The organism is Streptomyces sp. NPDC059994 (genome assembly GCF_042737755.1).
GTDB lineage: Bacteria > Actinomycetota > Actinomycetes > Streptomycetales > Streptomycetaceae > Streptomyces.
Window position 1 is genome coordinate 41,763 of record NZ_JBHWUR010000011.1, and the last position, 89,844, is coordinate 131,606.

The window sequence follows — 89,844 nt, forward strand, 5'->3', positions numbered from 1 at the left end:
GGCGCCGGGCGGGGGGGGGCCGCCCCCCCCCCCGGGGGGGGGCGGCCCCCCCCCCCCCCCCCCGGGGGGGGGGGGGCCCCCCCCCCCGCGAAACCACCTCAACCCCCCACCCACCCCCGGAGGGTTTAGGGAAGGGGCGGGGTGGGGCCTCAGACCGGAGACAGCGGCAGCGCCCCCACCCCCACCCTCCGAACCGCAACCGACCCATACGCCGTACGCAGCCGCAACCACGGCCCCGCCCCCAGCAAAGCCAACTCCCCGCCAGAACCGGCACCCGGTCCCGGTCCCGGTCCCGGGCCACCCCGCAGGAACCCCAGGGACTGCGCCGCATGCACCACCCGCAGCGGCACCTCCGTCGCCCCCAGCGTCCGCGACCAGATCTCACGCCCGATCCGGTCCCGCTCCGCCCGCGTACGCGACTCTTCCGGCAACGCCTCGTCCCGCGCCCGGAACTCCGCCACCGCGGCCCCGACCACATCGCGTATCTCAGAGGCCGAGGGCAGCCCGGGCAGCCGGCTCCAGCCGCCGCGCGGCGGCAGCACACCCGCCCACGGCGGACCGGTCACGGAGGGAGGAACCACCACCGCGGACGCGGGCTCGTCGAGCGCCTCAAGGAGCTCACCCGCCGAGACGGTGACGTCGAGCTCCACCACCGCGTCCAGCCGCACCGTACGAATCGCCAGCACCTCGAACGCCGGCGGGCGCCCGAACACCGCCAGCGCACCGCCCCCGGCCTGCAGCCGGACGGCCGCCGACCGGTCGTAGTGGATCAGCCGGGCCAGGAAGGCGGCGAGATCCGCCACCTCCCCGGCATCGGCGAGGCCCAGCTTCACGGTCATGCCGCGGCCCGCTCCACGCGGTCACCACGGCCGGCCCGGCCACCGCGACCTGCGTCGGTCTCCTCCACGTACTCCTGGAGGAACGCCTTCTCCTCCGCGGAGATCCGCCGAGGCCGCCCCGCCGCGAGGTCGAACGGCACCACGACCGTCGACGCCCGCACATACACCTGCTCGGGGTCCTTGATCTCGTACGCGATCGTCAGCGACGCCGCACCGATCTTGGTGACCCACGACTCGACGGTCACCGGCTCGTGGCGGTGCACCAGCGGCCGTACGTAGTCGATCTCGTGCCGGGCCACCACGGACCCGCCCGAGAACGACGGCGAGCCGTCCCCCGGCGCCAGCCGGAACATGAAGTCGATGCGCGCCTCCTCCAGATAGCGGAGGAAGACCACGTTGTTGACGTGCCCGAAGGCGTCCATGTCCGACCAGCGGAGCGGGCAGCTGTAGATGTGGCGAGCCAAGAAGATCAGCCCCGGGTGAGCTTCTTGTAGGTGGCGCGGTGCGGACGCGCCGCGTCGGCGCCGAGCCGCTCGACCTTGTTCTTCTCGTACGACTCGAAGTTGCCCTCGAACCAGTACCACTTCGAGTCGCCCTCGTACGCCAGGATGTGCGTGGCGACCCGGTCCAGGAACCAGCGGTCGTGGGAGATCACGACGGCCGCGCCCGGGAACTCAAGGAGCGCGTTCTCCAGCGAGGACAGGGTCTCCACGTCCAGGTCGTTGGTGGGCTCGTCGAGGAGCAGCAGGTTGCCGCCCTCCTTGAGCGTCAGCGCCAGGTTGAGGCGGTTGCGCTCACCACCGGAGAGCACACCGGCCGGCTTCTGCTGGTCCGGGCCCTTGAAGCCGAACGCGCTGACGTACGCGCGCGAAGGCATCTCGACCTGGCCGACGTTGATGTAGTCGAGCTCGTCCGACACCACGGCCCAAAGGGTCTTCTTCGGGTCGATGTTGGCGCGGCTCTGGTCGACGTACGAGATCTTGACGGTCTCGCCGACCCGGATGGAGCCCGAGTCGGGGGTCTCCAGGCCCTGGATCATCTTGAACAGCGTGGTCTTGCCCGCGCCGTTCGGACCGATGACGCCCACGATGCCGTTGCGCGGCAGCGTGAACGACAGGTCCTCGATGAGGACCTTGTCGCCGAAGGCCTTGGAGAGGTTCTCGACCTCGACGACGATCGAGCCCAGACGCGGGCCCGGCGGGATCTGGATCTCCTCGAAGTCCAGCTTCCGCATCTTGTCGGCCTCGGCCGCCATCTCCTCGTAACGGGCGAGGCGCGCCTTGGACTTGGTCTGCCGGCCCTTGGCGTTGGAGCGGACCCACTCAAGCTCTTCCTTGAGCCGCTTGGCGCGCTTCTCGTCCTTGCGGCCCTCGACCTTGAGGCGGGAGGCCTTCTTGTCCAGGTACGTGGAGTAGTTGCCCTCGTACGGGATCGCGCGGCCGCGGTCGAGCTCAAGGATCCACTCGGCGACGTTGTTCAGGAAGTACCGGTCGTGGGTGACGGCGACCACGGCGCCCGCGTACTTCGAGAGGTGCTGCTCCAGCCAGTTCACCGACTCGGCGTCGAGGTGGTTGGTGGGCTCGTCGAGGAGGAGCAGGTCGGGCGCCTCGATCAGCAGCTTGCAGAGCGCGACACGGCGCTTCTCGCCACCGGAGAGGTTGGTCACGGACCAGTCGCCGGGCGGGCAGCCCAGCGCGTCCATGGCCTGCTCCAGCTGGGCGTCGAGGTCCCAGGCGTTGGCGTGGTCGAGGTCCTCCTGGAGCTTGCCCATCTCCTCAAGGAGCGCGTCCGAGTAGTCCGTCGCCATGAGCTCGGCGACCTCGTTGAAGCGCTTGAGCTTGCCCATGATCTCGGCGGCGCCGTCCTGCACGTTCTCCAGGACCGTCTTGGACTCGTCGAGCTGCGGCTCCTGCATGAGGATGCCGACGCTGTAACCCGGCGACAGGAAGGCGTCACCGTTGGAGGGCTGCTCAAGGCCCGCCATGATCTTGAGAACGGTGGACTTACCGGCACCGTTCGGGCCGACCACACCGATCTTCGCGCCGGGCAGGAAGCTCAGCGTGACGTCGTCAAGGATCACCTTGTCGCCGTGCGCCTTGCGCGTCTTGCGCATGGTGTAGATGTACTCAGCCAAGAGAAACCGTCCGGCAGTGTGAATCGGGCTGTGGGCAGATACACCCCATCTTGCCAGTCGTCCACCCCTGCGAGCGAATGAGTAGGTCAGGGGCTGCTGACCTGGGGCGTGATCACCGGCCCGTTCCCCCGGGCGGTCGTCGTTGGTCGACGTCGGTCGACGCCGGCGGCCCTGGGACGGCCCACAGACGGCCCGGGACGCCGGGACGCCGGGACGCCGGGACGCCGGGATCGGAACGCCCTGCTCAGCCGCCGGAAGCGCTGAGTCTGTTGGGCGTGGGAGACGGGCCGGGGTAGTCAGGGTCGTCCTCGGCCGTGGGGAGCGGCCGGTGCCCCTCTGAGTGGTCATTGACCCATCCGCACACCCCGCACGCATACCGGCCGTCCAGGCCCGCGATGAGCGTCCCGCACTTGCGGCATTCAGCCTCAGTGATCTCGGGGGCCGTCGTCACTTTCGGTTCTGGCAGCGGGGGCAGCTCCGGAGGCCATGTCGTCATGCCCCGGAGCGTACCCACCAGCCGGGGGCGGGGTAACCGACGACCACCCGCACAACTGCGAGCAGACCCAACCTGCGCCCTGCTGCACCGCAGGGGCACCGCACCGACCGCACTGCATGCCTGCCTCCCCTTGTCGGCAATGCCCGTGCGGGCAGTCTTCCGCTCCCGGGCGTTCCGTGCGAGCCCTTGGGCCGCGCCGCCGAGGCATCGCACAAGGGTGGCCGGATCGGCTTCATCAAGCGCGAGAGATCAACTCAGGGGCGGCGGTTTGATCCACAAAGCCGTGGGCCGTCGGCGCGGCCGGACGCTGCGCCAGCCATCCCGAGACGCGTGGACCACCGTTGACCGCGCCGCCCTCCCGGACTGTCCGAACATGCTCGAATCCCTGGCGAAGGCAGTAGCGCTGTAGCCCCTCGTTCATGGTCCAAGCGTCGAGCCGCAGCCACTTCGCGGACGCACGGTACGCCCGGTCCCCGGCCCAATCGATCAGCCGCCCGCCCACGTTCTGCCCGGCGTGTGAGCGGGCCACGGTGAGCTTGTTGATGAACATCGACGGCTCGCTCAGCTCGTCATCCGTCCAGAGACCAGCCTCGGCTTCAGGGGTCAGCGTGATGGTGGCGGCGGTGACATCCCCGTCGCGGACCATGAACACTGTCCCGGTTTCGATGGTGGCCATCCTGCCGTACCGGCCACCCCCTGGCGGAAACGGGTGCTGCTAGGGGACGCCAGTGGCCCCGGTGCGCCTGCGCTCACCGGGGCCACTGTCACAGGGTGGTCACTCCGAGTCCACGGTGCCGTGGCTCAGAGCCGCTGGGGTCAGTGCCCGGCGGTCCCGGCCTTCTTGCGGCGGAGGAAGAACACCGCGCCGCCGCCTATGACGACCAGGGCGACAGCGACGCCCGCGATCATCGGCGTGGAGCTGGAGGAGCCGGTCTCGGCCAGGTCACCACCGGTGGTGGAGCCGGACGAGGTGCCGCCCGCCGAGGCGGGGCTGGGCTGCGACGACGGCGTGCTGGTGCCGGTGCCGGCGGTCTTGCAGTCCAGGACGCCCTTGAACTCCTGCTTGAAGCCGTTAGGCCCGGTGATCACGAAGTCGTAGGCCTGGTCCTCGGCGACCGGCACGGTGACGGTCTTCGACTTGCCGGCGCCGATCGTGTACGACAAGCCGGCCAGCTTGAAGGTGAACGCCTCGTCGCCCTTGTTGGTCGCCGTGACGTCCACGCCGCCCTTGGCGCAGTTCTTCGCGGCCGTCAGGGCCGGAATGGCGCCCTGCTTGGCCCAGGTCGCCTTGGCCGCGGCGGTCACCGTGGAGTCGCTGGACCCGGCGAGGATCTGCGTCTGGCTCTTGGACTCACTGGCGAACGCGCGGCCGACCGGCACCTGGGTGGTGGCCTGGACGGTCAGCGAGCCGGAGCCCGGCTGGGCGCCCGCGGGCACGTCGAAGAAGAGCTGCGAGCCGTTCTTGGCGGTCGTGGCCGCCTTGCCGGCCTTGTCGACGACCTTGACGCCGGCGGCCTTGAGCTCCTCGGACGGGGTCACCGAGACCTTGTCGGCGTTGGTGCGGACGGTCACCGGGCCGAGCTTGGCGCCCGCCTTGCCGGAGACGGCCGGGTTGTCGAGGGTCAGCGACGCCTTGGGCTCGCCCACGTTCTGCGCGGACTTGGTCAGCCAGTCCGCCAGGTCCTTGGCCTGCGCGTCCACCGCGTCGACCTGGGCGTGGTCCGAGTAGCGCCAGATCGCGACCTGGGTCGCGGCGGCGGCCGTGCCATTGGTCAGCTGGCCCTTGAGGCCGGCCGACTTGGCGAGCGCCGTCAGATCGTTCACCTGCGGGTACGAGTGCTCAAGGATCCAGCGGATCTTGCCCGCGTCCGGGTTGCCGCTCAGCGAGGTGCCGCTCCAGGGGGTCTCCTGGTACTTCGCGGCGGGCTGGGTCGGGTTGTGGATGTCGATGCAGTACGTACGCAGGGTGCCGCCGCCGTCGACGACCATCTGGAACAGACCGGCCGAGACCGGCCGGTCGCCGCCCTGCTGGTGGATGACGGCCTTGCCCGAGGCGTCCGGGTCCAGGCCCTTGATGGTGGCGACCGCGCCGCCCTGGTGCTGCTGGCCGGGCGTGTCGGCGACCGCCGTGCCCGCGCCGGCTATGGCGCCGCCGGCGACCAGACCCGAGACGGCGACAGCGGCAGCGAGGCGTGCGGCGCCGCGCTTGCGTACAGACTTGGGTACAGACAACCCGTGAACGACTGAAAACACAGAATTCCCCTTCGGGCGAGGAGCTTTCACGTACATGCGTGGGGGAAGTGCCTCGCCTGCTGACTCAAGTGCCCCGTGAGTAACGGGAATCCTATGGAGGTCGCGCCTCCCGATCCCCTGTCATGCGATCAGATAACCATTCCGAATCGCAATCGTTATCGCTGATGCCCGTCCCCGCCTGGGGATATCGACAAATCTCCAGCACGGAACGGGACTTTCAGGACGCTGCGGCAGCCACGGCGGGCGGGTTCGCGGGAGCTGTTCCACGCCTCTCACCTGGGCTTTCTCCGGTACCTCCGGCAGTGGCCCCAGCTGCCCCGTCACCCGCCGCCACCACACCCGCACCGCCCGTACCGGTCCACGCCGGAGTGGGCGTCGGAGCCGGGGGCGGGGCCGATGTACGCGCTCGCGAGGTCGGTGAACCGGCCTCCCCCGCCGGGTCCTTGAGCGGATCCGTCAGGGACGGGTCCGCCTTCACCACGCGCCGGAACGCCGAGGTCCCCCGGGTCAGGTCGTGGCCCACCGCGATCGCCTCGACGTCCGCCGAGAACCTGCGCTGTCCGTCCTGGTCCTCGTCACGCACCCGCAACCTGCCGTGCACCACCAGCGGTTCGCCCACGGCGACCGAGCTCGCCAGGTTCAGCCCCAAAATCCGCCAGGCCCAGACCGTGTAGAAACTTGAGTGCCCGTCCACCCAGGCGTTCTTCTGCCGGTCGAACCGGCGTGGAGTCACCGCCAGCCGGAACCGGGCCACCCCGCCCGTCGCCGTCTCCCGGTACTCCACGCTCGTCGCGGCGTTTCCCACCAGCGTCACCAGCGTGTCGTTCATCCCCACCACTCCCCCGTCATTCCTGCCGTGCGCGCCCGTCGCGCGCACGGCGTCCCCGTCGCAGCTCCGTCCGGCCCAGGCGGCCGATCGAACCCTTGCGCTGTCGATCTCCATGCTGGACCGGACGGAGGACCTTGTGCCGGGGGCTGTGGACCACCCAGCCATTGTGGAAAACCTCGTCACCCGTACGGGGGTTGGCCGAGGGCTGGCCGGGGAGGGTGCGTCGGTTGGCCGGGGGCGGGGTGCGGAGTGCGGGGGTGCGTCGCAGAGCCCCGGCCCCCCTTCACGTCCCCCCTCACGCCCCTCGCATCACCCTTCTCACGACACCCTCGCCCGCACCCCCGTCCCGCCGCGCACCGCCACGTACTGCTCGCGCACCTCGCGGTAGCGCAGCAGCTCCGCCGCGACCGGGTCCAGGACCTTGGCCCGGCCGCACCCGGCCGCCGCCTCCCGCAACCGCCGCTCGGCCTCCTGCCCGTAGCGTCGGCCGGGCCCGCGCGCCGCGACCGCGCAGGCCCACTCGACCAGCGGGCCCCCGACGATCCCCGCCAGCATCACCAGCGCGGGCACCAGCAGGCCGGGTTCGAGTACGCCCACGATCTGGCCGACGAGCCAGAGGCCGCCCACGACCTGCACCAGCGTCATGGCCGCCTGCACCAGCACCGCCGCAGGCCACCAGGCGGGCCTGGGCGAGGTGCCCCGTTCGAGCTCCGCCCGTACCGCCAGCTCGTCCAGGGCCTGCGGCAGCCCCTCGGCGCCGCGCACCGCCGCCTCCCGCACCGCCTGCGCCCAGGGGGCGGGCAGTCCGGTGGCCGCCTCTTCCGCGACCAGCCGTACGGCCTGCTCGACACGCTGGCGGGCCGTCACCTCCTCCTCCGGAGGAGGAGTGGGCAGCGCCGACTCGCGGCCCGGGATGCGGATCCGCTCGTACCAGCGCCAGAGCCGCAGCCACGGGGTGCCGCAGGCACGGCCGGCGTTGCGGCGCCACTCGCGTTCGGCCGCCTCCCCCGCGGCGGCCGCGCCCACGGCCGCCGCGAGCCGGTCGGTGAACGCCTCCCGGGCCCGCTCGTCGAGCCCCGTACGGCCGACCGCGACGTACACCGGACATAGTCCGGCGGCAGCCGCGTCCAGGTCGGCCGCCACCCGGCGTTCCGGGGCGCCGCGCTCCTGCACGAACCGGCTGAGCAGGTCGCGCAGTTCGCCGACCCCCTGGCCGGTGAGGGCGGAGAGGGACAGCACGGTGGCGCCGGGTTCGCCGTGCTCGCCGAGTGCCATGCCGTCCTCGTCGAGGAGGCGCCGCAGATCGTCGAGCACCTGGTCGGCGGCGTCGCCCGGCAGCCGGTCCACCTGGTTGAGCACGACGAACGTGACCTCGGCGTGCCCGGCCAGCGGCCGCAGATACCGCTCGTGGAGCACGGCGTCGGCGTACTTCTCGGGGTCCACGACCCAGACCACCGCGTCGACGAGAGCCAGTACGCGGTCGGCCTGGCGGCGGTGTTCGACGACCGCCGAGTCGAGGTCGGGCAGGTCGACGAGGACCAGCCCCTGCAGCGCCTCGGCGTTCGGGTCGGAGGGCAGCGGTCTGCGTCGCAGCCGCCCCGGCAGCCCGAGCCGGTCCAGGAGACCCGCCGCGCCGTCGGTCCAGCTGCACGCGATCGGCGCGCTGGTGGTGGGGCGGCGCAGCCCGGTCTCCGAAATGTGCGTACCGGCGAGGGCGTTGAACAGCGTCGACTTGCCGCTGCCGGTGGCTCCGGCGATGGCGACGACGGTGTGCCGCGCGGACAGCCGCTGCCGCGCGGCGGCCTCGTCGAGTACGCGGCCCGCCTCTGCGAGCGTCTTGCCGTCGAGCCGCGTCCGCGACAGCCCGACGAGCTCGCGCAGGGCCTCCAGCCGCCCGCGCAGCTCGCCCCCGTAAGGGCCGCCGATGGGTACGTACGCCTCCACCGGCTCGGGTTCCTCGACGGGAACCTCCTCCTCGGCCGACTCGTTGACCCGTCGAGCGATCAACCCGTCGTCCCAGGCGGGCGCGGACTGCGTGGAGCCGGCGGCGGGACCGGCGTCGGCGGCCGCGCGCGCGTCGGAGGCACGGCGCGAGGGGGGCCGGATCGGTCGGGCCGGGACGGCCGTCCGGGTGAATGCTGGTGCTGCGCGACTTGGTGCTGGTGGTGCCAGTGGGGTTGTGGGGGGCGATTCGGGACGCGGGGGTGTTTCCGTGCGGGTGGCGGGCGTGTTGCGGGTGGGTCGGGTGCTTTCGGGTGCGCCGGTGGACGGGTTCTTGGCCGAATCGGCCGCCGACCGATCTACTTCTGCCGTCGCGGCTCCGGGCGTGTCGGCTTGGGGTGAGCCTTTTCCGGATGCGCCAGTCCCGGATGCGCCGATTCCGGATGTGCCGGTTCCAGAGGCGTCGGCCTCGGGCGTGTCGGCTTCAGGCATGTCGACTTCAGGCATGTCGACTTCGGCCGCGTCGGCGGTTTTGGGCAAGTCGGCTTTGGGCGTGTCGGCCTCTCCCGGGAGGGGTTCCGTCCGTACGGATGGCGTACGCGCGGCTCCCTCCTCACCCGATTCCGTCCGCCGGGAAGGGGGCCGTTCGGCCCATGGGCGGTCGAAGCCGAGCCACCCCGACGTCGGCGCGACCGCTTCCAGTCGGCCGATCGAGGGCCGCCCGGTGGCCCGTACCTCCACCGTCAGCGGTGCGGCTGCCACCCGCGCGGGCTGGTCCTCACCGGCTACGGAGCCACCGTCCGCCGACCGCTCCGGCTCTCCCTCCTCCGGAGGGGGAGGAAGCTCGGCCCCGGCCTCCGGCCGCCCGGACTGCGACTGTCCGGACTCAGACTGCCCGGACTCCGACTCGGGCCGTTCGGAGTCGGGCTGGTCGGCCCCCGGCCGATCCGTCAGAGCGGTCACCCCGCTCACCTCTCCTTCTGCAGTAGGGACAGCGCGGCGATCAGCCCGGCCTGGGGCTCGGGGCTCACCCGCAGCGCGTCCAGCGGGGCGAGCCGGCGGTCGCGTTCGGCGTTCAGGACGCGGTCGATGTACGTCGTGACCAGCGCACCGCCCTGGTCGCGCAGGCGCAGCGCGCGCTGGGCGCCGATGCGTTCGGCGAGCCGTTCCCCGGCCCGGCGGGCGCGGCGCCCGCCGAGGAGCGCGGCCGCCAGCAGGGCCGCCACGGCCTCGGCGGAGGGCGCTACGGCCCGGTCCATCTCCCGTACCTCCTCCTCGGCCAGCTCCTCAAGGACCCGGCGCCAGCGCCGTACGGCGACCTCGATGCGCTCACCGGTCTCCCGGTCCCTTACGCCGTCGGCCAGCTCGGCCGCCGCGGGCTCGCGGCCCCACGCCTCGCGGACCCGTTCGTCGGCGGCGTCCGCGGCGCACCCGAGGAGCTCGGCGAGGCTCTCGCAGAGCGCGTCGAGGAGCTCGCCGGAGGTCGCGTCCCGGGGGTACGCACGCCAGCGGGTGAGCGCGTCCCCGGCGAGTACGCCCCCTGCCTGCAGCCTGCGCCGCACACGTGCCCCTTCCCGCTCGTACGCCTCCTCGACCGCGCTCGTCATCCGTACGGCGGCGGCGTACTGCGCGGCGACGGCGGAGGCGAGCTCGGGCATACGGGCGTTGAGCGAGTCGATGACGCCGACGGCGGTACGGACGACGGCCTGCTGCCGGGCGGCCGGGTCCTGTGCCCGGTGGGTAAGCCACTGGCCCAGTGGGGCGACCGCGGTGGAAGGCAGCAAGCCGCTTCCGCCACCGGCCGATTCGGGCAGCTCGGGGATGGTGAAGCGGGGCACATCACCGAGCCCGGCCTTGGTCAGGAGCGCCGCGTACTGCCGGGACACCTCGCCGATGACCTGGTGCGGCACCCGGTCGAGGACGGTGATCAGCATGGCGTCGTACTCCTTGGCCGTGCGCAGCAGATGCCACGGCACGGCGTCCGCGTACCGCGAGGCGGTCGTCACCATCACCCAGATGTCGGCGGCGCAGATCAGCTGGGCGGCGAGCAGACGGTTGCTGACGACGAGTGAGTCGATGTCGGGCGCGTCGAGCAGGGCGAGCCCGACGGGCAGGTTCCGCGAGGTCTCGACCCGCAGGGAATTCTCCGCGTCATTGCCCCCGACACCCTCCTCCACCTCCGCTTCTTCGTTCTGCTGGGGCAGCCAGACGCGGGCGAGCTGGGGCAGTACGCGGATCTCGGTGAACCAGTGGTGGTCGTCGGGGTGGCAGACGAGTACGGGGGTGCGGGTCGTCGGCCGCAGCACGCCGGCCTCGCTGACCCGCCGCCCCACAAGGGAGTTGACGAGCGTGGACTTCCCGGCGCCGGTGGACCCGCCGACCACGGCGAGCAGCGGCGCTTCGGGATCTTTGAGCCGGGGCAACAAATAATCGTCGAGCTGCGCGAGCAGCTCGACCCGGGTCTGCCGTGCCCGCGCCGCCCCCGGCAGGGGGAGGGGAAGACGCATGGCGGCGACCCTGTCGCGCAGGGCGGAGAGTGCGTCAATCAGCTGAGGCCGTACGTCCAAGGTCACCACATGCGAAGAATGCCCAATTTTGGCGCCTTTTTGAAGCGTATGGAGGCCCTCGCGCGCCGATCGGACACATGGGATAGACGGGATGAGTGGGACGCAGGCATAACGAGTGCACAACACCCGGCGCCACGAGCGTCAAAAGCGCTGCGTGTTCCGCGCTCGCCTGCGATTATCGGTTCGCTTCACCGAACCTCCACATCGTGCCACGCAGGTGAAGCAACCGGGACGAGGCGAGAGGAGCCCTATCCTTGTCCCCGGCAAGGTCACGACCCGGAGCCCGCTCCGGATCACACCCTTGCCCGCCCGGGGGCTCCAGGCCACCGCGGCCGCCATCCGGCCCCCGTAGCTCAGTGGATAGAGCAGGCGCCTTCTAAGCGCTTGGCCGCAGGTTCGAGTCCTGCCGGGGGCGCTCCAGCCCGTGCGGTACCAGGCCCTCCCTCTGGGAGGGCCTTTTTGCTGGTCCGCCGGACCATAGCGCGGTGGGCGTACGGAGCGCGTAAGCGCAGGGGCCGGGCGACGAGGGCAACCGATGAAGATTCCTCCCGGCGCTTCGGGGCGGTTCGCCGTCGTTTCGGCCGCCGGCGTCGCCGGGGGTGGGGGCGGCCGCGTGCGGCTGTATCCGGCCGCCTGTCGAGCCGTCTGTTGAGCCGTCTGTTGAGCCGCCTTCTGCCGCACGCCGCCCCCAGCCCCAGGAGCCCAGGAACTCCCGCAGGAGCGCCGTCAGTGGCTCCTACGACACGATGTCCTTCTTCTCGAAGCCCCGGAACGCCAGCGCCATCAGTACCAGCGCGTACCCCACCGACACCCCCGCCCCCTGGGCCATGCCGCTCCACTCCAGGTGCGGCTGGAGCGCGTCCGCCCAGGCGAACTGCCAGTGCGCGGGCAGTGCGTTACGCCAGTCGCCCAGGGCCGTGATCGCGTCCAGGACGTTGCCCACGATCGTCAGGCCCACCGCACCGCCGACCGCGCCCAGCGGCGCGTCCGTCTTGGTGGACAGCCAGAACGCCAGCCCGGCGGTGACCAGTTGGGAGACGAAGACGAACGCCACGGCGATGGCCAGGCGCGGTACCGCCTCCCCGGCCCCGAGCGAGCCTCCGGTCGGGATCTCCAGCGGGCCCCAGCCGTACGCCGCCGTACCCACCGCGAGCGCCACCAGCGGCAGCAGGACGATCGCCGCCGCGCTCAGGCCGAGCGCCACCGCCAGCTTGCTCCACAGCAAGCGCGCCCGGGGCACGGGCGCGGCCAGCAGATAGCGCAGGGACGACCAGCCGGCCTCCGAGGCGACCGTGTCGCCGCAGAACAGGGCAACGGGCACCACCAGCAGGAAGCCCGCCGAGACGAACAGGGCGGTCGCCGCGAAGTTCGCCCCGGAGGCCGTCGCCGTGTCGATCAGGGTGATCCGGCCGTCCCGTCCGGACGGCGTGCCGCCGATCGCGAAGGCCGTGACCAGGATGAACGGGAGCGCGGCGAGGATGCCTGCCATCACCAGGGTGCGGCGGCGCCGCAGCTGGCGCGCCGCCTCCACCCGCAGGGGCAGGGTGCGGCGCGGGCGGTAGCCGGGGGCGGTCGCCCGCAGGTCCGGCGCGGCCTCGGCCCCGGTGTGCGCCGTCGCACTCATGCCGATCCTCCGATCAGGGTCAGGAACGCGTCCTCCAGGCGGCGGTGCGGGCCCACGCCCGTCAACGGCACGTCGAGGCGGACCAGTTCGGTGATCAGCTCCGTGGCGGTGGCGCCCTCCAGGCGCACCAGCATGCCCTCGTCGGTGCGCGTCGCCGCGCCGATGCCGGGCAGCGCGGTCACCTTGTCGGCGAGCACCTCGGTGACCGGGCCGTCGACGGTGACCAGGAGCGTGTCGCCCCCGCCGGTGATCTCGGCGACCGGGCCGGCCTGGATGAGCCGGCCCCGGTCCATGACCACCAGATGCGTACAGGACTGCTCCACCTCGGACAGGAGGTGGCTGGAGACGATGACCGTGCGGCCGCCCTGGGCGTAACGGATCATCACGTCCCGCATCTCGCGGATCTGCGGCGGGTCGAGGCCGTTGGTCGGCTCGTCGAGGATCAGCAGGTCCGGCAGGCCGAGCATGGCCTGGGCGATGGCGAGGCGCTGGCGCATGCCCTGCGAGTACGTCCGCACCGCGCGCGAGAGCGCGTCGCCCAGGCCCGCGATCTCCAGGGCCTCGGCCATATGGGAGTCCTCGGCGGGGCGGCCGGTGGCCTGCCAGTACAGCTCCAGGTTGGCGCGGCCCGACAGATGCGGCAGGAAGCCCGCGCCCTCGACGAAGGCGCCGACCCGGGGCAGGACCGGTGCGCCCGGCCGGATGGCGTGGCCGAAGACGCGGACCTCGCCGCTGTCGGGGCGGATGAGGCCCATCAGCATGCGCAGGGTGGTGGTCTTGCCGGCACCGTTCGGCCCGAGCAGGCCCAGGACCTGGCCCTTCTCCACGCGGAAGGAGAGGTCGCGGACCGCGTACCGGTCGGTCGACTTGGCGTACTTCTTGGTCAGACCGGTGATCTGGAGCGGGACTTCGGCCAGCTCCGAATCGGGGGCGGGCGCCGTGGCGCGGCGGGTGGCCAGCAGGCCGAGCGCGATCACCGCGCCCGCGAGCGGCATGCCCCAGGCCCACCACGGCACCCCGGCGGGCTCGGTCTTCACACCGGGCGCGGTCGGCACGGTCAGCGAGCCGTCCACGAGCGAGACCTTGTACGTGCCGGGCGCCACCGGGGAGGCGTAGCCGAGGTCGGTCGCGGCGACCACCAGGCGCAGCCGGTGGCCCGCTTCCACGTTGTGGTCGACGGCGGGCAGGGTGACCTCGACCTCCTTGCCCTCCTTGGCGCCCTCCACCCGGACGGGCGCGACCAGTTGGGCCGGGAGCACCTGCTGCTTGCCGTCGGGGCTCACGTCGTACACCTTGCCGAAGAGCACCGCGTCGTCGCCGCCGGAGGTGACCTTCAGCCGGACCGTGGGCGAGCCGGTGATGCGCAGGCCGGGCCTCAGCGGCTCGGAGTCGAAGCGCGCGTACTGCCCGGGGAAGTCGATGGAGAGGCCGCCCACGCCGAGCGAGGACAGGCCCGCGAGGCCGCCGCCGACGCCGGGCACGGCCGAGATGGCGGGCGGGGCGGCGCCCGCCGGGTTCTCGAAGGTCTGCTCGCGGCCGGTGAGCAACACCTTGCGCGTGCCCTCCGTCAGGCCCGGGTAGCGGCCGCTGGTGGCGCCGCGCAGCTGGGCCGCGCCGTCGGTGGAGCTGATGCCGCCGGTCCTGGTGACCCGGAAGGCGGGGCCGGTGGAGGCGTCCTCGTCGCCCTTCAGATAGTGGTCGAACCAGGAGGCGATACGGGAGTTGACCCGGCCCGGCTCCCGGTCGCCGCCGTCGTGGCCGCCGGTGATCCAGTCGACCGCGACCGGGGCGCCGTTGGCGCGGATCCGCCGCGCCATGGCGTCGGCCTGGCCGAGCGGGAAAAGGGAGTCGCTCTGGCCCTGGACGATCAGGGCGGGCACCTTGATGCGGTCGCCCACGGCGGACGGGGAGCGGGCCGCGAGCAGGTCGCGCGCCTGCGCGTCCGGCTTGCCGCTGACCGCGACCCTCTCGTACATGTCGCAGAGCTGCTTCTCGAAGGTCTTGCAGCCGCCGCCGGTGGAGAAGAAGATCCCGGCCCAGAGCTTCTTGAACACCCCGTCGGGGAACAGCGCGTCCGCCAGGTTCCAGTAGGTGATCTGCGGCGCGATCGCGTCGATCCGCTTGTCGTACCCGGCGGCCAGGAGCGAGATCGCGCCCCCGTACGACGCGCCGGTGACGCCCACGCGCGGGTCGCCCGTCGCGTCGAGCTTCACCTCGGGGCGCCTGGCCAGCCAGTCGACGAGCCGCGAGACGTCCTTCACCTCGTACGCCGGGTCGTTGAGGCCGATCTCGCCCGTGGAGTCGCCGAAGCCGCGCGCGGACCAGGTCAGCACCGCGAAGCCGTCGCGCGCGAGGTCCTGCGCCTGGGCCCGGACGTCGCTCTTGCTGCCGCCGAAGCCGTGGCCGAGGAGGACGGCGGGGCGCTTCTTCTTCGCGTCGCCCGCCGTGAAGTACGACGTGTCGATCTTCGCCCCGGGCATCTCCATCACCCGGTCCTCCTGGTGCACCGCGGGCGTGCCGCCGGCGCCGGAGGCCGTCCACACGCCGGCACCGGCGAGCACCGCGAGGGCGGCGGCCACCCCGGCCGCCGCCCTCCCACGAGGTCTGCGCAATCTCATGCCTCCACCGTAAGCGCCGGGTCCGACAACGGAGCCTGCCGCCAGGTGGAGGTCGCGGGTGTACTCACGGCGTACGGCACGGCCTCGCCGTACCGCGCCGGGAGTACGCCCGTCAGCCGAACGACGCCCGCTGGAGCCAGAAGTCCAGGAGCTCGGCGCCGCCGAGGACCTCGACCCGGGGGCTGTCGGCGGGCAGCCGCCGGCAGAAGACGCTCAGGACGTCGGTGAGCGGGCCGCGCAGCGCCACCGTGGCCTTCTCGTGGCCGCGCCGCCGGCTCACCCCGTCCTCGCCGAGCTCGATCAGCCACTCGGCGCCGGGCGCGTCCGTCGCGTGCAGATGGATGCTGCGGCCGGGGCCGCGCAGTTCGGCGGCGGCGGGGGCCGGCTTGGCGGCCTGGACGTAGGTGACGAGCTCCAGCCACTCGTCGATCGTGTCCGCGGCCACCTCCGGCGCGAGCCGGTACTCCGCGCCCACGGTGAGGGCCGCGTCCGCGCGGTGGACGACCGTCTCGTGGGTCATCCGACGCGCCCAGAACCCGGCGGTCGCCCCGCCCGCCCAGGTCCACGCCGCCTGGTCGGCCCCGGCCGTGCGCAGGGTGTCCGCGCAGAGTGCGGCACCCTGCGCCAACCAGGCGTCCAGCGCCTCCGGTTCGTCCTTCTCCGGGCCGGTGAAGTCGGGCACGCGCTCCTGGGGGACGACGGCGGTGGCCTTCGTACGGACGATCTCGGCGACCCAGCGGTGGGCGCCGCCGACATGGACGGCGAGCTCGCGCAACGTCCAGTCGGGGCAGGTCGGCACGGTGACGGCGAGCTCCGCACCGGTCAGGTGGGACCTCAACTCGTCGGCCTGCCGCAGGATTTCGGAACAGTGGAAGTCGTGGTCGAGAGGCGTGTGCACGGCTTTCATACCCCAAACCCCAGGCGGGACCCGCCCGTCGCGTCCCGCGGAATCACCGCCGGATCCGGACAGACCCCGCCACGGGCCGCGCCTCAGACCTGCTCGTCCTCGGGGATGCTCACCAGCCACCGCGTCTCGCGGCGCGGGCGCAGGTAGAAGGCCCAGTAGAGGGTGGCGACGGCCGTGATGCCGCCGGTCCACAGCAGGTACTGCGTCTCCTGCTGGGTGAGGATGTACGCGAGGACGGCGATCAGGACCACCGGGACCGCGGGCCACAGCGGCATCCGCCAGGCGGCGGTCTCGCGGTGCGAGCCGCGGCGGCTGAGCAGGGCGGCGACCGCGACCAGCAGGTACATCCCGGTGACCGACACGCCGGTGACGCCGTACAGGGTGTCGAGGTTGACGAAGCAGAGGGCCGCGCCGGGGACGCCGACCAGGAGCGTGGCGACCCACGGGGAGCCGAACCGGCCGAGCCGGGACAGACCGCGGTTGACCGGCTCGGGCCAGGCCTTGTCGCGGGCCGAGGCGAACAGGACGCGGGAGTTCTGGATGACCATCACGATGCCCGCGTTGACGATGGCGAGGGCCACGCAGAGGCTGACGAAGGTGCCGACGGCCGAGTTGGACCAGGCGGTGACCATGCCGCTGATGTCGCCGGAGGTGAGCGCCGAGAGGTCGGAGGCGCCCAGGGTGATGGCGACGACGGGGACGAGGATGACGGCGGTGGAGATGGCGAGGGTGGCGAGCACGGTCCGGGCCACGTTGCGGCGCGGGTGCTCCAGCTCCTCGGAGAGGTAGACGGCGGTCGAGAAGCCCTGGGTGATGAAGAGGGCGATGGCGAGTCCGGAGACGACCATCATCGCGGTGACCGTGGAGTGCGTACCGCCGTCCCCGGCGACCGTGCCGTGGACGAGGGAGGAGGCGCCGCGGTGGCTGTGGGAGAAGCCGAGCACGGCGACGACGGCCGCGGCGACGACTTCGAGTACCAGGAAGATGCCGGTGATCCAGGCGTTGGCCCGCAGGTCGAGCAGTCCGGCGAGGGTGGCGAGCAGCATCACGCCGCCGCCGGCGACGGGGGCCGGGATGTGGACGAGCGGGGCCAGGTAGTCGGCCGTGCCCATGGCGATGACCGGGGGGACGATCATCACCACGAGCAGTGAGAGGACGAAGACCAGCCAGCCCGCGAGCCGTCCGGCGAGCGTGGAGACCATCGCGTACTCGCCGCCCGCGCTGGGGATGAGGGTGCCCAGCTCCGAGTAGCAGAACGCGACGCCGATACAGAGCAGCGAGCCGATGGCGATGGTCAGCGCGGTGTAGGTGCCGAGGCTGGAGAAGAGGTCGGGCACGACCACGAAGAGGGTCGACGCGGGCGTCACGCAGGAGAGCGTGAGCAGGGTCCCGCCCACGACGCCGATGGAACGCTTGAGCTTCTTGGGGGCTTCGCCCGTGGCCGGGGAGAGGACGTGGGGCGGGCTGAGCGTTTCGGTCATCGATGTGCGTCCGATCGGCGGGTGGGGGTGTGAGCGGGGAGCGCTATCGACCTCCGGGTGGTGCTCGCGGGGCCCGTCCGGCCCCGGTGGTGAGTGGTGGGTCGCTCCCGGGCCGCCATTTCAATCTCCACTCGATCCGCAGGTCAATAGCTGTTCACCTACGGAATTCGTCGCCCCGATGCCCTTCCGGCACTGATACGGCGTTAAGAGCGCAATAAAGGCGCGCGATCGAGCGGTACGGGAACCGCAGCCCCACCAGCCGAAAAAGTTTGCCGAATTCCGAATACCGGAACACCTTGGCACCCCGTGCCACGCTTTCCGGTTACCCCCGGTCACCGCTGTGCGTCAGCCGGTGTGCGCGGGCGCTGCCGCCGGGAACGCGTACGGCCGCGAAGCCCCTTCGTGCGGGGCTTCGCGGCCGTACGGCACGCCGGTGGCGTCCTGTGTCAGTGGTTGCGCGGGAAGCCCAGGTCGACGCCGGCGGGGGCGTCGGAGGGGTCCGGCCAGCGGGTGGTGACGACCTTGCCGCGGGTGTAGAAGTGCGTGCCGTCGTTGCCGTAGATGTGGTGGTCGCCGAAGAGCGAGTCCTTCCAGCCGCCGAAGGAGTGGTAGCCCACCGGCACCGGGATCGGCACATTGACGCCGACCATGCCGGCCTCGACCTCCAGCTGGAAGCGGCGGGCCGCGCCGCCGTCGCGGGTGAAGATCGCAGTGCCGTTGCCGAACGGCGAGGCGTTGATGAGCGCCAGGCCCTCGTCGTACGACTCCACGCGCAGCACGCACAGCACCGGGCCGAAGATCTCGTCCTTGTACGCGTCGGCCGACGTCGGCACCTTGTCGAGCAGCGAGAGGCCGATCCAGTGGCCGTTCTCGTAGCCCGCACCCTCATAGGTGTACGCCGAACCGTCCAGGACGACCTCGCAGCCCTGCGCCGCCGCGCCCGTGACGTAGGAGGCGACCTTGTCGCGGTGGGCGGCCGTGATCAGCGGGCCCATCTCGGAGGCCGCGTCGTCACCCGGGCCGATCTTGATCTTCTCGGCGCGCTCGCGGATCTTCGCCACCAGCTCGTCGCCGATGGCGCCCACCGCGACGACCGCCGAGATGGCCATGCAGCGCTCGCCCGCCGAGCCGTACGCGGCCGAGACGGCGGCGTCGGCGGCGGCGTCCAGGTCGGCGTCCGGCAGGACCAGCATGTGGTTCTTGGCGCCGCCGAGGGCCTGGACGCGCTTGCCGTTGGCGGAGGCCGTGGTGTGGATGTACCGGGCGATCGGGGTGGAGCCGACGAAGGAGACGGCGGCAACGTCCGGGTGCTCCAGGAGGCGGTCGACGGCCACCTTGTCGCCGTGCACGACGTTGAAGACGCCGTCGGGCAGCCCGGCCTCGCTGAGCAGCTCCGCGATCTTCATCGCCGCCGAGGGGTCCTTCTCCGACGGCTTGAGGACGAAGGTGTTGCCGCAGGCGATGGCCAGCGGGAACATCCACATCGGCACCATCGCCGGGAAGTTGAACGGCGTGATGCCCGCGACGACACCGAGCGGCTGGCGCAGCGAGGCGACGTCGACGCGGCTGGCGACCTGCGTCGACAGCTCGCCCTTGAGCTGCACGTTGATGCCGCACGCCAGGTCCACGATCTCCAGGCCGCGCGCGACCTCGCCGAGCGCGTCCGAGTGCACCTTGCCGTGCTCGGCGGTGATCAGCTGCGCGATCGCGTCGCGGTTCGCGTCCAGCAGTGCGCGGAACTTGAACAGCACCGTCGTACGTTGAGCCAGCGAAGACTGGCCCCAGGTCGCGTACGCCTCACGGGCCGCGGCGACCGCCGCGTCCACCTCCTCCACGTCGGCGAAGGCGACCTGCGTGGTCACGGCCCCGGTGGCGGGATCGGTGACCGGGCCGTACGTACCGGACGCGCCCGCAGCCCTCTCAACGGGCTTACCACCGATCCAGTGGTTGACGGTCTTCGTCATGACGAATAGCTCCTTCAGAGATGGCGGCGTCGGGCTGCGACTTGCCGGTCGTACTCCTCACGCGCCTCGACCGCCGACGAGCGGGTCGCGGTCTCGGCCACAGGAACATCCCACCACGCCTGTGCCGGGGGCGGGCCCGACACAGTGTCTGCCGTTTCGGTCTCGACGTAGACACATGTAGGACGGTCCGCCGCACGTGCGGCCGCGAGGGCTTCGCGCAGGTCACGAACGGTCTTGGGGCGCAGCACGGCCATCCCCAGGGAGGCCGCGTTGGCTGCCAGGTCCACCGGCAGCGGCTCGCCCGTACAGGTCCCGTCGGGCGCCTTGAAGCGGTACGCGGTGCCGTAGCGCTCGCCGCCCACCGAGGCGGACAGGCCACCGATCGAGGCGTACCCGTGGTTCTGCAGGATCACCACCTTGATCGGGAGGTTCTCCTGCACCGCCGTGACGATCTCGGTGGGATTCATCAGATACGTGCCGTCGCCGACCAGCGCCCACACCGGGCGGCCGGGCGCGGCGAGCGCCACCCCGATCGCCGCCGGGATCTCGTATCCCATGCAGGAGTAGCCGTACTCGACGTGGTACTGGTCGCGCGAGCGGGTCCGCCAGAGCTTGTGCAGATCGCCGGGGAGCGAGCCCGCCGCGTTGATCAGGATGTCGTCCCCGCTGACCAACGTGTCGAGTGCGCCCAGGACTTGGGCCTGGGTGGGGCGGGCGTCCTCGTCTCCGGGCGTGTACGCGGCGGTCACCCGGTCCTCCCAGGCCGCCTTCGCCTCGCCGTAGGCGGTCGTGTACGCGGGTGCGACGCAGTGCTCGCCGAGGGCCTTCGCGAGCGCGTCGAGGCCCGCGCGCGCGTCCGCGACGAGCTGGAGCGCGCCCAGCTTGTGGGCGTCGGCGCCGTTCACGTTGAGCCCGATGAACCGGACGGAAGGGTTCTGGAAGAGGGTCGCGGAGGCGGTGGTGAAGTCGGTCCAGCGGGTGCCGACGCCGAGGACGACATCGGCCTCGCGGGCGAGCGCGTCGGCCGTGGCGGTGCCGGTGTGGCCGATGCCGCCGACGTCGCAGGGGTGGTCGTACGGCAGCGAGCCCTTGCCCGCCTGGGTGGAAGCGACGGGGATGCCGGTCCGCTCGGCGAAGCGGCGCAGGGCGTCCTCGGCGCGGGCGTGGTGCACACCGCCGCCCGCGACGACCAGTGGACGGCGGGCGGCGCGCAGCAGTGCGGCCGCCTCGTCGAGCTCCACCGGGTCCGGCTCCTGGGCGCGCACGTGCCACACCCGCCGCCGGAAGAACTCCTCGGGCCAGTCGTACGCCTCCGCCTGCACGTCCTGCGGCAGCGCCAGCGTGACCGCGCCGGTCCTGGCGGGGTCCGCGAGCACGCTCATCGCGGCGAGCGCGGCCGGGATCAGGGCCTCGGGCCGGGTGATCCGGTCGAAGTAGCGCGAGACCGGACGCAGACAGTCGTTGACCGAGACATCGCCCGCGTACGGGACTTCGAGCTGCTGGAGGACCGGATCGGCCGGGCGGGAGGCGAAGACGTCGCCGGGCAGCAGCAGGACCGGCAGATGGTTGACGGTGGCCAGGGCCGCGCCCGTGACGAGGTTGGTGGCGCCCGGGCCGATCGAGGTGGTCACCGCGTGCGCCGAGAGCCGGCCGGACTGACGGGCGTAGCCGACGGCCGCGTGCACCATGGCCTGTTCGTTGCGGCCCTGGTGGTACGGCATGTCGCTGCCGGGTTCCAGGAACGCCTGGCCGATCCCGGCGACGTTGCCGTGGCCGAAGATGCCCCAGGTGGCGGTGATCAGACGCTGCTCGGCGCCGGAGCGGGCCGTGTACTGGCGGGAGAGGAAGGCGAGCAGCGCCTGCGCGGTGGTGAGGCGCCTGGTCGTACCGCTCATCGGTAGCCCTCCGCATGGTCGGGGTGGAAGCGGATCTGCCACGCGCGTTCCTCGCCCGGGCCCGCCATCACGTTCAGGTAGTACATGGGGTGCCCGGGCGCGGCGATGGAGGGGCCGTGCCAGCCGTCGGGGACGAGGACGGCGTCACCGGCGCGGACCTCGGCGAGCACGTCGGCGCCGCCGGGGCGCGAGGGCGAGACGCGCTGGTAGCCGAAGCCCTGCGGGGCCGCGAACTCGAAGTAGTAGATCTCCTCCAGCTCCGACTCCTGCCCGGGGACGTGCTCGTCGTGCTTGTGGGGCGGGTAGGAGGACCAGTTGCCGCCCGGGGTGATCACCTCGACGGCGATCAGCCGGTCGCACGCGAAGACGTCGGCGGCGGCGAAGTTGCGGACCTCGCGGGCGCTGACGCCCGAACCGCGCCGTTCGACGGGCACCTCCGGCGCGGGGCCGTGACGAGCGGGGAGTCGGCGCTCGCATCTCGCTCCTGCCAGGGCGAACCGGCCTCCCGCGCCGGAGGCGATCTGTGCGTGGGCGTCGCGCGGGAGGTACGCGAAGTCGGTGACTCCGGCGAACACGCTCTCCCTGCCCAGCAGTTCCATGGTCCGGCCTTCTACGTGTACCGTACATCCACCATTGAGGGGCAGCAGGATCCACTCGCTGTCGCCGGTGGCGAAGGCGTGCGTCCCGCCCGGCGCCAGCTCCAGCACGCGCAGCCCCGAGTAGCCCCAGCCGGCCCGCTCGGGGCCGATGTCGAGGGCGTACGCCTCGCGGGAGGTGGTTCCGGCCCGTACGAACAGCTCGTCCTTGTGCTCGTCCATGCCTCCTCCCTACCCCCTCAGCAGCCCGGCGGCGGTGTCGACCGCGCCCGCCACGTCGCCGTCGGCCGGATAGAGCAGGGTGCGCCCGGCCACCAGCCCCTGCACGGTGGGCAGTCGCAGCGCGCCGCGCCACTTCTCGTATGCCGCCTCCTGCTCTCCCACGGTCTTGCCGATGTCCCCGCCGAGCAGCACGGCGGGCAGCGTGGTGGTCGCCATCACCCGGGCCATGTCGTCCGGGTTCTCGGTGACCGGCACCTTCAGCCAGGTGTACGCCGAGGTCCCGGCCAGCCCGGAGGCGATGGCGAGCGAGCGCGTCACCGCGTCCGCGCTGAGATCGTTCCGCAGCCGTCCGTCGCGCCGGTGACAGATGAACGGCTCCACGAAGACGGGGAGTCGACGCTCCGCCATCTCGTCTATGGCGCGGGCCGCCGAGTGCAGCGTGTTGAGCGACCCGGGGTCGTCGTAGTCGACCCGCAGCAGCAGCTTGCCCGCGTCGAAGCCGAGCCGGGCGATGTCCTGGGCGCGGTGGCCGGTGAAGCGGTCGTCGAGCTCGAAGGCGGCCCCGGCGAGCCCGCCCCGGTTCATCGACCCCATGACGACCTTGTCCTCCAGGGCCCCGAGCAGCAGCAGGTCCTCCAGGATGTCCGCGCTGGCGAGCACCCCGTCGACGCCGGGCCGGGACAGCGCGAGGCAGAGCCGTTCGAGCAGTACGGAACGGTCGGCCATGGCGAAGGCGTCGTCGCCGACGCCCAGCGCGCCCCGGGCGGGGTGGTCGGCCGCGATGATCAGGAGCCGCCCGGCGCCCCGCACGAGCGGACGCCGTTCACGCCGGGCGGCGGCTTCGGCGACGGCCTCGGGGTTCCGGGTGCGCACCCGGGCGAGGTCGCCGGGGCTGATGCGGATGTTCACGCCTGTCCCCCCGTCAGTACGCGCTCGACCTCGGCCGGGTACGGCATGGCGGAGGAGCAGGCGAGCCGGGATGCGACGATCGCGCCGGCGGCGTTGGCGTACCGCATCAGCCGCTCGGTGTCCCAGCCCGCCAGCAGCCCGTGGCAGAGCGCCCCGCCGAACGCGTCCCCGGCGCCGAGCCCGTTGACCACCTCCACGGGGACGGGCGGCACCTCGGCGGCGCTCCCGTCCCGGTGGACGGCGAGCACCCCGTCGGGCCCCTGTTTGACGACGGCGAGCTCCACCCCCAGCGCGAGCAGCGCCCGGGCGGCGGCGTGCGGCTCCCGCTCCCCGGTGGCCACTTGGCACTCGTCGAGGTTGCCGACGGCGACGGTCGCGTGGCGCAGGGCCTCGTGGTAGTACGCCCGCGCCTCCGTCTGATCGCCCCAGGCCGTGTCCGTCCAAAACGCCGGCCGCCAGTCGAGGTCGAAGACCGTGGTGCCGCTGCGGGCGCGGGCGGCCAGCGCCGCCAGCGTGGTGGACCGGCTCGGCTCGACGCTCAGCCCGGTGCCCGTGACCCAGAAGATCCGCGCCGCGCGGATCGCGTCCAGGTCGAGGTCCGCCTCGTACAGCTCCAGGTCGGGGGCCTTGGGCTCGCGGTAGAAGTACAGCGGGAAGTCGTCCGGCGGGAAGATCTCGCAGAAGGTGATCGGCGTCGCCAGGCCCGGCACGCTCTTCACCCAGCGCGCGTCGACCCCGAACCCGCCCAGCTCCGCGCGCAGATACTCCCCGAAGGGGTCCTCGCCGGTGCCGGTGATCACGGCCGCGTGGCGCCCGAGCCGGGCCGCCGCGACCGCCACGTTGGAGGGCGAGCCGCCGAGGAACTTGCCGAACGAGGTCACCCGGGAGAGCGGCACGCCGGTCTGGAGCGGGTAGAGGTCCACCCCGATCCGCCCCATGGTGATCACGTCGTACGGAACCGCCTCCATGCACGCCCCCTTCATCGGCGACCCCCAGGGCCCGGCGGATCCAGGTCTAGCGGCCCCGGCCCGGCCCTGTCAATCTTTTGTCCTTACATTCGGACGTAGTCTTGACACCGTTCCGGCGCCCCCGGAAGGCTGGCTCCCATGACGACGGCCAAGACTCGCATCCGGATCGGCTCGGCCCCCGACTCCTGGGGCGTCTGGTTTCCCGACGACCCCCGCCAGGTCCCCTGGTCCCGCTTCCTCGACGAGGTCGCCGGGGCCGGATACGGCTGGATCGAACTCGGACCGTACGGCTATCTCCCCACCGACCCGCAGCGCCTCGCCGACGAGACCGCGCGCCGGAACCTGCGCGTGTCGGCCGGGACCGTCTTCACCGGGCTGCACCACGGCCCGGCGGTGTGGGAGACGACCTGGGAGCACGTCGCGGACGTGGCCGAGCTGACCCGGGCGACCGGCGCCGGGCACCTCGTCGTCATCCCGGCGTTCTGGCGCGACGACAAGACCGGCGAGGTCCTGGAGAGCGCGACGCTCACCGCCGCGCAGTGGCGCGATCTCGCCGGGCAGACCGAACGGCTCGCCCGCGAGGTGCGCGAACGGTACGGGCTGCGGATCGTCGTGCACCCGCACGCCGACACCCATATCGACGGCGAGGAGAACGTCGCCCGCTTCCTCGACGCCACCGACCCCGACCTGGTGAGCCTCTGTCTGGACACCGGGCACTACGCCTACTGCGGCGGCGACAGCGTCAAGCTGATCGAGACGTACGGGGAGCGGATCGGCTACCTCCACCTCAAGCAGGTGGACCCGGACATCCTGGCCCAGGTGCACGCCGAGGAGCTGCCGTTCGGGCCCGCCGTGGCCCGGGGCGTGATGTGCGAACCGCCCGCCGGGGTGCCCGCGCTCGAACCGGTGCTGGCCGCCGCCCAGGCTCTCGACGTCGACCTCTTCGCGATCGTGGAGCAGGACATGTACCCGTGCGATCCGGACCGGCCGCTGCCGATCGCCACGCGCACGCGCGCGTTCCTGCGCTCCTGCGGGGCGTGAGCCATGACCTCCGCACCGCTCGGGATCGCCGTGATCGGCACCGGCAAGATGGGCGCCGACCACGTCCGCCGCCTCACCACCGTGACCGGCGGGGCCCGGGTCGCCGCCGTCGCCGACATCGACGCGGAGCGCGCCAAGGCCGTCGCCGGCCCGATCGACGGCTGCACCGCCCATACCGACCCGGTGGCCGCGATGGCCGCGCCGGGCGTCGACGCGGTCCTGATCGCCTCCTCGGGCCCGGCCCACGAGCCCGCGCTCCTGGAGGCGTTCCGGCGCGGGCTGCCCGTCCTGTGCGAGAAGCCGCTCACCCCGGACCCGGGCGGAGCCCTGCGGGTCCTGGAGGCCGAGACCCGGCTCGGGCGCCGCCTGGTGCAGGTGGGGTTCATGCGGCGGTACGACGCGGAGTACGTACGCCTCAAGGCGCTGCTCGACGAGGGCGGCCTCGGACGCCCGCTGTTCCTGCACTGCCGCCACCGCAACGCCTCCTCCCCCTCGTCCTTCACCACCGAGATGCTGATCCGCGACTCCGTGGTCCACGAGGTCGACGCGGCCCGCTGGCTGCTCGGCCAGGAGCTCACCGCCGTCCAGGTGCTCCGCCCGCGCCCCTCCTCGTACGCCCCGGAAGGCCTGGGCGACCCGCAGCTCGTGCTGTTCGAGACGGCCGGCGGCGCGGTCGTCGACGTCGAGATCTTCGTCAACTGCGGCTTCGGGTACGAGGTGCGCTGCGAGGCCGTCTGCGAGCGCGGCGCCGCCTCGACCGGCGCCGGGACCGGCCCGGTGGTCCGCTCCGGCGGGCGCTGGGGCGGCGGGATCCCGCAGGACTTCACGGCCCGCTTCGCCGACGCGTACGACCGCGAGGTGCAGGCGTGGGTGGACGCCACCCGGCAGGGCCGCGTCGAGGGCCCGAGCACCTGGGACGGCTATATGGCGGCCGTGGTCTGCGAGGCGGGCGTACGGGCCCAGCGCTCGGGCGAGCGGGTGGCGGTCGAGCCCGCGCTGGAACGGCCGGGGCTGTACGCGTAGCCGACGGGGCCGGGCTGTAGCGGCCGCTGTCGCTGCCCTGCCGCTGCCGCTGTCGCTGTCGCTGTCGGGAGCGTGCGCCTGCGGCTATGTGCGCCCAGAGCGTGCCCCCGCGCGCCCCGGCCCCTCCCCGGTCGCCCCCTTCATCCCCCGTGTCACAAGCGTCCCCATCACGTCACACATGTCTCCATTACGCGGGTCTTGCGTCACAGGGACGCGACAGCCACACCCCCGCCTCAACTGTCCGTCGTTCAACAGGCAAAGGCTGAGTGATCGTCAAGTGCCCGCGCCCAGCTCCCCCGACGGCCGTCAGACCGCCGCTGCGGCGCACGCAGGGAGGTGCCCACCATGACCGACCGACGGCTCTGGTCGTACAAGGAGATCGCCGCACACATCCGCGTACAGCCGGACACGGTCCGCTCGTACCGCAAGCACGGGCTGCTGCCCCCGCCCGACACGGTCGAGAACGGCAAGCCCTTCTGGTACGCCGACACCATCCGCACCTGGGTCGCGCGCCGCCCGGGGAACCGGAGCCGCAGGGCGAACGACTGACTGAGGAGGTGGAGCGGTTACTGGATTAATACCCCCTAGGGGTATAACGTGGATCCTGTCAGCGGGCCCCGGCCTTCCCGTGGCCCTCTGGTGCACCATGGATCCGTACCGCCCCGAAGAGGAGAACTCCATGACCGCCGAGACCGAAGCCGCCGTCGCCACGACCGGCTCCTGCTGCTCGCCCGCCGGTTCCTGCCACAGCGCCGGCCCGGCCGACGTCCAGGTCGGCTCCGTCACCACCGTCTACCGGGTCTCCGGCATGACCTGCGGGCACTGCGAGGGCGCCGTGTCGGGTGAGATCGGCGAGATCGCCGGCGTCGGTTCGGTGAAGGCCGTCGCCGCGACCGGCGAGGTGACCGTCGTCTCGGCCGCGCCGCTGGACGACGAGGCCGTCCGCGCGGCGGTCGACGAGGCCGGCTTCGAGCTGGTCGGCCGGGCCTGAAAGCCCGTTCTTCCTCTTCCGGGCCGTACGACGAGCGCTTCCGCGCCGTACGGCCCGGTCTCTTTTTCAGGAGCTCACGTGGAAAGCAACCTGGTCGAACTGACCATCGGCGGCATGACCTGCGCCTCGTGCGCGGCCCGCATCGAGAAGAAGCTGAACCGGCTGGACGGGGTCGAGGCGACGGTCAACTACGCGACCGAGAAGGCGAAGGTCGCCTTCGGCGACGGCGTCGAGGTGGCGGGGCTGGTCGCGACGGTCGTCAAGATGGGGTACACCGCCGAGTCACTGGCGCCTCCGGAGCCCCCACCGCCTCCCGCGCCCCTGGCGGCCGAGCCCCTGCGGGAGACCATAGGGGCCACCACCGCGCCGGAGGCCGACCGGCGGGAGCCGATCGCACCCCGCACCGACGCGGCGGGCGCCGCCGAGAGCCGGGCGGCGCAGGCGCTGGCCGCCCTGCGGCAGCGGCTCCAGGTCTCGGCCCTGCTCGCCGCGCCCGTCGTGCTGCTCGCCATGGTCCCCTCACTCCAGTTCGACAACTGGCAGTGGCTGAGCCTGACGCTCGCCGCGCCGGTCGTCGTCTGGGGCGGACTGCCCTTCCACAGGGCCGCCTGGACCAATCTGCGCCACGGCGCGGCCACCATGGACACCCTCGTCTCGGTGGGCACCCTCGCCGCGTTCCTCTGGTCGCTGTGGGCGCTGTTCTTCGGTGACGCGGGGATGCCCGCGATGCGCCACGGGTTCGACGCCACCGTCAGCCGCGCGGACGGCGCCTCCACCATCTACCTGGAAGTCGCCGCCGGCGTCGTCACCTTCATCCTGCTCGGCCGCTATCTGGAGGCCCGCTCCAAGCGGAAGGCGGGGGCGGCCCTGCGGGCGCTGCTCGAACTCGGCGCCAAGGACGTCGCCGTCCTCCGTGGCGGCAGTGAAGTGCGCGTACCCATCGGCGAGTTGCGCGTCGGGGACCGGTTCGTGGTGCGGCCCGGCGAGACGGTCGCGACCGACGGGACGGTCGTGGAGGGCGCGTCCGCCGTGGACACGTCCATGCTGACCGGCGAGTCCGTCCCCGTCGACGTGAGCGCGGGCGACGGCGTCACCGGCGCCACCGTCAACGCGGGCGGCCGTCTGGTCGTCGAGGCGACCCGGGTCGGCGCCGACACCCAGCTGGCCCGGATGGCCCGCCTGGTGGAGGACGCGCAGAACGGCAAGGCCGAGGTCCAGCGCCTCGCCGACCGCATCTCCGGCGTCTTCGTTCCCGTCGTGCTGCTCATCGCGCTCGGCACGCTCGTCGTCTGGCTGCTCGCCACCGACGACATCATGGCCTCCTTCACGGCCGCCGTCGCGGTCCTGATCATCGCCTGCCCGTGCGCCCTGGGGCTCGCGACCCCGACCGCGCTCATGGTCGGCACCGGCCGCGGCGCCCAGCTCGGCATCCTCATCAAGGGCCCCGAGGTCCTGGAGACCACCCGCCGCGTCGACACCGTCGTCCTCGACAAGACGGGCACGGTCACCACGGGGCAGATGACCCTGTACGACGTGTACGCGGCGGACGGCACCGACGACAAGGAGGTGCTCCGGTACGCGGGCGCCCTGGAGCACTCCTCCGAGCACCCCATCGCCCGCGCCATCGCCCAGGGTGCCGCCGAGCGGGCCGGGGAGCTGCCCGTGCCCGAGTCCTTCCTCGCCCTGCCCGGACGCGGGGTGGAGGGCGTGGTGGAGGGGCACGCGGTCTTCGTGGGCCGGGGCGTCGAACTGCCCCCCGCGCTCGCGGCCGCCAAGAAGGCGGCCGAGGCAGACGGTCGTACGGCGGTCGTGGTGGCCTGGGACGGGGCCGCCCGGGGCGTCCTGACCGTCGCCGACGCGGTGAAGGAGACGAGCGCCGAGGCGGTGTCCCTGCTGCGCGGCCTCGGGCTGCGGCCGGTACTGCTGACCGGGGACAACCGGGCCGTGGCCGAGTCGGTGGCGGCCCGGGTCGGGATCGCCGCCGAGGACGTCCACGCCGAGGTGCTGCCCGAGGAGAAGGTCGACGTGGTCAAGCGGCTCCAGGCCGAGGGCCGTTCGGTGGCGATGGTGGGCGACGGCGTCAACGACGCGGCCGCGCTGGCCGCCGCCGATCTGGGTCTGGCGATGGGCACCGGAACGGACGCGGCGATAGAGGCGTCCGACCTGACCCTCGTACGGGGGGACTTGCGGGTCGCGGCCGACGCGATCCGGCTCTCCCGGCGGACCCTGTCGACCATCAAGGGCAACCTGTTCTGGGCCTTCGGCTACAACGTGGCCGCGGTTCCGCTCGCCGCGGCGGGCCTGCTGAACCCTATGATCGCGGGCGCGGCTATGGCGTTCTCCTCGGTCTTCGTGGTAACCAACAGCCTACGGTTGCGCTCCTTCACCTGATCTCCACAAAGAGAGCTAGATCACAGAGATTATGAGGTAACCATCGGACCGGTTCGGGAGTCTAAGTGGTCGATGCCGAGGACGTCTTGGGGGACGTCCATGGAATGTCTTGGGGGACGTTCCAGGCAGCGCGTTGGCCGGGGCACGTACAACGGGAGCTTTGAGCGGCCCACCCGTTACGTACGTACCCCGGCAGACCGCCGGACTCCCGGCCGGATCCCGTGGGGGGAATCCGCACCGGGTAATGGGAAGCGCCCCGGCCGCCGACCCGTGGGGGGATCGGTGGGCGGGGCGCTTCTGTGTTTTTTTGAGGCTCGTTCGCCTCCGGGGCGCAAAAGCCTGTGTCGAGAGCCCGATCGTGCTCAGCCCTCCTTCGTCGGGCCTCCGCGCGTTCGGTCTCTCGACACAGGCGCGCCCCTTCGGCTCACTCGCCGGGGGTTGAGGTCATCCCGAACCCAGGGGGTTGCAAGCAGCCCGAGGGTTGCTGACGACCGGGTGGGTCAGCGGGCCTCGACGGGAACGAAGTCGCGCAGGACCTCGCCCGTGTAGATCTGGCGCGGGCGGCCGATGCGGGAACCCGGCTCCTTGATCATCTCGTGCCACTGGGCGATCCAGCCCGGGAGGCGGCCCAGGGCGAACAGGACCGTGAACATCTCGGTCGGGAAGCCCATCGCGCGGTAGATCAGACCCGTGTAGAAGTCCACGTTCGGGTACAGGTTGCGCGAGACGAAGTAGTCGTCGGAGAGCGCGTGCTCCTCCAGCTTCAGCGCGATGTCGAGCAGCTCGTCGGACTTGCCGAGGGCCGACAGGACGTCGTGCGCGGCAGCCTTGATGATCTTCGCGCGCGGGTCGAAGCTCTTGTAGACCCGGTGGCCGAAGCCCATCAGACGGACGCCGTCCTCCTTGTTCTTCACCTTGCGGATGAAGGAGTCGACGTCGCCGCCGTTGGCCTGGATGCCTTCCAGCATCTCCAGGACCGACTGGTTGGCGCCACCGTGCAGGGGGCCCCACAGCGCCGAGATGCCCGCCGAGATCGAGGCGAACATATTGGCCTGCGACGAGCCGACCAGGCGGACCGTGGAGGTCGAGCAGTTCTGCTCGTGGTCCGCGTGCAGGATCAGCAGCTTGTCGAGCGCCGAGACGACGACCGGGTCCAGCTCGTACTCCTGCGCCGGGACCGAGAACGTCATCCGCAGGAAGTTCTCGACGTAGCCGAGGTCGTTGCGCGGGTAGACGAACGGGTGGCCGATCGACTTCTTGTACGCGTACGCCGCGATCGTCGGAAGCTTGGCGAGCAGGCGGATCGTCGAGAGGTGACGCTGCTTCTCGTCGAACGGGTTGTGGCTGTCCTGGTAGAACGTGGACAGCGCGGAGACGACCGAGGAGAGCATCGCCATCGGGTGGGCGTCCCGCGGGAAGCCGTCGAAGAAGCGCTTGACGTCCTCGTGCAGCAGCGTGTGCTGGGTGATCTCGCTCTTGAACGTCGACTGCTGGTCGACCGTCGGCAGCTCGCCGTTGATGAGCAGGTACGCGACCTCCAGGAAGGTCGAGCGCTCCGCCAGCTGCTCGATCGGGTAGCCGCGGTAGCGCAGGATGCCCTGTTCGCCGTCGAGGTAGGTGACCGCGGATTTATAGGCGGCCGTATTGCCGTATCCGCTGTCCAGGGTCACGAGACCGGTCTGGGCCCGGAGCTTCCCGATGTCGAAGCCCTTGTCGCCGACGGTGCTGTCGATCACCGGGTAGGTGTACTCGCCATCGCCGAACCGCAGTACTACAGCGTTGTTAGCGTTCTCGCTCACGTCATCCCTCACCGACGTAGTGCCTCTTCTTCGAGGTGCCCTGACTGTCTCTACCATCCCCCACTTGGCTCAGCAGAGTGCACTCGGGGTCGCCCGTTGGGCTCATTAGCGGCACTCAGTGCCGTCAACCTGCTCATCCTGCCCCCTTCGCCCCGGTTCTGGAAGCCCCAGGTGATGTTTCACACCAAACCGCCTCCTGACAGCCGGTGAGCGAGTGCGGTAAAGCGTCTGCCTGCGGAAACCGTACGCACTGCCTGGCCGATCGCCTTGCGGGACCCCACCAGTACGACGAGTTTTCTGGCCCGGGTCACCGCCGTGTAGAGCAGGTTCCGCTGAAGCATCATCCAGGCGCCGGTGGTGACCGGGATCACCACCGCCGGGTATTCACTGCCCTGCGAGCGGTGGATCGTCACCGCGTACGCATGGGCCAGCTCGTCCAGTTCGTCGAAGTCGTACGGCACCTCCTCGTCCTCGTCCGTCAGCACCGTCAGCCGCTGTTCGTCCAGGTCGAGCGCGGTCACCACACCGACGGTGCCGTTGAAGACACCGTTCTTTCCCTTCTCGTAATTGTTCCGGATCTGCGTGACCTTGTCGCCCACCCGGAACACCCTGCCGCCGAACCGCTTCTCCGGCAGATCGGGGCGGGCCGGCGTGATGGCCTGCTGGAGGAGGCCGTTGAGGTTGCCCGCGCCCGCCGGGCCGCGGTGCATCGGGGCGAGCACCTGGACGTCGCGCCGGGGGTCGAGGCCGAACTTGGCGGGGATGCGCCGCGCCGCCACGTCCACGGTGAGCCGCCCGGCGTCCTCGGTCTCCTCCTCCACGAAGTGGAAGAAGTCGCTGAGGCCCTGGGTGAGCGGCGGGACGCCGGAGTTGATGCGATGGGCGTTGGTGACCACGCCGGACTGCTGGGCCTGGCGGAAGATCCTGGTGAGGCGCACCCTCGGCACCGGTCCGCCCTCGGCGAGCAGATCGCGCAGCACCTCGCCGGCGCCGACCGAGGGCAGTTGGTCCACGTCGCCGACCATCAGCAGGTGCGCGCCCGGGGCGACCGCCTTCACCAGCTTGTTGGCGAGCAGCAGATCGAGCATCGAGGCCTCGTCGACCACGACCAGATCGGCGTCGAGCGGGCGGTCCTTGTCGTACGCCGCGTCGCCGCCCGGTCTCAGCTCCAGCAGGCGGTGCACCGTCGACGCGTCGGCGCCGGTGAGCTCGGCGAGCCGCTTGGCGGCGCGGCCGGTGGGCGCGGCGAGCACCACCTTGGCCTGCTTGGCCCGGGCGAGCTCGACGACGGAGCGCACGGTGAAGGACTTGCCGCAGCCGGGGCCGCCGGTGAGCACCGCGACCTTGCTGGTCAGGGCGAGCCGCACGGCTTCCTGCTGCTCGGGGGCGAGCTCGGCGCCGGTGCGCGCGGCGAGCCAGGACAGGGCCCGGTCCCAGTCCACGTCCTGGAAGCCCGGCATCCGGTCCTCGCCGGTGCGCAGCAGCCGGACGACCTGGGCGGCGAGGGAGAGCTCGGCGCGGTGGAAGGGGACCAGATAGACGGCGTTGACCCGCTCGGCCCCGCCCACCGGGCCCGGGACCGGCTCGCGGACGACACCCTCCTCGGCGACCAGCTCGGCCAGGCAGTCGATCACCAGGCCCGTGTCGACCTGGAGGAGCTTCACCGAGTCCGCGATGAGCTGCTCCTCGGGCAGGAAGCAGTGGCCCTGGTCGGTGGACTGGGACAGCGCGTACTGCAAGCCCGCTTTGACGCGCTCCGGGCTGTCGTGCGGGATTCCGACGGCCTGGGCGATGCGGTCGGCGGTGAGGAAGCCGATGCCCCAGACGTCGGCGGCCAGGCGGTAGGGCTGGTTCTTCACCACGGAGATCGAGGCGTCCTCGTACTTCTTGTAGATGCGCACGGCGATGGAGGTGGAGACGCCGACCCCCTGGAGGAAGACCATCACTTCCTTGATGGCCTTCTGCTCCTCCCAGGCGGCTCCGATGAGCTTGGTGCGCTTGGGGCCGAGGCCGGGCACCTCCACGAGGCGCTTGGGCTGCTGCTCGATGACGTCGAGCGTGTCCGTGCCGAAGTGCTCCACGATGCGGTCGGCGATGCGGGGGCCGATGCCCTTGATCAGGCCCGAGCCGAGGTAGCGCCGGATGCCCTGGATGGTGGCGGGCAGCACGGTCGTGTAGTTCTCCACCGTGAACTGCTTGCCGTACTGCGGATGCGAGCCCCAGCGGCCCTCCATCCGCAGCGATTCGCCCGGCTGCGCGCCGAGCAGCGAGCCGACCACCGTGAGGAGATCGCTACCGCCGCGCCCGGTGTCGACCCGGGCGACCGTGTAGCCGTTCTCCTCGTTGGCGTACGTGATCCGCTCCAGGACCCCTTCGACCACCGCGAGATTGGACATGATCCGACGCTACCGGTGGGCTCGGACACCGCGGGGCGCCTGTGGATAACTTTCCCGTGGGGGACGGCTGTTGGAGGGGCGCCGGAATTCAAGGGGGCCCGGTCCGTATGACCGGGCCCCTCGATTCCCTCCCCTGTCCCTCCCCAATCGGCATTCCCTCGGATCCCCCCGGATCCCTCCCCTGGAACGCCGACGCAAAGTAAGACGCCCGTCACGCCACAAGGGTTGTACAACTGCGGGCAGTAATTTTTCCGGAATCTCGACGTGCCGACAAAGGGGATCGATCTTAGCGTTTCGCCCATGAGTGACGATTCCGGCTTTGAACAGGATGTACTGAACGAGCTGGGGGACGACGGCCTGTAGCAGCTCGCCCAGCGGCTCGGTACGGATCCGGCCGGCGCCCAGCGCGTCGTGGAGTCGGCGGCCTCCGAGCTGGCCGACGGGCTGCCCCCGGACGCGGTGGCGTCGGAGGCGGCGGCGCCCCCGCAGGACGCACGGCCACAGGACGCGCCCCTGCGGGGCGTGGCCACGCTCGGCGGCCTCGGGGCGGTCGGCGGCGGCCTGATGGCCGGGGTCCTGGCGAAGGCGACGAAGCCGGTGGCCACGGCGGGTCGCGAAGAAGACGGGCCTCCCGGTCGCGACGGTGACGCGGGGACTTGAGCTGCTGGTCCCGGTGGTGCCGGCGGTACTGAGCAAGCGGGGCGCGGCGGGCAAGGGGCCCGAACAGCCCACCGGGACCGCACCCCGGGCCCCAGACCCCTACGGGGTCACACCCCCTTCAGATACCCCCCGTCCACCACGAAGTCCGCCCCCGTCGTGCTGCCCGACCTCGGGGACACCAGCAGGGCCACCGCGTCCGCTATCTCCTCGGGGGTGACCAGGCGGCCCGTGGAGACGTTCATCATCTGGGGGGCCAGGGTGTCCATCACCGTGTCGCGGTCCGAGCCCGCCATCGCCGCGATGACGTCCGCCGCGCCGCCCTCCTCGGTCCACCACGCCGTCCGCACCGCACCCGGCGACACCGTGTTGAAGCGGACGCCCTGAGGGGCGTACTCCTCCGACAGGACCTTCGTGAAGTTGGTCAGGGCCGCCTTCGCCGCGCCGTACTCGGCGTTGCCGACCGCGGGCTGACGCGCCAGGGCCGTCGAGACGTTGACGACGGCGCCGCCGCCCGCGAGCAGGTGCGGCAGGGCCGCGCGCACCGCCCGTACCGCCGAGAACAGGTTGAACTCGAAGATGGCGGCCCAGTCCGCGTCCGGCGCGTCCAGGAACGACGTGCGCGGCAGAGACACGCCCGGCGGCGGGCCGCCCGCGTTGTTGACCAGGATGTCCAGAGCGCCGAACTCCTCGACCGTACGGGCCACCACGCGCGCGGGGGCCTCGGGGTCCATGAGGTCGGCCGCCACGTGGACGAGCTCGGGGCGGGCCAGCTTCTCCAGCTCCGGGCTGGTGCGGCGGGACACCGCGACCACCCGCGCGCCCTCGTCGAGCAGCGTGCGCACCACCGCCAGGCCGATGCCCTTCGAGGCACCGGTGACGAGTGCGGAGCGGCCGGAAAGTTGCAGGTCCATGGGGTTGTCTCCTCGGGTGCGGCCCTCGCCCCGGACGGGCGAACCGGAGGCCGTGCACCCGATCCTGTTCTGCCGCGCCCCCGCTCGCTGGCGGGAATCCGGCACCGAGTTGCACCCCGCCGAGACCCCCGTACGTCCTCTACGCGCGCGTACGCCCCGTCGAGCCCCGGACCATCAACTCGCCGTGCACCGTGGCGATCCCGCCCGGCGGCACCGGCTCCTTGCCCATCGCGAACCGGCCCGCCCTCGCCCCCGCCTCGTACAGCGGCAGCCGTACCGTCGTCAGGGCGGGGACGGCGTCCGTGCTGAACGGGAGGTCGTCGAAGCCCGCCACCGAGACGTCGTCCGGGATGGACAGACCGCGGTCGCGCAGGGCCGCGCAGGCGCCGAGCGCGACCGTGTCGTTGGCGGCCACGACGGCCGTCAACGACGGGTCGAGGCGCAGGAGTTCGATGGTCGCGTCATAGCCGGAGCGGCGGTCGTACGAGCCGTGGACGAGCGGGCCGGGCGCCACGCGCGCGTCCGCGAGCGCGGCCAGGTGGCCCTCGACGCGGTGCCGGGTCGTGGTGCGCTCCTCGGGGCCCGCGACATAGCCGATGCGGCGGTGGCCGAGCGCGAGCAGATGCTCCGTCAGCCGGCGGCTGCCACCCCGGTTGTCGAAGGTGAGCGTCGCCGCGACGGGCCCGGCGGACCGGGCGCCGACCCGCGCCCCCGCCCCGGTGGCGGGCCCGGAAAGCGCCAGCGGCGGCCGCCCGCACAGCACGATCCGTGCCCCCGCCTCCGCCAGCCGCCCCAGCTTCGCCGCGACCGCCGCCGCGTGGCCGGGGTCCTCCAGGGCGCCGCCGGTGAGGATGACCGCCGCCGCGCGCTGGCGCTGGAGCAGGGTGAGGTAGGTGAGTTCGCGCTCCGGCGAGCCCCCCGTGTTGCAGACCACGGCCAGCTTCTCGCGGGCCCCGGGGCCGCCGCCGATCTCCGACTGGGCCGCGCCCGCCATGATGCCGAAGAAGGGGTCGGCGATGTCGTTGACGAGTATGCCGACCAGGTCGGAGGTGGCGGCGGCGAGCGAACTCGCGGGCCCGTTCAGGACGTAGTCCAGTTCGTCGACGGCCCGCAGGACGCGCTCGCGGGTGGCCGCGGCGACCGGATAGTTGCCGTTGAGCACCCGCGAGACGGTCGCCGGGGACACCCGGGCGCGCGCCGCCACATCCGCGAGGGTCGCTGTCATCTCTGCCTCCGGGCCAGTCTCTTGGGCACTTGGGGTGGTCCGCCGCGCGCCTCTTGTCGGCGGCGCTGTGCGCAGGCTAGCGTCCCCCTCGATAGAAAGCGCTTGCTACAGCTGTTACCAGTAGATCACCGCTGGATCACCGCGCCCCGCCAGCCGGTACGGAAGGGGCTGAGGGGATTGAAGGGGCTTCAGATGACACCCACACCTGTACGCCGGACCGTGCGGATCGCCATGAACGGCGTCACCGGCCGCATGGGCTACCGCCAGCACCTCGTACGCTCCCTGCTCGCCCTGCGCGACCACGGCGGCCTGGACCTCGGCGACGGCACGGCCCTGTGGCCCGAGCCCGTCCTGGTGGGCCGCCGCGAGCCCGCGCTGCGGGCCATCGCCGAGCGGCACGGGCTCGCCCACTGGTCCACCGACCTGGACGCCGTGCTCGCCGACGACACCGTGGAGATCTACTTCGACGCCCAGGTCACCTCCGCCCGCCAGGAGTCCCTCACCAGGGCGATCGCCGCGGGCAAGCACGTCTACACCGAGAAGCCCACCTCGACCGGCCTGTCCGGCGCCCTGGAGCTCGCCCGGCTCGCCCGGGACGCCGGGATCAAGCACGGCGTCGTCCAGGACAAGCTCTTTCTGCCGGGCCTGCTTAAGCTGAAGCGGCTGGTCGACGGCGGCTTCTTCGGCCGGATCCTGTCGGTGCGGGGCGAGTTCGGCTACTGGGTCTTCGAGGGCGACTGGCAGAGCGCCCAGCGCCCGTCGTGGAACTACCGCGCCCAGGACGGCGGCGGCATCGTCGTCGACATGTTCCCGCACTGGGAGTACGTGCTGCACGAGCTCTTCGGCCGCGTGACCTCCGTACAGGCGCTGGCGACCACGCACGTTCCGCAGCGCTGGGACGAGGGGGGCAAGCCGTACGACGCGACCGCCGACGACGCCGCGTACGGGATCTTCCAGCTGGAGGGCGGCGCGGTCGCCCAGATCAACTCGTCCTGGGCGGTCCGCGTGCACCGGGACGAGCTGGTCGAGTTCCAGGTGGACGGCACCGAGGGCTCGGCGGTGGCGGGCCTGCGCACCTGCCGCGCCCAGCACCGCGCCGCGACCCCCAAGCCGGTGTGGAACCCGGACCTGCCCGCGACCGAGTCGTTCCGCGGGCAGTGGCAGGAGGTGCCGGACAACACCGGGCCCGGCACCGGGTTCGACAACGGCTTCAAGGCCCAGTGGGAGCTCTTCCTGCGCCATGTGGCCCTCAACACCCCCTACCGCTGGGACCTGTTGGCGGGCGCGCGCGGAGTGCAGCTGGCCGAGCTGGGGCTGCGGTCCTCGGCCGAGGGCCGTCGTATCGAGGTGCCGGAGATCGCGCTGTGAGCCTGCTGCTGCCGCGCGCGGGCGGGGCGCTCGTACGGTACGAGCCGCGCCCCGACCCGGCCGTCGTCGCCCCGGGCGGCCCGCCCGTCTCCCGTACGGTCTTCTCGGCGGCGCACGTCGTCGCCGACCCGTACGCCGACACCGCGCCCGGAGGACCGGCGGCCGTCGACTGGGAGACCACGCTCGCCTTCCGCCGCCATCTGTGGGCGCACGGACTCGGCGTCGCGGAGGCGATGGACACCGCGCAGCGCGGGATGGGCCTGGACTGGGCCGGGGCCGCCGAGCTGATCCGGCGCTCGGCCGCCGAGGCGCGGGCGGTCGGCGGGCGGATCGCGTGCGGGGCGGGCACCGACCAGCTGACCCCGGCCGCCCCGGACTCCCCGAACGCCTCACTCGCCGAGGTGACGGCCGCGTACGAGGAGCAGCTCGCCCTGATCGAAGGCGTCGGCGCCCAGGCGATCCTGATGGCGTCGCGGGCGCTGGCGGCGGTGGCGCGCGGCCCGGAGGACTATCCGGCGGTGTACGGGCGGCTGCTGGAGCAGACCGCCCGGCCGGTGATCCTGCACTGGCTCGGCCCGATGTTCGACCCTGCGCTCGCCGGGTACTGGGGCTCACCGGACCTGGACACGGCCACGGAGGCGTTCCTGGGGATCGTCGCCGCCCACGCGGAGAAGGTCGACGGCGTCAAGGTGTCGCTGCTCGACGCCCGCCGGGAGGTGGAGCTCAGACGGCGCCTGCCGGACGGCGTGAAGTGCTACACGGGCAACGACTTCCACTACCCCGAGCTGATCGAGGGCGACGAACAGGGCTTCAGCCACGCCCTGTTGGGGATCTTCGACCCGCTGGGCCCGATGGCCGCGGACGCGGTGCGGGCGCTGGACGCGGGCGATCCCGCTGGCTTCCGCAAGCGTCTGGACCCGACCGTCGAGCTCGCCCGCCACCTCTTCGGGGCGCCGACCCGCTTCTACAAGACGGGCGTGGTCCTGCTCGCCTGGCTGGCGGGCCACCAGGACCACTTCACGATGGTCGGCGGCCTCCAGTCGGCCCGCTCGCTGCCGCATCTGGCGCGGGCGTACGAACTGGCCGACGGTCTGGGCCTGTTCCCGGACCCGGAGGCGGCCGAGTCCCGTATGCGCACCCTGCTCACGGTCTACGGAGTCACCTCATGAGCCCCCTCGATCCCATGGACCTCTCCCGTCTCAGCATCAACCAGATGACCGTGAAGCAGCTCTCGCTGCCCGAACTCGTCGGCGCCTGCGTGGAGTCGGGCGTGCCGGGCGTCGGGCTGTGGCGCGAGCCCGTCCGGGCCTACGGCGTCGAGGCGGCCGCGCGGCTCGTCCGGGACGCCGGGCTGGGCGTCACCACGCTGTGCCGGGGCGGCTTCTTCACGGCGAGCGAGCCCCACGCGCGCGTACGTGCGCTCGACGACAACCGGGCGGCGATCGACGAGGCGGCGGCCCTGGGCACGGACACGCTGGTGCTCGTCTCGGGCGGACTGCCCGAGGGCAGCCGGGACCTGGCCGGGGCGCGGGAGCGGGTCGCCGACGCCCTGGCCGAACTCGGGCCGTACGCGCGCGCCCAGGGCGTACGCCTGGCGATCGAGCCGCTGCACCCGATGTACGCCTCGGACCGCTGTGTCGTGTCCACCCTCGGCCAGGCCCTGGAGCTCGCCGAGCGGTTCCCGGCCGAGGAGGTGGGGGTCGTCGTCGACACCTACCACGTCTGGTGGGACGACCTGGCCCCGGCCGCCGTGGCCCGCGCCGGGGCGGGCGGACGCATCCACTCCTTCCAACTGGCGGACTGGATCACGCCGTTGCCCGCCGGCGTCCTGACCGGGCGCGGCCAGCTCGGGGACGGCGTGATCGACCTGTGGGGGTGGTACGAGCGGGTGGGCGCGGCGGGCTACCCGGGCCCCGTGGAGGTCGAGCTGTTCAACGAGGGGCTGTGGGGGCGGGAGGGAGTGGAGGTGCTCCGGGAGACCGTGGAGCGGTTCGGGGCGGTGGTCCGAGGCGGCTCGGTTTCGCGGGGCGGCTCGGCTTCGCGGGGCGGCTCGGCTTCGCCGGACGGCTCGGTGGAAACCTCCGGGTCCCCCGTACGGTGACGTCCGCCCGGCATACTGGCCCCGTGGCCGACACACCCTCCGCCTCACCGCGCCCCGGGCCCGTCCTGCGGGACCCCCGCCCGGGGGGCCTGGGCCGGATCGTGGAGCGGCACGGCGCGCTGTACGCCGCCGAGTACGGGTGGAACACCGCCTTCGAGGGTCTGGTCGCCGGGATCGTCGCGGCCTTCGCCCCGGAGCACGACCCGCGTCCGGAGCGCGTCCGGATCGAGGGGCTGGACGGGCGCCGCGCCGGGTGCGTGAGGTGCGTACGCGACGACGCCCCGGCCACCGCGCGGCTGCGCCTGCTCCTCGTGGAGCCCGGTCCCCGAGGCCGCGGCCTCGGGGACCGGCTGGTGGCGGAGATCGTCGCCTTCGCCCGCGAAGCGGGCTACCGCCAGCTGGCGCTGTGGACCAACGACGTGCTCGCGGCCGCCCGCGCGCTCTGTCTGCGCCACGGCTTCACCCTCGTGGCCGAGAAGCCCCACCGCTCCTACGGCGCCGACCTGGTCGGCCAGAACTGGCGGCCAGGGCCTGCTGTTCCGAGTGCCCCGTCGTCCGCGCGCAGCGCGGGCGCAGCGGCGTTCGGCGCTTGCGCTCGGCGTGCGGCGTCGCAGGTCATGTGGTGGAGCCACCTGTCCTGCGACGCCGTGCGCCGAGGGGGCGTGCCGGGCGTCGGGGCGCAGGCGGGGAACTCGGAACGGGCCCTGGGCCTGGTGGACCGGTGAGCGGCGTGCGGTACGCGTTCTCCACCCTCGGGGTGCCCGGCCTCCCCGTCGCCGACGTCGTCCGCCTCGCCGTCGCGCACGGCTACCACGGCGTCGAGCTCCGCGCCCACCCGGAGGAGCCGGTGCACTCCGGCATCGGCGCCCGCCAACGGGCGGACGTGGCCGCGGAGTTCGCGGCGCACGGCGTCCGCGTGCTCACCGTCGCCGGGTACGCGCGCGTGGCCGACCCCGACGACGCCGAGCGGCTGGACGCGCTGGTGGACCTCGCGTACGACCTCGGCGCCTCGTACGTACGCGTCTTCCCCGGCGGCCGGGGCGGCCCCGAGGACGACGGCGTGGCCGTGCGGCGGCTGCGGTCGGTGGCCGCGCTCGCCGCCGACCGGGGGGTGCGCGTCCTGCTCGAAACACATGACTCCCACCGCACGGGCGCGGCCGTCGCCCGCGTCCTGGACCGGGTCGGCGCGGCCGAGGCCGGCGCGCTGTGGGACGTGCTGCACACCTGGCTCGGCGGCGAGAGCCCGGCCGAGTCGTACGCGGCGCTCGCCCCGCATCTGGGATACGTCCAGGTCAAGGACATCGCCTCGGCCGACGACACCACCCCGCTGCCGCTCGGCGCCGGGGTGCTGCCGCTGGCGGACTGCCTGGCGCCGCTCGGCCCCGACGGCTGGCTGTGCTGGGAGTACGAGAAGCGCTGGTACCCGGACGCGGCGCAGCTGCCGGGCCTGCTCACGGCCGGTCGGGAACGGCTGGCCGCACTGCTCACGGGGACAGCGGCACCGGCGCCTCCCCGCCCACCGGGAACTTCGCCTCCCGTCCACCCCTGACCCACTCGAACCCTCCACCCCGCGCGCCCGGTTCCCTACCTTCTTCCCGGAACGGGCCATGGCCGGGAACCCCGCGGTGACGGGCCCCGTCCAAGTGCCGTACTGCCGGTGAGTCTCCGCAGAGCGGTGTCGGTCCTCGCTGCTGGCTGCGTACGGCCGACTCCCCTCTCCAACCGCCTGCGGCCGGCAGCGCAGCCGCCACCGGTGCGCCCCCCTCCGACTGCGCCGGTGGCGGCCGCCCCCTTTTTTCCGGGTCCGGCGGTGCGCGCCCCCTTGACCGGTAATAACTTTCCGGTTATCCGTTCGGTTTGGAAGTTTCTTCCAGACCTAGGGATGGAGTGCCCGTGTCGCACCGCACCTCCAGACGCACCCTCCTCGCCACCGCCGCCGCGAGCGCCGCCGCGGCCGCCGTCGGACCCGTGCTCCCCGCGTACGCCGAGGCGCGGCGCGCCCCGAACGACCGCCTGCGCCGGATCGTCTCCCGGATGTCCCTGGCGGAGAAGGTCGGCCAGCTCTTCGTGATGCGGGTGTACGGACACTCCGCGACCGCGCCCGACCAGGCCGACATCGACGCCAACATGAGCGAGATGGGCGTGCGCAGCGCCGCCGAGCTCATCGCCAAGTACCACGTCGGCGGCATCATCTACTTCAGCTGGGCGCACAACACCCGCGACCCGCACCAGATCGCCGGCCTCTCCAACGGCATCCAGCGGGCGGGCCTGTCCCAGCCCACACCCGTACCGCTGCTCATCGCCACCGACCAGGAGCACGGCATCGTGTGCCGGGTCGGCTACCCCGCCACCCTCTTCCCGGGCGCGATGGCGCTCGGCGCCGGGAGATCGGCGCGCGACGCCCGTACGGTCGGGCGGGTCGCCGGGGCCGAGCTGCGTGCGCTGGGGATCCGGCAGAACTACTCCCCCGACGCCGATGTGAACGTCAACCCGGCCAACCCGGTCATCGGCGTCCGCTCCTTCGGCGCCGACCCGGCGGCGGTCGCCCGGATGGTGGCGGCGGAGGTGCACGGCTACCAGGAAGCGGGGATCGCGGCGACCGCCAAGCACTTCCCCGGGCACGGCGACACCACGGTCGACAGCCACACCGGCATCCCGGTGATCACCCACAGCCGTCAGGAGTGGGAGGAGCTGGACGCGCCGCCGTTCCGGGCCGCGGTCGCCGCCGGGATCGACTCGATCATGACGGCCCACATCCAGTTCCCTGCGCTGGACGCTTCCAACGACCCGGCGACGCTGTCGCACCCGATCCTCACCGGGATCCTGCGCGAGGAGCTCGGCTACCGCGGGGTGATCGTCACCGACTCGCTCGGTATGCAGGGCGTACGGGACAAGTACGGCGACGACCGGGTGCCGGTGCTCGCCCTGAAGGCCGGGGCCGACCAGCTGCTCAACCCGCCGGACCTGGCGGTGGCGTGGAACGGCGTGATGGCGGCGGTCACCCGTGGCGAGATCAGCACGGCCCGGCTCGATGAATCGATCCTGCGGATCCTTGAACTCAAGGACCGGCGCGGCCTGTTCAGCCATCCGTATGTGTCGGAACCCGGCGTGGACCGGGTGGTGGGCACCCGGCCGCACCTCGCCGCCGCCGACGCGGTGGCCGGGCGGACGACGACCCTGCTCGTCAACACGGGCGGGCTGCTCCCGCTGTCACGGCGACGCCACCGGAACGTGCTGGTCGTCGGCGCGGACCCGGCGTCGCCGTCCGGGACGACCGGGCCGCCGACGGCCGTCCTGGCCAAGGCCCTGACCGAGCTGGGCTTCACCGCCACCGCGCTGTCGACCGGAACCCTGCCCACGCAGGCGCAGATCGACGCGGCGGTGGCGGCGGCGCGGGGCAGGGACGCGGTGGTGGTGGGCACGTACAACGCGGGGCCGGGCGGGGCGCAGGCCCGGCTGGTGGCGGCGCTCGGCGCCACCGGTGTGCCGGTGGCGCACCTCGCGATCCGCAACCCGTACGACATCGCCCACCTCAGCGGGTACACGGCCTCGCTCGCCACCTACTCCTGGACGGACGTGGAACTGCGGGCGGCGGTACGGGTCCTGGCGGGCAGGGCGGAGCCTGCCGGGCGGCTGCCGGTGGCGGTGCCGCGCGGGGACGATCCGGCCCGGGTTCTGTACCCGATCGGATTCGGTCTGTCGTTCCAGAGATAACCCTTGGGCCCTCTGGCGTGTTCTCGCGGTGAGCGGTCACGCTGGTGCGGGGGGTCCGACATGTACGAGTACGTTGCCGCAAGACTGGTTCGGGCCGTTTCGGCCGCGCTCTGGGCCGGGACGCTGCTGCTGACGGGCTGCCAGAGGACACCGGCCGCCCCGGCGGCTCCCCCGGCCTCGGCCCCCGTACCGTCCTACGGCGCCACGTTCCTCGGGCCCGGGGACTGCGCGGCGCGGGGGCAGGCGTTCCGCGAGGTGCCGTGCACCAGCGAGCGGGCGGTGGCACAGGTCTCCGTGCGCAGCGAGGGGGCGCGGACGGCCGGGGCGGCGGGGTGCCCGCTGAACACGGACTTCGTGCTGTACATCGGGGGCGACGGCGCCTCGGGCTACGCCTGTATGCGCAACCTGGAGGCGCCGCACCCGGGCGACCCGGGGATGGGCGGCGGCCCCTTCACGGTGGTGGGCGACTGCGTCTACCACGCGGGGGCGGACCAGGTGAAGGAAACCCCCTGCGACGGTTCGGGCGCCAACCCCCCGGAGTTCAAGGTGACTTCGGCGTTTCCCCGCCGACCCGACTGTCCGGCGTCGACGGCGCTGTATGTGGAGCTGCCGGGGGGCGGGGACGGGGTGGGGTGCGCGCGGCGGCTGTGATTCCCCGGGGGCTACGCCCTCGGACCCCGTTCGTCTGCGGGCCGTCCCTGGTTGCTCGCGCAGTTCCCCGCGCCCCTAATGGGCGCCCCGAAGGGCGCATTCAAGGGGCGCGGGGCTCTGCCCGACAAGCCCCCGCCGGCCCGCGGACGGCACCGGGCCCGCTCCTACGGCCGCAGCGTCGGCTCGCGCTCGATGGACCGGCGGTCCAGGACCGCGTCGTAGCGCGCCAGGGGCTTGGCCTGGGCCGCGGTCGTCGCGGGCACGCCCGCCCAGCGCAGGATCGCCGACGTCGCCGTCGCCTTCTGCTCGGCCGCCAGGCCCGCCACCTTCGAGCCGTGGTTGCCGCCCGCGACCGTGAACACGTACGAGTCACGCGTCCCCGCGCCGAGGCGGAAGCGCTCGGCGCCCCACGGGTCGTTCTGGCCGTACACGTACAGCATGTGGTCGGCGTGGTGCCGGACCCAGGTGTCGACCTGCGGCATCGCCGCCGGGTGGAAGCGCATCGGGATGGAGCGCGGGACGAAGTGGCGCGGGGGCTGGTAGCCGTAGCGGCTCAGACCGCCGAGCCAGGGCTGCTCGATGGTGGGCGAGCCGAGCTGGGTGCCCGCCTGGTAGTAGTACGGCGTGTACGGCTCCAGGCCCTGGTCCGTGTAGAACGAGAAGCCGGAGATCGTGTCGACCGTGTCCCAGATCGCCTGGTCGGTCGCGTGCCGCGCGTCCGCCGGGATGGTGCCGCAGTCCGAGAGCAGGCTGTACTGCCAGAACGCCCACACGTAGTCGAGCACGACCGCCTCGTACGACCTGTCGAGGGAGCCGGTCGTGGTGAAGGTGTAGCCGTTGGCCTTCGCGTACTCCGCGTACTTCAGCTCCAGCGGCTTGCGGCGCACCAGCGCCTCGCGCTGCACCGCCTCCAGCTTGTCGCGGCACTCCTTGGTGCCGACGTTCCGGAAGAAGCGGTCGTACGCCGAGTCCTCGTCGTTGACCACGTCGTTGGGGGCGACGTACGCCACCACGCCGTCCATGTCCTTGGGATAGAAGCGCTTGTAGTACGTCGCCGTCATCCCGCCCTTCGAGCCGCCGGTCGTCAGCCAGTTCTTGCTGTACACCGGCTTGAGGGCCTCGAAGATGCTGTGCTGGTCGCTGGCCGCCTGCCAGATGTCCAGCTTGTTCCAGTCCGCCGGGGCGGGCCGGGACGGGGTGAAGTAGCGGTACTCGACCGAGACCTGGTTGCCGTCGACGATCTGGGTCGGCTCGGAGCGGCTCGGGTTGGTCGACACGTTGTAGCCGCTGGTGTACATGACCGTCGGGCGGCCGGTGTCCTTGTGCAGCAGGGTGATCCGCTGCTGGAAGGTGCCCGCGGCGGGGTTGTGGTGGTCCACCTGCTGGGTGAAGCCGAGGACGAAGTACCGGTAGCCGGGGTACGGCTTCTCCTCGATGAGACTCATCCCGGGTATCGCCAGGATGCGGTCCTTGATGTCCGGCCCGGCGAGGTCCGGCTCGGCGGCGGTGGCCGCCCCTGCCGTGGCTCCCGCCACACTCACCGTGCCTATGAGCACGACGAGTGAAAGAAGCCATCTGAGCGTCTTGCGCATGCACTCTCCCCTGGGGTCACGACGTGAGGCGATCGTCGTGAACCTAGCGGGGGCAACACCCGTACCACCAGACCCGGTTGTCCGGCCGCGGTGTTATGGCAGCGTTGTCATCCTCTGCTCAAGGCCGGCTCAGCACAGGATCCAGCCCGTGGAGCCGCTACTGCCCGCCACCGAACCCGTCGCCCGTACACAGCGGTTGATCGCGTGCACCGAGACCGGGCCCGCCTGCCGGGTGAACCGGCCGCTGTCCGAGACCGGGCCGCCGCCGCGCGCCTGGATGATCACCGCCATCTGCCGTCTGGCGCCGGGCGACTTGGCGACCGCGACCGCGCACGCGTAGCCGTGCGTCTTGTAGACCCGCAGCTCGCCGGTGGCGAACTGGACCGTCTTGACCTGCCGACCGCCGCACGAGGCCGCCGCGTCGGCGCTCCCCGCGCCCGGCCCGAGCACGGTCAGGGCAGCCGTCGCCAGGAGTACCGCCAGACCCGGGCCGGCCCGCCCGCGCAGCCCTCGCAATTCCCTACCGAACACGCTTACCCCCTTCCGTCACATGAGCGTATGTGAGTACGGACGCGCGGAGGCTACCCGCGGTTGCGCCGGAAGTGGGGCGGTCCCGTCAGGCGTTGCTGAGCAGCATCCCGAGGAAGGTCAGCTCCGCGATGAGCTGGACGCACAGGCCCGCCGTCCGCAGCTCCTTGACGCGCCGGGCGCGGTCGGGCACGGCCAGTACGAAGACCAGGGCGAGACCGGCGACGGCGAGGGCCCAGCCGAGCGGGGTGCCGCCCACCCCGTGGTCGCCGCAGTCCGGGTAGTAGTCGCCGTAGGTCAGACACCGGGAGAACCGGTCCGAGCTGGCCACGACGAGGACCGCGAGGACCACCGCCGGAATCAGCCCGACCGCCGAGAGCACGGCCGCCGAGCGCAGCCGGGGCAGGGAGGTCGTCGGGGTCGGGGCGGGCTGGGACCCGGTGTTCGTGGTCATGCCCCCGATCCAACCGGGGACGGCCCGCCGCGCGAACCGTCCCCGGTACTCATTTCCGTACGTACGCGTACTCAGCCGCTCACACCGCCGCGGGCTCGTCCTCGCCGATGAAGGTGCGCCACAGGCTCGCGTACCGGCCGTCCTGGGCGAGGAGTTCGTCGTGGGTGCCGTCCTCGACGACCCGGCCGTGGTCCATCACCACGACCCGGTCCGCGCGGGCGGCCGTGGTGAGGCGGTGGGCGACGACCAGGGTGGTGCGGCGGCCGGTGAGCCGGTCGGTGGCCTGGTTGACCTGGGCCTCGGTGGCCAGGTCCAGGGCGGCGGTGGCCTCGTCGAGGAGCAGGACGTCCGGGTCGACGAGCTCGGCGCGGGCCAGTGCGATCAGCTGGCGCTGTCCGGCGGAGAGGTTGCGGCCGCGCTCGGCGACCTCGTGGAGGTAGCCGCCGTCCAGGGTGGCGATCATGTCGTGCGCGCCGACCGCGCGGGCCGCCGCCTCGACCTGGGCGTCGGTGGCGTCGGGCCGCCCGTAGGCGATGGCGTCCCGGACCGTCCCGGCGAACAGGTACGCCTCCTGCGGGACGACGCCAAGGCGGTGCCGGTAGGCGGTGATGTCGAGCGAGCGCAGGTCGGTGCCGTCGGCGGTGACCCGGCCCCCCGTCGGGTCGTAGAACCGCGCGACCAGCTTGACCAGCGTCGACTTGCCGGCTCCCGTCTCACCGACGAAGGCGACGGTCTGCCCGGCCGGGATCCGCAGGCTCACGCCCGACAACGCCTTCTCCTGGTCGCCGTAGGCGAAGTCGACGTCCTCGAAGGCGATCTCACCGCGCAGGGACAGCACGTCCAGCGGCTCCTCGGCCGCCGCCGTGGAGGTGGGCTCGCGCAGCAGTTCCTGGATGCGCTTCAGCGAGACGGCCGCCTGCTGGTAGCCGTCGAAGACCTGCGAGAGCTGCTGTACGGGGGCGAAGAACAGGTCGATGTAGAGGAGGTAGGCGACGAGCGCGCCGGTCGTCAGGGTGCCCGCGTCGACCCGGTGGGCGCCCATGATCAGCACCGCGGCCGCCGCGACCGACGACAGGAGCTGGACGAACGGGAAGTACACCGAGATCAGCCACTGGCCGCGGATACGGGCCTTGCGGTAGTCGGCGCTGCGGGCGGTGAACCGCTCGGCGCCGTCGCGCTCGCGGCCGAAGGCCTGCACGATCCGCAGCCCGCTCACCGACTCCTGGAGGTCGGCGTTGACCCCCGCGACCCGCTCGCGGGCCAGCTCGTACGCCTTCACGCTCTGCTTGCGGAAGAAGTACGTGCCGAAGATCAGCGGCGGCAGGGTCGCGAAGACCACGAGCGCCAGCTGGAGGTCGATGACCAGGAGCGCCAGCATGATGCCGAAGAAGGTGACGACGGAGACGAACGCGGTGACCAGGCCGGTCTGGAGGAAGGTCGCCAGCGCGTCGACGTCGGTGGTCATCCGGGTCATGATCCGGCCGGTGAGCTCGCGCTCGTAGTAGTCCAGGCCGAGCCGCTGGAGCTGGGCGAAGATCTTCAGCCGGAGGCTGTAGAGGACGCGCTCGCCGGTGCGCCCGGTCATCCGGGTCTCGCCGAACTGCGCGGCCCACTGGATCGCCACGGTCAGCAGGGCCAGGCCCGCGGCCGCCCACACCGCGCCGAGCGCCATCTTGCTGACGCCCTGGTCGATGCCGTGCCGGATCAGGACCGGCAGCAGCAGGGACATGCCCGCGTCGACCGCGACGAGGCCGAGGCTGACGGCCAGCGGGCGGCCGAAGCCGCGCAGCAGTCGGCGCAGCCCGTACGACTCCTCGGGCTGCACCGCCCGCGCCTCGTCGATGTGCGGGGTGTCGTCGGCCGGGGGCAGCGCCTCGACCTGGGCGAGGAGTTCGGGGGTCGCAGGCATGCCGCCGGGGGCGGAGGAGACGGGCTTGTCCTCGCGTATCCACAGCGGGGGCGTGATGCCCCGCTCGGCGTCGAACTCGGCGTCCAGCTCGTCCCGTACGGTGTGGTCCTCCACCGCCTCGGCCGGCGCGATGTGGCCGGGCGAGACCGCGCCCAGCTCGTCGGGGTCGGTCAGCAGACGGCGGTAGAGCGCCGAGTCGCGCTGCAGTTCCTCGTGGGTGCCGAGGGCGGCGAGGCGGCCCTCGTCGAGGACGGCGATGCGGTCCGCGAGGTTGAGGGTGGAGCGGCGGTGGGCGATGAGCAGCGTGGTGCGCCCGGCCATCACGGACTTCAGGGCCTCGTGGATCTCGTGCTCCACGCGCGCGTCCACGGCCGAGGTGGCGTCGTCCAGGACCAGCAGGCGAGGGTCGGTGAGGATGGCGCGGGCCAGGGCGACGCGCTGGCGCTGGCCGCCGGAGAGGGTCAGGCCGTGCTCGCCGACCGTGGTGTCGTAGCCGCCCGGCAGCTCGGAGATGAAGTGGTCCGCCTGTGCGGCGCGCGCGGCGGCCTCGATCTCCTCCTGGGTGGCGTCCGGCTTCCCGTACGCGATGTTGGCGCGCACGGTGTCGGAGAAGAGGAAGCTGTCCTCCGGCACCAGGCCGATGGCGGCGCGCAGCGAGGCCAGGGTCAGCTCACGCACGTCGTGGCCGCCGACCAGGACGGCCCCGTGGGTGACGTCGTAGAAGCGCGGCAGCAGCAGCGAGACGGTGGACTTGCCGGAGCCGGAGGCGCCGACGACGGCGACGGTCTCGCCGGGGTGGATCTCCAGGGAGAAGCCGTCCAGGACCGGGCGCCCGTCCTCGTACCCGAAGCGCACGTCGTCGAACTCGACGGTGGCCGGGGCGTCGGCCGGCAGCTCCTTGGTGCCGTCGGCGATGGACGGCTCGGTGTCGATCAGCTCCAGGACGCGCTCGACGCCGGCCCGGGCCTGCTGGCCCACGGTGAGCACCATGGCCAGCATCCGCACCGGCCCGACGAGCTGCGCCAGATAGGTGGAGAACGCCACGAACGTGCCGAGGGTGATCTCGCCCCGGGTGGCGAGCCAGCCGCCCAGCGCCAGCATGGCGACCTGGCCGAGCGCGGGGACGGCCTGGAGGGCCGGGGTGTAGCGGGAGTTCAGCTTGATGGTGCGCAGCCGGCCCGCGAAGAGCTTGCGGCCCACCTCGCGGAGCTTGCCGGTCTCCTGGTCCTCCTGGCCGAAGCCCTTGACCACGCGGACGCCCGAGACGGCGCCGTCGACGACGCCCGCCACGGCGGCCGCCTGGCCCTGGGCGTACCAGGTGGCGGGGAAGAGCCGGGTGCGGCTGAGCCGGGCGATGAACCACAGCGCGGGCGCCACGGCCAGTGCGACCAGGGTCAGCAGCGGGGAGAGCCAGGCCATCACGGCCAGGGAGATCAGGAAGAGCAGGATGTTGCCGATGGTCATCGGCAACATGAAGAGCAGGCCCTGGATGAGCTGGAGGTCGCTGGTGGCGCGGCCGACCACCTGGCCGGTGGAGAGCTCGTCCTGGCGCCGCCCGTCGAGCCGGGTGATCGTCGCGTACATGTCGGTACGCAGGTCGTGCTGGACGTCGAGGGCGAGGCGGCCGCCGTAGTAGCGGCGTATGTACGTCAGTACGTACACGACGACCGCCGCGGCTATGAGAAGGCCGGTCCAGACCGCCAGGGACCGGGTGTGGGCCCCGATCACATCGTCGATGATCACCTTGGTGACCAGCGGGACCAGAGCCATCACCGCCATGCCGCCGAGCGACGACCCGAGCGCCAGCACGACATCGCGCCGGTACCGCCAGGCGTACCCGGTGAGCCGTCGTGCCCACCCTTGCTCTGCCGCCGCCACTGGTGCCTCCCGTTTGTCCGCTCCGCCGGAAGGCTCCAACGCCGTCACCGGCGGATTTCATCCCGTAGCAACAATCGGCAGCGAAAGACCCGCCTCTGGTCGTAGGACCGGGCGGGTCTTCCGGCGGGCGTACGGGTCGGGCTAGCGGCCCTGGACCGTCGTGACGAGGTCGCGGCCGGCGGGTGCCTCGGGCACCGGCGGGACGGCCTCACTCGCCACTGTCGGCCGCTGCCACTTCGGCGGGTGCCAGGGCTTGCCGCCCTCGGCCGGGCGGCCGAGGTCCGCGTGGACGGCGCGGGCGACGGCCTCGATGGTGTCGATGCCCTGGTTCATCGTGCCGTTGTCCTCGGTGAGGACGGCGAGGCCGTAGTCGTGGCCGCCGTCCGTGAAGGCGCCGATGCTGTGCACCCGCCAGCCGTGCGTGGCGCGCGGCAGCCAGCCGTTCTTGACGTGCACGGTCGTACCGCCCTGGACACCCGCGGGCGTGCCCCAGCGCTGGTCGGACCGGACGCGGTTCATCAGTCCCAGCTCGTACTCGCGGGCGTCGTCGCTGAGCACCGAGTTGCGGGAGGTCAGCAGCGCGAGCAACTTGGCCTGGTCGCGGGCGGTGACCCGGGTCAGGCCCCAGTAGCCGCCGGAGCCCGGCGTCGTCTGGGTCATCCCGGCGGCCTTGAGGAACGCGGACACCTTGCCGGTGCCGAGCTGCTTCCACAGCGCGGACGTGGAGTCGTTGTCCGACGCGGTGATCATCGCGGTGGCCAGGGCGCGCTCGTTCGAGGTGAGCGAGCGGTGCTGCCTGCCCGCGTCCCACAGCAGCGTCGCGAGCACGGTGGCCTTGACCACGCTCGCGGAGTCGAAGGTGTCGGTCGCCCGCAGCTCGCACTTGGTGCCGGTCGAGCGGTCGTACAGGGCCAGGGCCGTCAGCGACGAGCGGCCCTTGAGCGCCGAGGTGATGTCGCTGGACAGCTTGGCCGCGAGACCGGCCTTGGCGGAGGTGCAGGTCACCGAGGTCGCGGCGGCGGCCGGCGCGGCACCCGCGGCGATCGGCGCGAGCACGCCCGCGGCGACGGCCAAGGAGATCCCGCCGCGGCGCGCGCGGCGGGATATTTGGGATGTACGGAATTGTCTGGGCAAAGCGTCCCCGTCCCCTGAAAGTCATGAGGCGGGCGCACCTTTGTGGTGCGCCCGCCTGAGATGACTGTTCGAGGACGGGAAGGTTGCCCGCCGAAGACGTTGAAATCTGTCACAGATGTGTCACAGGAAGACATAGACCGGTCGGATTCCGGCATTACAGATGCGTCGGAGCGAACATCCTCAGTACGGCGGGCAGGACGACCACCGAGGGCCCGGGGGCCGCCAGCGCCTTGCCCAGGTCCTCCTGGAGCGACTCCGCGCTCGTACGGACCGCCGCGACGCCGAAGGACCGGGCGAGCGCGACGAAGTCGGGGCGGGCCAGCTCGGTCGCGGTGGCCTCGCCGAACGCGTCCGTCATGTACTCGCGCAGGATGCCGTAGCCGCCGTCGTCGACGATCAGCCAGGTCACCGGCAGGTCGTACTGCTTCGCGGTGGCGAGCTCGGCGATCGAGTACATCGCGCCGCCGTCGCCGGAGACCGCGAGCACCGGCCGCGTCGGGTCGGCGGCGGCGGCCCCGATCGCCGCCGGGAAGCCGTAGCCGAGGCCGCCCGCGCCCTGCGCCGAGTGCAGCGCGCCCGGCCAGGCGGACCAGGCCCAGTACGCCAGGATCGTCATGTCCCAGAAGCTGGGCGCGTCGTCGGGCAGGGCCGCGCGCACCTGCGCCAGGATCCGCTGCTCGGCCTCCAGGTCCTGCCCCGCGATGCGCTCGCGCACCTTGGTGAGGACGGTCCGCACGGCCGCGGCCGCCGCCGGGTCGGTGCGCTCGCCCACGGTCTCCAGGAGCGCCGAGAGCGCGATACGGGCGTCCGCGTGGATGCCGAGCGCCGGGTGGTTGGACTCCAGCTTGCCGAGGTCCGCCTCGATCTGGATCACCCGGCCGCGCGGCCTGAACGTGTGGTAGTTCGAGGAGAGTTCGCCCAGGCCCGAGCCGACGACGAGCAGGACGTCGGCGTCCTCCAGGAAGTCCGTGGTGTGCCGGTCCTCCATCCAGGACTGGAGCGAGAGCGGATGCTCCCAGGGGAAGGAGCCCTTGCCGCCGAAGGTGGTCACGACCGGCGCGTCCAGCTTCTCGGCGAGCGCGCGGAGCTTTCCGGAGGCGTCGGAGCGTACGACACCGCCGCCCGCGATGATCGCCGGGCGGGCCGCGTTCGTCAGCAACTCGGCGGCCACAGCGGTCAGTTCGGGGCGCGGCACCAGCTCGCGCGGGGTCGCGTCCACGGCCGTGACGACCGGCAGCGGGGTCTCGGCGAGCAGCACGTCCTGCGGGATCTCCACCCAGACCGGGCCGTGCGGGGCGGTCAGCGCCGACTCCCAGGCCGCCGCGATCGCCGACGGGATCTGGGACTGGGTGCGGACCGTGTGCACGGACTTCACGACGTCCCGGAACGAGCCCTGCTGGTCGCGGAGTTCGTGCAGATAGCCGTGGCGGCCGCCGCCGAGTCCGGCCGTGGGCACCTGGCTGGCGATGGCGAGCACGGGGGCGCTCGCGGCGGCCGCCTCCTGGAGCGCGGCCAGCGACATGAGGGCGCCGGGGCCGGTGGACAGCAGCAGCGGGGCCGCCTCGCCGGTGACCCGGCCGTACGCGTCGGCGGCGAAGGCTGCGTTGTTCTCGACGCGCAGACCGACGTACGTCATCGACGAGCGGCGCAGCGCGTCGAACATCCCGAGGGCGTGCTGGCCGGGCAGCCCGAAGACGGTGGTCGCGCCGAGACCCCGCAGGGTCTCGACGACGAGGTCGCCGCCGATGCGGCCGGGGGGTGGGCTCAGGGCAGCCTCCACCTGACGCGGCGTGGGCCGCAGGACCAGGTCGTGGTGGTCGTGGGTCACTGCACGTCCTCTCGGTGGAGCCGGGGGCCGAGGACGGGCGGCCGACGTACGGCCGCCCGTCCTCGGCCGGGGTCGCTACGCGCCGGTGGCGCGGGCCGCCGCGATCTGCCGGGACATGATCGTCGTGAGCTCGTACGCGGTGTGGGAGGCGGCCACCGAGGTGATCTCGGCGTGGTCGTACGCCGGGGCGACCTCGACGACGTCGGCCGAGACCAGGTTGCAGGAGGCGAGGCCCCGCAGGATCTCCAGGAGCTCGCGGGAGGTCATGCCGCCCGCCTCGGGGGTGCCGGTGCCGGGGGCGTGCGCCGGGTCGAGGCAGTCGATGTCGATCGAGATGTAGAGCGGGCGGTCGCCGATGCGCTGGCGCAGCTGGTCGGCGACCTCGTCGGCGCCCCGGCGGTAGACGTCGGCCGAGGTGACGATGCCGAAGCCCATCTTCTCGTCGTCGGTCAGGTCCTGCTTGCCGTAGAGCGGGCCGCGGGTGCCGACGTGGGAGAGCGCCTCGGTGTCGAGGATGCCCTCCTCCACCGCGCGGCGGAACGGGGTGCCGTGGGTGTACTCGGCGCCGAAGTAGGTGTCCCAGGTGTCCAGGTGCGCGTCGAAGTGGAGCAGCGCGACCGGGCCGTGCTTCTTGGCGACCGAGCGCAGCAGCGGCAGCGCGATGGTGTGGTCGCCGCCGAGCGTCATCAGCCGGGCGCCGGTGGAGAGGAGGTCGTCGGCGGCGGCCTCGATCGTGTCGACGGCCTCGTTGATGTTGAACGGGTTGGCCGCGATGTCACCGGCGTCGGCGACCTGGGCCAGCGCGAAGGGCGAGGCGTCCTGGGCCGGGTTGTACGGGCGAAGCAGCCGGGAGGCCTCGCGGATGGCGTTGCCGCCGAAGCGGGCGCCGGGGCGGTAGGAGACCCCGCTGTCGAAGGGCACGCCGACCACGGCGACGTCGGCGGTGCCGACCTCGTCGAGGCGGGGCAGCCGGGCGAAGGTCGCGGGGCCGGCGTAGCGGGGGACGCGGGAGGAATCGATGGGTCCGCGGGGCGTGGTGGGCTCGCTGCTCATGCCCCCAGCGTAGGTAGCGCTACGGAATTCGCACATGTACGTTCCCGAGGGCGCGGGCCTCGGTTTTGGCCAGGTCGTACACATGGCAGGCGGTTCCGCCCTTCGCTGCACGGCAGCAGCGCCCGGTGACGGTAGGCATCGGCCGCACGACTGCTCACCTGCGACGTCGGATCACAGCCTGTTCGACTACGGACGACAAGTTGTGCTGTGTTTTGCTCTCGACACTCTGCGTCCCCCAGCCTCATTCGCGGATTTTCAGCTACGCGATGCCGCCCATCCACATGCGCCGCCCAAGTTCGTCCAGCTCAGCCCGCCGCTCGTCGTACTCAGGCAGAGCCCGTCCAAGCAGCCGCCAGAAATCCGCCCCATGCCCGGGCACACTCACATGGGCAAGCTCGTGGGCGATCACATAGTCGACAAGATGCATGGGCAGCTGGAACAACGGCCAGCCCAGACGCATACGGCCTACTCCACCCGCTGTTGCCGGGGGCAGGTAGCTTCCCCAGCGGCCTCCGAGATCCGATACGTCCACCATCGGCTCGGCGACCCCCATACGCGCCGCCCACGGCTGGATCCGGCCCTCAGCCCACTGCCGACCGACCCGGCAGTACCAGCCGACGAGCGCAGACCGGCCCTGGGACGGATCCATGGCCTGCACGTCGCTGAGGACTAGGCGACCGGCGACAAGGCGGACCATGCCGTCGTCCGGACGGTCGGCATCGACGGCCAGCCGGTATGTGCGCCCCAGGTAGCGGAACGCCTCCCCTTCGACAAATCGCTTGGGTGGGTTCAGCGGTCGTGTCTTTTCGCGCAGCGCCTGTTTGGCCACGACCCAGGACCGGTGCGCCCGGACGAAATCCGCCGCGTCGGCGGCTGCGCGCCCCTGAGGCGCGTGCAGGGTGACCTCGGCGTCAAGCTCCACCGTGAGCGCGAACCGTTTACGCCGGGGGCTGACGCGCACGTTGAATGCCAGACCGTCGACGGCGAGCCGGTCGCCCTCAGTGAGGGCGACCGGCGAAGCCGAGTCGACGGTGGTGGCGGTCACCCGCCTATTCTCCCCTCAGCCTCGCCCGGAACCACTCCTGATTGCTGTTGGCGTGGGCGGCGAGTCCTTGCGCCAGCGCACGAAGCGCCCCCCAGTCCGAGCCGACCGGCCGCATCCGCCCCTTGACCAGCTCCATCTCGATCTTGCTGGCGAGAAGGCTGATGTCCTGGTCCTGGCTCTGGTACGAAGCCTTGGCCATGGTCTCCGCCGCCGTGTCGCACACCGCTCCGGCCACGGCCCGCAGATCCGACTCGCTCGCGTCGATATCCGGATTGTCCACCGCGTCCTTGTCGAGCAGGCGATAGACCACCTGCTCCAGCCTCGTCAGTCCCGCCAGCCTCGGATCCTCCTCGGTCTCACGGCGCACCTGCTCGAAGAGCGGACCGAACTCCTGGATCTGCTCCTCGAACCGCCCAGGCATCTCTCGCAGGATCTCCTCCAGCCGTTCCGAGAGCCGGGTGTACTTCTCCGGGTCCTCCCGCTTCACCCGCTCTTCCAAGTGGAAGCGCAGCGCGTGCCCCATCTCTGCCGCGGCCTCACGCACGGGCATGGCCCGTACCTTCTCGTCGAACAGCGGCGAAGCCAGCGATACGGGCGCGATCACCTGGTCGATCTCCGGACCTTCCAGATGCTCGGCGATCATCGAGCGCACCTTGCGCCCGTACATACGCATAGTGAAGGACCCGCCTGCGGCATCGCGGTGGAGGGTGCGGATACGCTTCTGCAGCAGGCCCCAGCGGCGGGCTTCACCCACGTAGTCAAGTCCGCGCTCGTGCGGCAGCACGCGCTCCAGTGTGGCGAGGAACTCGTGCAGCACCTCATCGAAGCCGAGGCGGACCGATTCGTCGTCGAAGGCCAGGGCCGCGGAGCGCACCGCGGAGAAGTCGACGAGGTCGGCGTCGCTGACCCCGGCCTGATCGAGCAGGTACCGGCGTGCCGCGTCCGCCGCCGGTTCCAGGCCGTCGATCTCCTCAGACATGCTGCGCATAGTGTCGTCGACGTCGTCCTGCCGGTAGTCGGCGAGCGCACCGCTCAGATGCTCGAAGACCCCGTAGTAATCGACGACATACCCGATCTCCTTGCCCCGCATGGGGCGATTCACCCGGGCCACGGCCTGGAGCAGCTCGGCATCCCGGATCGGCCGGTCCAGGTAGAGCGCCTGCTCACGCGGGGCGTCGAAACCCGTGAGCAGCATGGACTTGACGATCAGGAAGGCGATAGGGCTTTCGGGGTGCACGGGATCGGGTTCGGCAGCTGGCTTACCGCCTTCCGTGCCCTCCTGGGACCATGGGTTGCCCCCAGTGTCCACCGTAACCTGGGGGCCGTTCGCCGGGGAGTGGAACGGCGTGGCGATGACCCAGTCGGGCTCCGGCTGCAGAGCCGGGAAAGCCTGGTGGAACCGCTCGATGTACGCGGCCTGCCGCACTGGATCCGTCCAGTGCAGCCACTCACGCCGCTTGCGCTCCGTGCCGGGCGAGACGACCGGCACGAAGTCGATACGCCGCAGCAGCGAACGGAACTGATACGCCTGGAAGAGGTAGCGGGTCCGCCGGGGCAGCTCCTCGACCGGTCTTCCGCTGACCGACTCCGGACGGAACGCGGCCAGCTCCGCCAGTAGGACGTCCCGAGCCGCCCTCAGAGCGTGGTGGTATTCGACGGCCGCCTTCCGGCTGACCGCCGCGACCTGCGCCTTGAAACCACCGCTGGCCAGCACGGTCATCACCCAGTGCTCCAGCATGTCCTCGGCCTTGGCGCGGATCATCGGCGTCGACTCGGCGACGTCTCTCTCGGTGGGCCACCGGTCGAGCAACTCACGCCGCTCTTCGTCAGTGCGGTCGCGGATGAGGTCCTCGAAGCGCCGGTCCAGGCCCTCGCGGTCGTGAACCGTCCCCTCACCGGTGCGTCCCTCGTAGCGGATACGGACGACCACGCCGTCGTGCTCGGCGTCCGCCATACGGTACTCGTCGAGGAACCCCCGGTCAGGACCGCCGCTGAAGATCCGGCGCGTGTCCTCGGCCTTGCCGGTCATGATGGGCGTGCCGGTGAAACCGATCTTCGCCGCGTTGGGAATCGCCTTGCGCAGGGCCGCGTGCAGCAGGCTCGTGTGGGACCGGTGAGCCTCGTCGACGAGGACGAGGATGTCGGGAGAGGTGTTGCACTCGGGGAAGTTCGGCACTGGCGGCAGTTTCGCGGCGCGCCGCTCCCGCCGGGCCTTCTCCGCGTCGTCGTACTCGGCGGCAAGGTCCCGGTCGTCGCCGTCGCCGTCCGCTTCGGCGACGAAGGTGAACCCGCCGGCCCCGTACTTCTGGATCATCGCGAACACGACCCGCCGACCGCCGTCCCGCAGCAGCCCTTCCACCTGGGTCGCGGTCCTGGCCGTCTCCACCTCGGACTCGCTCAGCCTCAGGGTGCTGGCGAGCTGTTCCTGCAACTGGGTCCGGTCCGTGACCACGACCACCGTGAACTCGCTCAGCCGGTGGTGCAGATGCATCCGGCGTACGAGGAACGTCATGGTCAGGCTCTTGCCGGAGCCCTGGGTGTGCCAGATGACACCCCCTCGCTCGTCATCGAGGACCTGACCGCCGCGCACCTTTCCGGTGAGCAGCTTGCGGACCGCCTTCTCGGCGGCCCGGTACTGCTGGTGCCGCGCGACTGCCTTGACCGTGCGGATGCCGCCCGACTCGTTCGCGACAGGGAGCGGGATGATGTAGTGCCGGACGATCCGGAGCAGCGCCTCCGGACGCAGAACGACACCCACCAGCTTGTGGCGCTCGTTGAGCTTGCCACCACTGCCCGGGACTTCGGCGGCGAGTACCGCCCGGTCCTCCGGCTCGACGCTCCGCCAGGGGTGGAAGTGTGCCGGAGTGGAAGTGATCGTGCCGAGATAGGCAGTCTCCGCCGTCGCGGCCACGAGCAGCTGCACGGTACGGAAGAGTTCCGGAACCCCGGCGGGCAGCGGCAGACTGCCACCTTCGCGCTCGTCTTCGGAGAGGGGAGATCCGGCATAGTGCCGCAGATCGAGGACAGCACTGCGGATCGGGTCGGCGAGGTCCGGGCTCTTGCACTCGACGGCGACGAGCGGAATGCCGTTCACGAAGAGGACGATGTCGAGGATCGACACGTCACCGGACCGGTTCCGTACGCGAAGCTGGTCGACGACGGTGAACTTGTTGCGGTCGGCACGCTCCTCGTGCCACTCGATGTACTGGACGGTGGCGGATGATCCGCCGTGTGCGGCGGACGGGCCGGCGAGCAGCAGACCGCTGAGGAGAAAGTCGGTGGCGGCGAAGTTGGCCTTGTCCACACCATGGCCGAGGGAGACAGCGGCCAACTCGGAGATGGACCGCCTGATGTCGGTCTCGTCCATCCACGGCTGGCCGTCGTCGGCGCGGAGGTTGATACGTCGCAGTGCCACGGCGAGCTGTTCAGTGAGGAACGGGGCACCGACATCGAGCGTGCCGACGTCCTTGCCGGGGAGGTGCGTCCAGCCCATCTTCGTGAGCTGCGCGACGGTCGGCCGCTCCACCTCGTCCCGCTCGACCTGCATCCCCGCCATGCCCCCACACCCCTCGCGCGTTCACCACACCGTGCAGGCGGTCTATTCTGCGCGATGGGCGAGGGGCAGGCGAGGATTCCGGCCGCCGGACAGTTCCGACTACTCGGGGTGATCGGTGCGAACGGAGGCCGCCGCCAGCTGTGCGCCCCGGCTGCGCGCGATGCGGTGCACGTCGCGTAGGGACTCCGCGAGGACGGCGACGACGTAGCGAAGTTGCTCGGGGGTGGCCGAGCAATCGCTCAACAGGTCCTCGGTGTGGGCGAGGAGGTCGGCAGCCATGCCGAGCCGCACGCTCTCGATGTTGTCGGCGACGCGGGAGACGTAGCCTGCGCCGTCCCCGATGAGGTAGCAGCGCTTGCCATCGGCGCCGGTCCAGGGGAGCAGGCGGGCGGCGTGCCTAGGATGCCGGATCATGCCATCACCTCCCTTCCGTGGATGACGCGGGGACCGATGTCGATGCCATGCACAGCGAGCCAGAGGGCCCGGCGCCGAGCGCACTGGCGACGGGCCTCGGCCTGACGGCGCTCGTGGGCGAGGAGGTAGGGCCGGACGAGCGGGCTGTCCTCACCTCGGAAGTACGGCTCGGGAGCGTGGGCGGGCCTGGGCGGGCACGGCACGGGGAGGCGGTGCGCGGTGCAGGGCGGGTGGTGGTGTGCGGGCGGCGGGGGCCACAGGAGCCGTAGCAGCGGGTCGAGCAGCCGGGCGATACAGTGCAACACGTCGTCAACTCCTGGCTAGTTGAAGGCCACGCCCCCGGACCGATCGCCTCGGTCGCGGGGGTCTTGCGTGTGTGGCTCCGCCGGGCTCATCCGCCCCGCCGGAACTTCACTCTGTAGCGATGCCCTCACAGCGTGAGACCGGCAGGGCTAGGCTGACCAGGGGGTCGGGCGTGACGGAGCGTTTGTCACAAGGGAGTTGACGATGAGCAACATCTACGGGGAATGGCTGAAGGCTCAACGCGAGGCCGCCGGCCTCACCCAGCAAGAACTGGCCGACCTCGCGTTCATGTCCCGCTCGCACATCGCCCACATCGAGGCGGGCCGCCGCATTCCGTCGAGGCAGGACGCGCAACAGCTGGACAGGGCACTAGGCACGGGGAATGTGCTGACCAGCTTCCTGCCACAGGAAGACGTGGCGGTCGCGGACTACTTCGAGGCGGCGCTGGAGCTTGAGCAGCAGGCGACGGTGATCCATGAGTTTGCGCTGTCCCTCGTACCTGGCGTCCTCCAAGCGGAGGGGTACGCCCGTGCGGTTCTGCGACCGAGCGCCACTCCGCGGAGTGAAGAGGAATGTGACAGGCTCCTCGTCACACGGTTGGAGCGAGGAAAAGTTCTGTCCGACCCCGTCAGTCCGCTATTTTGCGCCCTCCTGGACGAGGCGGTACTGCGCCGCCACGTCGGGAGCCCGGAGATCATGGCGGAGCAACTGACCCACATCATCGGCATGGTGGAGTGCGAGCGGGTCCGCGTGCACGTACTACCCTTCGGGGCGGGCTATCACCCGCTGCTCCAGGGGATGCTGTCGCTGATGATGTTCGACGACCAGCCTCCAGTCGCCTACGGCGAGGGCGTGCTCATGGGCAAACTGCACGACTCGCCCGCCCTGGTCGAGACCTTGCAGCAGACATACACTCTCGCCTTGGGCGACGCGCTCCCCCGCAAGGAGTCGCTCGCCCTACTGAGGGCGAGTGCAAAGGAATACGGGCATCATGACTGACCGCACCATCCCGAACGCAGCTGCACTGAGCGGCTGGCGCAAGTCGTCGTACAGCAGCGGAGATGGCGGCACCTGCGTTGAGGTGCTGGACGACTACCCGTCGGGGGTTCCAGTCCGCGACTCCAAAGCCCCAAACGGCCCCGCCCTCGTCTTCCCCACGCAGAGTTGGACGGTCTTCATCTCCTCGATCCAGGGCACCACTCACCCTTGAGTCTCAAAAATCGCGGTCGCGGCGCTGTCTCAGCACTTTTCAGCCAGTACCTTCATCCCGTTTTGCGCCTTCTGTCGTCGACTTCGTCAACGCACTGCCCCAGCCCGCCTGATGACCGCTAGCGTCGTCATCAAGTCCAGAGTGGCTGACTCTCCCCTGCCGCATCACACTCAAGCCGCCCTACATTTGATGGCAACAAAGCCTCAAAGAGGCGGCGCGAGTTCACGCAGGGAGAAAACATGAGACGCAAAAATAACCAAACGGAAGTCGACGCGACAGGGAGCGGCAGGGAAAATGATTCCAGTCGAGCCCTCAAGTTGATCGCAACGTCCATCATCCAGGCTTTCGGTGCCACAATCGGGGCTATCATCTCCACCGCGTTAGTGATGGCGATAACAGTTGCCCCGAGCCCAAGCAGCGCGGGATCCTGCTCGGACATCCGAGTGGCAGACAGAAACAACTGAAGGCTCCGGGGTGGCGACCCAAACAGTCACCACCCCGTGATGGATCAACTCACCAATCACGGAGCGCACGCTCAAGCACACCCCTCTCCACCTTTTTCAACTTGGTCAGTTCTCGAACCTCCTTCTCGATAGTCGAATCATAGGAATCGAACAGTTCAACGACCTTCTTCTGCTCGAAAATTGGCGGGCACGGAATAGGCATCACCTTAACCTGCGACAGGCCAACGGAGGCAAGGTTCGTCGTCTGCTTTGCCACACTCATGAAGTACCCACGCCCAGGCCGGGACATCAGATACAAAGCCAAGTATTCCGGAATAATTTTCGATTCAAGGCAACGCACGCGAAAGATATGATTCTGATGCAGGCACGGATCGATTCGGCCGTCCCAGACGCCACCGCGGCCGAGCTTATCCAGGTCGCCACCTTCTGTGAGCAGAACATCACCGCGCTTTAGGCGAAACTTCGATGCATCGAATGCAGCCACCCTCATAGACTTCATGTCACGCGTATCGAAATATCCCTCTTGAACGTTTGCCACCCGCAAGTAAGGGATATCTACACCACCGACGCCAGCTGTGACACCACCAAGAGCAACTCCTCCAGAGACCTGTGCCACGCTCTCCAATGGGAGCATCGGCGAATTAAAGCCACCAGTGCCGCCACCAAATACTCTATCCAGCTCCCCCCGGTGAATGTTCGTCCATTTCGCAATCGACGATCTACTGATTCTTTCCAGCCCCAGAAGATCATCCAATACGGAGATAGTGTGGCGCTGCTCTGCGATAGGAGGCATTGGGATCTGAAACTTGACCAACTCTGATCGAGATAGCTCTACTTGATTCGTGGAGCCAACAAAACAGTGGGATTCGAGATATCTCTGCCCCTCAGCGGAGCCGAGAATTACGTCGATCCAGCGCGGTTCCACGACATCTCGCCTTGCACGGAGAACGGTCACGTGTGAATCGACCACGTACGTTCCCTCGGCATCGAAGACGCAGCTGCGACCGATCGTGCCAGCGCCTGTCGAGTTGAGCAAGACATCGCCGACATTGGCTACAAGACTTCTGCTGAGCGACTTCGGATCGTGTGGTCTGGCTGCCTCTGGCCTAAAGCCATCAGCCCGTACGCACCTCTGCCCGACCACTCGAACATCACTGTGGTCTACGTACGAGGGTGCCGTGCCACGTCGCAGCAAGCTCGTAACGTCGGCAAGTGAACGTGTCATCACCCTGTCACTCATGACCCAGTTCCCTCATACGGTCGCCCAATCGTGAAGCGACAAGATCGCGCTCCGCGCGGATCTCCCTCAGCGAAACCGCGTACTTGTCGGCCCACACCCCACAAACGTCGACCAACTCCCGCCGACGCCGTACCACATGACCCTCCAGCTTCCCCGCCAGGTCGTCCCGCAGCAGCTCCAGGACCACCCGGCGCTCCCCCTCCGGGTCCTCCGCGTACCGCTTCCGCGCCGCGATCAGCCTCGGCGGGTCCTCCGTCAGCTTCGACGGGTCCGGCCACGGGGTGAACCAGAACTCCGCCTCAAGCTTCTTGAGGCGCGCCGCGGCCTTCGTACGTTCCTTCTTCACGTGCGCCAGCTCCGCCAACTGCTCCACGCTTAGCTCGACCTGTTCCCGTGTGACAGCGTCCTCGTTACCCTCGCCCTCGCCGTCCTCCGCCGACTCCGAAGGCTCCGCATTGAGTTCCTTCCAACGCGCGTCCAGCTCCGCCTTGCGCGCGTCCGCCTCCGCCAGCTGTGTCAGGAACTCGGGGACGATCGCCGCGACCACCTTGTGGTCGTACGCCTGACGGCGTTCCGCCGCCGTGCGCTTGCGCAGCTTCCTCGTCTTCGGGTCCTGCTCGGGCGCCAACATCGTCTCGACGTTCTCGACCCAACCGTCGAGGACGCCGGCAAAGCCGTTCTCCGACAGGGCCAGCAGGTCGTACTTGGCCTCATACCACCAGCCGGCCACCGCACCCGCGAGGGCGTACCGGTCGAGCAGACCGATCCCCCCGAGGCGCTTCACGAAAGACTCGATCAGCGAGCCCCGTACGGCCATCAGCGCCGCCTTGCGCTCCGAGGCCGTCAGTTCGGCCAGGCGCCCGGGGGTGGCGGCCACGGCCTCCAGGTGGCGGGCCTCCTCGTCCCACCACTTGGCGAAGGCGATCCGCAGCGCCTCCTCACGGGGACGCGCCAGCTCCGCAAGGCGGGCCGCATCCGGGCGCTCGTCCTGCGGGAGGAAGTCCACGTACGCCGGGTCCATCGGCTCCCGCTCCACGAACAGGTCTTCCAACCGGAGCCCGTACGCGTCGAGCAGCTCCTGCTTCGCCTCGATCTCCGCGCGCGGCATGCCGCCCATCAGGTGCGCCCGCACGTCCTGCGGCTCCGGCGGGGGCGTGTTGTCGACGTAACGGCGGATGTTGAGGTTGTAGTCGTTCTCCCGCAGTTCCTCGCGCTTGACCACCCGTGCGAAGCCGGGCACGTCCTCGTACGCACGGTACGTGGTGACGATCTTCTCCGCGTGCTCGGGCAGCAGCACGTTCTGCGCCCGCTCCGCATGGAACTCGCGGTCGGCGTTGACGAAGAGGATCTGGCCCTCCCGCTTGGCGTCCTTCTTGCCGGGCGGGCGGAGCACCAGGATGCAGGCGGGGATGCCCGTGCCGTAGAAGAGGTTCGGGGCGAGGCCGATGACGGCCTCGACCGCGTCCTTCTCGATCAGCTCGGCGCGGATGTCCCGCTCACCGCCGCCTCGGAAGAGCACGCCGTGCGGCATGACGGTGATGACCATGCCGCCGCGCCCTTCCTGCTTGGTCATCCAGAGCATGTGCTGGAGGAACATCAGGTCGGCCTTGCCGCGCTCACTCGTCGCGCCGTAGGCCGCTCGGTCCGCCTTGTGCGGGTAGTTCTCGTACGAGTAGTCCATGGAGAACGGCGGATTGCTCAGCACGCCGTCATACCGGTCCTTGTCCGACCTCGGCGCGTGCGCAGGCTCCGACAAGGTGTCGCCGGTCCGCAGGTCGAAGCGGGTACTGACACCGTGCAACACCATGTTCATCGTGGACATGATCCAGGAGCCGCTGTTGGCGTCCTGGCCCGCGAAGAACATGTCCGAGGCGTCTCCGCCGTGCTCCTCCACGTACTCCTTGGCGTGGATGAGCATGCCGCCCGAGCCGACGCAGGGGTCGTAGATGCGCGTACCGTGCCGGGGGTTGAGCAGTTCGACCATCATGCGCACCACCGCACGGGGGGTGTAGAACTCACCGCCCTTCCGACCGGCCGTGTCGGCGAACTCCTTGATCAGATACTCGTACGCCGCACCGATCAGGTCCGGGAACTCGAAGTCGTCCGTCCTCAGACGCACCCGCCCGAAGTGGGCGATCAGTAGCTTCAGTCGCTGGTCGGCGAGCTTCGCCGCACCGGCTGCGGCACCCGAGCCACCGATTCGGTTGAAGTCGAGCTGGTCGAAGAGGCCCTTGAGCTTGCTGTTCTGCCCTTCAAGCGCTTGGAGCGCGGGGCGCAGTCGCTCCTCGTTGATGTTGTGGGTGCCGGAGGAGATCCACTTCCAGCGGGCGTTCTTCGGGACGAAGAGGACTTCGCAGTCACTGTAGGGAGTCGGGTTCTCCAGGAAGGTCTCCAGCACCTCCCCGGTCATTCCGTGATCGTTCTCACCCTGCTCCCTGATCCGCTCGCGCGCCGCCTCGAACTCGTCGTTGGCACGCTTCAGGAACAGCAGGCCGAAGATGTAGTCCTTGTACTCGGAGGCGTCCATCGTGCCGCGGAGAATGTCCGCGGCAGCAAACAGATGCCGCTCCAGCTGCGCGAGCGTGAGCTTGGCCACGTCACCGTCTTCCCTACGACCCGATACGACGAGGGAACCCTACGGCGCGACGGGCACCAGGTGATAACCGCGGGCCCGTGCCGTCACTCCCTGTCAGTATTGGGTGATGCCGAGGCCCTTCTCGACGAACTCGTACACATCCGTGTACGGATCGCGCTGTTCCATCGCCTTGTGCGCAGGATGCTGGGCGTTCATCTCCTGCGCCCGCTTCTTCGCCCGGGCAAAACTGCCCCGCGGGAGCTGTTCGGGCAGTACGTTCTTGATGTTCTCGACGCTGTTCGCGAAGGGGAGCTGGTTCACCGCCTCCCCGCACACGCCACCGAAGGTGCCGTGGACCGGTTTGTGGTGGAGCAGCCGCCAGACCTCGAAGCACGGGTGTGAGAAGGCGATCTGCACCCCCGCCTCTTTGGCCAGCTTGAAGGCGGCCGGAATCTGCTGGTGCTCGTCCCGGTCGAACAGGCACCAGACTTCCGGCCAGAACTTCTCGGCGAGCTTCGCCTTCTTCGCGGCCCGTGTCTCCTCGCGCATAACCCGGACCGCCGCTTCGACCAGGGTGATGGGCTTGCGCTGCGACCCGGGCGCGGACTGGTTGGCGATCCGGACCTCGATGCCGGTCGCGCTGGCCTTGCCGCGCACGATCTCGATGTACTGGGGCTCGGTGACCCGGCCCTCGGTGAAGACATGAACGATCTTGTTCCGCCGCTGCCCCTTGCTTGCGGGCCCCAGCGAGTCCTTCCCCCTCGTACGCGCCATCAGCTGCCGCTCCGCTCCGCCTCGTACTCGCGTTCCCGATCATTCACTGCCAGCAGCCGTCGCGCGAGCTGTCCTTCCAGCAGGGACGGGACAGCCCCGAACGCTCCGGCGAGGTAGGACTTCATCAGGTCCTCGTCCTCCCCCGGGGACGCCGAGACCAACGGATACAGCTGCGTCGCCCCTTCCTCGTCCTTCTCCGTGAGCCAAACTTGGGCGGGCTCCAGCAGGCGCCCTCCGCTCGGCGTGGTGAGGACGGAGGGATCATGCGAGGTGAAGACGAGCTGTGCACCCTTGGCGTTGGCCTGAGGGTCATGGAAGAGCCTGATGACCTCGGCAGCGAAGCGCGGGTGCAGGCTGGCGTCGAGCTCATCGACCAGCAGCACGGCTCCCTCGTCCAGAGCCAGCAGCATCGGACCGAGCAGAGCGAACCAGGAACGGGTGCCGTAGGACTCGTGTCTCCAGTCGAGTGAGACATCTCCTGCGGCGGACCGATGGGTGAGCCGGACCTCCGGACGGCCCTTGCCCCCCTCGACCGTCTCCGCACCGGTGATTCCGAGGTCCGCGACCCGCAGCAGTTCGTTGATGCGACGGGCCCGGGCGCCCGACAGCTGACGCGTCGTAAACATCTCCCGTTCCTGGCGCTCGCCCTCGGGATCAATCAGCCAGAGGTTCCGACGGAACCAGTGGAACAACGGGGTGAGCTGCGGATGATTGTCGGTACCCGCTGTCGACAGCACCAAGGCGTTCGGCCGGGTACGCCGCTCCAGGCCGGCGCGGTCCTTCACCCGGGCCCCGGGCCAGTCGTAGACCTTGGGGCGCGAGGCATCGCGGTCCAGCCACACCTGCCGGTGGCCACGGGGGTAGCTGTGCAGCCACTCGGCCTCGACGCGCTCCGCCCCCAGCTCGAAACCGTACGCCCAGCGGACCCCGTCGAGGACGAGGTCCACCTCGTAGAAGCTCGACTCTGTCTCCCCCTTGGGATTCAGGGCGAAAGGAACACGGTCCGTTCCCTCGTACGAAGCCCAGCGCGCGTACGAGTTCTGCACCGCATTGCTCATGGCCGTCATCGCGGCGAGAACGTTTGACTTGCCCGAAGCGTTGGCGCCGAAGACTCCGATTAGGGGAAGCACGTAGATCGCGCCCCCCGCGAGGTCGACGCGCCGTGCAGCAGCAGCGCTCGGCTCGTCCTCGGACACGACGAACATCAGCTCCTGTTCGTCGCGCAGTGACCGCACGTTGGCCGTGCGGAATCTCAGCAGCATCCAGGCCCCTCTCCGCCGCCAGCGTAGTGTCTGGCTACGACAGTGGCGCGTCCAGGTGCGTGCACCGCTTGGACGACATGGACGTCCGTACCGAGCTGTGGCTGGCACTGCGAAGTACGGCCGGAAGTGCTGAGGCTCACTCTGGACAGTGTGAGTGACCGCCGGGTAACTTCGTATTTCAAACTCTGAGCAAGCGCTTAGCCAAAGTCGCCGCCACCGTCGAAGGAGAGGCTCCGTGCGCCGTACGGTATTCAACGAGGACCACGAGGCGTTCCGGGAGACCATCCGGGCCTTCATCGAGGCCGAGGTCGTCCCGGTCTACGACGAGTGGTTCGCCGCCGGCCAGGCGCCGCGCGACTTCTACTACAAGCTCGCCGAGCTGGGTGTCTTCGGCATCCGCGTCGACGAGGAGTTCGGCGGCGCCGGCATCGAGTCGTACAAGTTCGAAGCCGTGATGTACGAGGAGACCGCCCGCGCGGGCGTCCAGTTCGGCGGCTCCGGCGTGCACGTGCTGCTCGGCCTGCCGTACATCAAGATGCTCGCCGACGACGAGCAGAAGAAGCGCTTCCTGCCGAAGTTCGTCTCCGGCGAGGAGATGTGGGCCCTGGCGATGACCGAGCCGGGCACCGGCTCCGACCTCGCGGGCATGAAGACCACCGCGAAGCTCTCCGAGGACGGCACGCACTACGTCCTCAACGGTGCCAAGACCTTCATCACCGGCGGCGTCCACGCGGACCGCGTCATCGTCTGCGCCCGCACCGCCGCCCCCACCGCCGAGGACCGCCGCCACGGCATCTCGCTGTTCGCCGTGGACACCAAGTCCGAGGGCTACTCCATCGGCCGCAAGCTCGACAAGCTCGGCCTGAAGACCTCCGACACCGCCGAGCTGGCGTTCGTCGACGTGAAGGTCCCGGTCGAGGACCTCCTCGGCGAGGAGAACAAGGGCTTCTACTACCTCGGCCACAACCTCGCCTCCGAGCGCTGGGGCATCGCCTTCGGCGCCTACGCGCAGGCCAAGGCCGCCGTCCGGTTCGCCAAGGAGTACGTCCAGGAGCGCACCGTCTTCGGCAAGCCGGTCGCGCACTTCCAGAACACCAAGTTCGAGCTGGCCGCCTGCCAGGCCGAGGTGGACGCCGCCGAGGCGGTCGCCGACCGCGCCCTGGAGGCCCTGGACGCGGGCGAGCTCACCCCGGCCGAGGCCGCCTCCGCCAAGCTGTTCTGCACCGAGGTCGCCCACCGCGTCATCGACAAGTGCCTCCAGCTGCACGGCGGTTACGGCTTCATGAACGAGTACCCCATCGCCCGTCTGTACGCCGACAACCGCGTCAACCGGATCTACGGCGGCACCAGCGAGATCATGAAGACGATCATCGCCAAGGACATGGGTCTGTGACCGAGGCTCTGGATGCCCTGCTCGATCTGCTCGACCTGGAGCAGATCGAGCGGGACTACTTCCGGGGCCGCTCACGCTCGGCGCTCGTGCCCCGCGTCTTCGGGGGGCAGGTGGCGGCGCAAGCACTGGTCGCCGCCGGCCGCACCGTCCCCGGGGACCGCCTCGCGCACTCCCTGCACGCGTACTTCCTGCGCGCCGGGGACCCGGGCGCACCGATCGTCTACATGGTCGACCGCATCCGCGACGGCCGCTCCTTCACCACCCGAAGGGTGGTGGCGGTCCAGCACGGGCACCCGATCTTCCACCTCTCCGCGTCGTTCCAGACGTACGAGGAGGGTCTGGAGCACCAGGCGGACATGCCGCCCGCTCCGGACCCCGAGTCGCTCCCGACTGCGGCCGAGATGCTGCCGCGCCATCTGCCCGCCGACGTCGCGGCGCGCCTGGTCGAGGCCCGCGCGGCCGTCGACCTGCGCTACGCCGACGTGCCGCCGTGGGGCAGCGTCGGCACCCCGCGCGAGCCCCGCTCGCAGGTCTGGTTCCGTACGAACGGCAAGCTCGCGGACGACCCCCTGCTGCACATCGTGCTCGCCACCTACGTCTCCGACATGACGCTGCTCGACTCGGTGCTGCTCGCGCACGGCCGCGGCGGCTGGGCGGTCGGGGACGTGGTGGGCGCGTCCCTGGACCACGCGATGTGGTTCCACCGGCCGTTCCGGGCCGACGAATGGCTCCTGTACGACCAGGAGTCACCGTCGGCCTCGGCGGGCCGGGGCCTGGGCCAGGCCCGGATCTACACCCAGGACGGCCGCCTCGCCGTCACGGTGATCCAGGAGGGCGTGGTGCGGGTACCGCGGTAGGCCTTGAGCCCACCGCGGTCCGGGGCGCCGCCTTCAGGGACGCGGGACTGCGTCATTGAGCCCACCGCGGTCCGGGCCGCCGCCTTCAGGGACGCGGGACTGCGTCATTGAGCCCACCGCGGTCCGGGCCGCCGCCTTCAGGGGCACGGGGCTGCGTCATTGTGCGCTCCGGCGCGGGGGCGCGGCGAGCCCAGCACGGTCCGCACCAGCCCGGCCACCCCGCCCCACGGCGCGAACTCAGACCAACTCGGCCGCACCCAGCAGATACTCGGTCATCGGCTCGTAGAACCGGGGATCGACCACATGGTCGTCCATCGGGACCGCGACCTGGAGGGTGCCCTCCGCCTCGGCGATGAACAGCGCGGGGTCGTTGCAGTCGGCATAGCCGATCGCGTCGATCCCGCGCTGGCCCGCGCACCCGGCCCAGCCGTGGTCCGCGACGACCAGGTCCGGCAGCGGCCGCCCCTCGCGCTCCAGCGCGTTCAGGATCGCGGCCATCGGCTCGGGCGAGTGCGTGTGCCACAGGGACGCGCCGCGCTCGAAGAGCGCGACGTCCGCGAACTGCACCACACAGCCCTCGTCGGCCAGCACCCCGTCGGGGATGCGCACGATCTCGCAGCCCGCGGCGCGCAGGGCCGCGGCCGTCCTGCTGTGCACGTCGATGAGCGCGCCGGGGTGGCCGGTCGCGAAGAGCACCCGCTGCTTGCCCGCGGCCGCCTTGCGCAGCCGCGCCGCCATCCGCTCCAGGGCGTCGACGGTCAGCTCGGGGTCGATGGTGTCCTGGCCCGTGCGGTGCCCGGGGTCGTCGACGACCCCGCAGCGCTCGGCCATCACCGCGAGCACGTCCTGCTCGTCGGTCCAGCGGTCGCCCAGCTCCAGGCCCAGCCAGTAGTGGCGGTCGCCGTTGGCGAGCTTGCGGTAATGGGAGAGGTTGTTGTCGCGGGGAGTGGCGACGTCTCCGGCGATACGGGTGCGGACGAGGTGGTCGACGAGAGCGGCACGGCTGGGTATCGGCATGCGCCCCATTCTGCCCCGGTGCGCCTCGGCGGGCGCCGCCTGTCCCGCGCAGTGGACGCGCGCACGCGCGCGTGGCGGCACTCAGCCCGCGAGCGCCGCGAACGCCCCGTGCGCCAGGCGCCGCAGCAGCGCCTCCGTGGCCGTCCTGCCGGGCAGCCCCGCCCCGTACGACCCCAGGTGCGGCGTCGAGTTGAGCAGCCCGAACACCGCGTGGACGGCCGCCCGGACCTCGGCCTCGGACCCCGGGTACAGCTCCCGTACGACCCCGACCCACAGCTCCACGTACTGCCGCTGCAACTGGCGCACCAGCTTGCGGTCGCTGTCGCGCAGCCGGTCCAGCTCACGGTCGTGGAGCGTGATGAGCGCCCGGTCGTCGAGGGCGAAGTCGATGTGGCCGTCGATGAGCGAGCCGAGGAGCGCCTGGGGGCCCCCGTCGGCCTCGGCGACGCGCTTGCGGCCGCCGTCGTACAGCCGCCCGCTGATCCCCACGAGCAGCTCCGCCAGCATCGCGTCCTTGCCCGCGAAGTGGCGGTAGAGGCCGGGGCCGCTGATGCCGACCGCCGCGCCTATCTCGTCGACGCCCACGCCGTGGAACCCGCGCTCGGCGAAGAGGCGCGCGGCCTCGCGGAGGATCTGCTCGCGTCGGGTGGGGGCATCGGTCCGGGTGCTCATGGGAATTCATTCTAGACAACGCGGTTAGCGCTCGTTAACCTGGAGGAAATAAGTTAACGGTCATTAACATCCGGCCGGAAGACTTCGTACGGGCAAGGGGGCTCGACACGATGCAGCAGGCACCGGTCCTTGGGAGCGATGGGGGTCCCCCCGCGCGAGCGGATTCGAGCGTGGGGGAAGATCCCGCGTCCGAGGCGTGGCGGGCCAACGAGGAGGCGCACCGCGCCCTCGGCGAGGAGCTGCGCGCCAGACTGGCCGCGGCCCGGCTCGGCGGCGGCGAGCGGGCCCGCGAGCGCCATGTCGCGCGCGGCAAGCTGCTGCCGCGCGACCGGGTGGACACGCTGCTCGACCCCGGCTCGCCGTTCCTGGAGCTCGCGCCGCTCGCGGCCGACGGGATGTACGGGGACCAGGCGCCCGCCGCCGGGGTCATCGCCGGGATCGGGCGGGTCAGCGGCCGCGAGTGCGTGATCGTGGCCAACGACGCCACGGTCAAGGGCGGCACGTACTACCCGATGACGGTGAAGAAGCACCTGCGCGCCCAGGAGGTGGCCCTGGAGAACCGGCTGCCCTGCCTCTATCTGGTCGACTCCGGCGGCGCCTTCCTGCCGATGCAGGACGAGGTCTTCCCCGACCGCGACCACTTCGGGCGGATCTTCTACAACCAGGCCCGGATGTCGGGTGCCGGGATCCCGCAGATCGCGGCGGTCCTCGGCTCCTGCACCGCCGGCGGGGCGTATGTCCCGGCGATGAGCGACGAGGCCGTGATCGTCCGCAACCAGGGCACGATCTTCCTCGGCGGCCCGCCGCTGGTGAAGGCCGCCACCGGCGAGGTCGTCACCGCCGAGGAGCTCGGCGGCGGCGAGGTCCACTCGCGCACCTCCGGCGTCACCGACCACCTCGCCGAGGACGACGCGCACGCGCTGCGGATCGTGCGCAACATCGTGGCCACCCTCCCCGCGCGCGGTGAGCTCCCGTGGAGCGTGGAGCCCGTGGAGGAGCCCAAGGCCGATCCGTACGGGCTGTACGGGGCGGTGCCGGTCGACTCGCGCACGCCGTACGACGTCCGCGAGGTCATCGCGCGCGTGGTCGACGGATCCCGCTTCCAGGAGTTCAAGGCCGAGTTCGGCCAGACGCTGGTCACCGGCTTCGCCCGGATCCACGGCCACCCGGTCGGCATCGTCGCCAACAACGGCATCCTGTTCTCCGAATCCGCCCAGAAGGGCGCCCACTTCATCGAGCTGTGCGACCAGCGCGGCATCCCGCTGGTGTTCCTCCAGAACATCTCGGGCTTCATGGTCGGGCGGGACTACGAGGCGGGAGGCATCGCCAAGCACGGCGCCAAGATGGTCACCGCCGTGGCCTGCACCCGCGTCCCCAAGCTGACGGTCGTGGTCGGCGGGTCGTACGGGGCGGGGAACTACTCGATGTGCGGCCGCGCCTATTCGCCGCGCTTCCTGTGGATGTGGCCCAACGCCAAGATCTCGGTGATGGGCGGCGAGCAGGCGGCCTCGGTGCTCGCCACCGTCAAGCGCGACCAGTTGGAGGCGCGCGGCGAGAGCTGGCCCCTCGACGCGGAGGAGTCCTTCAAGGACCCCATCCGCGCCCAGTACGAACAGCAGGGCAACGCCTACTACGCGACGGCCCGGCTGTGGGACGACGGGGTGATCGACCCGATCGAGACCCGCCAGGTCCTCGGGCTCGCCCTGACGGCCTGTGCCAACGCCCCCCTCCCCCAGCGGGACTACTCGGCGCCCGGCTTCGGCGTCTTCCGGATGTGAGACGGACCATGACGATGTTCGACACAGTCCTCGTCGCCAACCGGGGCGAGATCGCCGTCCGCGTCATCCGCACCCTGCGCGCCCTCGGGGTGCGCTCGGTCGCGGTGTTCAGCGACGCGGACGCGGACGCCCGGCACGTGCGGGAGGCCGACACGGCCGTGCGGATCGGCCCGGCGGCGGCGTCCGAGAGCTACCTCTCCATCGACCGGCTCCTGGAGGCAGCCGCCAGGAGCGGCGCGCAGGCCGTCCACCCGGGCTACGGCTTCCTCGCCGAGAACGCGGCCTTCGCGCGCGCGTGCGCCGAGGCGGGCCTGGTCTTCATCGGCCCCCCGGCGGACGCGATCGCCCTGATGGGCGACAAGATCCGCGCCAAGGAGACCGTGCGGGCGGCAGGCGTCCCGGTCGTGCCCGGCTCCTCGGGCAGCGGCCTCACCGACGGCCAACTGGCCGACGCGGCCCGCGAGATCGGCATGCCGGTGCTCCTGAAGCCCAGCGCGGGCGGCGGCGGCAAGGGCATGCGGCTGGTCCGCGAGGAGGCGGCGCTCGCCGACGAGATCGCGGCCGCCCGCCGCGAGGCCCGCGCCTCCTTCGGCGACGACACGCTCCTGGTGGAGCGGTGGATCGACCGCCCCCGCCACATCGAGATCCAGGTCCTGGCGGACGGCCACGGACACGTGGTGCACCTGGGCGAGCGCGAGTGCTCCCTCCAGCGCCGCCACCAGAAGATCATCGAGGAGGCCCCCTCGGTCCTGCTCGACGAGGAGACCCGGGCCGCGATGGGCGAGGCGGCGGTCCAGGCGGCCCGCTCCTGCGGCTACGCGGGCGCGGGCACGGTGGAGTTCATCGTCCCGGGCAACGACCCGTCCTCGTACTACTTCATGGAGATGAACACCCGCCTCCAGGTCGAGCACCCGGTCACCGAGCTCATCACGGGCCTGGACCTGGTGGAGTGGCAGGTGAGGGTCGCCGCGGGCGAGAAACTGCCGTACGGCCAGGAGGACATCACCCTCACCGGCCACGCCATGGAGGCCCGCGTCTGCGCCGAGGACCCGTCCCGCGGCTTCCTGCCCTCGGGCGGTACGGTCCTGGCGCTGCGCGAGCCGCAGGGCGAGGGAGTCCGCACGGACTCGGGGCTGAGCGAGGGCACGGAGGTCGGCAGCCTCTACGACCCCATGCTCTCCAAGGTCATCGCGTACGGGCCGGACCGCGCCACCGCGCTGCGCCGGCTGCGGGCGGCGCTGGCCGACACGGTCACGCTGGGCGTGCCCACCAACGCCGGATTCCTGCGCAGGCTGCTCGCCCATCCGGACGTGGTCGCGGGCGACCTCGACACGGGCCTGGTCGAGCGCGAGGCCGACGCGCTGGTGCCGGACGGGGTGCCGGACGAGGTGTACGCGGCGGCGGCGCTGGTGCGGCAGGAGGGGCTGCGCCCCTCGGCCACGGGCGCGTGGCTGGACCCGTTCGCGGTGCCGAGCGGCTGGCGCATGGGCGGCGAACCGGCGCCCCTGGCCTTCCCGTTCCGAGTGCCGGGACTCGAACCCGTTACTCATGTGGTGCCGGGCAAGGCCGCCGGACGGGTCTCCCCCGGCCACGTCAGCGTCGAACTCGACGGCCTCACCCACACCTTCACCACCGCCCCCTCCCCGGAGGGAACCTGGCTCGGGCGGGACGGGGACAGCTGGCATGTGCTCGACCACGACCCCGTCGCGGCGAGCCTCACCGGCGCCGCACGCGGCGGCCTCGACACGCTGGCCGCGCCGATGCCCGGCACCGTCACCGTCGTCAAGGTGGCGGTCGGCGACGAGGTCGACGCGGGCCAGAGCCTGCTGGTGGTGGAGGCGATGAAGATGGAGCACGTCATCTCCGCCCCGCACGCCGGCACCGTCACCGAGCTGGACGTCTCCCCCGGCTCGACCGTCGCCATGGACCAGGTCCTGGCCGTGGTGACCCCGAAGGAGGAGGACCAGTGACGCTGCCCATGGTCGTACCGGCGCAGGGCCTGCCCGCCTCGGTGCGGATCCACGAGGTCGGGGCCCGCGACGGCCTCCAGAACGAGAAGGCCGTCGTCCCCACCGGGATCAAGGCCGAGTTCATCCACCGGCTGGCGGACGCGGGCCTGACCACCATCGAGGCGACCAGCTTCGTGCACCCCAAGTGGGTGCCCCAACTGGCCGACGCCGAGCAGCTGTTCCCGATGCTCCAGGACATCGAGGGCGTGGCGCTGCCGGTCCTGGTGCCCAACGAGCGGGGCCTGGACCGGGCGCTCGCGCTCGGCGCCCGCCGCATCGCGGTCTTCGCCAGCGCCACGGAGTCGTTCGCCAAGGCCAATCTGAACCGTACGGTCGACGAGTCGCTCGGGATGTTCGCGCCCGTCGTGGCCCGCGCCAAGGAGCAGGACGTCCACGTCCGGGGCTATCTGTCGATGTGCTTCGGCGACCCGTGGGAGGGAGCCGTCCCCGTCCACCAGGTCGTCCGGGTCGCCAAGTCCCTGATGGACCTGGGCTGCGACGAGCTGAGCCTCGGGGACACGATCGGGGTCGCGACCCCGGCCCACGTCCGGAGCCTGCTCGCGTCCCTGAACGAGGAGGGCGTGCCGACCTCCGCGATCGGGGTGCACTTCCACGACACCTACGGCCAGGCGCTCGCCAACACCCTCGCCGCGCTCCAGCACGGCGTGGCCACGGTCGACGCCGCGGCGGGCGGCCTGGGCGGCTGTCCGTACGCCAAGTCCGCCACCGGAAACCTCGCCACCGAAGACCTCGTGTGGATGCTCCAGGGCCTCGGTATCGACACCGGGGTCGACCTCGGCAGGCTCACCGCCACCAGCGTCTGGCTGGCCGAGCAGCTGGGACGGCCGAGCCCGTCCCGCACCGTCCGCGCCCTCTCCCCCGACTCCCACAAGGAGTGACCCCCCATGTCCCTTGACCACCGGCTCTCAGAAGAGCACGAAGAACTCCGCCGTACGGTCGAGGAGTTCGCGCACGACGTCATCGCCCCGAAGATCGGCGACCTCTACGAGCGCCACGAGTTCCCGTACGAGATCGTCCGCGAGATGGGCCGCATGGGCCTGTTCGGACTGCCCTTCCCCGAGGAGTACGGGGGCATGGGCGGCGACTACCTCGCCCTGGGCATCGCCCTGGAGGAGCTGGCGCGGGTCGACTCGTCGGTCGCCATCACCCTGGAGGCCGGGGTATCGCTCGGCGCGATGCCGGTGTTCCGGTTCGGTACGGAGGAGCAGAAGCGCGAATGGCTCCCCCGGCTCTGCGCCGGTGAGATGCTCGGCGCCTTCGGCCTGACCGAGCCGGACTGCGGCTCGGACGCGGGCGGCACGCGCACGACGGCGGTGCGCGACGGCGACGAGTGGGTCATCAACGGCACCAAGTGCTTCATCACCAACTCCGGTACGGACATCACCGGCCTGGTGACGGTGACGGCGGTGACCGGCCGCAAGCCTGACGGCCGCCCGCTGATCTCCTCGATCATCGTCCCGTCCGGCACGCCGGGCTTCACGGTGGCCGCGCCGTACTCGAAGGTGGGGTGGAACGCGTCGGACACCCGCGAGCTGTCCTTCGCGGACGTCCGCGTCCCGGTGGGCAACCTCCTGGGCGAGGAAGGCCGGGGGTACGCGCAGTTCCTGCGCATCCTCGACGAGGGCCGCATCGCCATCTCGGCGCTCGCCACGGGCCTGGCGCAGGGCTGCGTCGACGAGTCGGTGAAGTACGCGCACGAGCGCCACGCGTTCGGCCGTCCGATCGGCAAGAACCAGGCCATCCAGTTCAAGATCGCCGACATGGAGATGCGGGCGCACATGGCCCGGGTGGGCTGGCGCGACGCCGCCTCGCGCCTGGTGCGGGGCGAGTCCTTCAAGAAGGAAGCGGCGCTGGCGAAGCTGTACTCGTCGACGGTCGCGGTCGACAACGCCCGCGACGCCACCCAGATCCACGGCGGCTACGGCTTCATGAACGAGTACCCGGTGGCGCGTATGTGGCGCGACTCCAAGATCCTGGAAATCGGCGAGGGCACGAGCGAGGTCCAGCGCATGCTGATCGCGAGGGAGTTGGGACTTCCGGCCTGAGGTCTGTTCGTCTGCGGGTGGGCGGGGGCTGGTCGCTCCCCCACGTTCCCGGCTCCGCTCGAACAAGGGGGGGACCCCCATCGCGGCGGAGCCGCACCATGACACAGCCCCGCGCCCCTTGAATGCCGCTGCGCGGCATCCCCCGGGCGCCCCGAAGGGGGCGCATCCAGGGGCGCGGGGAACTGCGCGAACAGCCGCAGACGGCCTGCAGACGAGCGGGGCCCGGGGCGCAGCCCCGAACCGGGGTCCGGGGGCGGGGGCTTCGCCCGAAGGGGTGGCCCGCCCCCGTACACCCGGCGCACCCTCACCGCTCCCACCACCCTGGGCAGCGTGATCCCACCCGCCTGCCCCGCCTGCCCGACGCGCCCGCCGCTGTGGAAGGACACCTCCACCACCGCGCCCGGCGCCGCGGACCACTGGCACTGGCACTGCACCGCGTGCCGCACCCTCTACGAGCCCACCGCGTCCCACAAGGTCCGCTTCACATACGGGCCTCTGCGGCGGTAGCCGGCGCGGCCGTGCCGTACTCGGCGACCCCTCTACAGATCCTTGTGAGGTTAGGCTAACCTACCCAAGAACTGCCAGAGGCCGACCCCGGCACGTACGAAAGCGGATCGTCATGCCCTTTTCCCGAGCGTCCCACCTCTCCCGTCGCGGTCTGCTGGCCGCCGGCGGTGCCATCGGCCTCGGGGCCGCGCTGGCCGCGTGCGGGGACGACGACAAGAAGAAGGGCGACTCGCAGAAGGCGGCCGGGAAGTCGGGCCCCTGGTCCTTCAAGGACGACCGCGGCAAGGCCGTCGAGACGAAGTCCACCCCCAGGACCATCGTGGCCTTCACCGGCACCGCCGCCGCCCTCCACGACTACGGCATCGAGGTCAAGGCCGTGTTCGGCCCGACCAGGACCAAGGACGGCAAGCCGGACGTCCAGGCGGGCGACCTCGACATCAACAAGGTCGAGATCCTCGGCAACGTCTGGGGCGAGTTCAGCGTCGAGAAGTACGCGGCCCTCGCACCGGACCTCCTCGTCACGGACATGTGGGAGAAGGACGCCCTCTGGTACGTGCCGGACAACAGCAAGGACAAGATCCTCAAGCTCGCCCCCAGCGTCGCGCTGTGGGCCGCGCAGATCAGCATGCCGGCCGCGCTCCAGCGCCGCGCCGACCTCGCCGCCGCCCTCGGCGCCGACCTGAGGGCCGCCAGGTTCACCGAGGCCAAGGCCCGCTTCGAGAAGGCCGCCGCCCGGCTGCGCGCCGCCACCAAGGCCAACCCCGGCGTGACGGTGATGATTGGTTCCGCCAGCGCCGACCTGTTCTACGTCTCCGCGGCCAAGACGTCCGCCGACACCGCGTACTTCCAGGAGCTGGGCGTCAAGTTCGTCGAGCCGAAGGTCAACGCGCAGGGCTTCTTCGAGGAGCTCAGCTGGGAGAACGTCGGCAAGTACCAGGCCGACGTGATCATGATGGACAACCGCTCCACGGCCCTCCAGCCGGACGCCCTGAAGTCCAAGCCCACCTGGACCGGGCTGCCCGCCGTCAAGGCCGGCCAGATCACCCCGCGCACCACCGAGCCGATCTACTCGTACGACAAGTGCACCCCGATCCTCGAAACCCTCGCCAAGGCGATCGAGACCGCGAAGAAGGTTGCCTGACCATGACGCTGACAGCCGAGACCGCCACCGTCCCCTTCCGACTCTTCGACCTGAGCGTGGTACGGACCCGGCGGCTCGGCCCGTCGCTGGTCAGGATCACCTTCGGCGGCGAGCAGTTGGCGTACTTCGAGGGCGGCGGCCGGGACCAGAGCCTCTCGCTCTTCCTGCCGCACCCCGGCCAGGACGCGCCCGTACTGCCGCTCACCCAGAACCCGGAGACGTGGTTCGCGGACTACCGGGCTCTGCCCGACGGCGTACGGGCCGTGATGCGCTCGTACACCCTGCGCGAGCAGCGCCGCGACCCCGACGAGGTCGACATCGACTTCGCGCTCCACGAAGACGGCGGCCCGGCGTGCCGCTGGGCCGGCCGCGCCGCGCCCGGGGACCGTGTGGCGGTCCTCGGTCCGGCGGTCGCCGACAACACGGCGGTGCGCTTCCGGCCTCCGGCCGGTACGGACGGGGTCGTTCTGTGGGGCGACGAGACGGCGCTGCCCGCGCTCTCGGCGATCCTGGAGTGGCTGCCCCACGGCACACCGGCGCGGGTGTGGGTGGAAGTGCCGTTCAGCGGGGACCGGATGCCTCTTCCGACCGTCGCGGATGCCCGGATCACGTGGCTGGTGCGGGAGGAGGGGGCGGCTTCCGCGCTGGACGCGGTGCGTTCCGAGGGTGAGTTGCCCGGGCTCGACCCCTATGTGTGGCTCGCCGGGGAGGCGTCCACCATGCGGTCGTTGCGCCGCCACTTTGTGAATGAGCGTCAGGTTGAGCGCAGGAACGTCACGTTCGTCGGTTACTGGCGGCGGGGGCGTTCCGAGGACCAGCTTCGCGAGGAAGAGGGCGCGTAGGTCGGTTCGGCGGCCGCGGGCCGGTGGGAGCTGATCGCGCCCGCGCGGCGGAGCCGCACATGTCACAGCCCCGCGCCCCTTTGGGGGCCCGTTGGCGCAGCCGCCTGCCCACCCCACCGCTTCCCCAGGGGGCGAGGGCCTGTTGAGATCAAAGTTAGGTTAGGCTAACCTAACTTTGAGATCGCGGTCCTCGCCCCCTTCCTTTCTGCCCGGAGGGCCCGACGAAGTCCCCGATCCGGGAGGACAGTTCATGCGTTCGCACCTGCTCAATGACACGACGGCGGAGAGCTACCGGCGCTCCGTGACCGAAGGAGTCGAGCGGGTGGCGTCGAAACTCGCCGCGACGCGCCGCCCGTTCACGGGTGCGGCCGTCGAGGACATCGCCCCGCTCATCGACCGCGTCGACCTCGACCGGCCGCTGGGCGACACCTCCGCCGTCCTGGACGAGCTGGAGGACGTGTATCTGCGCGACGCCGTCTACTTCCACCACCCCCGCTACCTCGGGCACCTCAACTGCCCGGTGGTCATCCCCGCCGTCCTCGGCGAAGCGGTCCTCTCGGCCGTCAACTCCTCGCTCGACACCTGGGACCAGAGCGCGGGCGGCACCCTCATCGAGCGCCGCCTGATCGACTGGACCGCCGGCCGCGTCGGCTACGGCCCGTCCGCCGACGGCGTGTTCACCAGCGGCGGCAGCCAGTCCAACCTCCAGGCACTGCTGCTCGCCCGCGAGGAGGCCAAGACCGACGACCTCTCGAAGCTGCGGATCTTCTCCTCCGAGTGCAGCCACTTCAGCGTCCAGAAGTCCGCCCAGCTCCTTGGCCTCGGCCGCGGCGCCGTCGTGTCGATCCCCTGCGACCACGACAAGCGACTGCAGACCGTGGCGCTCGCCCGCGCCCTGGAGCGCTGCGCCGCCGAGGGCAACGTGCCGATGGCCGTCGTCGCCACCGCGGGCACCACCGACTTCGGCTCCCTCGACCCGCTGCCCGAGATCGCCGAGCTCTGCGCCCAGTACGGCGCGTGGATGCACGTGGACGCCGCGTACGGCTGCGGGCTGCTCGTCTCGCCGACCCGCCGCCACCTCCTGAACGGCATCGAGCACGCCGACTCGGTCACCGTGGACTACCACAAGTCCTTCTTCCAGCCGGTGAGTTCGAGCGCGATCCTGGTCAAGGACGGCACCACCCTGCGGCACGCCACGTACCACGCGGACTACCTCAACCCGCGCCTGGCCGCCGAGGAACGCGTCCCCAACCAGGTCGACAAGTCCCTCCAGACCACCCGCCGCTTCGACGCCCTCAAGCTGTGGATGACGCTGCGCACCATGGGCGCCGAGGGCGTCGGCGGGCTCTTCGACGAGGTGTGCGACCTGGCCGTGGAGGGCTGGCGACTGCTCGCCGCCGACCCGCGCTACGACGTCGTCGTCGAGCCCACCCTGTCCACTCTCGTCTTCCGCTACATCCCGTCCTTCGACGGACCAGTCACCTCGCCCGCCGAGATCGACCGCGCCAACCTCTACGCCCGCAAGGCGCTGTTCGCGACCGGCGAGGCGGTCGTCGCCGGCACCAAGGCCGGCGGCCGTCAGTACCTGAAGTTCACCCTGCTCAACCCCGAGACGACGGTCCACGACATCGCCGCCGTCCTCGATCTGATCGCCGGCCACGCCGAGCAGTACCTGGGAGAGAACCTTGTCCACGCAGCCTCGTGAGCCGTACGACTTCATCGGGATCGGCCTCGGGCCCTTCAACCTGGGCCTGGCCTGCCTCACCGAGCCGCTCGACGAGCTCAGCGGCCTCTTCCTGGAGACCAAGCCGGACTTCGAGTGGCACTCGGGCATGTTCCTGGAGGGCGCCCACCTCCAGACCCCGTTCATGTCGGACCTGGTCACCCTCGCGGACCCGACCTCGCCGTACTCCTTCCTCAACTACCTGAAGGAGTCGGGCCGCCTCTACTCGTTCTACATACGCGAGAACTTCTACCCGCTGCGCACCGAGTACAACGACTACTGCCGCTGGGCGGCCGGCAAGCTCTCCTCGATCCGCTTCAACCAGACGGTGAAGACGGTCACGTACGAGGACGAGGTGTACGTCGTACGCACCGAGGACGGCTCCGAGTTCCGCACCCGGCGCCTGGTGCTCGGCACCGGCACCCCGCCGTTCGTCCCCGAGCCGTGCCAGGGCCTGGGCGGCGACTACCTGCACAACTCCCGCTATCTGGAGCACAAGGAGGCGCTCCAGAAGAAGGAGTCGATCACCCTGGTCGGCAGCGGGCAGTCCGCCGCGGAGATCTACTACGACCTGCTGAGCGAGATCGACGTCCACGGCTACCGGCTGAACTGGGTCACCCGCTCGGCCCGCTTCTTCCCGCTCGAATACACCAAGCTGACGCTGGAGATGACCTCGCCGGAGTACGTGGACTACTTCCACGCGCTGCCCGAGGCCACCCGCTACCGCCTGGAGACGCAGCAGAAAGGACTCTTCAAGGGCATCGACTCGGAGCTCGTCGACGCGATCTTCGACCTGCTCTACCAGAAGAACCTCAAGGGTCCCGTCGGTACGCGCCTGCTCACCAACTCCTCCCTCAAAGCCGTCAGTTACGACGCGACGACCGGCACGTACACGCTGGGTCTGCGCCAGGAGGAGCAGGAGAAGGACTACAGCCTCACCACCGAGGGCCTGATCCTGGCGACCGGCTACAAATACGCCGAGCCGGAGTTCCTCGCGCCTGTCGCCGACCGGCTCAAGCGCGACGGCCGCGGCCGCTTCGACGTGGCCCGCAACTACGCCATCGACACCACCGGCCGCGAGATCTTCCTCCAGAACGCCGCCGTGCACACCCACTCGATCACCTCGCCCGACCTGGGCATGGGCGCCTACCGCAACGCGTACATCATCGGCGAGCTCCTCGGCCGCGAGTACTACCCGGTCGAGAAGTCCATCGCCTTCCAGGAGTTCGCCGTATGAGCACCGTCACCGACATGGGCACCTTCACCGTCCGCCCCCTCGACCCCCTGAAGGACACCGAGCTGCTGCACGGCTGGGTCACCCACCCCAAGTCCGCGTTCTGGATGATGCAGGACGCGAAGCTGGAGGACGTCGAGCGGGCGTACATGGAGATCGCGGCCGACGAGCACCACCACGCGCTGCTCGGGCTGCACGACGGCGAACCCGCCTTCCTGATGGAGAAGTACGACCCGGCCCACCGCGAGCTGGTCGGGCTCTACGAGCCCGAGCCCGGCGACGTCGGCATGCACTTCCTGGTCGCGCCGACGGGCACGCCGATCCACGGCTTCACCCGCGCGGTGATCACCGCCGTGATGGAGACCCTGTTCGCGGACCCCGCGACCCGGCGGGTCGTCGTGGAGCCCGACGTGGGCAACAAGGCCGTCCACGCGCTCAACGCCGCCGTCGGCTTCGAGGTCGCCGGGGAGATCACCAAGCCGGAGAAGACGGCGCTGCTGAGCGTCTGCACGAGGGCCGCGTTCGAGGAGGCCACCCGATGAGCGTTCTCGGCACCGCTGACATCGCCGTCCCCCACCTCACCCCCGAACTGTGGGCGCGCGCCAACCGGCTGCTGATCCGCAAGGCGCTCGCCGAGTTCACGCACGAGCGGCTGCTGAAGCCGCGGCCGCTGGGCGAGGACCGGTACGGCGTGCACAGCGACGACGGCACGGTGGAGTACCGCTTCACCGCCGCGCTGTACGCCCTCGACCACTGGCAGGTCGACCCGGAGTCGGTGTCCCGGCACGGAGCCGACGGCCAGCTCCCCCTCGACGCCCTCGACTTCTTCATCGAGCTGCGCGCGACGCTGGGCCTGAGCGACGAGATCCTGCCGGTGTACCTGGAGGAGATCTCCTCCACGCTCTCCGGCACGGCGTACAAGCTCACCAAGGAGCAGACCCCGGCCGCCGAGCTCGCCCGGGCGGGCTTCCAGGCGATCGAGACGGGCATGACCGAGGGCCACCCTTGCTTCGTGGCCAACAACGGGCGGCTCGGGTTCGGCGTGCACGAGTACGCGGCGTACGCGCCGGAGGCCGCCGCCCCGGTCCAACTGATCTGGCTGGCGGCGCGGCGCGACCGGGCGACCTTCACCTCGGGCGCGGGGCTCGACTACGAGACGCTGATCGAGGCGGAGCTGGGCGCGAAGACGCTGGAACGTTTCGCCGCTGTGATGGCGGCGCGGGGTCTGGACCTCGCGGACTACCAGCTGCTGCCGGTCCACCCGTGGCAGTGGTGGAACAAGCTGTCGGTGACGTTCGCGGCGGAGGTGGCGCAGGACAGGTTGGTGCCGCTGGGAGTGGGCGACGACACGTACCTCGCCCAGCAGTCGATCCGCACGTTCTACAACACGACAGCCCCTTCCAAGCACTACGTGAAGACGGCCCTGTCGGTCCTCAACATGGGCTTCATGCGGGGCCTTTCGGCCGCGTACATGGAGGCGACGCCGGCGATCAACGACTGGCTGGCGGGGCTGGTGGAGCGCGACTCCGTCCTCCAGTCGGCCCGCTTCTCGATCATCCGCGAGCGGGCGGCGATCGGCTACCACCACCGCCAGTACGAGCGGGCCACCGACCGCTACTCCCCGTACCGCAAGATGCTGGCGGCACTGTGGCGCGAGAGCCCGGTGCCGTCGCTGGAGCCGGGCGAGCGGCTGGCGACGATGGCGTCGCTGCTGCACGTCGACGGGGCCGGGGCGTCCTTCGCGGGCGCGCTGATCGCGGAGTCGGGGGTGGGGGCGCGGGAGTGGCTGCGGCGCTACCTGAACGCGTACTTGCTGCCGGTCCTGCACTCGTTCTACGCGTACGACCTGGTCTACATGCCGCACGGCGAGAACGTGATCCTCGTCCTGGCGGAGGACGGGACGGTGGTGCGGGCGATCTTCAAGGACATCGCCGAGGAGATCGCTGTCATGGACCCGGACGCGGTGCTGCCGCCTGCGGTGGAGCGGATCCGCGCGGACGTGCCGGACGACATGAAGCTGCTGTCCGTCTTCACGGACGTCTTCGACTGCTTCTTCCGTTTCCTGAACGCGACGCTGGTGAGCGAGGGGGTCGTCGGGGGGGAGGAGTTCTGGGCGGCGGTGGCGGAGTGCGTCACGTCGTACCAGGCGTCTGTGCCCGAACTGTCCGACAAGTTCAAGCAGTACGACATGTTCGCCCCGGAGTTCGCCCTTTCCTGCCTGAACCGTCTGCAGCTGCGCGACAACAGGCAGATGGTGGATCTGGCGGATCCGTCGGGGGCGCTGCAACTGGTGGGCACCCTGCGGAACCCGATCGGGGGTTGATTCCCCCCACCCCGCCCGTTCCCGCTGTGCCATGTGCGGCTCCGCCGCGTGGCCTCCGGGGGTGGGTGGTTGGTGGAGGTGGTTCTCCCGGGGGCTGTGCCCCCGGACCCCGGGCGGGGCTGCGGCCCCGCACCCGCTTGCGGGGCGTGCGGCCCCTGCACCCCGCTTCGGGGCTCCGCCCCGGACCCCGTGCCGGGGGTGGGGGGGGACCGGGGCTTCGCCCCAGGGTGCCGAGTCACGGCGGCCTCGCCGCCCGCCCCCGTTTCGGGGCTCCGCCCCGGACCCCTTCGTCTGCGGGTCGCCGGTGGCTGGTCGCGCAGTTCCCCGCGCCCCTGACGGGGTGGGAGCTCCGCTCCCTGCCCCCCATTTCGGGGCTGCGCCCCGGACGCCGTTCGTCTACGGGCCGTCTGTGGCTGGCCGCGCACCGGTCAGCTGGCGCCAGCCCATCACCGTCTTGCCGTACGTGCCGACGATCGCCTGCGCCTTGTCCATGAAGGCCGCGTAGTCGGTGTGCGGCGTCGAGTGCGCCTCGTCGCCGCCGATGTGGATATATCGACCTGGCGTCATCGCCGCCAGCTCCCGCACCACGTCGTCCAGGAACGCGTAGGTCACCGGCTTCGGCACGCACAGTGAGCTGAAACCGACGTCCGTGCCGGTATGGAAGGGGGCGCGACGCCGTCGCAGTTCAGCTCGGCGTACGAGGCGAGCGCCGCGTTCGTGTGGCCGCGGGTGTCGATCTCGGGGACGACTTCCAGATAGCGGCTCGCCGCGTAGCGGACGATCCCCTGGTAGTCCGCCTTGCTGTACGACCCGCCCTTGCCGCCGCCCCCCAGCGTCTGCCCGCCGTACGCCGCCGGCCTCGGCCGGGACCCGGCGATCCGGCGGCCCTCGGCGCCCGCGGCGGCGTCGACCCGGATCGGGGTGGTGGAAGTGATCGTGTACGGGGTGCCGCCCGGCGCGACGGACGCGGGGGCGGGGACGATCTGGCCGAGCGGGCGGGGGCGCGGGCCGCGGCGGTCGCGGTCGCCGTTCCGTCCTGGGAAGTGCCTGCCGCCACCAGCAGCAGGGCGCCGAGCAGTACGGAAACTGTTCTGTGCTGGGTTCTGCGCTGGGTTCTGCGCTGGGTTCTGCGCTGGGTTCTGCGCTGACTCACCAGCGGTTCTCTTCAACGGGGTACGCCGAGCAACCGAACGGAACCCACCACAACCGCCCGCCCCACCGGCGGTCAAGGTGTGGACCACTGCGGGCCCGACCGCCCAACTGCCCGGCGCCGCAAGGCCGGATGGAAGAATCACCTCATGGCGGAAATCATCCAGAAGGACGGGACCTGGAGCTTCGACGGGGACGGCGTGCGCATCGTGCCCGGCAGCGACAAGGGCGTCAGCCTGCTGCGCCGCACGCTCGGCGAGGTCACGGTGCCGCTCCTGGCGCTGGCCGGGGTGGCGTACGAGCCGGGGCGCAGGACCGGGCGGCTGCGGCTGAGGCTGCGGGACGGGGCCGACCCGCTGCTCCAGGTCACCGGCGGCAAACTGGACGACGCCTCCGACCCGTACACCCTGACCGTGGAGACGAAGGGGGCCGCGATAGCCGAGTACTTCGTGGACGAGGTCCGCAACGCCCTGCTGCTCGACTCGGTGCCCACCGGGCCGGTCGACCGCTATCTGCTGCCGGGGCCCTCGCTGCCGCTGACCGTGAGCGCGGGCGACGGCACGGCCGGTTTCGACGGGCGCACGGTCCGCCTGGAATGGACCTGGCACACCGACGAGGTGAAGACGAGCAGCGGCCCGGCCACCATCCCCCTGGAGGACCTGCACGCGGTGGAGTGGCAGCCCTCGCGGGGTCTGGTGGACGGGCATCTGCGCTTCGTGAGCTCGCCGAACGCGCCCCGGGTCCCCGCCGGGCGCGATCCGCACGCCGTGGAGCTCAACGGCTTCAAGAAGGACCCGCTGATGGCGCTGCTCGCCGCGGCCGTGGTGGTCCGGATGCCGCACCCGCACGCGCCGGAGGCCGTGCCCGTACCGGAGCCGAAGTCGCTCGGCCCCGTACCCGGCGCCGCCGACGACCCCGACGCCCTGCTGCGGCGGCTGCGCGAGCTCGGCGAGCTGCACGCGTCCGGGATCCTCACGGACGAGGAGTTCAGCCTGGCCAAGCAGGCCGTGCTCAAGCGCCTCTGAGGCGGCCCGGACAGGGCCTCCGGTCCGCCTACTGGTCCAGACCATCCTCTCTCCCGTCCTACGATCATGAAAATCCTGCCCGAAGTCGGGCAGGATTCTTGCGTACGGCCCCCATACCCCTCAATATCGACGAGTGCTCGAACGTCGCCCGTCGTCCCACGACGACCTCATCGACCACCTGGTGCGCAGCACCGCGCTCCAGCGCGGCGAAGCGGCCCGGGTGGTGCTCGATGTGCTGGCGTACTTCGACGAGACGTACGAGGAATTCGTCCGCCGCCGCCACCGTGAACTGCAGTCCGGTGGCCTGGTGAACGCGGAGATCTTCGAGCGGATCGCGGCCGAGCTGCCGCACCGCGCCGTGGCGCCACCGGAGCTCTCGCTCCGGCAGCTGCGCCGCATCGTCTACGGCTAGATCGCTCACGGCTGAGGCGGCCGGGCACGCGTACGAACTCTGAACGTCGATGGAGGGGCAAGACTCTATGTGCGGAATCGTCGGTTATATCGGTAAGCGTGACGTCGCTCCCCTGCTGCTGGAGGGCCTGCAGCGGCTGGAGTACCGGGGTTACGACTCCGCGGGCGTGGTCATCAACAGCCCCAAGTCGGGCGCGCTGAAGATGGTCAAGGCCAAGGGCCGCGTCCGCGACCTGGAAGCCCGCGTCCCCAAGCGCTTCACCGGCACCACCGGCATCGCGCACACCCGCTGGGCCACCCACGGCGCCCCGAGCGACGTCAACTCGCACCCGCACCTGGACCCGGAGAACAAGGTCGCCGTCGTCCACAACGGCATCGTCGACAACGCCGCCGAGCTGCGCGTCAAGCTGGAGGCCGAGGGCGTCGTCTTCGCCTCCGAGACCGACACCGAGGTCATCACCCACCTGATCGCCCGCTCCCAGGCCGACTCCCTGGAGGAGAAGGTCCGCGAGGCGCTCAAGGTCATCGAGGGCACGTACGGCATCGCCGTGATGCACTCCGACTTCGCCGACCGCATCGTGGTGGCCCGCAACGGCTCCCCGGTGGTCCTCGGCATCGGCGAGAAGGAGATGTTCGTCGCCTCGGACGTCGCCGCGCTGATCGCCCACACCCGCCAGGTCGTCACCCTTGAGGACGGCGAGATGGCCACCCTCAAGGCCGACGACTTCCGTACGTACACGACCTCGGGCACCCTGACCAACCCCACCCCCGAGACCGTCGAGTGGGAGGCCGCCTCCTACGACATGGGCGGCCACGAGACGTACATGCACAAGGAGATGTCGGAGCAGGCCGACGCCGTGGACCGCGTGCTGCGCGGCCGCATCGACGACCGGTTCTCCACCGTCCACCTCGGCGGCCTGAACCTGGACGCCCGCGAGGCCCGCGGTGTGCGCCGGATCAAGATCCTCGGCTGCGGCACCTCGTACCACGCCGGTCTGATCGGCGCCGGCCTCATCGAGGAGCTCGCCCGCATCCCCGCGGACGCCGAGCCGGCCTCCGAGTTCCGCTACCGCAACCCGGTCGTGGACCCCGACACGCTGTACATCGCGGTCTCGCAGTCCGGTGAGACCTACGACGTGCTCGCCGCCGTCCAGGAGCTCAAGCGCAAGGGCGCCCGCGTCCTGGGCGTCGTGAACGTCGTCGGCTCGGCGATCGCCCGCGAGGCGGACGGCGGCACGTACGTGCACGCCGGCCCCGAGGTCTGCGTCGTCTCCACCAAGTGCTTCACCAACACCGTCGTCGCCTTCGCGCTGCTCGCGCTGCACCTGGGCCGCATCCGCGACCTGTCGGTGGCCGACGGCAAGCGGATCATCGAGGGCCTGCGCAAGCTGCCCGCGCAGATCTCCGAGATCCTGGCCATGGAGCCGGAGATCGAGAAGCTGGCCAAGGAGTACGCGGGCGCCCAGTCGATGATGTTCATCGGCCGTGTGCGCGGCTACCCGGTCGCCCTGGAGGCCTCCCTGAAGCTCAAGGAGATCTCCTACATCCACGCCGAGGCCTACCCGGCCTCCGAGCTCAAGCACGGCCCGCTGGCGCTCATCGAGCCCGCGCTGCCGACGGTCGCGATCGTCCCCGACGACGACCTGCTGGAGAAGAACCGCGCGGCCCTTGAGGAGATCAAGGCCCGCAGCGGCCGCATCCTCGCCGTGGCCCACCGCGAGCAGGAGAAGGCCGACCACACCATCGTCGTCCCGAAGAACGAGAACGAGCTGGACCCGATCCTGATGGGCATCCCGCTCCAGCTCTTCGCGTACCACACGGCGCTGGCCATGGGCCGCGACATCGACAAGCCGCGCAACCTGGCGAAGTCCGTCACGGTCGAGTAGTACGTCCGGTACGGCAGGTTCCGTACCCGCAGGACCCACAGAGAAGCGGCCCCGCACGCGCCACCAGGCGTGCGGGGC

The 89,844-nt window shown here is 71.2% G+C and carries 68 protein-coding genes, 1 tRNA gene and 2 pseudogenes; 32 read left to right on the top strand and 39 right to left on the bottom strand.

The window, feature by feature from the left end:
• Nucleotides 1-149: 149 nt before the first annotated feature.
• From ACFWA7_RS08990 to ACFWA7_RS09025, 8 genes are all read right to left on the bottom strand, one after another.
• Entirely contained in the window at nt 150-839 is a 690-nt protein-coding gene (locus ACFWA7_RS08990) for a hypothetical protein (protein ID WP_385821886.1), read from the bottom strand.
• Entirely contained in the window at nt 836-1,303 is a 468-nt protein-coding gene (locus ACFWA7_RS08995; RefSeq protein ID WP_385821888.1) for an acyl-CoA thioesterase, read from the bottom strand. The genes ACFWA7_RS08990 and ACFWA7_RS08995 overlap by 4 nt, the downstream gene beginning before the upstream one ends.
• Nucleotides 1,304-1,308: 5 nt before the next feature.
• Nucleotides 1,309-2,973 (bottom strand): energy-dependent translational throttle protein EttA, encoded by a 1,665-nt coding sequence (ettA, locus tag ACFWA7_RS09000; RefSeq protein ID WP_385540716.1) that lies wholly within the window; start codon nt 2,971-2,973, stop codon nt 1,309-1,311.
• A 731-nt stretch (nt 2,974-3,704) separates the two neighbouring features.
• Nucleotides 3,705-4,145, bottom strand: a complete 441-nt coding sequence (locus tag ACFWA7_RS09005; protein ID WP_385821890.1) for a GNAT family N-acetyltransferase — start codon at nt 4,143-4,145, stop codon at nt 3,705-3,707.
• Between the two features lie 140 nt (nt 4,146-4,285).
• Nucleotides 4,286-5,701, bottom strand: a complete 1,416-nt coding sequence (locus tag ACFWA7_RS09010; protein ID WP_385540712.1) for an LAETG motif-containing sortase-dependent surface protein — start codon at nt 5,699-5,701, stop codon at nt 4,286-4,288.
• 238 nt (nt 5,702-5,939) lie between these two features.
• Nucleotides 5,940-6,551: a single-stranded DNA-binding protein gene (locus ACFWA7_RS09015; RefSeq protein WP_385821892.1), complete on the bottom strand. Its 612-nt coding sequence runs from the start codon at nt 6,549-6,551 to the stop codon at nt 5,940-5,942.
• Nucleotides 6,552-6,869: 318 nt separating this feature from the next.
• On the bottom strand, nt 6,870-8,984 hold the full coding sequence (locus tag ACFWA7_RS09020) for a GTPase (RefSeq protein WP_385821894.1): 2,115 nt from the start codon (nt 8,982-8,984) through the stop codon (nt 6,870-6,872).
• 476 nt (nt 8,985-9,460) lie between these two features.
• Nucleotides 9,461-11,059 (bottom strand): dynamin family protein, encoded by a 1,599-nt coding sequence (locus ACFWA7_RS09025; protein ID WP_385540728.1) that lies wholly within the window; start codon nt 11,057-11,059, stop codon nt 9,461-9,463.
• Nucleotides 11,060-11,401: 342 nt separating this feature from the next.
• Here ACFWA7_RS09025 and ACFWA7_RS09030 point away from each other — a divergent pair.
• Nucleotides 11,402-11,474 (top strand) — tRNA-Arg (locus ACFWA7_RS09030).
• Between the two features lie 321 nt (nt 11,475-11,795).
• Here the strand turns inward: ACFWA7_RS09030 and ACFWA7_RS09035 are convergent.
• The 9 genes from ACFWA7_RS09035 to iolC form a co-directional block, all read right to left on the bottom strand.
• On the bottom strand, nt 11,796-12,683 hold the full coding sequence (locus ACFWA7_RS09035; RefSeq protein ID WP_385540706.1) for an ABC transporter permease: 888 nt from the start codon (nt 12,681-12,683) through the stop codon (nt 11,796-11,798).
• A complete protein-coding gene (locus ACFWA7_RS09040) occupies nt 12,680-15,301 on the bottom strand; it encodes an alpha/beta fold hydrolase (protein WP_385821896.1) in 2,622 nt (873 codons plus the stop codon). Before ACFWA7_RS09040 ends, ACFWA7_RS09035 begins: the two co-directional genes overlap by 4 nt.
• Nucleotides 15,302-15,413: 112 nt before the next feature.
• The gene (locus ACFWA7_RS09045; protein ID WP_385821898.1) at nt 15,414-16,208 is read right to left on the bottom strand and encodes a maleylpyruvate isomerase family mycothiol-dependent enzyme; all 795 of its coding nucleotides are present in this window, start codon (nt 16,206-16,208) and stop codon (nt 15,414-15,416) included.
• Nucleotides 16,209-16,291: 83 nt separating this feature from the next.
• Complete coding sequence (locus tag ACFWA7_RS09050; RefSeq protein WP_385540700.1) at nt 16,292-17,689, bottom strand: APC family permease; 1,398 nt, start codon at nt 17,687-17,689, stop codon at nt 16,292-16,294.
• A 446-nt stretch (nt 17,690-18,135) separates the two neighbouring features.
• Nucleotides 18,136-19,653 (bottom strand): CoA-acylating methylmalonate-semialdehyde dehydrogenase, encoded by a 1,518-nt coding sequence (gene mmsA, locus ACFWA7_RS09055; RefSeq protein ID WP_385821900.1) that lies wholly within the window; start codon nt 19,651-19,653, stop codon nt 18,136-18,138.
• A gap of 14 nt (nt 19,654-19,667) precedes the next feature.
• A complete protein-coding gene (iolD, locus tag ACFWA7_RS09060) occupies nt 19,668-21,548 on the bottom strand; it encodes a 3D-(3,5/4)-trihydroxycyclohexane-1,2-dione acylhydrolase (decyclizing) (RefSeq protein ID WP_385540696.1) in 1,881 nt (626 codons plus the stop codon).
• On the bottom strand, nt 21,545-22,366 hold the full coding sequence (gene iolB / locus ACFWA7_RS09065; RefSeq protein WP_385821903.1) for a 5-deoxy-glucuronate isomerase: 822 nt from the start codon (nt 22,364-22,366) through the stop codon (nt 21,545-21,547). Before iolB ends, iolD begins: the two co-directional genes overlap by 4 nt.
• A gap of 9 nt (nt 22,367-22,375) precedes the next feature.
• On the bottom strand, nt 22,376-23,269 hold the full coding sequence (locus ACFWA7_RS09070) for a deoxyribose-phosphate aldolase (RefSeq protein WP_385540726.1): 894 nt from the start codon (nt 23,267-23,269) through the stop codon (nt 22,376-22,378).
• A gap of 2 nt (nt 23,270-23,271) precedes the next feature.
• A complete protein-coding gene (gene iolC / locus ACFWA7_RS09075; protein WP_385540692.1) occupies nt 23,272-24,243 on the bottom strand; it encodes a 5-dehydro-2-deoxygluconokinase in 972 nt (323 codons plus the stop codon).
• A 138-nt stretch (nt 24,244-24,381) separates the two neighbouring features.
• Here iolC and ACFWA7_RS09080 point away from each other — a divergent pair, with 138 nt between their 5' ends.
• The 5 genes from ACFWA7_RS09080 (at nt 24,382) to ACFWA7_RS09100 (ending at nt 29,689) form a co-directional block, all read left to right on the top strand.
• On the top strand, nt 24,382-25,284 hold the full coding sequence (locus ACFWA7_RS09080; protein WP_385821905.1) for a sugar phosphate isomerase/epimerase family protein: 903 nt from the start codon (nt 24,382-24,384) through the stop codon (nt 25,282-25,284).
• 3 nt (nt 25,285-25,287) lie between these two features.
• Nucleotides 25,288-26,307, top strand: coding sequence for a Gfo/Idh/MocA family protein (locus ACFWA7_RS09085; protein WP_385821907.1), 1,020 nt, complete (start codon nt 25,288-25,290; stop codon nt 26,305-26,307).
• A gap of 345 nt (nt 26,308-26,652) precedes the next feature.
• Complete coding sequence (locus ACFWA7_RS09090; RefSeq protein ID WP_101388375.1) at nt 26,653-26,856, top strand: AlpA family transcriptional regulator; 204 nt, start codon at nt 26,653-26,655, stop codon at nt 26,854-26,856.
• Between the two features lie 130 nt (nt 26,857-26,986).
• The gene (locus tag ACFWA7_RS09095) at nt 26,987-27,298 is read left to right on the top strand and encodes a heavy-metal-associated domain-containing protein (protein WP_385540686.1); all 312 of its coding nucleotides are present in this window, start codon (nt 26,987-26,989) and stop codon (nt 27,296-27,298) included.
• Nucleotides 27,299-27,412: 114 nt separating this feature from the next.
• Nucleotides 27,413-29,689, top strand: a complete 2,277-nt coding sequence (locus ACFWA7_RS09100) for a heavy metal translocating P-type ATPase (protein WP_385821973.1) — start codon at nt 27,413-27,415, stop codon at nt 29,687-29,689.
• A gap of 500 nt (nt 29,690-30,189) precedes the next feature.
• On the opposite strand, the gene ACFWA7_RS09105 is transcribed toward ACFWA7_RS09100, so the two are convergent.
• Together ACFWA7_RS09105 and ACFWA7_RS09110 are read right to left on the bottom strand one after the other, a co-directional pair.
• Complete coding sequence (locus ACFWA7_RS09105) at nt 30,190-31,488, bottom strand: citrate synthase (RefSeq protein ID WP_371652797.1); 1,299 nt, start codon at nt 31,486-31,488, stop codon at nt 30,190-30,192.
• 179 nt (nt 31,489-31,667) lie between these two features.
• On the bottom strand, nt 31,668-33,884 hold the full coding sequence (locus ACFWA7_RS09110; protein ID WP_385540683.1) for an ATP-dependent RecD-like DNA helicase: 2,217 nt from the start codon (nt 33,882-33,884) through the stop codon (nt 31,668-31,670).
• Between the two features lie 411 nt (nt 33,885-34,295).
• Here ACFWA7_RS09110 and ACFWA7_RS09115 point away from each other — a divergent pair, with 411 nt between their 5' ends.
• Nucleotides 34,296-34,544: a hypothetical protein gene (locus ACFWA7_RS09115; RefSeq protein WP_385821909.1), complete on the top strand. Its 249-nt coding sequence runs from the start codon at nt 34,296-34,298 to the stop codon at nt 34,542-34,544.
• A 107-nt stretch (nt 34,545-34,651) separates the two neighbouring features.
• On the opposite strand, the gene ACFWA7_RS09120 is transcribed toward ACFWA7_RS09115, so the two are convergent.
• Nucleotides 34,652-35,455, bottom strand: a complete 804-nt coding sequence (locus ACFWA7_RS09120; protein ID WP_385821911.1) for an SDR family NAD(P)-dependent oxidoreductase — start codon at nt 35,453-35,455, stop codon at nt 34,652-34,654.
• A 139-nt stretch (nt 35,456-35,594) separates the two neighbouring features.
• Nucleotides 35,595-36,680: a LacI family DNA-binding transcriptional regulator gene (locus ACFWA7_RS09125; RefSeq protein WP_385540679.1), complete on the bottom strand. Its 1,086-nt coding sequence runs from the start codon at nt 36,678-36,680 to the stop codon at nt 35,595-35,597.
• 192 nt (nt 36,681-36,872) lie between these two features.
• Between ACFWA7_RS09125 and ACFWA7_RS09130 the strand changes: the two genes are divergently transcribed.
• The 7 genes and pseudogenes from ACFWA7_RS09130 (at nt 36,873) to ACFWA7_RS09160 (ending at nt 44,514) form a co-directional block, all read left to right on the top strand.
• A complete protein-coding gene (locus ACFWA7_RS09130) occupies nt 36,873-38,048 on the top strand; it encodes a Gfo/Idh/MocA family protein (protein ID WP_385821913.1) in 1,176 nt (391 codons plus the stop codon).
• The gene (locus tag ACFWA7_RS09135; RefSeq protein ID WP_385821915.1) at nt 38,045-39,217 is read left to right on the top strand and encodes a dihydrodipicolinate synthase family protein; all 1,173 of its coding nucleotides are present in this window, start codon (nt 38,045-38,047) and stop codon (nt 39,215-39,217) included. Before ACFWA7_RS09130 ends, ACFWA7_RS09135 begins: the two co-directional genes overlap by 4 nt.
• Nucleotides 39,214-40,149, top strand: coding sequence for a sugar phosphate isomerase/epimerase family protein (locus ACFWA7_RS09140; protein WP_385821917.1), 936 nt, complete (start codon nt 39,214-39,216; stop codon nt 40,147-40,149). Before ACFWA7_RS09135 ends, ACFWA7_RS09140 begins: the two co-directional genes overlap by 4 nt.
• Before the next feature lie 50 nt (nt 40,150-40,199).
• Nucleotides 40,200-40,673 (top strand): annotated as a pseudogene (locus ACFWA7_RS09145) (GNAT family N-acetyltransferase); the annotation flags it as partial.
• Nucleotides 40,674-40,879: 206 nt separating this feature from the next.
• Entirely contained in the window at nt 40,880-41,698 is an 819-nt protein-coding gene (locus tag ACFWA7_RS09150) for a sugar phosphate isomerase/epimerase family protein (RefSeq protein ID WP_385821975.1), read from the top strand.
• 344 nt (nt 41,699-42,042) lie between these two features.
• Nucleotides 42,043-43,863, top strand: a complete 1,821-nt coding sequence (locus ACFWA7_RS09155; RefSeq protein ID WP_385821919.1) for a glycoside hydrolase family 3 protein — start codon at nt 42,043-42,045, stop codon at nt 43,861-43,863.
• Between the two features lie 60 nt (nt 43,864-43,923).
• Nucleotides 43,924-44,514 carry a hypothetical protein gene (locus ACFWA7_RS09160; protein WP_385821921.1) on the top strand — a complete coding sequence of 197 codons (591 nt, stop codon included), beginning with the start codon at nt 43,924-43,926 and terminating at the stop codon, nt 44,512-44,514.
• A gap of 164 nt (nt 44,515-44,678) precedes the next feature.
• On the opposite strand, the gene ACFWA7_RS09165 is transcribed toward ACFWA7_RS09160, so the two are convergent.
• From ACFWA7_RS09165 to ACFWA7_RS09215, 11 genes are all read right to left on the bottom strand, one after another.
• Nucleotides 44,679-46,106: a S28 family serine protease gene (locus ACFWA7_RS09165; RefSeq protein ID WP_385821923.1), complete on the bottom strand. Its 1,428-nt coding sequence runs from the start codon at nt 46,104-46,106 to the stop codon at nt 44,679-44,681.
• 129 nt (nt 46,107-46,235) lie between these two features.
• The gene (locus ACFWA7_RS09170) at nt 46,236-46,637 is read right to left on the bottom strand and encodes a hypothetical protein (protein ID WP_385540665.1); all 402 of its coding nucleotides are present in this window, start codon (nt 46,635-46,637) and stop codon (nt 46,236-46,238) included.
• Nucleotides 46,638-46,722: 85 nt separating this feature from the next.
• Complete coding sequence (locus ACFWA7_RS09175; protein WP_385540663.1) at nt 46,723-47,088, bottom strand: hypothetical protein; 366 nt, start codon at nt 47,086-47,088, stop codon at nt 46,723-46,725.
• Nucleotides 47,089-47,167: 79 nt separating this feature from the next.
• The gene (locus ACFWA7_RS09180) at nt 47,168-50,875 is read right to left on the bottom strand and encodes an ABC transporter ATP-binding protein (RefSeq protein ID WP_385821926.1); all 3,708 of its coding nucleotides are present in this window, start codon (nt 50,873-50,875) and stop codon (nt 47,168-47,170) included.
• 141 nt (nt 50,876-51,016) lie between these two features.
• Nucleotides 51,017-51,949 (bottom strand): serine hydrolase, encoded by a 933-nt coding sequence (locus tag ACFWA7_RS09185; RefSeq protein ID WP_385540659.1) that lies wholly within the window; start codon nt 51,947-51,949, stop codon nt 51,017-51,019.
• A gap of 214 nt (nt 51,950-52,163) precedes the next feature.
• Nucleotides 52,164-53,837, bottom strand: coding sequence for a thiamine pyrophosphate-binding protein (locus ACFWA7_RS09190; protein ID WP_385821928.1), 1,674 nt, complete (start codon nt 53,835-53,837; stop codon nt 52,164-52,166).
• A gap of 75 nt (nt 53,838-53,912) precedes the next feature.
• On the bottom strand, nt 53,913-54,890 hold the full coding sequence (gene speB, locus ACFWA7_RS09195; protein WP_385821931.1) for an agmatinase: 978 nt from the start codon (nt 54,888-54,890) through the stop codon (nt 53,913-53,915).
• 259 nt (nt 54,891-55,149) lie between these two features.
• Nucleotides 55,150-55,935, bottom strand: a complete 786-nt coding sequence (locus ACFWA7_RS09200; protein ID WP_385821933.1) for a M48 family metallopeptidase — start codon at nt 55,933-55,935, stop codon at nt 55,150-55,152.
• A gap of 4 nt (nt 55,936-55,939) precedes the next feature.
• A complete protein-coding gene (locus tag ACFWA7_RS09205; protein ID WP_385821935.1) occupies nt 55,940-59,491 on the bottom strand; it encodes a type I restriction endonuclease subunit R in 3,552 nt (1,183 codons plus the stop codon).
• A gap of 99 nt (nt 59,492-59,590) precedes the next feature.
• Nucleotides 59,591-59,905: a hypothetical protein gene (locus ACFWA7_RS09210; protein WP_385821937.1), complete on the bottom strand. Its 315-nt coding sequence runs from the start codon at nt 59,903-59,905 to the stop codon at nt 59,591-59,593.
• Nucleotides 59,902-60,210, bottom strand: a complete 309-nt coding sequence (locus tag ACFWA7_RS09215; RefSeq protein ID WP_385821939.1) for a hypothetical protein — start codon at nt 60,208-60,210, stop codon at nt 59,902-59,904. The genes ACFWA7_RS09210 and ACFWA7_RS09215 overlap by 4 nt, the downstream gene beginning before the upstream one ends.
• A 202-nt stretch (nt 60,211-60,412) precedes the next feature.
• On the opposite strand from ACFWA7_RS09215, the gene ACFWA7_RS09220 reads away from it, so the two are divergent.
• Together ACFWA7_RS09220 and ACFWA7_RS09225 are read left to right on the top strand one after the other, a co-directional pair.
• Nucleotides 60,413-61,207: a Scr1 family TA system antitoxin-like transcriptional regulator gene (locus ACFWA7_RS09220; protein WP_385821941.1), complete on the top strand. Its 795-nt coding sequence runs from the start codon at nt 60,413-60,415 to the stop codon at nt 61,205-61,207.
• Nucleotides 61,200-61,418: a DUF397 domain-containing protein gene (locus tag ACFWA7_RS09225; RefSeq protein ID WP_385821943.1), complete on the top strand. Its 219-nt coding sequence runs from the start codon at nt 61,200-61,202 to the stop codon at nt 61,416-61,418. The genes ACFWA7_RS09220 and ACFWA7_RS09225 overlap by 8 nt, the downstream gene beginning before the upstream one ends.
• 513 nt (nt 61,419-61,931) lie before the next feature.
• Here the strand turns inward: ACFWA7_RS09225 and ACFWA7_RS09230 are convergent.
• The 4 genes from ACFWA7_RS09230 to ACFWA7_RS09245 form a co-directional block, all read right to left on the bottom strand.
• Nucleotides 61,932-62,807 (bottom strand): restriction endonuclease subunit S, encoded by an 876-nt coding sequence (locus tag ACFWA7_RS09230; RefSeq protein ID WP_385821945.1) that lies wholly within the window; start codon nt 62,805-62,807, stop codon nt 61,932-61,934.
• A 307-nt stretch (nt 62,808-63,114) separates the two neighbouring features.
• Nucleotides 63,115-65,718: an N-6 DNA methylase gene (locus tag ACFWA7_RS09235; RefSeq protein WP_385821947.1), complete on the bottom strand. Its 2,604-nt coding sequence runs from the start codon at nt 65,716-65,718 to the stop codon at nt 63,115-63,117.
• A gap of 93 nt (nt 65,719-65,811) precedes the next feature.
• The gene (locus ACFWA7_RS09240) at nt 65,812-66,471 is read right to left on the bottom strand and encodes an RloB family protein (protein WP_385821949.1); all 660 of its coding nucleotides are present in this window, start codon (nt 66,469-66,471) and stop codon (nt 65,812-65,814) included.
• Complete coding sequence (locus ACFWA7_RS09245) at nt 66,471-67,733, bottom strand: ATP/GTP-binding protein (protein ID WP_385821951.1); 1,263 nt, start codon at nt 67,731-67,733, stop codon at nt 66,471-66,473. The genes ACFWA7_RS09240 and ACFWA7_RS09245 overlap by 1 nt, the downstream gene beginning before the upstream one ends.
• 235 nt (nt 67,734-67,968) lie before the next feature.
• Between ACFWA7_RS09245 and ACFWA7_RS09250 the strand changes: the two genes are divergently transcribed.
• The gene (locus ACFWA7_RS09250; RefSeq protein ID WP_385546870.1) at nt 67,969-69,126 is read left to right on the top strand and encodes an acyl-CoA dehydrogenase family protein; all 1,158 of its coding nucleotides are present in this window, start codon (nt 67,969-67,971) and stop codon (nt 69,124-69,126) included.
• Entirely contained in the window at nt 69,123-69,983 is an 861-nt protein-coding gene (locus ACFWA7_RS09255; protein ID WP_385546867.1) for an acyl-CoA thioesterase, read from the top strand. The genes ACFWA7_RS09250 and ACFWA7_RS09255 overlap by 4 nt, the downstream gene beginning before the upstream one ends.
• A 237-nt stretch (nt 69,984-70,220) precedes the next feature.
• Here ACFWA7_RS09255 and ACFWA7_RS09260 read toward each other — a convergent pair whose 3' ends face one another.
• Both ACFWA7_RS09260 and ACFWA7_RS09265 read right to left on the bottom strand, forming a co-directional pair.
• A complete protein-coding gene (locus ACFWA7_RS09260; protein WP_385821953.1) occupies nt 70,221-71,000 on the bottom strand; it encodes a phosphatase in 780 nt (259 codons plus the stop codon).
• An 81-nt stretch (nt 71,001-71,081) separates the two neighbouring features.
• On the bottom strand, nt 71,082-71,672 hold the full coding sequence (locus ACFWA7_RS09265) for a TetR/AcrR family transcriptional regulator (protein WP_385546861.1): 591 nt from the start codon (nt 71,670-71,672) through the stop codon (nt 71,082-71,084).
• 110 nt (nt 71,673-71,782) lie between these two features.
• Between ACFWA7_RS09265 and ACFWA7_RS09270 the strand changes: the two genes are divergently transcribed.
• The 11 genes from ACFWA7_RS09270 to ACFWA7_RS09320 all read left to right on the top strand — a co-directional run bounded on the left by ACFWA7_RS09270 (nt 71,783) and on the right by ACFWA7_RS09320 (nt 85,295).
• The gene (locus tag ACFWA7_RS09270; protein WP_385821955.1) at nt 71,783-73,450 is read left to right on the top strand and encodes a carboxyl transferase domain-containing protein; all 1,668 of its coding nucleotides are present in this window, start codon (nt 71,783-71,785) and stop codon (nt 73,448-73,450) included.
• Between the two features lie 14 nt (nt 73,451-73,464).
• Nucleotides 73,465-75,420 (top strand): acetyl-CoA carboxylase biotin carboxylase subunit, encoded by a 1,956-nt coding sequence (locus tag ACFWA7_RS09275; protein WP_385546855.1) that lies wholly within the window; start codon nt 73,465-73,467, stop codon nt 75,418-75,420.
• Nucleotides 75,421-75,428: 8 nt separating this feature from the next.
• Nucleotides 75,429-76,358: a hydroxymethylglutaryl-CoA lyase gene (locus ACFWA7_RS09280; RefSeq protein WP_385546879.1), complete on the top strand. Its 930-nt coding sequence runs from the start codon at nt 75,429-75,431 to the stop codon at nt 76,356-76,358.
• A gap of 6 nt (nt 76,359-76,364) precedes the next feature.
• Entirely contained in the window at nt 76,365-77,525 is a 1,161-nt protein-coding gene (locus tag ACFWA7_RS09285) for an acyl-CoA dehydrogenase family protein (RefSeq protein WP_385821958.1), read from the top strand.
• A gap of 330 nt (nt 77,526-77,855) precedes the next feature.
• Nucleotides 77,856-78,032: a hypothetical protein gene (locus ACFWA7_RS09290; protein ID WP_385546849.1), complete on the top strand. Its 177-nt coding sequence runs from the start codon at nt 77,856-77,858 to the stop codon at nt 78,030-78,032.
• Between the two features lie 112 nt (nt 78,033-78,144).
• Entirely contained in the window at nt 78,145-79,173 is a 1,029-nt protein-coding gene (locus ACFWA7_RS09295) for an ABC transporter substrate-binding protein (RefSeq protein ID WP_385821960.1), read from the top strand.
• Between the two features lie 2 nt (nt 79,174-79,175).
• A complete protein-coding gene (locus ACFWA7_RS09300) occupies nt 79,176-80,015 on the top strand; it encodes a siderophore-interacting protein (protein ID WP_385546843.1) in 840 nt (279 codons plus the stop codon).
• A gap of 250 nt (nt 80,016-80,265) precedes the next feature.
• Complete coding sequence (locus ACFWA7_RS09305) at nt 80,266-81,720, top strand: pyridoxal phosphate-dependent decarboxylase family protein (protein ID WP_385821962.1); 1,455 nt, start codon at nt 80,266-80,268, stop codon at nt 81,718-81,720.
• Entirely contained in the window at nt 81,701-82,975 is a 1,275-nt protein-coding gene (locus ACFWA7_RS09310; RefSeq protein ID WP_385546837.1) for a lysine N(6)-hydroxylase/L-ornithine N(5)-oxygenase family protein, read from the top strand. The genes ACFWA7_RS09305 and ACFWA7_RS09310 overlap by 20 nt, the downstream gene beginning before the upstream one ends.
• Nucleotides 82,972-83,514, top strand: coding sequence for a GNAT family N-acetyltransferase (locus tag ACFWA7_RS09315; protein WP_385821964.1), 543 nt, complete (start codon nt 82,972-82,974; stop codon nt 83,512-83,514). The genes ACFWA7_RS09310 and ACFWA7_RS09315 overlap by 4 nt, the downstream gene beginning before the upstream one ends.
• Nucleotides 83,511-85,295, top strand: a complete 1,785-nt coding sequence (locus ACFWA7_RS09320; RefSeq protein ID WP_385821966.1) for an IucA/IucC family protein — start codon at nt 83,511-83,513, stop codon at nt 85,293-85,295. Before ACFWA7_RS09315 ends, ACFWA7_RS09320 begins: the two co-directional genes overlap by 4 nt.
• A gap of 414 nt (nt 85,296-85,709) precedes the next feature.
• Here ACFWA7_RS09320 and ACFWA7_RS09325 read toward each other — a convergent pair.
• Nucleotides 85,710-86,448 (bottom strand): annotated as a pseudogene (locus tag ACFWA7_RS09325) (family 20 glycosylhydrolase); the annotation flags it as partial.
• A gap of 145 nt (nt 86,449-86,593) precedes the next feature.
• On the opposite strand from ACFWA7_RS09325, the gene ACFWA7_RS09330 reads away from it, so the two are divergent.
• The 3 genes from ACFWA7_RS09330 to glmS all read left to right on the top strand — a co-directional run bounded on the left by ACFWA7_RS09330 (nt 86,594) and on the right by glmS (nt 89,766).
• Nucleotides 86,594-87,469 carry a DUF4429 domain-containing protein gene (locus ACFWA7_RS09330; protein ID WP_385546828.1) on the top strand — a complete coding sequence of 292 codons (876 nt, stop codon included), beginning with the start codon at nt 86,594-86,596 and terminating at the stop codon, nt 87,467-87,469.
• A gap of 133 nt (nt 87,470-87,602) precedes the next feature.
• Nucleotides 87,603-87,881, top strand: a complete 279-nt coding sequence (locus ACFWA7_RS09335; RefSeq protein WP_190091738.1) for a hypothetical protein — start codon at nt 87,603-87,605, stop codon at nt 87,879-87,881.
• A 67-nt stretch (nt 87,882-87,948) separates the two neighbouring features.
• Complete coding sequence (gene glmS / locus ACFWA7_RS09340; RefSeq protein ID WP_385546825.1) at nt 87,949-89,766, top strand: glutamine--fructose-6-phosphate transaminase (isomerizing); 1,818 nt, start codon at nt 87,949-87,951, stop codon at nt 89,764-89,766.
• The last annotated feature ends 78 nt before the right edge of the window (nt 89,767-89,844 follow it).

Coding starts and splice junctions, on each gene's coding strand:
- ACFWA7_RS08990 (WP_385821886.1), bottom strand. CDS start 839: ATGACCGTGAAGCTGGGCCTCGCCGATGCCGGGGAGGTGGCGGATCTC.
- ACFWA7_RS09005 (WP_385821890.1), bottom strand. CDS start 4,145: ATGGCCACCATCGAAACCGGGACAGTGTTCATGGTCCGCGACGGGGAT.
- ACFWA7_RS09015 (WP_385821892.1), bottom strand. CDS start 6,551: ATGAACGACACGCTGGTGACGCTGGTGGGAAACGCCGCGACGAGCGTG.
- ACFWA7_RS09020 (WP_385821894.1), bottom strand. CDS start 8,984: ATGCCTGAAGCCGACACGCCCGAGGCCGACGCCTCTGGAACCGGCACA.
- ACFWA7_RS09035 (WP_385540706.1), bottom strand. CDS start 12,683: ATGAGTGCGACGGCGCACACCGGGGCCGAGGCCGCGCCGGACCTGCGG.
- ACFWA7_RS09040 (WP_385821896.1), bottom strand. CDS start 15,301: ATGAGATTGCGCAGACCTCGTGGGAGGGCGGCGGCCGGGGTGGCCGCC.
- ACFWA7_RS09045 (WP_385821898.1), bottom strand. CDS start 16,208: ATGAAAGCCGTGCACACGCCTCTCGACCACGACTTCCACTGTTCCGAA.
- ACFWA7_RS09050 (WP_385540700.1), bottom strand. CDS start 17,689: ATGACCGAAACGCTCAGCCCGCCCCACGTCCTCTCCCCGGCCACGGGC.
- mmsA (WP_385821900.1), bottom strand. CDS start 19,653: ATGACGAAGACCGTCAACCACTGGATCGGTGGTAAGCCCGTTGAGAGG.
- iolD (WP_385540696.1), bottom strand. CDS start 21,548: ATGAGCGGTACGACCAGGCGCCTCACCACCGCGCAGGCGCTGCTCGCC.
- iolB (WP_385821903.1), bottom strand. CDS start 22,366: ATGGACGAGCACAAGGACGAGCTGTTCGTACGGGCCGGAACCACCTCC.
- iolC (WP_385540692.1), bottom strand. CDS start 24,243: ATGGAGGCGGTTCCGTACGACGTGATCACCATGGGGCGGATCGGGGTG.
- ACFWA7_RS09080 (WP_385821905.1), top strand. CDS start 24,382: ATGACGACGGCCAAGACTCGCATCCGGATCGGCTCGGCCCCCGACTCC.
- ACFWA7_RS09085 (WP_385821907.1), top strand. CDS start 25,288: ATGACCTCCGCACCGCTCGGGATCGCCGTGATCGGCACCGGCAAGATG.
- ACFWA7_RS09090 (WP_101388375.1), top strand. CDS start 26,653: ATGACCGACCGACGGCTCTGGTCGTACAAGGAGATCGCCGCACACATC.
- ACFWA7_RS09095 (WP_385540686.1), top strand. CDS start 26,987: ATGACCGCCGAGACCGAAGCCGCCGTCGCCACGACCGGCTCCTGCTGC.
- ACFWA7_RS09100 (WP_385821973.1), top strand. CDS start 27,413: ATGACCTGCGCCTCGTGCGCGGCCCGCATCGAGAAGAAGCTGAACCGG.
- ACFWA7_RS09110 (WP_385540683.1), bottom strand. CDS start 33,884: ATGTCCAATCTCGCGGTGGTCGAAGGGGTCCTGGAGCGGATCACGTAC.
- ACFWA7_RS09120 (WP_385821911.1), bottom strand. CDS start 35,455: ATGGACCTGCAACTTTCCGGCCGCTCCGCACTCGTCACCGGTGCCTCG.
- ACFWA7_RS09125 (WP_385540679.1), bottom strand. CDS start 36,680: ATGACAGCGACCCTCGCGGATGTGGCGGCGCGCGCCCGGGTGTCCCCG.
- ACFWA7_RS09130 (WP_385821913.1), top strand. CDS start 36,873: ATGACACCCACACCTGTACGCCGGACCGTGCGGATCGCCATGAACGGC.
- ACFWA7_RS09140 (WP_385821917.1), top strand. CDS start 39,214: ATGAGCCCCCTCGATCCCATGGACCTCTCCCGTCTCAGCATCAACCAG.
- ACFWA7_RS09160 (WP_385821921.1), top strand. CDS start 43,924: ATGTACGAGTACGTTGCCGCAAGACTGGTTCGGGCCGTTTCGGCCGCG.
- ACFWA7_RS09165 (WP_385821923.1), bottom strand. CDS start 46,106: ATGCGCAAGACGCTCAGATGGCTTCTTTCACTCGTCGTGCTCATAGGC.
- ACFWA7_RS09175 (WP_385540663.1), bottom strand. CDS start 47,088: ATGACCACGAACACCGGGTCCCAGCCCGCCCCGACCCCGACGACCTCC.
- speB (WP_385821931.1), bottom strand. CDS start 54,890: ATGAGCAGCGAGCCCACCACGCCCCGCGGACCCATCGATTCCTCCCGC.
- ACFWA7_RS09205 (WP_385821935.1), bottom strand. CDS start 59,491: ATGGCGGGGATGCAGGTCGAGCGGGACGAGGTGGAGCGGCCGACCGTC.
- ACFWA7_RS09210 (WP_385821937.1), bottom strand. CDS start 59,905: ATGATCCGGCATCCTAGGCACGCCGCCCGCCTGCTCCCCTGGACCGGC.
- ACFWA7_RS09220 (WP_385821941.1), top strand. CDS start 60,413: ATGAGCAACATCTACGGGGAATGGCTGAAGGCTCAACGCGAGGCCGCC.
- ACFWA7_RS09225 (WP_385821943.1), top strand. CDS start 61,200: ATGACTGACCGCACCATCCCGAACGCAGCTGCACTGAGCGGCTGGCGC.
- ACFWA7_RS09240 (WP_385821949.1), bottom strand. CDS start 66,471: ATGGCGCGTACGAGGGGGAAGGACTCGCTGGGGCCCGCAAGCAAGGGG.
- ACFWA7_RS09245 (WP_385821951.1), bottom strand. CDS start 67,733: ATGCTGCTGAGATTCCGCACGGCCAACGTGCGGTCACTGCGCGACGAA.
- ACFWA7_RS09260 (WP_385821953.1), bottom strand. CDS start 71,000: ATGCCGATACCCAGCCGTGCCGCTCTCGTCGACCACCTCGTCCGCACC.
- ACFWA7_RS09265 (WP_385546861.1), bottom strand. CDS start 71,672: ATGAGCACCCGGACCGATGCCCCCACCCGACGCGAGCAGATCCTCCGC.
- ACFWA7_RS09270 (WP_385821955.1), top strand. CDS start 71,783: ATGCAGCAGGCACCGGTCCTTGGGAGCGATGGGGGTCCCCCCGCGCGA.
- ACFWA7_RS09275 (WP_385546855.1), top strand. CDS start 73,465: ATGTTCGACACAGTCCTCGTCGCCAACCGGGGCGAGATCGCCGTCCGC.
- ACFWA7_RS09280 (WP_385546879.1), top strand. CDS start 75,429: ATGGTCGTACCGGCGCAGGGCCTGCCCGCCTCGGTGCGGATCCACGAG.
- ACFWA7_RS09285 (WP_385821958.1), top strand. CDS start 76,365: ATGTCCCTTGACCACCGGCTCTCAGAAGAGCACGAAGAACTCCGCCGT.
- ACFWA7_RS09295 (WP_385821960.1), top strand. CDS start 78,145: ATGCCCTTTTCCCGAGCGTCCCACCTCTCCCGTCGCGGTCTGCTGGCC.
- ACFWA7_RS09300 (WP_385546843.1), top strand. CDS start 79,176: ATGACGCTGACAGCCGAGACCGCCACCGTCCCCTTCCGACTCTTCGAC.
- ACFWA7_RS09305 (WP_385821962.1), top strand. CDS start 80,266: ATGCGTTCGCACCTGCTCAATGACACGACGGCGGAGAGCTACCGGCGC.
- ACFWA7_RS09315 (WP_385821964.1), top strand. CDS start 82,972: ATGAGCACCGTCACCGACATGGGCACCTTCACCGTCCGCCCCCTCGAC.
- ACFWA7_RS09320 (WP_385821966.1), top strand. CDS start 83,511: ATGAGCGTTCTCGGCACCGCTGACATCGCCGTCCCCCACCTCACCCCC.
- ACFWA7_RS09330 (WP_385546828.1), top strand. CDS start 86,594: ATGGCGGAAATCATCCAGAAGGACGGGACCTGGAGCTTCGACGGGGAC.
- glmS (WP_385546825.1), top strand. CDS start 87,949: ATGTGCGGAATCGTCGGTTATATCGGTAAGCGTGACGTCGCTCCCCTG.